The sequence below is a fragment of the Streptomyces sp. L-9-10 genome (assembly GCF_004151105.1).
Taxonomy (GTDB): domain Bacteria; phylum Actinomycetota; class Actinomycetes; order Streptomycetales; family Streptomycetaceae; genus Streptomyces.
In genome coordinates this window covers 66,786-182,128 of sequence record NZ_PHRF01000057.1, presented here as the reverse complement: position 1 = coordinate 182,128, position 115,343 = coordinate 66,786, and the positions used below count along the sequence as shown (strand labels likewise).

Here is a 115,343-nt window from a genome sequence, read left to right as displayed (position 1 = left end):
GACGCGGCCGAGCTGCTGGAACGCGTCGGAGTCACCACCCCGCCGCACACCAAGGTGCGTGAACTGGGCATCGCCCGGCTCCAGATGGTCGAGATCGCCAAGGCGCTCAGCCTGGACGCCCGGGTGCTGGTCATGGACGAGCCGACCGCCGTACTGACCTCCGAGGAGGTCGAGCGGCTCTTCCGGATCGTCCGCGCGCTGCGCGAGGACGGCGTGGGCATCGTCTTCATCACCCACCATCTGGAGGAGATCGCGGCGCTCGGTGACCGCGTCACCGTCCTGCGCGACGGCCGCAGCGTCGGGCAGGTGCCCGCGACGACGCCCGAGGATCAGCTCGTACGCCTCATGGTGGGCCGCGACATCGACCAGCAGTATCCGCGCCGGACCGCGGGGACCGGTACCGCCCTGCTGTCGGTGTCGGGGCTGACCAGAGAAGGCGTCTTCCACGATGTGGGCTTCGAGGTGCGCGCCGGTGAGGTCGTCGGTGTCGCGGGGCTGGTGGGCGCGGGCCGTACGGAGGTCGTCCGCGCGGTCTTCGGCGCGGACCACTACGACACGGGCTCGGTACGGGTGGCGGGCGCCGCGCTGCCGCGCCATGACGTGAGCGCGGCGATGGCCGCCGGGATCGGGCTGGTGCCGGAGGACCGCAAGGGCCAGGGCCTGCTGCTCGACGCGTCCGTGGAGGAGAACCTCGGTCTGGTCACCCTGCGTTCGGCGACCCGCGCCGGGCTGGTGGACCGTGCGTCACAGCACACGGCGGCCGCCAGGATCGCCGGGCAGCTCGGCGTCCGGATGGCGGGGCTCGGCCAGCGGGTACGCACCCTGTCCGGCGGCAACCAGCAGAAGGTCGTCATCGGCAAATGGCTGCTGGCCGAGGTCAAGGTGCTGATCCTCGACGAGCCGACGCGCGGTATCGATGTCGGCGCGAAGGTCGAGATCTACGAGCTCATCAACGAACTCACCGCCGCCGGTCACGCCGTGCTGATGGTCTCCAGCGATCTGCCGGAGGTCCTGGGCATGAGCGACCGGGTGCTGGTGATGGCCGGGGGCCGGATCGCCGGTGAACTCACGGCGGAGGAAGCGACACAGGACGCGGTGATGGCGCTGGCCGTCGGCGCCGCGCGCTCATACGGCCCGGAACCCGGGACCGACGCGGACGACGAAGCAGAAGGGGTGGAGGGCTCCCGTGGCCACTGACACGCTCAAGAACACGACAGACGGCGGAAGCGGGCGCGGTGGCGGAGGCGCCCGAGCGGTCCGCCGGCTCCTCCTCGACAATGGCGCGCTGAGCGCCCTGGTCGTTCTGGTGGTGGCGATGTCGCTGCTGTCGGGCGACTTCCTGACCACCCAGAACCTGCTCAACGTCGGTGTGCAGGCGGCCGTGACCGCGATCCTCGCGTTCGGCGTCACGTTCGTCATCGTCACCGCGGGCATCGACCTCTCGGTGGGCTCGGTGGCGGCGCTCTCGGCGACCGTCCTGGCCTGGTCGGCGACGTCGGAGGGGGTGCCGGTGTGGCTGGCCGTCGTGCTCGCCGTGGGCACCGGCATCGCGTGCGGGCTCGTCAACGGCGCGCTCGTCTCGTACGGCAAACTGCCGCCGTTCATCGCGACGCTGGCGATGCTCTCGGTGGGCCGCGGGCTGTCGCTGGTGATCTCGCAGGGCAGCCCGATCGCCTTCCCCGGCTCCGTGTCGCGGATCGGCGACACGCTCGGCGGCTGGCTGCCGGTGCCGGTCCTGGTGATGGTGGCGATGGGGCTGATCACCGCCCTGATCCTGGCCCGTACGTACCTGGGCCGCTCGATGTACGCGATCGGCGGCAACGAGGAGGCGGCGCGGCTGTCCGGGCTGCGTGTCAAGCGGCAGAAGGTCGCCGTCTACGCGCTGTCGGGACTCTTCGCCGCCGTCGCCGGTATCGTCCTGGCCTCCCGGCTCTCCTCGGCGCAGCCACAGGCCGCGCAGGGGTACGAACTCGACGCCATCGCCGCGGTCGTCATCGGCGGCGCCAGTCTGTCGGGCGGTGTCGGCAAGGCGTCCGGCACGCTCATCGGAGCGCTGATCCTGGCGGTGCTGCGCAACGGACTCAACCTGCTGTCGGTGTCGGCGTTCTGGCAGCAGGTCGTCATCGGTGTCGTCATCGCGCTGGCGGTGCTGCTCGACACGGCGCGCTCCCGCGCCGGTGCGTCGGCCGCGCCCGGTGCGTCGGCCGCGCCCGGTGCGTCGGCCGCGCCCGGTGCGTCGGCCGCGCCCGGTGCGTCGGCCGCGCCCGGTGCGTCCGGCTCGGGAGGCGCGGGCGGCTCGGGCCGTAAGGGCGCGAGAGCGCTGAAGTACACCGTCGCCGCGGTGCTGGTGGCCGCCGTCATCGGTGGTGTCTCCTTCTGGAACAACGGGTCCTCCGGCGGCGGGACCAGGCTGGGGCTCTCCCTCTCCACCCTCAACAACCCCTTCTTCGTCCAGCTGAAGGCGGGCGCGGAGGCCGAGGCGAAGGCCAAGGGCGTCGAACTCACCGTCACCGACGCGCAGAACGACGCCTCCCAACAGGCCAACCAGATACAGAACTTCACCAGCGGTGCCATGTCGTCGGTGATCGTCAACCCGGTCGACTCGGACGCGGCGGGGCCGTCCGTACGCGCCGCAAACAAGGCCGGCATCCCGGTGATCGCCGCCGACCGCGGTGTCAACAAGGCGGACGTCGACACGCTGGTCGCCTCCGACAACGTCGCGGGCGGCCGGCAGGCGGCGAAGACACTGGCGGAGAAGCTCGGTGGCGAGGGGCGGATCGTGGTCCTCCAGGGCACGGCGGGCACCTCGGCCAGCCGTGAGCGCGGTCAGGGCTTCGCCGAGGGCATCAAGGCGTACCCCGGCATCAAGGTCGTCGCGCGGCAGCCGGCGGACTTCGACCGCACCAAGGGGCTGGATGTGATGACCAATATGCTCCAGGCGCACAGCGGGGTGAACGGGGTCTTCGCGGAGAACGACGAGATGGCGCTCGGGGCGGTGAAGGCGCTGGGCTCCAAGGCGGGCACGTCGGTCCCGGTCGTCGGCTTCGACGGCACACCCGACGGCCTGAAGGCGGTGAAGGCGGGCACGCTCTACGCCTCGGTGGCCCAGCAGCCGGCGGAACTGGGCCGGCTCGCCGTGCTCAACGCCATCAAGGCCGCGCGGGGCGACGAGGTCGCCCCGACGGTGAAGGTGCCGGTCAAGGTGGTCACGGCGGAGAATGTCGCCGACTTCTCCTGAACACTCGACGGCCTCTGAACACTCCACGGCTTCCGACCACTCGGCGGCCCCAGCGAAAGAGACGAAGAGACAGTGACGTACGACTACGACCTGCTGGTCGTGGGGTCGGCCAACGCCGACCTGGTGATCGGCGTCGAGCGGCGCCCCGGCGCCGGTGAGACGGTGCTCGGCTCGGACCTGTCCGTCCATCCGGGCGGCAAGGGGGCGAACCAGGCGGTCGCCGCCGCCCGCCTCGGAGCCCGTACGGCGCTGCTGGCCCGGGTCGGCGACGACGCGCACGGGCGCCTCCTGCTCGACTCGCAGCGTGCGGCCGGAGTCGACACGGCGGGGGTGCTGTCCGGCGGTGCGCCCACCGGCGTCGCCCTGATCACGGTCGATCCGTCCGGGGACAACAGCATCGTGGTGTCGCCTGGCGCCAACGCCCGGCTGTCCCCGGCGGACATCCGGGACGCGTCGGGTCTGCTGCGGGCCGCGCGGGTGGTCTCGGCGCAGCTGGAGATCCCGTTGGAGACGGTCGGCGAGGTGGTGGCGGGGATGGCGCCGGGCAGCCGGTTCGTACTGAACCCCTCTCCCCCGGTGCCGCTGCCGACCGGGATCCTGGCGGCGTGCGATCCGCTGATCGTGAACGAGCACGAGGCGCGGGTGGTGCTCGGCGGGCCGGTGGCCGACGGCCCGGAGGGGTCGGTGGGCCACGCCCTGGAGTCGGTGGGAGACGACCCGGAGTCGGTGGGCGACGACCCGGAGTCGGTGGGCGACGACCCGGCGGAGTGGGCGAGGGCGCTGCTCGCGCTGGGGCCGCGCTCGGTGGTGATCACGCTGGGCGCGCGGGGCGCGCTGGTGGCGGACGACCGTACGACGGCGCTCGTGCCGTCCGTACCGGTGCGCGCCGTGGACACCACGGGGGCCGGCGACGCGTTCACCGCGGCGCTGGCCTGGCGGCTCGGCGCCGGCGAGAGCCTGACCGCGGCCGCCGCCTACGCGGCGCGGGTGGGTGCGGCGGCGGTGACCACGGAGGGAGCGCAGGTGTCGTTCCCGACGGCCGCGGAGGTGGCGGCGCTCGCGGCAGCGGCCCCCGGGTCCCTCCCGCGAGCGGGCGCGGCGGAACGCCACGTAACCGCTCCCGGACAGACGGTATCCGATCCGGGCCGGGGGGTGGCCGAGTGAAGAGGTCCGGGATCCTGAACCGGCATCTCGCGGGCGCCCTGGCCGAGCTGGGCCACGGGGACGGTGTGCTGGTCTGCGACGTGGGGATGCCGCTGCCCGCGGGTCCGCGCGTGGTGGATCTGGCGTTCCGGGCCGGGGTGCCGCGGTTCGCGGAGGTACTGGACGGTCTCCTGGCCGAGCTGGTCGTGGAGGGCGCGACGGCGGCCCACGAGGTCCGTGACGCCAATCCGGAGGCCGCGCGGCTGCTGGCGACGCTGCCCGGTCTCGGTTTCGTCCCGCACGAGGAGCTGAAGGAGCTGTCGGCTGGCGCGCGTCTGATCGTCCGCACCGGGGAGGCGCGGCCGTACGCGAATGTGCTGTTGCGCTGCGGGGTGTTCTTCTGAGCCGCGGCGCGCGTTCTTCGGGGCCGCGCCGCGTGGCTCCGGTGGCAGGGCCCCGTCTCGACAGGACCGGGTCACGAGATATCTTGATGTCGAGCAATGTTGCAGACGTGGAGCGGAGCACCCGGTGACTGACTCGACCATCATCTACACACACACCGACGAGGCCCCGGCCTTGGCGACGTATTCCTTCTTGCCTGTGGTCGAGGCGTATGCCTCGACGGCGGGGGTCACCGTGGAGAGCCGTGACATCTCTCTCGCGGGACGGATCATCGCGGGCTTCCCCGAGCGTCTGGAGGAGGGCCAGCGGATCGACGACGCGCTCGCCGAGCTGGGTGAGCTGGCCAAGACGCCCGGTGCGAACATCATCAAGCTGCCGAACATCTCGGCCTCGATCCCGCAGCTGAAGGCGGCGATCTCCGAGCTCCAGCAGCAGGGCTACGCGCTGCCGGACTACCCGGACGACCCGAAGACCGACGAGGACCGCGACGTCCGCGCGCGCTACGACAAGGTCAAGGGCAGCGCCGTCAACCCGGTCCTGCGCGAGGGCAACTCCGACCGCCGCGCCCCCGCGTCGGTCAAGAACTACGCCAAGGCGCACCCGCACCGCATGGGCGCGTGGACGGCCGACTCGAAGACGAACGTCGCGCACATGGACGCCGACGACTTCCGGTCCAGCGAGAAGTCCGTGGTCATCGCCGAGCCGGGCTCGCTCCGTATCGAGCTGGCCGGTGACGACGGCACCACGACGGTCCTGCGCGAGTCGGTGCCCGTGCTCGCCGGGGAGGTCGTGGACGCGTCGGTGATGCGGGTGGCGGCGCTGCGCGAGTTCCTCAAGGCCCAGATCGGCCGTGCCAAGGCCGAGGACGTGCTGTTCTCGGTGCATCTGAAGGCCACGATGATGAAGGTCTCCGACCCGATCATCTTCGGCCATGTCGTACGGGCCTTCTTCCCGAAGACGTTCGCCGAGTACGGCGAGGCGCTCGCGGCGGCCGGTCTGACCCCCAACGACGGCCTCGGCGGCATCCTGGGCGGGCTGGACTCCCTGCCCGACGGCGCGGCGATCAAGGCGTCCTTCGAGGCCGAGCTCGCCGAGGGCCCCGCGCTGGCGATGGTCGACTCCGACCGCGGCATCACGAACCTGCACGTACCGAGCGATGTCATCGTCGACGCCTCCATGCCGGCCATGATCCGCACCTCCGGTCACATGTGGGGGCCCGACGGCCAGGAGGCCGACACCCTCGCGGTCATCCCGGACAGCAGCTACGCCGGGATCTACCAGGTCGTCATCGACGACTGCCGCGCGCACGGCGCGTACGACCCGTCGACGATGGGCTCGGTGTCGAACGTCGGTCTGATGGCGCAGAAGGCCGAGGAGTACGGCAGCCACGACAAGACCTTCGAGATCCCCACCACCGGCACGGTGCGTGTCCTCGACGGCTCCGGCGATGTCGTGCTGGAGCACGTGGTGAGCGCGGGCGACATCTGGCGCATGTGCCAGGCCAAGGACCTGCCGATCCGGGACTGGGTCAAGCTCGCCGTGACCCGCGCCCGCGCGACCGGCAACCCGGCGGTGTTCTGGCTCGACGAGAACCGCGCGCACGACGCGAACCTCATCGCGAAGGTCGGGACGTACCTCGCCGAGCACGACACCGAGGGCCTGCGGATCGAGATCATGTCGCCGGTCGAGGCGACCGCGTTCTCCCTGGAGCGCATCCGGCGCGGCGAGGACACGATCTCGGTCACCGGCAACGTGCTGCGCGACTACCTGACCGACCTGTTCCCGATCCTCGAACTCGGCACGAGCGCGAAGATGCTCTCCGTCGTCCCGCTCATGAACGGCGGCGGGCTGTTCGAGACCGGTGCCGGCGGCTCCGCGCCCAAGCACGTGCAGCAGCTCGTCAAGGAGGACTACCTGCGCTGGGACAGCCTGGGCGAGTTCCTCGCGCTCGCGGTCAGCTTCGAGCACCTCGCGCAGACGACGGACAACGCGCGCGCCCAGGTGCTCGCGGACACCCTCGACCGCGCCACGGCGACCTTCCTCAACGAGGACAAGTCGCCCAGCCGCCGGCTCGGTGGCATCGACAACCGCGGCAGCCACTTCTACCTGGCGCTCTACTGGGCGCAGGAGCTGGCGAAGCAGACCGACGACGGCCGGCTCGCGGAGGCGTTCGCGCCCCTCGCCAAGACGCTGGCCGAGCAGGAGAGCACCATCGTCGACGAGCTGATCGCGGTGCAGGGCAAGCCGGCCGACATCGGCGGCTACTACCAGCCCGACCCGGCCAAGGCCGCGGCCGTGATGCGCCCTTCGGCCACGTTCAGCCAGGCCCTCGCGCTGCTCGGCTGACATGACCGGAACCGCCCCGGCCGGCATCTCCGTCGGCCGGGGCGGTTCCGTCTTTCAGTCGCCCTACGGGGCGTCTCCGTCTTTCGGTCGCCCTACCGGGGCGTCTCCGTTTTCGGTGGCGCTACGGGGCGTCTCCGTCGGCGTGCTTACGCGAGAGCCGCAGCACGCTTCCCTCTCCGTTGGCCGAGACGAAGAGCGAGCCGTCCGGGCCGAGGGCGAGGCCCGCGAACTGGCTCGGAGGGCCCGGGACTCCGGGGACCGGGTGGCGGGCGGGAGGGGTGGTGCCAGGGGGGAGGCCGACCGCGAGGTTCTCCGCGTCGATCCTGCTGTCCCCCGTGACGAGCGAGATCGCCCGCAGCCGCCGGTGCGCGGTCTCCACCGTGAACAGTTCGCCGTCGCGGACGACCAGGCCCTGCGGCGCGCCGAGTCCGTCCGCGACGGTGACCGCCTCGCCGTCGTCGAGCCGGAGCACCGCCCCGAGCCGGTCGTCGCTGACGTAACAGCGCTGTTCCCCGTCGAACGCCACATCCACGGGGTGTACGAGCCCCGAGGCGAGAGCGGTGACCGTGCCGGTCTCGTCGATCCGCAGGATCCGGCCGCCGCCCGTCTCGGCGACCACGAGCGAACCGTCCGGCGCGACCGCGATGCCGGTGGGCTCGCTCAGTCCGGTCGCCCGTACCCGCGTGGTCTTCCGTACGGGGTCGTAGGTGCGGACGTCACCGAGCTGCGAGGTGAGGTGCAGGACGCCGTCGTCGGCGGTGACACCGTGGACGAAGTGCAGCAGACCGTGGGTGATGATGCCGCCGGACTCGTTGCCGTCGCCGTTTCCGCTCGCGCTCCCGTTGCCGTTCCCGTTCGCCTTGCCGTTCGCGTTGCCGCCGCCGTTCCCGTTCGCGTCCTCGCCGGGGCCCGCCGGGCTCGCCAGGCGGTAGTGGTCGGCCGCGTACACCGTGCCCCCGAGGTCGACCGTCACACCGAAGGGGCCGTCGAGCCCGCGCGGCACGATCTCGCGGATCCGGCCGTCGGTGTGCATCTCCGTGACACCGCCGCTCGCGTAGCTGGAGACGAACATCCGGTTCTCGTCGTCGAACGCCGCGTTGTCCAGCCCCGCGACACCGGATACGACGACCGACCGCGCGCCGGTACGGAGATCGATACGGGTCACGATGCCCGCCACACCGCGCGACAGCACCACCAGGACACCGCCCCGGTCGAACCGCACCGCGACCGGGTCGTCCACGTCCTTCGCGACCAGCTCGGGTACCCCGCCGTCGGGAGATATCCGCCAGACCTCGTTGGCGATCATGTGCGGGTAGTAGAGCAGCCCGTCCGGGCCGAGCTGCATCGCGTTGCCCCAGGCCAGCCCGTCCGTGAGCACCACCGGATCGCCGCCGTCGGGGAACATCTCCATCAGCCGGCCGTTGCTGCGCATCTCGTTGACGAAGAGGCGGTCTCCCACGCAGGTAATGCCGTTGGGCACCTTCACCGTGTCGGAGACCAGGGTGAACTCACCCGCGGGATCCCGCCGCCACACCCTGCCGGGGGTCAGGTCGGTGATGTACATCGAACCGTCCGCACCGAAGGCGAGATCGTCCGGCGCCTGGACCGGGCCGTCCAGTGGCACCACCACGTCGACGTCTCCCGAGACGGGATCCACGGCGCTGATCTGCCCGGCGATGAACTGGGCCACGTACAACCGCCCGTCGGGCCCGAAGGTGACACCGTTCGAACCCCACAGCCGGTTCGGCGGGTTCAGCCTTGTCGTGTCCCACCGCTCGCTCGTGGTGTGCCAGTGGCCGGTGTCGTCGAACCGGCTGGGCCGCCTCATCGGACGATCGCCTCGTTCATGTCACCGTCCGTGCGCCAGCGCCTGATCAGTTCGTAGAACTCGATCGGACCGCCGCCGTACGACTGGCTCTCCTTGCCGGGCTTGCCCTCGTTGTTGTAGTAGCCCGGGGTGCATTCGGCGAGAAACGCGTGCGTGTTCTGCGCCTTCTCGCGAATCGTGGCGATCCAGGCGGCCTGCGCCTCGGCCGTCGGCTCGATGTACCGCGCCTGGCGCTTGTCCGCCTCGGCGACGACCTCGGCGATGTGGGTCGCCTGCTCGTCGAGGACATGGACGAAGTTCACGGAGACCGCGTTCTGGAGCGCGCCGAGGTGGAAGAAGTTGGGGAAGCCATGGCTGTAGAACCCGTGGAGCGTCTTCGGACCGTCCTTCCACGACTCGGTCAACGTGACACCGTCCCGGCCGTGTACGTTGAGTCCGGCCCGCTCGGCCGGCGGACCGCCGATGTCGAAACCGGTCGCGAAGATGACGCAGTCGACCTCGTACGTGACGCCGTCGACCACCAGAGCGTTCTCGGTGATGCGCTCCACACCGCGGCCGGCCGTGTCGACCAGCGTGACATTGGGCCGGTTGAACGTGGGCAGGTACATGTCGCTGAACGTGGGGCGCTTGCACATGTAGCGGTACCAGGGCTTGAGCGCCTCGGCCGTCGCCCGATCCTCGATCTCGGCGTCCACCCGGGCCCGTATCTCGTTCATCTTCTTGAAGTCGGCCAACTCGGCCATGGCGCCGCGCTGTTCGGGAGACAGGCCGTCGCCGCCGCTCGCGCCCGGCACCAGGCTCTGGAGCAGCCGGGCGCTGGTGGTCCAGCCGTCGGACACCAGGTCCTCGTCCGCGCCGCCACCGGCGACCTGCGCGAGGAAGTTGTCCTGGCGGCGCCGCTGCCAGCCGGGTGTCAGTGTCGCGGCCCACTCGGGGTCCGTGGGGCGGTTGTCACGTACGTCGACCGAGGACGGCGTGCGCTGGAACACGTAGAGGTGCTGGGCGTCGCGCCCCAGGTGCGGCACACACTGGATGGCGGTCGCGCCGGTGCCGATGACGGCGACGCGCTTGTCGGCGAGCCTGTGCAGACCGCCGTCCGCGTCACCGCCGGTGTACGCGTAGTCCCAGCGGCTCGTGTGGAACGTGTGCCCCTGGAAAGTCTCGATGCCCGGGATGCCGGGGAGCTTCGGCCGGCTGAAGGGTCCGCTGGAGACCACGACGTAGCGCGCCCGCATACGGTCGCCCCGGTCGGTACGGATGGTCCACTCGAACTCGGCCTCGTCCCAGCGGAGTTCGGTCACCTCGGTCTGGAAACAGACATCACGGTACAGCTCGAACTGCCGCCCGATCGCCCGCGCGTGCTGTCTGATCTCCTCGCCCGGCGCGTACTTCCACTTCGGTACGTAGCCGACCTCTTCGAGCAGCGGCAGGTAGATGTACGACTCGATGTCGCAGTGGATGCCCGGATACCGGTTCCAGTACCATGTTCCGCCGAAGTCCCCGGCCTTCTCGATCACCCGGATGTCCCGCACGCCCGCCTGGCGCAGCCGGGCGCCGGCCACCAGGCCACCGAAGCCGCCGCCGATGATCACGACCTCGACCCGGTCGTCGAGGGGCTCCCGGCGGGGCGCGGGCTCCACGTACGGGTCGTCCACGTAGTAGCCGAACTCCCCTGTGGTGCTGTGGTACTGCTTGCTGCCGTCGGGGCGGATCCGGCGGTCGCGCTCGGCGCGGTAGCGGTCGCGCAGGGCGTCCGGGTCGAATCCGAGTGCCTCCGGATCCAGCTGGGGGGCGGGAGATGACGTAGAGGGGGTGGGGGTGGTCATGCGTGTCCTCTCAGAGCCGATCGAACCACTGCTGTGCTGTTGTGCTGCTGTGCTGTTGCGCGGCTTTATTGCCGTGCTGCTGTGGCGCTGTACTGCCGTGGCGCTGTGGCGCGCCGATGGCGGTGTCAGGCCGTCCGGTGACCGCGCATCCACGCGGTCTGGCCGCCATCGACAAGAAGGTCCGTGCCGGTGATGTACAGCGCACCAGGACCGGTGAGGAACGCCACGGCGTCGGCGATCTCCGCGGGCGTTCCGGTACGGCCCGCGCCGCACTCCTCCAGCATCCTCATCATCCGTTCGCCGGACGCCGACTCGGCCTCCGCTTTCGCCATCGCCGTGGAGATGACCCCCGGGCTGACGGTGTTCAGCCTGGCGCCGCGGAGGTTCCAGGCAAGCGCCGCGGCCTGCACCCTCAGGTGGTTGGAGCGCTTGCTCACGCAGTAGGCGGACACCGCGTCGTCCCCGATGCCGGCGACGACATCGAGCACGAGAAGTCCGTCCGTGGGCGTCGTGGCGAGGGCGAGCTCCTCTTCCCGGCTGAGTGACGCGTAGTGCCCGGCCATGCTGGAGACGCAGACCATAGCCGTACCACGGGACGCCACCGTCCCGAAGACGTCGATCACATGTGCCGTGCCCATCAGATTGACGTCGACGATCGCCCTGGCCGACGCGGTCGCGGGAGAGAGCCCCGCGGTGTGTACGACGGCGGCCACCCGGCCTGCGCCGGACGCCGTCGCCGCGAGTCTCCCGACCGAACCGCGGTCGGACACATCGGTGACCGCGCCCCGTACCGCGTAGCCCTCGGCGGTCAACGCGCCGACGGTTTCGCCGAGCCGCTGTTCCGACGCGTCGGCGAGGATCACGGTCCGCCCGCTGCCGAGCCGACGCGCGATCGCCACGCCCATACCTCCCGCGCCCGTGACCACGACCACGTCACGGCGCTCGTCCTGCTCTCCCCGCTGGTCATCCACCCTGAACAACTCCCTGGATTCGGCTGATTCTCCCGGGGCGGCCGTCCGCGCTCTCCGGCGTCCGCTCCCGTCCCTCGTAAGCGCCCTATGCCACGCCGGTCGATCGCGTCACGGCTCGCAGGGCCTCGTCCCACGGGGCGCGGGACGCGATCGCCGCCCGCCAGGGACGGATCGCCCTCGGCGGCATACCGACCGCGAGAACTCCGGCCAGACGGTCACCGGTGCGGTAGCCGACCATGAACCGGCGGTCGTCGAAGTCCCCTTCCACGAGTGCCACTTCGTCGTGTCCTCGGAGATGGCCGAACGCCTGGATCTTCATGTCGTACTGGTCGGACCAGAAGTACGGCATCGGGGCGAACGGCTTACGGGCCTCGGGACGCAGCAGGTTGCGGGCGGCGGCCACGCCCTGTTCGGCCGCGTTGGTACGGTGCTCGACGCGCATCGCCACACCGAACAGCGGGTTGTGCCAGTGGGCGACATCCCCCGCGCCGTACACATCCGGCGCGGCGGCGCAGTACTCGTCGCACACCAGGCCGTCGCGCACCGTCAGGCCGCTGCCTGCCAGCCATTCGGTGTTCGGCAGGGAACCGACGGCGACGAGGACCTCGTCGGCCTCGACCACTTCGCCGTCGTCGAGCCGTACGCCGCCGCCGGCCACCTCGGACACGGTGACCCCCGTACGCAGGTCCACACCGTGGTCCAGGTGCGCGCCCGACAGGACCCGGCCGACCTCCTCGCCGACCGCGTGGGCCAGCGGTACCGGCGCGGGTTCGAGGAGTGTGACCTCGGTGCCCAGGCCCCGGGCCACGGCCGCGGCCTCCGCGCCGAGGAAGCCGGCTCCGACGATCACCAGCCGCCGCCCAGGACCGAGCCGGTCCCGCAGCGCCAGGGCGTCGTCCAGGGTACGCAGGACATGTGCGCCCTCACCGGGCAGACGGCGCGGACGCACGCCCGTCGCCACGATCAGACCGTCGTACGGCAGCCGGGTGCCGTCGGCCAAGTGCACCGTACGTCCCGAGAGTTCGAGGCCGGTCGCGGCGATACCGAGACGCAGATCGAGGCCGAGCGCGTCCAGATCGGCCGCCGGGCGCAGCGGCAGCCGGTCGGGCTCCCATCGCGCGGACAGGATCTGCTTGGACAGCGGCGGCCGGTCGTAAGGGGCCCGCGGCTCGTCGCCGACGAGGGTGATCGTGCCGTCGTAGCCCTCCCGGCGCAGTGCCTCGGCGGCGGCGAGACCGGCCGCCGACGCTCCGACGACCAGCACGGTCCTCACGTCTCCACCAGCCGGATCGCCGCCGCCGGACAGAGGCCGGCGGCCTCGCGCACCCCCTCGTGGGTGTCGGCGCCCGGGTCGCTCTCCAGCAGGATCACCACACCGTCGTCGTCCCTCTGGTCGAACACCTCGGGGGCGCTCATGACACAGAGGCCCGCCGAAACACACTTCGGTTCGTCCACTTCCACACGCATGGTCGTTTCCTCGCTCGTCCTTCGTCATTCGTCGCGCCGTCACTTCGTCGCGCCGTCACTTCGGCACGCCGTCCGCGCGCCGGTTCGTCGGCACGCCGTCCGCGCGTCGGCTCGTATCGGTCGGTGACGCGGGGCTCACCAGGTGACGGGCAGTGAGCGCACGCCGTAGGTGGTCCCGCTCTCCTCGAACTCGATGCCGTCGAACGCGGTGGCCAGACGCAGCGTGGGAATACGCCGGTAGAGCGTGCCGTAGACGACCTGGAGCTCCACCCGCGCGAGCGACTGGCCCAGACACTGGTGGGGGCCGAAGCCGAACGCGTTGTGCAGGCGGGCATTACGGGTGAGGTCCAGCCGCTCGGCCTCGGGGAAGGCCGCGGAATCCCAGTTGGCGGCGGAGATCTCCACCACGACCCCCTCCCCCGCGCGGATGACCTGACCGCCGATCTCGATGTCCTCGCGGGCGACCCTGCGCAGCCCGGAGTGGACGATGGAGAGATAGCGCAGCAGTTCCTCCACCGCGCCCGCGATGACCTTCGGGTCCTCGGTGTCCCGCAACACCGCCAGCTGGTCGGGGTTCTCCAGCAGGGCGAGAGTGCCCAGGCTGATCATGGTCGCGGTCGTCTCGTGTCCCGCGATGAGCATCGCGACACCCATGTGGACCGCTTCGCTCCGCGTCATCTCACCGGCGGTGACCCGGGCGGCCATCTCGGACATCGCGTCCGCACCGGGCGCGGCCAGCTTCTCGGTGAGCAGTTCGTCGAGATACCGGGAGAGAGCGCCGCTCGCCGCGCGGGCCTCGTCCGGGGGTACGTCGCGGTCGAGGGCGATGTTGCTGTTGTGCTGGAAGAACTCGTGGTCCTCGTACCGCACGCCGAGCAGCTCGCTGATCACCAGCGACGGCACGGGCAGCGCCAGTGCCGTCAGGAGGTCGGCGGGCTTCGGACCGGCGAGGATGCCGTCGATCAGATCGTCGACGATCTTCTGAATGGCGGGCCGCAGGGCCTCGACCCGCTTGAGGAGGAGCGGACCGTTGACCATCCGGCGCAGCCGGGTGTGCTCGGGGGCGTCCGTGTTGGTGATGAGCTTCGGGGTGACCTGCGCGATCTCCGCCCGGTACGCGCTCACATGCGGGAAGGCGCCGAACTTCTCGTCGTTGCTGAGGCGGGGATCGGTGAGGATGGCCCGCTGGTGGGCGTGTCCGGTGATGAGCCAGGGCGTACTGCCGTCCCAGATCCGGACCTTCGCGATCGGCGTCTCGTCACGGAGCCGCTCAAGGCCGGGGGGCGGGGCGAACGGGCAGCCGGCCGCCCTGGGCATCGGGAACTCCGGCATCGGCCGCGCCGGGTCGTCCGCGGTTTCGGTCAGTGTGTCGGCCATGTCACTCCTCGGTGGGGGCTCCGCGGGGGCGGAGTGCGGGGAAGGGTGGCGGGACGCCTCGATGAAGACATGCAACCGGAGTGCACTGACACCTTCCGGTCAATTACCTGACGGCAAGCTGACGTGAGGACGATCACACGCTCAGCGGCCGAGCAGGTAGCCGAACCCCCTGCGGGTGTGGATCAGTTGCGGTTCCTCCTGGTCAACCTTGTGCCGGAGACGGGAGACGAGCTTCTCGATGGCGTTGTCGGCGCGGTCGTCGCCCCAGACATGACGGCAGATCTGTTCCTTCGAGAGGACCTGGTCGGCGTTGACCAGCAGATGACGCAGCAGCCGGTACTCCGCGGGCGTGAGGTCGAGCGCCCGGGGCCCGCGCCATGCCTGGCAGGTGGCATCGTTCAGGACGAGGTCGCCGTAGTACGGCCCGCGCCGTACAGCACCGCGCCCGCGCCCGCGGCCTCGCAGTAACACCTGTGCCCTGGCGAGGACTTCGGCGATCCGGAACGGCATGGTGACGTAGTCCTCCTGACCGGGGCCCAGTTCGGGAAGGAGGCTGTCCAGGTACTCGCACACGGTCAGGAAGAGGACCGGCGGGCGGTCGGCGACGGGGCGGCGTCCGCGGGCGAGACCCTTCAGATCGGGCAGCGTCGTGTCCAGGACCACCAGGTCGAATCGGTGTCCCGCGATCCGTGCCAGTCCCTCGGCGCCGGTGCGCGCGACGGTGACCCGATAGCCCGCGAGTTCCAGCGTGGTCGTGAGCAGGTCGGAGTTCTCCTGATCACCGACGACCACCAGGACCTGCTGCCCGTCCCCACGAACAGCCGACGGCCTCTCGCCGACGCCCCCGCGCGTATCCCCCGTCCCGCGCATCTCACTCACCCCGCGCATCTCGTTCACACCGCGCGCCTCGCCCGCCCCGCGTAGCTCGCTGACCCCGCGCATCTCGTTCACGCCGCATATCCCGTACATCCCGTACATGGAAGGACCACCTCGCGTAAGGCGCACGCTTCACGTCCGGACGAACGGCAGCGCCGGGGCCCGGACGCCCAGGACGGCCGTGGCCTCAGGCGGGGCGCTCGGCAGGGATACCGGCATCGCTGTCGGCGTAGCCCAGGAAGTCGTCGACCATCCGGTGGAACAGGGCGGCGAGCTGCTGAAGGTCCTGCGGCGACCACTCCGCCAGGGCCGCCTGCATCCCCTGGCGGCTCGCCTCGCGGATACGGTCGATCGCCCGCTGTCCGACCGGGGTGAGCTGGATGCGCTGCGCACGGCCGTCCTCCGGGTCCGGGACGCGGGTCACGTACCCCGACTTCTCCAACCGCTGTACCTGACGCGTGACATGGGACGCCTCCACGGCCAGCCGGTTCGCCAGCTCGCTGGGGCGCTGAGGTTCGGAATCGGCGATCTGCCGCAGCAGCGCCACGGCGGCGCGGTCCAGTGACACTCCGGCCTGGGCCATCAGGCGGTCGTGCGGCCGGACCCTGCTGGAGAGATAGGCGACGCGGCTCAGCGCCCGCTCGATCTCGCTCACATCGGCCGAGGACGGGGATGGTGATGGGGCAACCGCTGGCGGTGATTTGGGCATCCACGCACTTTACCATCTACTTGCCTGACTCAAGCAACTTCACATTCACTTGCTTGACTCAAGTAACTCACACATGCTTGCCTGACTCAAGTAATCCCGGGTATCGCCGCGTATTCGTCCGACCGTAAGGAGCACCCATACCCATGAGCAGCAACGGATTTGAGGGACGCAGCGTCGTCGTCACCGGGGCGGGATCGGGGATCGGCAGGGCCGCGGCGCTGCGATTCGCCGCGGAGGGCGCGAACGTACTGGTCGCGGATCTCAACCAGGAGACCGCCCACCAGACCGTGACGGCGGTGACGACCGCGGGCGGCGTCGCACGCGCGGTCGTCGGCGATCTGAGCGAGCAGGCCGTGGTGGACGAGATAGTCGCCACGGCCACGAGCGCGTACGGCGGCCTGGATGTACTGGTGAACAACGCGGGCATCATGGACCGGATGTCGGCCCTCGCGGACACCGAGGACGCCGAATGGGAGCGCGTCATCCGCGTCAATCTGACGGCGCCCTTCATGCTGACCCGCGCCGCGCTGCCGCACATGCTGGACCGGGGCCGCGGGGCGATCGTCTTCACGGCGTCCGAGGCCGCCCTGCGCGGCAGCGCGGCCGGCACCGCCTACACCGCCGCCAAGCACGGCATCGTCGGCCTGACGAAGTCCCTCGCCGTGATGTACCGGAACAACGGAATCCGCGCCAACGCCATCGCCCCCGGGGCGACGTCGACCAACATCCGGGTCGACGCCGAGGCGGGTGCCCACGGTCCCGGCGTGGTCGGTCCCCATGTCGCCCTCGCCGGCCGGGTGGCCGACGCCGAGGAGCAGGCGGCGGCCATCCTGTTCCTCGCGTCGGACGCCGCCGGCAACATCAACGGCACGGTCCTGCCCGTCGACAACGGCTGGTCGGCCATCTGAAACCGGCCGTCGACACGGCCGTCGGCGACCGGGCCCGCGGGCTCGGATCGCCGGCGCCGTGAACCCGGCGACGGTGCGCCCGTGCCTCAACTATCAGCCAGTTCTTCCTTGTTGAGGACAAAGTATGGACGGTGTGGGGCGCTGTCCCTACCCTGGGCGTCGTTCTCGCGCGGAAGTCCGCGTGAAACACGGCGTAACCCCGCCGTCGCACCCCCGGTACGTGTACGAACTCCACTCCGCGGACGCGGGGCCACCCGGCCCCCGCCCACGCGCAGCCCCCCAGCAGGAGGACGAGTGCAGCCACACGAGTACCAGAGCCCCCGACCCAGCCGACGCAGATCGCGGACCCTCACCGGTTTTCTGCTCGCCGCCCTCATCACCGGAGGTCTCGTGGCGCCCGCGGTCGGCGCGGAGGAGAGAGCCCCCGCGGAGCTGCCGCCGCAGGAGCCCGGCGTCACCCTCCGGGTCTTCGACGTCCAGTCCCCGCTCAGCAAACTCTGCGATCTGAAGCCGGCTCAGACTCCCAACGTCGACAAGCTGATTCCCACGGTCGACTGGTCCTCCACCGAGGGCTTCGGCTTCACGGACAACTTCATGTCGCAGATCATCGGCAATCTCGATGTGCCCGCCGACGGGACCTACGCCTTCCGGCTGATCAGCGATGACGGTTCCCGTCTCCTCATCGGCGACCAGCGGGTCATCGACCACGACGGACTGCACGGCGCCGAGCCCAAGGACGGCGAGATCACCCTCACCTCCGGCTACCACGCGCTCCGCGTCGACCACTTCGACCGCGGCGGCGACCAGCAGGTGACCCTCCAGTGGAAGCCCCCGGGCGCCACCGACTTCACGCTCGTCCCGAACTCCGTGCTCAGCACGGACGCCGGGGTCGTCCGCGTCACCGCCCCCGGCCGCAAGGAGTGCGAGGGGAGCTACGACACCCCCGGCGACGGCCTCCCGCTGACGTCCGTCCACCCCGGATACACCCTCACCGACCTGCGCCCCGACGGCTTCGAGCCGCAGGTCTCCGCCATGGACTGGCTGCCGGACGGCCGGCTCGCCGTGACCACATGGGGCGGCAGCGACAACACCGTGGGAGAGGCGTACGTCCTCGACCATGTCACGGGTGACACCGGGCCGGAGAAGGTCACGTACAAGAAGATCGCCGGCGGGCTGAAAGAGCCGATGGGCATCAAGTACGTCGACGGCAAGCTGTACGTGTCGGAGAAACACCAGCTGACGGAGTTGTCCGACACCAACGGCGACGATGTCACCGACTCGACCCGCAAGGTCGCGTCCTGGCCGTACGGAGGCAACTTCCACGAATTCGCCTTCGGACTGCTCTACAAGGACGGGGACTTCTATCTGAACCTCTCGGTCGCCATCAACTACGGCGGTGCGACGACCGATCCGCAGCCTGCCGCGAACCGCGGCACCACCATCAAGGTCAACAAGGAGACAGGGAAGGTCACCTATCTGGCCGGCGGCCTCCGGACGCCGAACGGGATCGGATGGGGCCCGGAGGGCGATCTCTTCGTCACCGACAACCAGGGCGGCTGGCTGCCCGCCTCGAAGCTCGTCCAGGTGAAGCAGGACCGGTTCTTCAACCACTACACCAACCCCGACGGCCCGTTCGACGACCGCGCGGTCACCAAGCCCGTGCTCTGGCTGCCGCAGAACGAGATAGCGAACTCCCCCAGCACTCCGATGCTGGTCAAGGAGGGGACCTTCGCCGGTCAGCTGCTCTTCGGCGACGTCACCTACGGCGGAATACAACGCGCCGATCTGGAGAAGGTGGACGGCGAGTACCAGGGCGCGGTGTTCCGCCACACGCAGGGCCTGGAGGCGGGCATCACCCGGATCAGCACGGGACCGGACGGCGCGATCTACGCGGGCGGCCTCGGCGCCGACGGGAACTGGGGCCAGGAAGGGAAACTCCGCTTCGGCCTCCAGAAGCTCACCCCGAACGGCACGAACGCCTTCGACATCAAGACCATGCGCGCCACCCGCGACGGCTTCGAACTCACCTACACGAAGCCGCTGTCGGAGGAGACCGCCGCCAAGCTGGCGACCGGCGGCTACTCCGTGGAGCAGTGGCGCTACGTACCCACACCGGCGTACGGCGGCCCCAAGGTGGACGAGGAGAGCCTGCCCGTCGCGGCGGCCCGGATCTCCGACGACCGCCGTACGGTCCGGCTCACCATCCCCGGGCTGAAGACCGACCGGGTGGTGCACGTACGCTCACCGCGCCCGTTCGCCTCGGCCGACGGTGAGCAGTTGTGGTCCACCGAGGCCTGGTACACCCTGAACGCGCTGCCCGGCCCCGAGGCGCCCGTCACGTCGTACGACGCCGAGTCCGGGCGGCTGTCCGGCGGCGCGGACATCGACACCGAGCACGCCGGTTACACGGGCGGCGGCTTCGTCGACGGCTTCGGCACCCAGGGCGCCACCGCCACCATCGAGGTCGAGGTCCCCGCGAAGGGCTCGTATGACGTGAGCCTGCGCTACGCCAACGGCCCCAACCCCTTCGACGGCACCAAGACGATCGGCGCGAGCGTCAACGGCGGGCAGGCACGGCAGATCAGCCTCCCCTCCACCGGTGCCTGGAACCGCTGGTCCAGCCGAACCGAGCGGTTCGACCTGCGCAAGGGCCGTAACACCCTGACCTACACCTACCGGCCCGGGGACACCGGCCATGTCAACCTCGACATGATCGAGGTGCGCAGACCCGGCAGCCGTATCGACCTGTTCTCCGGCGGCAGTGTCTCCAGCGCCTGGCAGCACACCGACGGCCGCGGCGTCGAATGGCCGCGCACGCCCGAGGGCTCCGTCGAAGTGTGCTGTGGCGACATCCGTACGAAGCAGTCCTTCGGCGACTTCAGACTCCACGCCGAGTTCCGGGTGCCGAAGCTGCCGCCGGACGTCACCGGGCAGGATCGCGGCAACAGCGGTATCTACCTCCAGGAGCGGTACGAGATCCAGATCCTGGACTCGTTCGGGGTGGAGAAACTCGCCACGAACGAGGCCGGCGCGATCTACAACAAGGTGGCGGCGAGCGTGAACGCCGGCAGGGCGCCCGAGACATGGCAGACGTACGACATCGTCTTCCGCGCCGCCCGTTTCGACGCCGGGGGGAAGAAGACCGAGGACGCCAGGATCACGGTGGTGTGGAACGGCACGAAGGTCCACGACAACGTGGTCGTGGACGGCCCGACGGGCAGCGGCGACGCGGAATCGGCCGCGGCGGGCGCGATCCGGCTCCAGGACCACGGCAACAAGGTCCGCTTCAGGAACGTGTGGATCGAGCCCCTGGGCTGACCGCCGCGCGGCGGCACTCCACGCGGTACGCCGTCAGGTCTCCGACGCTTCCCCCGGCCTTTTCCGGCCGGGGGAAGCGCCAGGTCCACACCGCCGGACCCCACCGGCATGAACCGGGGAATCAGCGTGCGTCAGCTGGAATCAGGCCATCGCCCGCGCCAGCCTGCGGTCCACCTGGGACGGCGACATGGCGTGCTCGGTGGCGAGGATCCCCGCCCCGATGACCGCGGCGTTCTCGCCCGTACGACTCGGCTCGATCCGCAGCACACGCGTGGCCAGCGGATGCGAGCGCCGGTACACCGCTTCCCTTACCCCGGCGAGGAGTTGGTCGTGTACGGCGGCCAGGGCGCCGCCGAGCACGACCGTGTCCGGATTGAAGAAGTTGACCAGACCCGACAGGACCTCGCCGACCGCCCGGCCCGCCTCGCGCACCATGCGCACGGCGTCCCGGTTGCCGGAGGCCACCAGCCGCACGACATCGCTGCCCGACGCCGCGTCCAGCCCCAGACCGGCCAGTCTCGCCGCGAGTGCCGCGCCGCCCGCCACCGCCTCAAGACACCCGGTGTTCCCGCACCGGCACGCATCCCCCTGGTCCCCGACCCGGATGTGCCCGATGTCGCCGGCGCTGCCCTGGGCGCCGCGGTGGAGCCGGCCGTCGGCCACGATGCCGCAGCCGATGCCCGTACCGACCTTGATGTAGAGGAGATAGCGGGTGTCGGGGAACGCGCGGCGCTGCTCGGCCAGCGCCATCACGTTCACATCGTTGTCGACCAGCGCCCGCACCCCGAAGCGCGAGGCGAAGAACTCCGGGATCGGATACTGGTGCCAGCCCGGCATGATCGGCGGATCGATGGGGCGGCCGGTCGAGAACTCGACAGGTCCCGGTACCCCGACGCCGATCGCGCGCAGTGTCCGCGGGTCCTGTGCCGTCTCCTTCAGCAGCGCCTGCAACGCCCGCTCCACCCTGCGCAGTACCGATTCCGGACCGTCCGCGATCGACAGCGGCTCCTGGTGGGCGGCCAGCATCGCCCCGCCGATGTCCGTCAGAGCCACGGCGCAGTGCGAGGCGCCGAGGTCCACACCGGCCACCAGCTGTCCGGCGGTGCGGAGTTGGAGCCGGCGCGGCGGGCGGCCTCCGGTCGAGTCGCCGGGGGCGGGGGCCGACTCATCGACCAGGCCGTGCGCGATCAGCGCGTCCACCCGCTGCGAGACCGTGGAGCGGGCCAGCCCGGTGATCCGCGCGATGTCCGCGCGCGTCGCCACGGCTCCGGAACTGATCAGCGCCAGCACCTCGCCCGGCGAGTGGATGGCGGAACCGCTGTGATCCGACGGCGCAGGCATGGCAGTCACCCTAGGGACGACTTCCGCTGCTCACAAGGCGTTCTATGTTCGCCGGTCGGCATAAGTGAGCGTCAACCCGCTGAAATTCAGGGGCTCTTGGGCTCTTGACAGGTCAAAGGCGAGTCACGACTCTGCACAACAGACCGCTGACCGAGGAGCCGGCTGATGCTGACGATGCAGGGCGTGTCCAAGAGCTTCCTGGGGGTGCGTGTGCTCCATGACGTGGAGCTCGACCTCGAACGGGGTGAAGTCCATGCGCTGGTGGGCGAGAACGGCGCCGGCAAGTCCACCCTGATGAAGATCCTCGCCGGCGAACACACCCCCGACACCGGCACGATCACGATCGACGGCACCGCGCACACCTTCACCCACCCGGCGCAGGCGCAGGCCGCCGGAATCGGCATCATCCACCAGGAGTTCGCGCTCCTTCCCCACCGCACCGTCGCCGAGAACGTCTTCCTCGGCCGCGAACCGGTCCGCCGCGGACTCGTGGACCGCGGGGCCATGGAGCGCCGTACCGGTGAGCTCCTCGCCGGGATCGACGAAACCGGCATCACCCCGCGCACCCTCGTCCGTGACCTGTCGGTGGCGCGCCAGCAGACCGTCGAGATCGCCAAGGCCCTCGCCTCCGACGTCCGGGTCCTCGTCATGGACGAACCCACCGCCCCCCTCGCCGACCACGAGAGCGCACTTCTCGCGGCGCTCGTGCGCCGGCTCGCCGCGCGCGGCCTCGGCATTCTCTACATCTCGCACCGTCTCCCGGAGGTCTTCGACCTCTCACAACGCGTCACCGTCCTCAAGGACGGCCGCCGTGTCACCACCGTGCGCACCGCGGAGACCACCACCGACGAGGTGGTCCGGGCCATGGTCGGGCGGGAGCTGACCGACTATTACCCGCCGCGTGCCCGCCCGGACGAGATCGGGGCGGAGCGGCTCACGGTCACGGGCGGCGGCAATGCCCGTATTCATGACATGAACCTGACATTGAGGGCGGGAGAGGTCGTCGGCGTCGCCGGTCTCCAGGGTTCGGGACGTACGTCGCTGGCACGTGCCCTGTTCGGCGCGGCCCCCTTCACCACGGGCGGGATGACCGTCGGCGGCAGACCGCTGCGCCCCCGCCGTCCGCGTCAGGCCATCCGCGCCGGCATCGCCCTGGTCACCGAGGACCGCAAGACGGAGGGACTCGCGCTGCACCAGTCGGTGCGGGACAACGCGCTGCTCGTCACCCGGGCCGTCTCCCCGCGCGGCGGGCCGCCGACGGGCGGGGAGATCACGGCGCTCCTGGAGCGCGTACGCCTCCAGGCACGCGGTGAGGACCAGCGGACGCTGTACCTCTCGGGCGGCAATCAGCAGAAGGTCGTCATCGCCAAGTGGCTCGCGGCCCGGCCCCAGGTGCTCCTGTTCGACGAGCCGACCCGCGGCGTCGACGTCGGCGCCAAGGCCGCCATCCACACGCTCGTACGCGAACTCGCCCGTGAAGGACTCGCCGTACTGATCATCTCCTCGGAACTCCCCGAGCTGATCGGTATGAGCGACCGGATCCTCGTGATGTCCGAGGGCCGTCTCGTGGGCGAACTGCCCGCCGGCGCCGGGGAGGAGAGCATCATGCGGCTCGCCACCAGCGGGCGCCGGGGCGGACGGGAGGAGGCCGCGTGACCACGACGGAACGCGGACCGCTCGCACCGCCCCGGACCGGCGTCCGCCTCCGCGGGGTCCGGCTCGGCGATCCCGTCGTCGGTGTCTGGCTCGCGGCGCTGGCCGTCACCCTCCTCGGCTGGATCGTCGTCGCCGCCCGCGGCGGGGACTTCCTCACCACCACCAACGTGGTCGCGATCCTCCAGAACAGCGTCGCGCTCGGCCTTGTCGCCGTCGGCCAGTCCGTCGTCATCCTCACCGGCTCGCTGGATCTCTCGGTCGCCTATCTGATCAGCCTCGGCACACTCGTCGCGGCCGAGACCATGGCGAGCGGAGGTGTGGTGACGGCCGTGATCGCCGTCCTCGCGCTGTCGGCCGCGGTCGGGCTCGCCAACGGACTCGTCGTCACCGGCCTGAGGGTCAACGCGTTCATCGCGACGCTGGGCACGGCGTTCATCCTGCGCGGCTGGATCGAGGACAACTACACCGGCCCCGCCGGGAAGGTACCGGCCTCCTTCCAGCACCTCGGCTACGACCGGGTCGGCCCCGTCCCCGTCTCGGTGTTCCTGCTCGCGGCGGTGGCCGCCGCGGTGTGGTTCCTCACCCGCCGTACCCGCCTGGGCCACCACCTGTACGCGACCGGGGGCGACGAGCACGCCGCCAGGCTCTCGGGCGTCCGGACCCGCCGTACCGTCGTCGTCGCCCACGTCATCTGCTCCCTGTGCGTCGGCGCCGCCGCGCTGTTCCTCGCGGCGCGCCTCGGCGCGGGAGCGCCCTGGGCGGGTACGGAGGCCCGCTACGACCTGGAGTCGATCGCCGCGGTGGTCCTCGGCGGCACCGCGCTGGCCGGTGGTCGCGGCGGGGTGGCGGGGACTCTCGGCGGTGTCCTCGTCCTCGCCGTTCTCGACAGTGTCTTCAACCAGCTGGCCGTCGACCCGTTCTTCAAGAACGTGGTCCGCGGTGTCGTCATCATCGCGGCCGTCGCCGTCTACGCCAGACCCCGCCGTGCCGCGAAGGGAAGGCCGACCGCATGACCACGGCAACCGTCACCCGCCACGGCAAGCGCGCCGTACGGGCACTGGGCACCGGCACCCCCGTCTTCGTGCTGCTCGCCGTCCTGCTCGCCGCGCTGGCCCTCACCGATCCGGGCTTCTACGAACCCGACCGCTTCCTCTCCTTCGTCAAACGCGCCGCGCCGCTCGTGATCCTCGCCGCCGGCCAGTATCTGGTCATCGTCTGCGGTGAGTTCGACCTCTCCGTGGGGGCGATCGTGACCGCGGGGGTCGTGGTCGCGGCCGAACTGTACGGGTCGTTTCCCGGCGCCTCCTGGCCGCTGGTGACCGCCCTGCTGCTCGTCGCGGGCGGGGTAGCGGGACTCGTCAGCGGACTGATCACCACGGCCCTGCGGGTGCCGTCGTTCATCACCACGCTCGGCATGATGCTGATCCTCGAAGGCGCGGTGTTCTTCTGGACCGGCGGCTCCCCGCAGGGCGCGCTGCCGGCCGCCTTCCGCCAGCTCGGGCGCGGCGCCGCGTTCGGCTGGCTGCCGTGGGCGGTGATCGTCTGCCTTGTCGCGGGCGCCGCCGCCGTCCTGCTGATGCGCTCGGACTTCGGCCGTACGCTCGTCGCCACCGGCGACAGCGAACGCGCCGCGTCCCTCGCCGGGGTGCGGGTCTCCCGGGCCCGGATCATCGCCTTCGTCCTCTCCGGGGTCGCCGCGGCGATCGCCGCCGTCCTTGTCGGCGGCTTCTCGGGCGTCTCCGCCCAGGCCGGCAGGGGCTACGAGTTCGAGGCCATCACCGCGGTGGTGCTCGGCGGTGTGGTCCTCGGCGGCGGGCGGGGCTCCGTCGTCGCCGCCATGGCCGGCGCCTTCTCGCTCCAGGCGCTGTTCACCCTGCTCAACCTCCAGGGCGTCTCCGGCGCGCTGGAGTCCACCGTCCAAGGATGCATCGTCATCGCCGCCGTCGGCCTGGGAGCCGCGGACTGGTCCCGGCTGCGCCGCCGCCGTACGAACCCCTCGGGAGGACAAGCCCCATGACAGCGATCCGCCCCCCGCGCAGAAGTCCGCTCCGCGGCCGCGCCCTCACCTCCGCCGCCGCCCTGCTCGCGGTGGGTCTCCTCGCGTCCTGTACGAGCGACACGCCACCGGACTCGCCCGGCGCCCCCGGCAGTGCCTCCGCCACGGCGGACGCCTCCGGCAGTGGCAAGCAGTCGGAGTTCTTCGAACAGGCCGAGTACGACCGCCAGTTGGCCCTCGCCAGGGAACAGCCGCAGGGCCCCGCGGGCAAGCCGTGGGAACAGATGCTCAGCCCCGAGCTCATCGACACCACGCGGTACAAGAAGAAGGAGGAGGCAGGCGGTGTCCATCTCTGCTTCTCCAACGCCGGTGTCTTCAACCCCTGGCGCCAGGTCGGCCTGAAGAACATGACGGCGGAGGTCGAACTGCACAAGGAGATACGCGAGTTCACCGTGCTCGACGCCCAGGGCAAGGACGACAAGCAGATCTCCGACATCCAGGAGCTCACCGGCAAGGGCTGCGACGCGCTGATCGTCTCCCCGAACACCACCGCCACGCTCACCCCCGCCGTCGAGCAGGCCTGCGCCAAGGTGCCCGTCATCGTCTTCGACCGCGGTGTGGAGACGGACTGCGCGGTCACCTTCATCAATCCGGTCGGCGGCTACGGATACGGGGCGGTCGCCGCCGACTTCCTCGTCGGCAAGGTCAAGCCCGGGGGCAAGATCCTCGCCCTGCGCATCTCGCCCGGTGTGGATGTGCTGGAGACCCGCTGGTCGGCCGCGAAGGTCGCCTTCGACAAGAGCGAACTCGACGTCGTGGACGTCAAGTTCACCGACGGCGACCCGGCCAAGACCAAATCGGTCGTCACCGACGCGCTGACCCGGCACGGCTCCGTCGACGGCGTGTGGATGGACTCCGGCGCGACGGCCGTCGCCGCGGTGGAGGCGTTCGAGGACGCGGGGCAGGACGTACCGCCGATCACCGGTGAGGACCAGCAGGACTTCCTCCAGGCGTGGAAGGAGAAGAAGCTGACCGCGTTCGCGCCGACGTACCCGACGTTCCAGTGGCGCACCCCGGTCATCGCCGCTCTGAGGATCCTTCAGGGGCAGCAGGTCCCCAGGGAATGGAAGCTCCCACAGCCCTCCGTCACGCAGGACACCCTCGACGAGTACCTCAAGCCGGGCATGCCGCCCCTGCACTACGCGATGTGCGGCTGCGCCGATCTGCCCGGGTACCCCGAGGACTGGGGAGGCAAGGGATGACGCGGTTCCCGCTCGGCGCCAACCCGTGGATCTGGCACTCCCCGGTCGGGACCGGCGCCCTGGCCGAGGTGCTTCCGCGACTGGCAGGCTGGGGTTTCGACTGTGTCGAACTGCCGCTGGAACAGGCCGGGGACTGGGAGCCGGCGGCCACCGCCAAGCTGCTGGACACGACCGGGCTCGCCCCGGCGGCCGTGATCGCGGTCATGCCGCCCGACCGGAATCTCGTACGGGCGGAGCCGGGCACCGTACGGGCCACCCAGGACTATCTGCTGCGGTGCGTCGACGCGGCCCACGCGGTGGCGGCCCCCGTCGTGGCGGGCCCGGTGTACACCGCCGTCGGGCGCACCTGGCGCATGACCGGCGCGGAACGGGCCGCCGCCTACGCGGAGTTCAGGGAGAACATCGCGCCCGTGACCGACCACGCGCGCGCCGCGGGGGTACGGATCGGGGTCGAACCGCTCAACCGGTACGAGACCGGTCTGCTCAACACCGTCGGCCAGACCCTCACGGCCCTGGAGGGTCTCGACCCCTCGGTCATCGGCGTCGCCCTCGACACGTACCACCAGAACATCGAGGAGCGCACACTGCCCGGCGCCGTCCGGGAGGCCGGCTCCCGTATCGTCCACGTCCAGGTGTGTGCCAACGACCGCGGCACCCCCGGTGCCGACCATCTCGACTGGGCCGGGTTCCTGACCGCGCTGGACGGGCACGGCTACCGGGACGCTCTGTGCATCGAGTCGTTCACCGCGCACAACAACGCGATCGCCGTCGCCGCGTCCGTGTGGCGCCCGCTCGCCCCCACCCAGGACGGGATCGCCACCGAGGGCCTCGCCTTCCTCCGCCGGGCTCTCGGCACCCCCTGACCGGTACCGCGCCTTCCTCATCGGCACCGCAACCCCCTGATCGGTACCGCACCCGCACACCGAACTCCCTCAGAGAGGACCGGTTATGAGCCGTCATGCTCGCGGAACAAGAAGGGCGGTCGTCGCCTGGGCAAGCGCGTTGCTGCTCGGGTTCACCGCGATCCCCGCCGCCGCCACCGCCGCCACCAGTGAGGAACCCGCCTTCCGTGCCCTGCTCTTCACCCGCGCCGTGGGGTACGTCCACGGTTCCATCCCCGCGGGCATCAAGATGTTCGAGGAGGAGGCGGCCGAGAACAACTTCGAGATCGTCCAGACTGCCGACCCGGCCGTGTTCGACGACGAGAAGCTGAAGGACTTCGACGCCATCGTCATGCTCCAGAACTCCGGCATGGTGTGGGACACCCAGGCACAGCGCGACGCGATGGAGACGTACGTACGGAGCGGCAAGGGCGTCGTCGCCCTCCACAACACCCTCGACATGGGCGTCGAGGAGCAGTTCCCGTGGTGGGACGAGACCATCAACGGCGGCGTCCACATGCCGGCCCACTCCCCCGGGGTGCTCCAGGGAACGGCCAAGGTCGCCGACCGCGTCCACCCGTCCACCAAGGGCCTGCCCGAGCGCTGGGAACGCCCGGAGGAGTGGTACAACTTCGACCGCAATCCCCGTGGCGACGTGCACGTCCTGGTCACCGCGGACGAGACGACGTACGACCCGGGCGGCTCCGCGATGGGCGCCGACCACCCCATCTCCTGGTGCCGCTCGACCCAGGGCGGCAAGGTCTGGGCCACCGCGATGGGCCACGACACCCCGGCGTACAGCGAGGCGTTCTTCCGGGACCATGTCGTCGGCGGACTGAAGTGGGCCGCGGGCGTCGAGGCGGGCGACTGCGGCGGCACCGTCTGGAGCGGCTACGAGAAGGTCACCCTCGACGACAACACCGCCGACCCGATGGAGCTGGACGTGGCCAAGGACGGCCGCGTCTTCTACGTCCAGCGCAGCGGCGAGGTCAAGATCTTCGACCCCACGGCCCACTCCACCGTCACGGCGGGCAAGCTCGACGTCTACACCGGCGGCGAGGACGGCCTGATCGGCATGGAACTCGATCCGGACTTCCGCAGAAACGGCTGGATCTACCTGTACCACTCCCCCGCCGACGCCACGAAGGACATCAACCGTCTCTCCCGCTTCACCATCAAGGGCAACACTCTCGACCCGGCCAGCGAGAAGAGACTCCTTGACGTGCCCGCCTACCGGGACCGCACCTTCCCGGAGCCCGGACACACCGGCGGCGCCGTGGAGTTCGGCCCGGACGGCACGCTGTATCTCGGTGTCGGCGACGACGTACCGCCCAACCTCGACCCGAACTGGCAGGGATACGCGCCGATCGACTGGCGTCCCGGCAAGGAGATGCTCGACGCCGCGCGTACCGCGGGCAACACCAACGACCTGCGCGGCAAGATCCTGCGCATCAGGCCCACCAAGACCGGCGGCTACACCATCCCCAAGGGCAACCTCTTCAAGCCGGGCACCAAGAAGACCCGCCCGGAGATCTACGCGATGGGCTTCCGCAACCCGTTCCGCTTCACCGTCGACCCGAAGACCGGATACGTCCATGTGTCCGACTACGGCCCGGACCGCGGAGCCCCCGCCACCGACAGAGGTCCCGAGGGGCTCGTCGAGTACAACGTCATCAAGAAGCCGGGCAACTTCGGCTGGCCGTTCTGCCACGGCGACAACCAGGCGTACGCCCCGTACAACCCGGACACCGGGGAAGTCGGCGCCAAGTTCGACTGCGCGAACCCGGCCAACCCCTCGCCCAACAACACCGGTCTCACCGACCTGCCGGACCTGGCACAGCCGGAGATCTGGTACGGCTACGGCGTGTCCGAGGAGTTCCCCGAGGTGGGTGAGGGCGGCTCCGCCCCGATGAGCGGCCCGGTCTACCGCTACGACAGCAAGAACCCCTCCACGACGAAGTTCCCGGCCTACTTCGACGGAGCCGGCTTCTTCTACGAGTGGGCGCGCAACTACGTCAAGGAGGTCCGGTTCGACCAGGACGCGAAGCTCCTCAAGATCAACGACTTCCTGTCCTCGGCGAAGTTCAACAAACCGATGGACATGACCTTCGGCCCCGACGGCTCGCTGTACGTCCTCGAATGGGGCAGCTCCTTCGGCGGCGGCAACAACGACTCGGGCCTGTACCGCATCGACTACGCCCAGGGGCAGCGCATCCCGGTCGCCAAAGCGTCGGCCTCCGTCACGAACGGGCCACTGCCACTGGACGTCGCCTTCTCCAGCGAGGGCAGCACGGACCCGGACGGCGACGCGCTGACCTACGCGTGGGACTTCGACGGAAACGGTACATACGACTCCACCGAGGCGGCCCCCACCCACACGTACACCACCGCGGGGGACTTCACCGCCCAGCTCAAGGTCACCGACTCCACCGGCAAGTCGGGCTACGCCAATATCCCCGTCACCGCGGGCAACACCGCGCCGAAGGTGACCATCGACTTCCCGGTCAGCGGCAAACTCATCACGTTCGGCGACAGGATTCCGTACAAGGTGACGGTCACCGATCCGGAGGACGGGCCCGTCGACTGCTCCAAGGTCACCGTCAACCCGGCACTCGGCCATGACGACCACGAGCACCCGACCACCGACATCCCGGGCTGCGAGGGCACCGTCGACACCGGTGACCTGGGCGGCCACCCCGAGGGCGCGGACCTCACCTACGTACTCAACGCCAAGTACACCGACAAGGGCGCCACGGGAACCTCCACGCTCACCGGCTACGGCCGGTCCGTACTCCAGCCGCGCCACAAGCAGGCGGAGTACCACGACGCCCAGTCCGGAACGCGCGTGGTCTCGCAGGCCGGCGCCGAGAACGGCAAGCGCATCGGCGACATCAGCGACGGCGACTGGATCGCCTTCGATCCGATGAGCGTCGAGGGCGTCAGCGGTGTGAGCTACGCGCTGTCGTCCCCGTACGGCGTCGGGGCGATCGAACTCCGGGCGGACGCTCCCGACGGCAAGCTCCTCGCCACCACCCCCGTCCCCAACACCGGCGGCTGGGACACCTACCGTCCCACCTCACCCGTCCCGGTCGAGGCACTCACCGGCACCCACCGGCTGTATCTGGTCTTCACCTCACCGCAGGACAACGCGTTCGACGTGGACGCGGTGGAGTTCATCAGCCCGTAGGCCCCGTCGCGAAGGTCCCGGACAGCACTACAGCAGGCGCCGCGCGCCCCGGTGGGCCCACCGGGGCGCGCGGCGCTTCCGGGAGCCGGGCTCAGCCGAGGAAGCTCAGCCGGACCTGGCGGTTCGGATTGTCGCCGTTGGTGTCGACCAGACACACCGACTGCCAGGTGCCCAGCTCCAGGCGCCCCCCGATCACCGGCAGCGTCGCGTGCGGGGGGACCAGGGCGGGCAGGACGTGGTCCCTGCCGTGGCCGGGGGAGCCGTGGCGGTGGCGCCAGCGGTTGTCGGCGGGCAGGAGGGTGTGGAGCGCGGCGAGCAGGTCGTCATCGCTGCCGGCGCCGGTTTCGATGACGGCCACACCCGCGGTCGCGTGCGGTACGAAGATGTTCAGCAGGCCGTCCCGGCCCGCCGCGCTGTCCCGGAGGAACTCCTCGCAGGCGTGCGTCAGATCGGTCACCGCCTCATGGGTGCCGGTGGTGACGTTCAGGGTCCTGGTGGTGAATGCGTCGGGCATGCCCCCATCTTCCCGCCCGCCCCGCGGGATCGCGCGTCCGCGTACCGAGACGCCATTGACCGGATCCGGAAACGCTCGCTACTTTTTGCGGCATGTTGCGTTCAGCTCTGCTCACCACGCGCGGTCACATCGACCTGCTGCGGGTGGCGTCCGCCGCGTGTCGTCGCGGCTGCTGACCTCTTTCTCCTCCCGGGGCTCTCTCCTTCCCCTGTGCCCCGCTTCTCCCGTCGCCCCGGTCGGTGTGTCCCGCTGACCGTATGCCGTCGTACCCCCACACGCCGGCGCTGAGGCGCATCTCCCCGCACTCTCCCCGCACGCTCCTTCCCCCTCCCTCGCGCCCGAGGAGCCGCCATGAGCATCGATCATGCCCCGCCGGACATATCCGCCATTTCGAAGAATGAACCCCTCGCGCTGGAGCCGGTGACCCCCGCCTCCGCGGCCGGTTCCCGACGCCGTGCCGTGCCGCGCTGGCTGCGGCGTACCGTCGGGCCGCTGCTCCTGCTGGTCGGCTGGCAGCTGCTCAGTACGACCGGTGTGCTGCACCGTGACATCCTCGCCTCCCCCGGCACCATCGCCGCCGCCGCGGGCGAGCTGATCAGCGACGGCACCCTGCCCGCGGCCATGGGGATCTCGCTCCAGCGCGTCGCCGTGGGACTGCTGCTCGGCGGGGTGATCGGGATCTCCCTCGCGCTGGTCTCCGGGCTCTCCCGGCTCGGCGAGGATCTGGTCGACGCGACCGTACAGATGCTGCGCACCGTGCCCTGGGTCGGGCTGATCCCGCTCTTCATCATCTGGCTGGGCATCGGCGAGGCCCCGAAGATCGCGCTCATCGCGCTCGGAGTGGCTTTCCATCTCTATCTCAACGTGTACGCGGGCATTCGCGGCGTCGACGAGCAACTCATCGAGGCGGGACAGTCGTTGGGGCTCGGCCGCTGGGGTCTCGTACGGCATGTCGTCCTGCCGGGCGCGCTGCCCGGCGCGATGACCGGGCTGCGGTACTCCCTCGCCACCGCCTGGCTCGCCCTGGTCTTCGGCGAGTCCATCAACGCCGACGCCGGAATCGGCTTCCTGATGAACCAGGCCAGGGAGTTCTTCCGTACGGACGTCATCGTCGTCTGCCTGGTCGTCTACGCCTTCCTGGGCCTGATCGCCGATGCCATCGTCCGCACTCTCGAAAGGCTGCTGCTGCAATGGCGACCGACATTCCAGGGCAAGTGAACCCGCTGAACACGGCTCCGGCGCCGGGCACCGCTCCGGTGTCCGACAGCGCGGTGGCGGTACGGGTCGAGGGGCTGACCCGGGCCTTCGACGGACGCCCGGTGATCGACCGGCTCGATCTGACGCTCCGTCCCGGGGAGTTCACCGCGCTGCTCGGCCGCAGCGGCTGCGGCAAATCGACCCTGCTGCGGGTCCTGGCGGGCCTCGACCGCGAGATCGAGGGGACCGTGCTCGTACCGAAGCGGCGCGCGGTCGCGTTCCAGGCGCCGCGGCTGATGCCCTGGAAGCGGGTCTGGCGCAATGTGCTGCTCGGCCTGGACGGCAAGCCCCAACGGGCCGTCGCCGAGGACGCGTTGGCGGAAGTCGGGCTCAGTCACCGGTCGGGGGCCTGGCCCAAGACGCTCTCGGGCGGCGAGGCCCAGCGCGCCTCGCTGGCCAGGGCTCTCGTACGGGAACCGGATCTGCTGCTGCTCGATGAACCGTTCGGCGCGCTCGACGCGCTGACCCGGATCAAGGCGCAGCGGCTGGTGGCCGAGTTGTGGCAGCGGCGCGGCTGCGCGGTGCTGCTGGTCACCCATGACGTGGAGGAGGCGCTGCTGCTCGCGGACCGGGCGCTGGTGATGCGGGACGGGGTGATCGCGTACGAGACGCCGGTCGCGCTCGACCGGCCGCGCGCCGTCGGCGATCCCGGTTTCGCCGCCCTCCGCTCCCGGCTCCTGACCGAGCTGGGGGTCGATGAGCCGGTCGCCACCGGCGCCGTCGCGTAGCGCTCTCGCCTCAGCCCTCTCTCCTCAGCCGCCAGCCCCCAGCCCCCAGCCCCCAGCCCCCAGGAAAGCTCGCCGATGAAACGCTTCCTCCCCGCCGCCCTGCTCCCCCTCGCCCTCCTCCTCACCGCCTGCTCCGGAAACCCGGCCGCCGACGACTCCGGCGGCGCGGGCGGCTCCGTCGACGGCAAGGGCTCCCTGACCCTCACCATAGGCGACCAGAAAGGCGGTTCGGAGGCGGTCCTCCGCGCCGCCGGTGAACTCGATGATCTCCCCTACCGGGTCAAGTGGTCCACGTTCACCTCGGGGCCGCCGATGCTCGAAGCCGTCAACGCCGGTGCCGTGGACCTCGGTTCCGTCGGCAACACCCCGCCGGTCTTCGCCGCCGGAGCCAAGTCGAAGATCACGGTCGTCGCGGCGGCCCACGGCGACTCGCGGGGCGAGGCGATTCTCGTGCCGAAGGACTCGCCGCTGAAGAAGACCGCCGACCTGAAGGGCAAGTCCGTCGCGGTCGCCCAGGGCAGCTCGGCCCACTACCAGTTGATCGCCTCGCTCAGGAAGGCCGGCCTCACCCTCGACGACATCAAGGTCACGCTGTTGCAGCCGGCCGACGCCCTGGCCGCGTTCAGCACCGGCAAGGTGGACGCCTGGGCCGTCTGGGACCCGTACACCTCGCAGGTGCTGCGCGGCGGGCAGGGGCGGGTGCTGACCGATGGCCGGGGTGTCGTCAATGGGCTGAACTTCCAGGTCGCCGCGCCGGCCGCGCTGAAGAACAAGGAGAAGTCGGCGGCCATCGGTGACTTCATCGAGCGCCTGCGCCGGGCGCAGGACTGGGTCTTCGACCATCCCGAGGAGTGGGCGAAGGTCTGGGCGAAGGACACCGGGCTGCCGTACGAGGTCGCCCTGGACGCGGTGAAACTGACCCACGGCACGCGCGTACCGGTGGCCCTCGACAAGGCCGCGATCTCCTCCGAGCAGGAGATCGCGGACACCTTCACCGAACTGAAGCTCATCCCGCACGCGTTCGACTTCTCCGACTACGTGGACGACCGCTTCAACAAGGACCTCCCGCCGTCGACCTCGCCGGCGCGCAGCTACGGAAAGGCCACTTCCCGATGAGCATTCATCTCCACTGGTTCCTGCCGACCGGGGGTGACGGACGTACGCTCGTGGACCGGCACGCCTACACCGACGGCGGCATCAAGCGCTCCCGGATCACCCCGGTGAGCGGGGTCAGGGCCCCGGACATCGACTATCTGGCGCAGATCGCCAAGGCCGCCGAGCATCTGGGCTTCGAGGCGGTACTGACGCCGACGGGCACCTGGTGCGAGGACGCCTGGCTGACGACGGTGGCGCTCGCGCAGCAGACCGAGCGGCTGAAGTTCCTGGTGGCCTTCCGCCCGGGGCTGATCTCACCGGTGCTCGCGGCGCAGATGGCGGCCACGTACCAGCGCATCACCCGGGGCAGGCTGCTGCTCAATGTGGTGACCGGTGGTGACTCGACCGAGCAGCGCCGCTTCGGCGATCATCTCGACCACGACCGCCGCTACGCCAGGACCGCGGAGTTCCTCTCGGTGATCCGGGGCGTCTGGGGCGGCCGGCCGTACGACTTCGACGGTGAGCACTACCAGGTGGAGGGCGGGCTGACGGCGCTGCCGCCCGATCCGCTGCCGGAGATCTTCTTCGGTGGTTCGTCCGCGGCGGCGGGACCGGTCGCGGCCGAGCACACGGATGTCTATCTGACCTGGGGCGAGCCACCGGCCCAGGTGAAGGAGAAGATCGACTGGATCCGCGGTCTCGCGGAGGAGCGGGGCCGTACGGTCCGCTTCGGTATCCGGCTGCACACCATCTCCCGGGACTCCGCCAAGGACGCCTGGGCCACGGCGGACCGGCTGCTGGACGATCTCGATCCCGAGACGGTCGCGGCGGCCCAGCAGGCCCTGGGCAAGAGCGAGTCGGTGGGCCAGCAGCGGATGATCGCCCTGCACGGCGGGTCGCGCGACCGGCTGGAGATCGCGCCCAATCTGTGGGCGGGGGTGGGTCTGGTCCGGGGCGGCGCGGGCACCGCGCTGGTGGGCAGCCACGCGGACGTGGCCGACCGGATCGAGGAGTACCACGAGCTGGGGATCGAACACTTCGTCCTGTCCGGCTATCCGCATCTGGAGGAGGCGTACTGGTTCGGGGAGGGCGTGACGCCGCTGCTGGCCGCGCGCGGGCTCCTCGCGCAGGTCCCGGCCTCGCCGCTGCTGGGCGTGCCGGGGGCGAACGGCCGTCCGGCGTCCGGCGGCGCTCCGCTGCTGCTCTCCGGGGGCCGGTGAGAGCTCCCCCGGACCGGACGGGCGGGCCCGTCTGTCCGGTCCGGGGAAGATTCCCGTCCCGGCGTCTGTTGGTAGAAACGTGAACGACTCTGGGGTGCGGGACATCGATGTAGTGGTCGTCGGCGCCGGACAGGCGGGTCTGTCCGGCGCCTACCATCTGCGGCGGTCGGGGCTGGAACCCGGCCGCGACTTCGTCGTACTGGACCACGCCCCGCGGCCCGGTGGTGCCTGGCAGTTCCGCTGGCCCTCACTGACGTACGGCAAGGTGCACGGCATGCACTCCCTCCCCGGCATGGAGCTGACCACCGCGGAGAGCGATGACGGCCGGCCCTCCTCGGAGGTCATCGGGGCGTACTTCACGGCGTACGAGCGGCGCTTCGGCCTCGGCGTCCACCGGCCCGTGGACGTACGGGCGGTACGCGAGGGCGGCGGCGGACGGTTGCTGGTGGAGACGTCCGAGGGGAACTGGTCGGCCCGGGGACTGATCAGCGCCACCGGGACCTGGGACCGGCCCTTCTGGCCGCGCTACCCGGGCCAGGAGACCTTCCGGGGGCGGCAGTCGCACACCGCGGACTATCCGGGGCCCGACGAGTTCGCCGGGCTGCGGGTGGTCGTGGTGGGCGGCGGGGCCTCCGGCACCCAGCATCTGATGGAGATCGCGGAGGTGGCGGCGGACACCACCTGGGTGACGCGCCGTCCGCCGGTCTTCCGCGAGGGCCCGTTCGGCGAGGAGCAGGGACGGGCGGCCGTCGCGCTCGTCGACGAACGGGTACGCCGGGGTCTGCCGCCGCGAAGCGTGGTGTCGGTGACCGGGCTGCCGGTCACCGAGGCGATCACGCGGGCCCGCGAGACGGGGGTACTCGACCGGCTGCCGATGTTCGACCGGATCACCCCTGATGGCGTGGCCTGGGACGACGGGCGGACGGTGGAGGCCGATGTGATCCTCTGGGCGACCGGGTTCCGGCCGGCTGTCAGCCATCTGGCACCGCTCGGGCTGCGTGAGCCGGGCGGCGGCATCCGGGTCGAGGGAACGCGCGCCGTACGGGACGAACGTGTCCATCTCGTCGGGTACGGGCCCTCGGCCTCGACGATCGGCGCCAACCGGGCCGGACGGGCGGCGGTACGGGAGATCAAGCGGCTGCTGGAGCGCGAACCGGCCATGGCCTGACACCCCGGAATTCCGGAGGCTGACACCGAGGCGGCGGAACGGTCAGTTCGAGCCGTCCGCGGACTTGCGGTTCTGGTTGAACTCCTCGACGTTGCGCCGTTGTTCGGCGTACTTGTTGGTGAAGCGGGTGTCCCCGGGCTTCACGGTGACGAAGTACAGCCAGTCGCCGCTCGCGGGATTGAGCGCCGCGTTCATCGCCTCCTCCCCCGGGTTGCCGATCGGCGTGGGCGGCAGCCCCTTGCGCTCATAGGTGTTGTACGGGCTGTCGATCTTCGTATCCGCGTGGCTGGTGTCCAGCGTGGAACGGTTCAGCGCGTAGTTCAGCGTCGAATCCATCTGGAGCGGCATGCCCAGCGACAGCCGGTTGTGCACGACTCTGGCGACCTTCCCCATGTCGGCCACCGAGTCCGCCTCCGCCTGCACGATGCTGGCGATGGTGACGGCCTGATAGGTCGACACCCCGGCGCGCTGCGCCCCGGCGCTGATACGGCCCGCCCCGAACCGCTGGTTGGCGGTGTTGACCATATAGCTCAGCAGATTGGCCGGGGTCGTCGCGGAGCCGACCGGATAGGTGGCCGGGAAGAGGAAGCCCTCGGGGTTGCCCCTGGCGGCCTCGGGCAGCCGCAGCCGCGCGGTGGCCGCCGCCTTGCGGGTGGTACCCGCGGGCAGGCCGAGCGTCTGGTCGACGGAGACATAGACCTCGGCGGCGCGCCGGCCCTCCGGGATGACCAGTGTCGTCCGTTTCTCGCTCTCGCCGTCCCCGGTCAGCAGGAGCACGGGAACCAGCACCACGGCGGCCACGACCAGGACCACGGTCAGCAGCAGGACCACCCGGCCCCGGCGGGTCAGACGGGGTCGCCCAGGGCGCGCCTCCGGAGGCTCGTTCATCATGCGGGCACGCTAACCCGGAGTGATCAGCGAACCCGGCACTTCAGGCGTGCCGACACGGGCGACGCGGCAATACCATACGAACGGCATACGAATAGCCCCCGAGTCACCTGCCGACGGCGGCCGGACCGGACACGGAGAGTACGCATTCCCGCTCACCGAGCGCGGTGCCGCAGGACACGCCCCAGCCGTATCGCCACTCGCCGTTCCCACGGCGAGGTCACCATCCGTCCCAGCCGTGCCGTCGCTCCCCGTCCCACGGGGGCAGCGGCCCTGCCGGGTCACGGCGAGACCGACGCCAGTTCCTCGGCCGGCTGCGGCTGTGCCGGCCGGCTGTCCCTGCGTACCAGGGCGGCGTAGCGGCCGTCCTGCTCGATCAGCTCGTCGTGCGTGCCCCGCTCCGCGATGGCGCCCGCGTCGAGGACCACGATCTGGTCCGCGTCGCGCACGGTCGAGAGCCGGTGCGCGATGGTGAGGGTCGTACGCCCCTCGGAGAGCGCGTCGATGGCCTGCTGCACCGCGTGTTCGGTTCGGGTGTCGAGCGCGCTGGTGGCCTCGTCGAGGATCAGCACCGGCGGGTCCCGCAGGATGGTGCGGGCGATCGCGAGCCGCTGCTTCTCGCCGCCGGAGAACCGGTATCCGCGCTCACCCACCAGCGTCTCGTAGCCGTCCGGGAGCGAGCTGATGTGGTCGTGGATCTGAGCGGCTCTGGCGGCCGTCTCGATCTCCTCGTCGGTGGCTTCCGGCTTGGCGAAGCGCAGGTTCTCCGCCACCGAGGCGTGGAACAGATAGGTCTCCTGCGAGACGACGCCGACGGCCCGTGCGAGTGTGTCGAAGTCCAGGTCGCGTACGTCGACGCCGTCGAGCAGGACCCGGCCGCCGGTCACGTCGTACAGCCGGGGTACGAGATAGCTCAAGGTCGACTTGCCGGAGCCCGTGGGGCCGACGACGGCGAGGCTGCCGCCGGACGGGACCGTCAGATCGATCCCCCGCAGCGTCGGGCGCCCCTTGTCGTCATAGCTGAAGTCGACGTCCTCGAACCGCACTTCACCGCGGATCGTGTCGAGCCTGACCGGCCGCTCCGGCTCGGTGATGTCGACGGGCAGATCGAGGTACTCGAAGATGCGCTGGAAGAGGGCCAGCGAGGTCTGCATGTCCACGCCGGTGGAGAGCAGGCTCACGGCGGGCCGGAACAGGCCCTGCTGCAGCGAGACGAAGGCGACGAGCGTACCGATGGAGACGGCCGTGCCACCGGCGCCCAGCGCGATGCCCGCGGCCCAGTAGATCAGCGCGGGCATGGCGGCCATGACGATGCCGATGGTCGACATCCGCCACCGGCCCGCCATGTTGGAGCGCACCTCCAGACCGACCAGCCGCTCGGACTCGTCCGCGAACGACTTCGTGAGCGAGTCGGCCCGCCCCATCGTGCGGCCGAGGAGGATGCCGCTCACCGAGAGCGATTCGGTGACGGTGGCGGCCATGGTCGCCATGTGGCGCTGGCGGTCCGTGGTGATCTTCTTGCGCTCGCGGCCGACGCGGCGGCTGATCCAGACGAACACCGGCAGCAGCGCCATCGAGACGGCGGTGAGCCGCCAGTCCAGGGCGAGCATCGCGACGACCGAGGCGACGACGGCCGTGAGGTTGGAGACCAGGGAGGTCGCGGTGGAGGTGACGGTCGCCTGCATACCGCCGATGTCATTGGCGATACGGGACTGGACCTCGCCGGTCCTGGTCTTGGTGAAGAAGGCGAGCGGCATGCTCTGGAGCCGGCCGTAGACGCCGGTGCGCAGATCGTGCATGACCCGCTGGCCGACCGTGGTCGAGATCAGGGTCTGGAGCACGCCGAAGACGCTGTTGACGACGGCCGTGAGGATCATGCCGAGGGCGAGCAGACTGAGCAGTCCGGTGCGGCCCTGCGGGATGGCGGTGTCGAGGATCTCGCGCAGCATGAACGGCGACGCGACCGTGACCAGCGAGGACGCGCCGACGAGCAGCCCGACGAGCGCGAGCCGGCCGCGGTAGGGACGGAAGAGGCCGAAGATACGCCGCAGCTGGGCGGGCGGCTCCGGCTGCCCCGGATCACCGGGGTGGGACGAGGGTGTCCACGTCGAGTGTTCGGGTTTCATGGGCTCCTTCGATGGCTGAGGGGATCCGGCGGAGGCGCGCGAGTACAGGCGTACCCGCGGGACTCGCCGAGCATAGCTCACTGTTACCTATGTTCACAATGACCATAGTCCTGATATTATTCCGCCATGAACTCCCCCGACGCCGACGGCCTGCTGGCGGAGCAGCTCCTACGGCTGACCCGCAGGCTCCACCGCATCCAGAAGCGGCAGTTGGAGCCGATCGGCATCACCCCCGCGCAGGCCCGGCTGCTGCGCACCGTCGCGTCCTACGACACGCCGCCGCGCATGGCCGACCTGGCCCAGCGGCTCGAAGTGGTGCCCCGGGCCGTGACCTCCCTGGTCGACGGTCTGGAGGCGAGCGGCTCGGTGCGCCGCGCCCCCGATCCGACCAACCGGCGCGTGATCCGTATCGAGCTGACCGACACCGGCCGGGCCACGCTGCGGGCCCTGCGCGTGGCCCGCCGGTCGGCCGCCGAGGAGGTCCTGGCTCCGCTCGCGGCCGAACAGCGCGAGGTGCTCGGCGGGCTGCTCTCGACGCTGGTCGACGGCGGCCCCGAGCGCCCCTGCTGACCCCGGCGCGGAAGAAGGCCCGGCGGAAGAAGTCCAACAGTCCGTTCCCAAGAGTCCAATCGGACCCTTGCGTATCACCTTGCGCATCGCCCACGTCGGCGGCCAAGGTCCTTTCCGAGGTTCAGGCACCAGCCGCGCACGTCAACTCCCCCCTTGGAGGGTCGATGCACGACGCAGCACCGGAGAACCCCGGTACGGAAGACACATCCCCCCGTGACGACACAGCCCACGGAGAGGTCAGCCGCCGTTCGGTCCTGCGGACCACGGCAGGCGTGGCGGGCGCCGGGCTCGGGCTCTCCGCGCTCGGCACCGGCACCGCGGGCGCGGCCGGGCCCGCCGCGGCTGCCGGAGCCGCGGAATCCGCCGGGTCCGCCGACTCCTCGGCGCCCCCGCGCAAGGGCCGCACCATGGCCGGGGTCCCGTTCGAACGCCGTACGACGGTACGGGTCGGCATCATCGGCCTCGGCAACCGCGGCGGCAGCATGATCGACCTCTTCCTCGCCGTCCCGGGCGTCCGGGTCGTCGCGCTCTGCGACCCGGTGAAGGCGAAGACCGAGAGCGCCGCGGCGAAGGTGGTGGGCGCCGGCCAGCCCGCGCCCGCCGTCTACACCAACGGCGAGGACGACTACGAGAATCTCTGCGCCCGCGGGGATCTCGACTTCGTCTATGTGGCCACGCCCTGGGACTTCCACTTCGAGATGGCCAAGTCGGCGATGCTGAACGGCAAGCACGTCGGGGTGGAGTGTCCGGTCGCCATGCGCCTCGACGAGCTGTGGCAGCTCGTCGATCTCTCCGAACGCACCCGGCGGCACTGCATGCAGCTGGAGAACTGCTGCTACGGGAAGAACGAGATGCGGGTCCTGCGCATGGCCCACGCGGGCAAGTTCGGGGATCTGCTGCACGGCGCGGGCGCCTACAACCACGATCTGCGCGGCCTGATGTTCGACCCCGACTACTACGAGGGGCCCTGGCGCCGGCTCTGGCACACCCGGCTGCGCGGCGATCTCTACCCCAACCACGGCTTCGGCCCGGTCGCCAACTACATGGACGTCAACCGTGGCGACCGCGCGGTCTCCATCACCAGCGTCGGGACGCCCGCGCTCGGGCTCGCCGAGTACCGCGCCGCCCATATGCCGCCCGGCGACCCGAGCTGGAAGGAGACGTACATCGAGAGCGACCGGACCATCAGTCTGGTCAGGACGGCGAAGGGCCGGGTCATCCGGCTGGAGCACGATGTGTCGACGCCACACCCGTACAGCAGGATCAACAGTCTCGGTGGCACCAAGGGTGTGTTCGAGGACTATCCCGAGCGCATCTACATCGAGCCGGACCACACCGATGACGCCTGGGGTGATTTCGGGAAGTACGCGGACTGGGACCACTGGCTCTGGAAGGAGCACGCCAATCCGCCCGGTGGCCATGGCGGGATGGACTACATCATGGTCTTCCGGCTGATGCAGTGCGTCCGGCTGGGCCTCGTGCCCGACTTCGACGTGTACGACGCGGCGACCTGGACCGCGCCGGTGCCGCTCAGCCACGCGTCGCTCAAGGCGAACGGAGCCCCGCAGCTGATCCCCGACTTCACGCGCGGCGAATGGCGTAAGGCCCGGCCCGGCGTGGACTCCGGCAGACCAGAGGAGTGATCGGGAGCCCGTAGGGGTGCGGGGGCCGTACGGGGCGTACCGTACGGCCCCCCGCACCCGCCCCCGGGGCCCCTCCCCGCACACTTCCCACTGGCTCGATCTGGCTCTTTCGTGGAAAACCCATTGCCCCGGGCACGCCAATAAGGCGAACCTTGCACGGTTTGGGCCACTCCACGAGTCATGGGACATCATGCAGATTCGCGACCTTCCGTATCCCGATCCAGGGGTGCCCGATGCCACGTCGGGCCCCCGGTTCCTGCTGTGGCTCGGACGTAGTCAGCTGGGCGGACAGATCAAGGCCGTGTGCTGGGGCCTGCTGCACTTCGCGGGCATCGGCGGGCTGTCGGTGGGCGCCGGGCTCGCCGTCCAGGCGGTGATCGACCGCTCCGGGGGCCGGCTCGCGTTCGCCGGCGGCTTCATCGCGCTGTGCGGCATCGCCATCTCGGTCGGCGACACCATGCTGCACCGCACCGCCGTCACCAACTGGATCACCGCCGCCGCACGCGTCCAGCAGCTGCTGGCCCGCAAGACCGCCCAGCTCGGCGCGGCGCTGACCCGCCGGGTCGCCGCCGGTGAGGTGGTCGCCGTCTCGACCGGCGACGTCGAGAAGATCGGCTGGTTCGTGGAGGCGCTCTCGCGCTTCCTGGCCGCCGTCATCGCGATCGTGCTGATCTGTGTCGGGCTGGTGCTGTATCTGCCGGAGCTGGGGACACTGGTCGCGATCGGCGTGCCGGTGCTCGCCCTCGCCGTGCTGCCGCTGCTCCCCCGCGCCGCCCAACGGGCCGACGTCCAGCGCGAGAAGGCGGGCAAGGCCACCGAGCTGGCCTCGGACACCGTCGCGGGACTGCGGGTGCTGCGGGGCATCGGCGGCGAGGAACTGTTCCTCGGCCGCTACCGCGCCGCGTCGCAGGAGGTGCGCAAGGCCGCCGTGCGCAGCGCCCGGATGTGGTCGCTGATCTCGGCGATCCAGGTACTGCTGCCGGGCATCATGCTGATCTCGGTCATCTGGTACGGAGCGCGGCTCGTGCTGGACGGCAGGATCGAGGTCGGCGGTCTGGTGACCGTCTACAGCGCGGTGACGCTGCTGCTCTTCCCGCTGCGGCACTTCGAGGAGATCGCCATGGCGTACTCCTTCTCCCGGCCCTCCGCGAAGCGCGCGGCCCGGGTGCTCTCGCTGGAGCGGACCGCGTTCGAGGACGAGCGCGGCGGGCTGGACGACGCCCGGCCGACGGGGGATCTGTACGACCCCGCCACCGGACTCCGCGCCCCGTCCGGGCTGCTGACCGCCGTCGTGTGCGGAGATCCGGACGCGGCGGGGCGGCTCGCCGAGCGCCTCGGGGGCCATGCCGCCGCCGAGGAGAAGAGCGCGTCCGTGCTGCTCGGCGGGGTGGCGCTGGACGATCTCCCGCTGGACGCGGCGCGGGCCAGCGTCCTCGTACAGGACAAGGACCCGGTGCTGCTGTCGGGCACGCTCAGGGAGCTGCTGGACATCCCGGCCTCCGGCGCGGTCGATCCGGAGAAGGCGCTGGCCGCGGCCCAGTGCGGCGATGTCCTCGACGCGCTCGCCCAGGCGTCGGTGGACGGCAGCGGCGATCCGATGCGGTCCAGGATCACCGAGCGCGGCCGGTCGCTCTCCGGCGGCCAGCGCCAGCGGCTGGCGCTGGCCCGTTCGCTGGTGACCGACCCGGAGGTGCTGGTGCTCGACGAGCCGACCTCCGCCGTGGACTCGCACACGGAGGCCCGGATCGCCCAGAGCGTGAAGGAGCTGCGGGCGGGCCGTACGACCGTGGTGTTCGCGTCCTCGCCGCTGTTGCTCGACCACGCGGACCGCGTGGTGTTCATCCACGAGGGCCAAGTATCCGCGGTCGGTCTCCACCGCGAGCTGCTACGGAACGATCCCGGCTACCGGGCGGTCGTCACCCGCGAGACCGAGGACGAACAGAGACAGATCATGGCGCCGGCGTCAGCGCGGGCACGGGAAGAGATCGAGGAATCAGCATGATCGGCGTGGCCCCTCCGGCGTACGACCCGGCGGCGCCGGAGTCGGCGACGACCCTGCCCGTCGGGACGCCCGCGACCGTACGCGCCTATGTGGGCGAGCTGCTGCGCCGGCACCGCAAACCGTTCATCCTGCTGATCTCGGTCAACACGGTCTCCGTGATCGCCTCGATGGTCGGCCCGTATCTGCTCGGTGACATCGTCGAGAAGCTCTCCGACGGCGTGCGCGAGCTGCATCTCGAGCGCACCGCCGCGCTGTTCGCCATCGCGCTGGTCGTGCAGACCGTCTTCGTACGGATGATGCGGCTGCGCGCGGCGATGCTCGGCGAGGAGATGCTCGCGGATCTGCGGGAGGACTTCCTCGTCAGGTCCGTCGGGCTGCCGCCCGGTGTGCTGGAGCGGGCGGGGACCGGCGATCTGCTGTCCCGGATCACCACGGACATCGACCGGCTGGCCAACGCGATGCGCGAGGCCGTGCCCCAGCTGGCGATCGGCCTCGTCTGGGCGGGGCTGCTGCTCGGCGCGCTGACGGTGACCGCGCCGCCACTGGCGCTCGCGGTGCTGCTCGCGGTACCGCTGCTGGTCATCGGCTGCCGCTGGTACTTCAAGCGCGCGCCCTCCGCGTACCGCTCGGAGGCCGCCGGATACGCGGCCGTCGCGGCCATGCTCGCCGAGACCGTCGACGCGGGCCGGACCGTGGAGGCGCACCGCCTCGGCGGGCGCCGGGTGGAGCTGTCGGAGCGGCGGATCAAGGAGTGGACGGCCTGGGAGCGGTACACGCTCTGGCTGCGCTCGGTGCTGTTCCCCGTCATCAACGTCACCCATACGACGATCTTCCTGGCGGTGCTGGTGATCGGCGGGGTCTTCGTCCTCCAGGGCTGGATCACCGTCGGGCAGCTGACGACGGGCGCGCTCCTCGCCCAGATGCTGGTGGAACCGGTCGGCATCATCCTGCGCTGGTACGACGAACTCCAGGTCGCGCAGGTGTCCATCGCCCGGCTGGTGGGAGTGCGGGACATCGAGCCGGACGCGGGCGACGCGTCGGTGGTCCCCGACGGGCGGGACGTCAGCGCCGACCGGGTGCACTTCGGGTACCGCGAGGGCGTCGACGTACTGCACCGCGTGACGCTGGACGTCAGTCCGGGCACCCGGCTCGCGCTGGTCGGCCCGTCCGGCGCCGGGAAGTCGACGCTGGGCCGGCTGCTCGCGGGCATCTACGGTCCGCGCGCGGGCCGGATCACGCTGGGCGGCGCCGAGCTGTCCCGGATGCCCGCCGAGCGGGTCCGGGAGCAGGTCGCCCTGGTCAACCAGGAGCACCATGTGTTCGTGGGCGCGCTGCGCGACAATCTGCTGCTGGCGCGCACGGGCGCGGAGGACGCCGAGCTGTGGGCCGCGCTGGCGGCGGTCGACGCGGACGGCTGGGCGCGGGCGCTGGACGACGGTCTGGACACCGAGGTGGGCTCCGGCGGTACGGCGCTCACACCGGCCCAGGCCCAGCAGATCGCGCTGGCCCGGCTGGTGCTCGCGGACCCGCACACGCTGGTGCTCGACGAGGCGACCTCGCTGCTCGACCCGCGCGCGGCCCGGCATCTGGAACGCTCACTGGCCCGCGTGCTGGACGGCCGTACGGTCGTGGCGATCGCCCACCGGCTGCACACCGCGCATGACGCGGATGTGATCGTGGTGGTCGAGGAGGGCCGGATCAGCGAGCTGGGCAGCCATGACGAACTGGTGGCCGCGGACGGCGCGTACGCCGCGCTGTGGCGCTCCTGGCACGGATGACAGAGCGCGGGGGCGGTCCCGTACAGGCCGTACGAGCCTGTACGGGACCGCCCCCGCCGATGCCCCGCCGTGTCAGATCAGGTTGAGGGCGGACGCGCCGCCGACCCCGCCCAGCAGCATGAACACCGGCATCAGCACCTTCAGCTCCACCCAGCTCCCGGCCCGGAACCGCATGGCCTTCGGCGGGCCTATCGGGTACCAGCGCTTGCGGCCCAGCGGGATGGGCCAGAGGATCGGGCAGCCCGACACCGTCAGCGCGTCCCCGATGTCGTGCACCAGCGCGCCGAGGACGATCGGCAGACCCAGCCAGAGGTATTCCTGTCCCGGCGCGGTGAAGAGCCAGTCCGCGCCGTTGCCCGGCTGGTCCAGGACGCCCGCCAGGATCCAGGCGCTGGTCGCCCCGAGCAGCCAGACCAGGACGTCGCTGGAGACCCGGGCGGCCCGCCACAGCAGGCCCTCCACCGCGAGCACCAGATGGACGAAGAGGATCGCGAGCACGCCCCAGCGTCCGGCGGTGATCGCGATCAGCGAGGCACCGCCGCCGATCAGGACCGCCCACAGCCAGGTGTGGGTCAGGGTGCGGTGGCCGCCGGTCCTGCGGGGGTCTCCGGGCTTCCTGGTCGCCTTGTAGACGGCGAACGACAGCTTGTCGACGATCTCGCAGAGCGCCTTGGAGATGGGCCCGAAAGCCCGGGATATCGTCGCGGCCTTGTGGTCGAGGTCGGGGGCGAGCGCGGCGCCCGCGGTGATCAGCGCGCCGACCACCAGGACGGGCCACGGCATGGTGTGGCCGGCCGCGGCCGCGGCGGCACCCACCCCCAGCCAGGCCGCTGCCCCTGACAGAGAGTGTGCCGGTCCCATCATGGTCGTACCCGTCCCAGTGCGGTTGTGGTGAGGGCGAAGCCGAAGGCCAGTGTGGCGACGCCCAGTTGACGGGCCAGCGTATCGTCCGTGATCTTCGACGTGCCGTCCGGTTCCCTGATCGGGCCGGAAGGCAGGCAAGATGGGGGCGTGACCCTTATCGATCAGCTGCCGCCGGATGCCGACCCCGATGCCCTCTTCGAGGCTTTCTCCTCCTGGGCCGAGGGCCAGGGCATCACGCTCTATCCGGCTCAGGAGGAGGCGCTGATCGAGGTGGTCTCCGGGGCCAACGTGATCCTGTCCACCCCCACCGGCTCGGGAAAGAGCCTGGTCGCGGCGGGTGCGCACTTCACGGCGCTGGCGCAGGACAAGGTCACCTTCTACACCGCGCCGATCAAGGCGCTGGTCTCGGAGAAGTTCTTCGACCTGTGCAAGCTCTTCGGCACGGAGAACGTCGGCATGCTGACGGGCGACGCCTCCGTCAACGCCGACGCCCCGGTGATCTGCTGTACGGCCGAGGTGCTGGCCTCCATCGCGCTGCGCGACGGCAAGCACGCCGATATCGGCCAGGTGGTGATGGACGAGTTCCACTTCTACGCCGAGCCGGACCGCGGCTGGGCCTGGCAGATCCCCATCCTGGAGCTGCCGCAGGCGCAGTTCATCCTGATGTCGGCGACGCTCGGTGATGTCTCCCGCTTCGAGGAGGACCTGACCCGCCGTACGGGCCGGCCGACCTCCGTCGTACGGTCCGCGACCCGGCCGGTCCCGCTGTCGTACGAATACCGCCTCACCCCGATCACCGAGACGCTGACCGAGCTGCTGGAGACCAGGCAGGCGCCGGTCTACATCGTGCACTTCACGCAGGCCGCCGCCGTGGAGCGGGCGCAGTCGCTGATGAGCATCAACATGTGCACGCGTGAGGAGAAGGACCGGATCGCCGATCTCATCGGCAACTTCCGCTTCACCACCAAGTTCGGCCGCAACCTCTCCCGCTATGTGCGCCACGGCATCGGGGTGCACCACGCGGGCATGCTGCCCAAGTACCGGCGGCTGGTGGAGAAGCTCGCCCAGGCCGGTCTGCTGAAGGTCATCTGCGGTACGGACACGCTCGGGGTCGGCGTCAACGTCCCGATCCGTACGGTGCTGTTCACCGCGCTCACCAAGTACGACGGCAACCGCGTCCGCACCCTGCGCGCCCGGGAGTTCCACCAGATCGCGGGCCGGGCGGGGCGTGCCGGGTTCGATACGGCGGGGTTCGTGGTCGCGCAGGCGCCGGAGCATGTCGTGGAGAACGAGAAGGCGCTCGCGAAGGCGGGCGACGACCCCAAGAAGCGCCGCAAGGTGGTGCGGAAGAAGGCCCCCGAGGGCTTTGTGGCCTGGTCGGACACCACGTTCGAGAAGCTCATCGGCTCCGATCCCGAGCCGTTGACCTCCCGCTTCCGGGTCACCCACACCATGCTGCTGTCGGTCATCGCGCGGCCGGGCAACGCCTTCGAGGCGATGCGCCATCTGCTGGAGGACAACCACGAGCCGCGCAAGCAGCAGCTGCGGCACATCCGCCGGGCCATCGCCATCTACCGCTCGCTGCTGGACGGCGGGGTGGTGGAGCGGCTGGCGACCCCCGACGCCGAGGGCCGTATCGTCCGGCTCACCGTCGATCTCCAGCAGGACTTCGCGCTCAACCAGCCGCTGTCCACCTTCGCGCTGGCCTCGTTCGAGCTGCTGGACCCCGAGTCGCCGTCGTACGCACTGGACATGGTCTCCGTCGTCGAGTCCACGCTCGACGATCCGCGGCAGATCCTCGCGGCCCAGCAGAACAAGGCGCGCGGCGAGGCGATCGGCGCGATGAAGGCGGACGGGGTCGAGTACGAGGAGCGGATGGAGCGGCTCCAGGAGGTCACGTACCCCAAGCCGCTCGAAGAGCTGCTCGTGCACGCGTACAACACGTACCGCACGAGCCATCCGTGGGTGGGTGACCACCCGGTCTCGCCGAAGTCCGTGATCCGCGACATGTACGAACGGGCGCTGTCCTTCACGGAGTTCACGTCCCACTACGAGCTGGCCCGTACCGAGGGCATCGTGCTGCGCTATCTCGCGGGCGCGTACAAGGCGCTGGAACACACCATCCCGGACGATCTCAAGTCGGAGGATCTGGAGGATCTCACGGCCTGGCTCGGCGAGATGGTCCGGCAGGTCGACTCCAGTCTGCTCGACGAGTGGGAGCAGCTGGCCAATCCCGAGGTGGAGACGGCCGAGCAGGCGCAGGAGAAGGCCGACCAGGTCAGGCCCGTCACGGCCAACGCCCGCGCGTTCCGGGTCCTCGTACGCAACGCGATGTTCCGCCGGGTCGAGCTGGCGGCGCTGGACCATGTCCGCGAACTGGGCGAGCTGGACGCCGAGTCGGGCTGGGACGAGGAGGCGTGGGGCGAGGCGATGGACGCGTACTGGGACGAGTACGAGGACCTGGGCACCGGTCCCGATGCCCGGGGGCCGAAGCTGCTCTCCATCGAGGAGGACCCGGCGCACGGCCTGTGGCGGGTCCGGCAGACCTTCGCCGACCCGAACGGCGACCATGACTGGGGCATCAGCGCGGAGGTCGATCTCGCGGCCTCCGACGAGGAGGGTCTCGCGGTGGTGCGTGTCACGTCCGTGGGCCAGCTCTGAGAGCCGTGGATCAGCACCGAGGCCCCGGGCCGGCTCCGGGATTCGCACCACCGCACCGAGAACGGGAGTACACAGCGCCATGACAAACCCCGCCGAGAGACTGGTCGATCTGCTCGACCTGGAGCGGATCGAGGTCGACATCTTCCGCGGGCGCAGCCCCGAGGAGTCCCTGCAACGGGTCTTCGGCGGGCAGGTGGCGGGCCAGGCACTGGTCGCGGCCGGCCGGACCACGGACGGGGACCGCCCGGTCAACTCGCTGCACGCGTATTTCCTGCGGCCGGGCCGCCCGGGTGTCCCGATCGTCTATCAGGTCGAACGGATCAGGGACGGCCGGTCGTTCACCACGCGCCGGGTCACGGCCGTCCAGCAGGGCCGTACGATCTTCAATCTGACGGCCTCCTTCCACCACCCCGAGGAGGGCGGCTTCGAGCACCAGCTGCCGCCCCGGCTGGACTTCCCGGACCCCGAGTCGCTGCCGACGGTCTCGGACGAGGTACGGGAACATCTCGGCCAACTCCCCGAGCCGTTGGAGCGGATGGCCCGGCGCCAGCCCTTCGACATCCGGTACGTGGAGCGGCTGCGCTGGACGCGCGAGGAGATCGAGGGCGCGGACGCGCGCAGCGCCGTCTGGATGCGCGCGGTGGGCCCGCTGGGCGACGATCCGCTGGTGCACACCTGCGCACTGACGTACGCCAGCGACATGACGCTGCTGGACGCGGTGCGCATCCCGGTGGAGCCGCTGTGGGGCCCGCGCGGCTTCGACATGGCGTCACTGGACCACGCGATGTGGTTCCACCGCCCGTTCCGCGCGGACGAGTGGTTCCTGTACGACCAGGAGTCGCCGATCGCGACGGGCGGCCGGGGGCTGGCCCGGGGCCGTATCTACGACCGCGAGGGGCGGCTGCTGGTGTCGGTGGTGCAGGAGGGCCTGTTCCGCCGCCACGACGCGCGGCCATAGCGGGGACGGAGAGCGCCGCCCGGCTCAGATCCCGGGGAGCGGGTCCTGTTCGGCCTCGCGCCGCCGGGTCCTGATGTCCGGCGCGGGCGGATGGAGTTTGGCGTCGCAGGCGGGGCCGAGGCCGGTACGGCGCGATGCCGTACCGGTGAGCGGTCTGCCGCACATCCCGCACCGGACCAGCCGGTGCGCGGGGTCGTCCGGTTCCGTGCCGGGCAGCCGGTCGTCGTGGGGCTCTGGGGGGCGCTGTGGTTCCTGCACGGTCCCAGCTGTACCAGCCCTGCCCGCCGGGGGCGTGATCCGCGGGTCCACAATGAGCTGAGAACACCGGATACCGAGGAGATCTTGATGACTCTGTACGACATTCCGCTGAACACTCTGACCGGTGAGCCCACCTCCCTGGCCGCGTACGAGGGCAAGGCCGTGCTGCTGGTGAACGTCGCCTCCAAGTGCGGTCTCACGCCGCAGTACGCCGGTCTGGAGCGGCTCCAGCAGCGGTACGGCGACCGGGGTTTCACGGTCCTCGGCGTGCCGTGCAACCAGTTCGCGGGCCAGGAACCCGGCACCGCGGAGGAGATCGGTACGTTCTGCTCGGCGACGTACGGGGTCACGTTCCCGCTGCTGGAGAAGACGGACGTGAACGGGGAGACCCGGCACGCGCTGTACACGGAGCTGACGAGGACGGCCGACTCCGAGGGCGAGGCCGGCGATGTGCAGTGGAACTTCGAGAAGTTCCTGATCTCCCCCAAGGGCGAGGTCGTCGGCCGCATCCGGCCGCGTACGGAGCCGGAGGCCCCGGAGGTCGTCGCGGCGATCGAGGCGCAGCTGCCGGCCTGAGCCGTGGGGCAGGACCGATCGGGCCCCTCCGGACTTCGGAGGGGCCCGATCGGCGGTGTCCGGGATCAGCGGATCGGCATCCCCGACAGCGTGCGGGCGATCACCAGGCGCTGGATCTCGCTCGTTCCCTCGAAGATCGTGTAGATCGCGGCGTCCCGGTGCATCCGCTCCACCGGGTACTCACGGGTGAAGCCGTTGCCGCCGAGGATCTGAACGGCCTGCGCCGTGACCTTCTTCGCCGTCTCGCTCGCGTACAGCTTGGACATGGAGCCCTCGGCCGAGGTGAACGGCTTGCCCGTGGTCGCCATCCAGGAGGCCCGCCACACCAGCAGCCGGGAGGCGTCGATCCGGGTGCGCATATCGGCCAGCTGGAAGGCTATGCCCTGGTTGTCGATGATCGGGCGGCCGAACTGGCTGCGGGTCTTCGCGTAGTCGAGGGCGACCTCGTACGCGGCGCGGGCGGTGCCCACCGCCATCGCGCCGACGGCCGGGCGTGAGGCCTCGAAGGTGGCCATGGCCGCGTTCTTCACCCGCTCGCCGCCGGGCGCCTCGGCCCGTTCCCTGGCCCGCGCCAGCCGTTCGTCGAGCTTCTCCTTGCCACCGAGCAGACAGTGGCCGGGGATCCTGACGTCCTCCAGGACCACCTCGGCGGTGTGGGAGGCGCGGATGCCGTGCTTCTTGAACTTCTGGCCCTGGGAGAGACCGGGGGTGCCCGGCGGGACGATGAAGGAGGCGTGGCCCTTGGATCCCAGGTCGCCGTCGACGACGGCGACCACGACATGGACGTTGGCGATCCCGCCGTTGGTCGCCCAGGTCTTGGTGCCGTTGAGCACCCACTCGTCCTTCGCCCCGTCGTACACGGCGCGGGTGCGCATCGCGGCCACGTCGGAGCCCGCGTCGGGTTCGGAGGAGCAGAAGGCGGCGACCTTCACGTCGTCGGCGTCGCCGTACATCTGCGGAATCCAGGTGCCGATCTGCTCCTCGGTACCGTTCGCGAGGACGCCGACGGCCGCCAGGCCCGTACCGACGATGGACAGGGCGATGCCCGCGTCACCCCAGAACAGCTCCTCCATGGCCATCGGGATGCCGAGGCCCGTGGGGTCGAAGAACTGCTGGGCGTAGAAGTCCAGGGAGTAGATGCCGACCTTGGCGGCCTCCTGGATGACCGGCCACGGCGTCTCCTCACGCTCGTCCCACTCCGCGGCGGCCGGGCGGATGACGTCCGCGGCGAAGCCGTGGAGCCAGTCGCGTATCTGCTTCTGGTCGTCGTTGAGATCGAGCGTGAACTCGGCCATGTTCCCCTCCAGCACTGCGCGACCGCTGAGCCGTCGCCGTTGTTACCTACGGTAACCCTAGCCTGTTACCCACAAGTAGGAAATGTCAACGGGCCACGGCCTGATCAGCGTCGATGAGGAGGAGGGTGTTACGTTGCCGGGGCGTCAGGCAATCGCAGGGGCGGGGAGACAGACCTATGGAGACCACACAGCAGGCCGAGCAGCAGCGGTCGGCGCGGGCGCGGCGGCGCCAGCTTCTGGAGGCCGCCGACCGCGTGGTGCTCAGGGACGGCCCCCAAGCGTCCATGAACGCCATCGCCGCCGAGGCGGGCATCACCAAACCCATCCTCTACCGCCACTTCGGCGACAAGGGCGGCCTCTACCGCGCGCTCGCCAAGCGCCACACCGACGCGCTGCTCGACGCCCTGCGGACCGCGCTCGACGCCCCCGCCGAGCGGCGCCAGCGCGTCGAGGCCACGCTCGACACGTATCTCGCCGCGATCGAGGCACGGCCCCAGGTGTACCGGTTCCTGATGCATCCGGCCGAGGACGCGCAGTTGCCCGAGGCGGGCTTCGACGTCGGCCGTCACTCCGCGCCGCTGCTGCGCCGCCTGGGCGAGGAACTCGCCAAAGTCATAGAGGAGCGGGTCGACCTCGGCCCCGACAGCGAGCAGCTCTCCCGGGTCTGGGGCCATGGCATCGTCGGCATGATGCACGGCGCCGGCGACTGGTGGCTCGGCGAACGGCCCTGCTCGCGGGAGCAGTTGGTACGCAGCCTGGCGGATCTGCTGTGGGGGCGGCTGGCCGATGTCGGCGACCGCGCGGGCGGCCCCGGCTTCTGAGGAGCCGCGGCGCGGCGCCCGCGAGACCCTCGGGCGCCGCGCGCTACGAACTGGTCTACGAGCCGGTGGCCCAGGGCGCCTTGCGCGCGGCCCGCAGCGTCCTGGCGCGCCGCCGGCCGGAGAGCCGGTCGGGATAGACAAGCCCCTCCAGATGGTCGCTCTCGTGCTGGAGACAGCGCGCGAAGAACCCCGAGCCCTCGATCCGCGCCGGCGCGCCGTCCCGTGTGACGCCCTCCGCGACGGCGTGGTCGTACCGCTCCGTACCCGCTTCCAGGCCGGGCAGCGAGAGACAGCCCTCGGGGCCGCGCAGCACGATCCCGTCCGCCTCGGTGAGCCGCGGGTTGACGAGGTGTCCGAGATGGCGGACGTCCTCGTCGTCCGGGCAGTCGTAGACGAACACCCTGAGCGGCACGCCGATCTGGTTCGCGGCGAGCCCGACCCCCCGGGCGGCGTACATCGTCGCGAAGAGATCCTCGATCAGTTCCGCGAGCGCGGGACCGAAGTCGGTGACGGGCTCGCAGGGGGTGTGCAGCACGGGATCACCGAGCATTCGCATGGCTCGTACTCGCCCGGTACTGCCGGGGATCGGACGGTTTCGCATGACGGTCAGGGTACGGTCCGTGGTAACCCCCGCCTTCTGCCCGGTGCCGCGGTTCGGGCCCCTGGCCGGATCTCGATAGGCTGACCCACGGACCGACGCAAGGAGGATCAAGGCGATGTCAGGCAACACGGACCCGCTGACGCCGCGGGCCAAGCTGGCCGTGACGGCGGGCAAGGCCGCGGCGGCGGTGTCGCGCGCCGCGGGCCGCGGCAGCGGATCGGTGATCGGCGGGAAGGTCGCGCTCAGACTCGACCCCGATCTGCTGGGACGGCTGGCGCAGCATCTCGACGTCATCCTCGTGTCGGCGACCAACGGCAAGACCACCACGACGCGGCTGATCGCCGAGGCGCTGCGGGCCGCGGGGCCCGTGGTCTCCAACGCTCTCGGCGCCAATATGCCGGCCGGCATCACCTCGGCCCTCGCGGGCGGTTCGGACGCCAAGTACGGCGTGATCGAGGTCGACGAGAAGTACCTCGCCGGGGTGGCACGGGACACGACGCCCAAGGCGATCGCCCTGCTCAACCTCTCCCGCGACCAGCTCGACCGCGCCGCGGAGACCCGGATGCTCGCCGAGAAGTGGCGCGAGGGCCTGGCCGGTACGAAGGCCGTCGTCATCGCCAACGCCGACGACCCGCTGATCGTCTGGGCCGCCTCCTCCTCGCCCAACGTGGTCTGGGTCGCGGCCGGACAGGAGTGGAAGGACGACGCCTGGTCCTGCCCCGCCTGCGGCGGTGTGATGCAGCGCCCCGGCGACGACTGGTTCTGCGGCGACTGCGGATTCCGCAGGCCGCCCCCCAGCTGGGCGCTGCACGGCGACCATGTCCTCGATCCGCACGGTTCCGCCTGGCCGATCCACCTCCAGCTGCCCGGCCGCGCGAACAAGGCGAACGCCGCCACCTCCGCCGCCGTCGCGGCGACCTTCGGGGTGCCGCCGCAGGTGGCGCTGGAGCGCATGTACCAGGTGCAGGCCGTGGCCGGCCGGTACGACGTGGTGTCGTTCCTGGGCCGCGATCTGCGGCTGCTGCTCGCGAAGAACCCCGCGGGCTGGCTGGAGACCTTCTCCCTCATCGATCCGCCGCCGACCCCGGTCATCCTCGCCGTCAACGCCCGTGGCGCGGACGGCACGGACACCTCCTGGCTGTGGGACGTCGACTACACCCGGCTGGCCGGCCATCCGATCTTCGTCATCGGGGACCGGAAGCTGGACCTCGCGGTGCGCCTCGAAGTCGCCGGTCTCGACTTCCGGGTCTGCGAGACCCCGGACGAGGCCGTGCAGATGGCGCCGCCCGGACGGATCGAGGCGATCGCCAACTACACCTCGTTCCAGGACCTGCGCCGCCGTGTCGGCAACTGACCCGACTCCGGCAGACCTGACCCCTCGGAACCCTGAAGGACGAGCGAGAATGAGCGACAACAGCCTGCGTCTGGTGTGGATCTACCCCGACCTGCTGAGCACCTACGGGGACCAGGGCAACGCCCTGGTGGTGGAGCGCCGGGCCCGCCAGCGCCGTCTGAACGTCACCCGCGTCGACGTACGGAGCGACCAGCCGGTGCCGACCTCGGGCGACATCTATCTGATCGGCGGCGGTGAGGACCGGCCGCAGCGGCTGGCCGCGGAGCGGCTGCGCCGTGACGGCGGGCTCAGCCGGGCCGTCTCGAACGGCGCGATCGTGTTCTCGGTCTGCGCCGGCTACCAGATCCTCGGGCACGAGTTCGTGAACGATCTGGGCGAGCGCGAGGCCGGTCTCGGGCTGCTCGACGTGGTCTCCACCCGTGGCGAGGGGGCGCGCTGCGTCGGTGACGTGCTGGCCGACATCGACCCGCAGCTGAACCTGCCCCAGCTGACGGGGTTCGAGAACCACCAGGGCGTCACGCACCTGGGTCCGTCGGCCCGGCCGTTCGCGCGGGTACGGCTCGGGCGCGGCAACGGCACGGGCGACGGCACGGAGGGCGCGTACAACGGGACCGTCTTCGGTACGTACATGCACGGTCCTGTGATGGCCCGCAATCCGCAGATCGCGGACCTGCTGCTCAAGCTGGCCCTCGATGTGAACGCGCTGCCGCCGACCGACGACCGCTGGTACGAGGCGCTGCGCGCCGAGCGGGTCGCCGCGGCGATCCAGCCCGCCTGACGCCGCACGAAGGCCCTGAAGGCCCCCGCCCCCGGCCGGGCCGCCGGCGGGGCTGTCGGCGCGGTTGTCGGCGCGGTTGTCGGCATGATTGGCGGCGGGGCCTGTCCAGCAGGCGGACGCCGGGTTTCGGTCCCGCCACCGCCCGCCGGTAGGGTGGCCGCGACCTGGCTGGACGATGGGGTCCGGCCGTCGGCCCACGAAGCGAAGGTATTGCGGGCAATGCGAATTGGTGTGCTCACCTCAGGCGGCGACTGCCCCGGGCTCAACGCCGTGATCAGGTCCGTCGTGCACCGCGCCGTCGTCGACCACGGCGACGAGGTGATCGGCTTCCATGACGGCTGGAAGGGCCTCCTGGAAGGCGACTACCGCAAGCTCGATCTGGACGCGGTCGCGGGCATCCTCGCCCGTGGCGGCACGATCCTGGGCTCGTCCCGGGTGCAGCCCGCGCATCTGCGGGACGGGGTGGAACGCGCCCGGGGTCACGTGGCCGACCTGGGTATCGACGCGATCATCCCGATCGGCGGTGAGGGCACCCTCAAGGCCGCCCATCTGCTCTCCGAGGCCGGGCTGCCGATCGTCGGCGTACCGAAGACCATCGACAACGACATCGCCTCGACCGATGTGACCTTCGGCTTCGACACGGCGGTCGGGGTCGCCACCGAGGCGCTCGACCGGCTGAAGACCACCGCGGAGTCCCATCAGCGCGTGCTCATCGTCGAGGTCATGGGGCGGCACACCGGCTGGATCGCCCTCCACTCCGGGATGGCCGCCGGCGCCCACGCCATCGTCGTACCCGAGCGGCCCTTCGACATAGGCGAGTTGACCGAGCTGGTCGGCAAGCGCTTCTCGGCGGGCAAGCGGTTCGCGATCGTGGTGGTCGCGGAGGGCGCGAAGCCGCGCGAGGGCTCGATGGAGTTCGACGTGGGCGGCAAGGACATCTACGGCCACGAGCGCTTCGCGGGCGTGGCCAGGCAGCTCTCGATCGAGCTGGAGGAGCGCCTCGGCAAGGAGGCCAGGCCGGTGATACTCGGCCATGTCCAGCGCGGTGGCACCCCCACGGCGTACGACCGGGTCCTGGCCACCCGCTTCGGCTGGCACGCCGTCGAGGCCGCGCACCGCGGCGAGTTCGGCATGCTGACGGCGCTGCGCGGCACGGACATCGTGATGGTGCCGCTGGGCGAGGCCGTCGAGACGCTCAAGACGGTGCCCGCGGAGCGGTACGCCGAGGCGGAGTGCGTGCTCTGATCCACGGCGGACCGCGATGACCCCGGAGAACCCGGATGAACGCCGGTGAACCACGCTGATCCACGGTGATCCGCGATGAACCGCCCCCGGTCGCAGCGGCGACCGGGGGCGGTTCTAGTCTGGTGCGGACAATCGACGCGATTCCGGGAGCAGACGGATGGACCACAGCGGGCACGGCATGACCATGGATCTGCCGCCGTTCACGCTGGGACGGGCACTGGAGTTCTCCCCGGACCTCTTCTTCCTGATCGGCTGCCTGCTGGGACTGGTCCTGTACGGCGCGGGCGTACTGAGGCTCCGGCGACGCGGCGACAGCTGGCCGGTGGGCCGCACCGTCGCGTTCGTCCTGGGTGTGCTGACCGTGGCACTGGTGATGTGCACCAAGCTGAACGACTACGGCATGGTCATGTTCAGTGTGCATATGGTCCAGCACATGATCATCAGCATGGTCTCGCCGATCCTGCTGCTGCTCGGTGCCCCGGTGACGCTGACGCTGCGCGCGCTGCCGGTCGCCGGGCGCGGCCGCAAGGGTCCGCGCGAGCTGCTGCTGGCTCTGCTGCACAGCCGGTACGTACGGATCGTCACGCACCCCGCCTTCACCATCCCTCTCTTCATCGCGAGCCTGTACGGGCTGTACTTCACGCCCCTCTTCGACTTCCTGATGGAGTCCAAGACCGGGCACATCGCGATGATGATCCACTTCCTCGCGGTCGGACTGGTGTTCTTCTGGCCGATCATGGGCGTCGACCCGGGTCCGCACCGGCCCGGCTATGTGATGCGGATGCTGGAGCTCTTCGCCGGGATGCCGTTCCACGCGTTCTTCGGGATCGCGCTGATGATGGCGAGCGAGCCGATGGTCGACGCGTACCGCGATCCCCCGGCCTCGCTCGGGATCGAAGCACTGACCGATCAGAACGCGGCGGGCGGTATCGCCTGGGCGTTCAGCGAGATCCCGTCGGTGCTGGTCCTGATCGCGCTGGTCTTCCAGTGGTACCGCTCGGAGCAGCGGCAGGCGAAGCGCTCGGACCGGGCCGCCGACCGGGACGGTGACAAGGAACTGGCGGCGTACAACGCCTATCTGGCCTCACTCCAGGCCCGGGGGCAGTAGCGCGAACCCCTGGTCCCGGGCGACGATAAGCGTCATGGCCCCGGCCAGGAGGAGGACGCACATGTCCGGATCCACCAAGACCATGGGTGTGGTGACCGTCGGCGCGCTGATCGTCGTGACGGGCTACACCGCGGCGCTCGGCAGCAACGGCTGGCTGTGGTTCGGCTGGGTGGTGCTGGCGCTGATCACGATCGGTATGGCGGCCTCGCGCGGCCACTGACCCATGTCGCGCAACCCTCGGGTTGCACCATTGAGGGAGTAGTGCAACCATTGAGTTGCACGTTGGTTCCGAGCAGCGGAAGGTTTCCCTCATGCCCCCATCCGATGACCGCATCGAACGCGAGATCACCATCGCGGCGCCCGTGGAACGCGTCTGGGCGGTGCTGACAGAACCGGAGCATGTCGGGAAGTGGTTCGGCCAGGGTCCGCCCGCCCCCATCGACCTGCGGCCGGGCGGCACCATGCACCTGGACCACGGGCAGTACGGCCAGTTCCCGACGACGATCGTGAAGGTCGATCCGCCGCACTACTTCTCGTACCGCTGGGCGAGCGCGTACCCCGGCCAGGCGGCCGACGAGGGCAACTCGACCCTCGTGGAGTTCACGCTCACCCCGGAGGGCGACGTGACCAGGCTGCGTGTGGTCGAGACCGGCTTCGCCGATATCGTGATCCCGGAGGACAAGAAGGACGTCGCCTCGAAGGAAAGCCACACGGACGGCTGGACGGAGATGGTCGTCACCATCCGGGATTACGTGGAGCGACTCGACGCATGACGGCAGAGGCCGACCAGGACACCGTGGCGGAGGTCCTGACCGCGCTCGCGGATCCGACCCGGCGCCGGATACTCGACGCCCTCGCCGCGCACGGCGAGGCGACCGCCACGGTCCTGGCCGGGGAACTGCCGGTCAGCCGCCAGGCGATCGTCAAACATCTCGCGGTCCTCGACCGGGCCGGTCTGGTCGCCGCTCACCGGGCGGGCCGCGAGGCGCGGTACGCGGTGCGCCCCGCCCGGCTCAGCGTCACGGCCCGGTGGATGGACCGGGTCGCCGCGGACTGGGACTCCCGGCTCTCGGCGATCAAGCGCCTCGCCGAGGACGTGTCCGACGACAGAGCCCCGGACCGGTCCTAGAAGCGGGTTCTGGAACCGGTCCGGGGCCCTGTGGGCGGGCTCGGTGTTACGTGGACTCGGTGACACGGAGCGCGGGCTTCCGGTTCACCGCGGGGGTCGCGCCGGACTCCTTGTTGCCGTCGGTGGAACCCTTGAGCGAGTTCAGGATGGCCACGCCCTGGCCCACCAGTCCCGCCGCCATGTCGTTGACGCCGTCGGTGCCGTTCAGGACGGTGAGGTTCGCACCCGACATGCCACGGGCCGCCGCGTCGGCCAGCGCCGGCAGGTTCTCCACGACGCGGTTGGCCGCGATGAGCTCCTGGTTGCCGTCCTTCAGGGAAGCAGCGCGGGCCGTGTTCGCGTCGGCCTGGGCCTGGGCGAGCGCGCGCTCGCTGTACGCGTTGCCGTCCGCCTCGAACTTCGCCCGGTCACGGCCCGCCTCCGCGAGCGTCCGCTGCCGGTACGCCTCGGCGTCCGCCGGGCGCCGGACCTCCGCTTCCAGCCGCTGCGCGGCCAGCAGCGCCTGACGCTCCGCCAGCGCCGTCTGCTGCTCGATGGTGTCCTGCGAGGCCCTGGCCTCGGCCAGCGGTCCCGCCTGCGCGGCACGGGCGTTGACCTGCTCCGTCTCGGCGAGGAAGCCGGCCCGCTTGATCGCGGTGTCCCGCTCGTACTCGGCCTTGAGCGCGGCGGCCTGCTGCTCGCGTTCTGAGGCTTCCTGGTCCGCCTTGGCCTGGGCGATACGCGCCTGGCTCGCGACGGCGGCGGCGTGCGGGGCCGCCAGGTTGCTGATGTATCCGGTCGCGTCCTCGATCTCCTGGATCTGGAGGGCGTCCACGACGATGCCGAGCTTCTCCATCTCGCTGTGGCTGCCCTGCTTGACCTCCTGGGCCACCCGGTCGCGCTCGCGGATGATCTGCTCCACGGTCAGTCCGCCGATGATGGAGCGCAGGTGACCGGCGAAGATCCGGCCGACCAGCTCTTCCATGTGTTCCTGTTCCGTCAGGAAGCGCCGGGCCGCGTTGGCGATCGACACGGCGTCGTCGCCGACCTTGAACACGGATACCGCGCGGACCTTGAGCCGGATGCCCTGCTGGGTCACACAGTCCTCGACGATCTCCGCCTCCCGCAGCGCGAGTGACAGCATGCGGGCCTTCTGTTTGATGGGCATGACGAAACTGCCGTGCCCGGTGACGATCCGGAACTGCGTGTCCTGTGCCTGACGTTTGGAACCGGATATGAGCATCGCCTCGTTGGGCGCGGGAACATGCCAGAACAGCATGGGGTACTCCTGTCGAACTACCTGCTTCTCTGTGTTCAGGAAGGGGTTCAGGACGGAAAGGGCTCCACGATCACCGAACGCGCCGAGATCGAATCGACGACGATCACCCGGAGGTTTCTGCCGATCGGGTGGTCCGCCCAGGCCGCGTAGGCCTCGGATCCGCCCCGTACGGACACCAGCACCTCGCCGGGGCCGTCGGCCGGGATCGGAACGGTGACCCGCCCGATCGCACCGACGGGGCTCTGCGCGGAGTCATCTGCCACGGACATACGTCGTTGCTCCACCCGTCTCCCTCGTGGCGGCGCGCCGGGCCCCGTCGGACGGAGTCGCTCCACGGTCCACGTGGGCCCGCGTCCGTATGGTCACCGCGTCAGTCGCGATCATCGCGATCACGTTCCTGATCATGGCGATCACGCTCCTGGAGGGCCGCGCCTCCGACCTCGTCCATCATCGAGGACGCCCCCGGCAAAGCGGCCGACGGCGACATACCCTCGATCTCTTCACACTACTCCGGAGGGGGCCGCCGGAGCATGGGCGGCGCCGCGAGCGACCACCCCTCGGGGCCTGCGCCGCGGGCTCCCGCGCCCCTCGTTTCCGCCGGGCTCAGCCGGGCTCAGCCGCCGGCCCTGGTCAGCCGTATACGACCGACCAGGGCCGGGGTCCAGGCCGGTCCTGCGGGTCCGTGGGGTCCTGCGGGTCCCTGGGGTCCCTGGGGTCCCTCGCGTCCCTCAGGGCCCTCTGGTCCCCCGGGGGCTCCTCGCCGGGGGACCAGAGGGCCCCGGGCTTCCCGTACCCTCCGGGCTCCCCGGACTCCCGGGCTGGGCGCACCGCGGACGGGGAGTCGCGGGCGAGCACGTCCGTCGCCAGCTCCGCGAAGGTCCGGGCCGCCGGATGGGTCGCCCGGGTCGGCCGTACGGCCACGATCCGCTGGGTGAGCGGGCGGCCCGCCAGTGGCCGCCAGACCACACGCGGCTCCTTGCGGGCCACGGGACCGGCGTCGAAGGCGATCCCCTGGCCCGCGGCCACCAGTCCGATCAGGAACTCGGGGGTACGGGCGTGCTGGATCCGGGCCGGGACGAAGCCGCCCAGGCGGCAGCTGTCCAGTGTGCTGTCGTACCGGCCGGGGGCGGTCGCCCGGGGGAAGAGAACGAGATCGTGGCCGGCCAGCTCGCCGAGCGCGACCTCGGGCGCCCCGGCCAGCGGCGAGGTACGCGGCAGCACCACACCCAGCTCCATGGAGACCTCGGGCCCCGCGACCAGACCGGTGATGTCGGCCGGCTGATGGAGCAGCCCCACATCGAGCCGGCCGGAGGCGAGCAGCCGCAGCTGCTCCTCCGTCGTCTCTTCCCGCAGGTCGACCCGGAGGTCCGGCGCCCGCTCCGCGCAGGCCGCGAGCAGCGCGTGCAGCACGGACGCCGGGGTGTCCGGCGGGACGCCCGCCCGCAGTGCGGAGGGACCGCCTTCCCCCGCGCGGCACACCAGCGCCCGTAGCCGCTCCTCCCGTACGAGCAGGTCACGTGCCTCCTCCAGCAGGACCGTGCCCGCCGCCGTCAGCCGGACCTGGCGTCGTGAGCGGTCGAAGAGTTCCGTGCCGAGCTCCTTCTCCAGCCGGCGGATCGCCTGGCTGAGCGGTGGCTGGGCCATGCCCAGGATGTCCGCGGCCCGGCTGAAGTGCAGTTCTTCGGCGACGACGGCGAAAATACGGAGGTGGCGCAGGAGATCCACGCCATGAGCCTATGCGAGGGGGGCGGCGAGCGGGATGCCGGTCGAGGAGCGAGTCGGAGCGGTGTTCGCGGCGGCGGGGGCGCAGGCGCGGTTGCACGCGGTGGCGATCGGGCCCGGCCCTTCGGTCCCGAACGGGCCGCCGGGCAGGGCGGGTTCGCCGGACGGGGCGGACGACAGGGGTTCGCCGGACGGGGCGGGTTCGGAGGACGGCAGGGGTTCGGAAGACGGCAGGGGTTCGGCGGACAGGGCAGGCTCGGCGGGCCGTGCCGAGGTCGCGATCGGTGCGGACGAACCGGTCGTGCTGGCGTCCGTGTTCAAGGTGCTGCTCGTGCTGGAGTTCGCGCGGCAGGTGGCCGCGGGCCAACTCGACCCGAGGGAACGGGTATGGGTGACGGCCGACGACCGGCTCGGCGGATGGGGCACCGCGGGATGTCTGGACGACATCGGGGTATCGCTGCGCGATCTGGCCCACTTCGCCATGTCAGTGAGCGACAACTCGGCGGCGGATCTGCTGCTGGCACGGGTCGGCACGGACACGGTCCGGCTGCTCGCCGAGGAGTTGGGGCTCCACCGCACCCGGATCCTGGGCGGGCCGCGCCAGTTGCTGGAGACGATGCTCGCGGAGGTGGGGGCGCGCGACGAGCGGGAGTTCGCCGCCGTCTATCCGTCGCTGACGGCCGAGCGGCTGCGCGGTCTGAGCGTGCTGGATCCGGAGCGTACGAGCGCGAGCACCCCCCGAGAGATCACCCGGCTGCTGGAACTCATCTGGCGGGACGAGGCGGGCCCGCCCGAAGCCTGCGCGCAGGTACGCGAATTGATGGGGCGTCAGGTATTCCGGCACCGGCTCGTCTCGGGCTTCCCCGACGAGGTGCGCGTCGCCGCCAAGACGGGCACGCTGCCGGGGCTCCATGCCGAGGCGGGTGTCGTCCACTACCCCGACGGCGGGCGGTACGCGGTCGCCGTCTTCGCGCGTACCGGCGATCCGGTCACCAACCGCACCGCGGTGGATTCGGCCATCGGCGCGGCGGCCCGGATCGCGGTGGAGGCATTGCGCGAGGAACGCGGATGACCTGACGCGAAAGGCGCGCACGGGCCTCAAACACGCGTGTGACCTGTGGTCATACGTCACCGGATATGGGAGATGCGCCGCTTCGGTCTTGGACGGCGGCGGGTCCGCGCTGATCTCCTGCCGTCATGAACCCCGATCACACACAGCGCACGCCCCGGCCCGGCCGTCGCACGGTCCTGAGAACCGCCGTGCTCGGCACGGCCGCCGGACTGGCGCTGCCCACGGCCGCGTCGGCGGCGGACCCGGCCCGCACCACGGCAGCCCCGTCGGGCACGGCGTCCCGCCCGGCGCCCGGCCCGGCGGATTCGGTGTCCTGGCGCTGGCTCGGCACCTCGGGCTGGCGCATGGACCTCGGCGGCCGGACCGTGCTCTTCGACCCGTATGTCACCCGCTTCTCCACCGGCCTGTTCGACGGCGCGTTCGACGCGGCCACGGAGCTGGAGACGGACGAGGGTCTCGTCGACCGGCACGCCGGCCGTCCCGAAGTCATCCTGGTCAGCCACAGCCACTGGGACCATCTCAACGATGTCCCGTATCTCGCGAAGACGACGGGGGCGCGGGTCGTCGGTACGGAGACGACGTACCACCTGCTGTGCTCGCTGGGCGTCGACCCGGCCCAGCTCTCCGTGGTCAGGGGCGGGGAGGTGCTGGACTTCGGCGGATACACCGTCGAGGCCGTGGCATCCGTCCACAGCCGCAACAAGAACCACTCCTACTTCTCCCCCGGCACCCTCAACGCCCCGCCCGCCACCGCGCCGACGACCATCGGCGAACTGCCGGAGGGTGACACCCTCGCCTTCCAGGTGACGTTCGGGAACGGGCCCTCGGTCTTCCTGATGGGCGGCAGCGACTTCATCGAGCGCGAGGTGACGGGGTTGCGGCCCGACATCGCCATGGTCGCCGTCCCGTCCAGCACGGCGACACACCGGTACGTTCCCCGACTGATGGGGGCGCTCGGCTCGCCCGGCGTGGTCGTACCGGTCCACTGGGACAACTTCGAAGTGCCCCTGAGCGGACCGCCGCTGCGGGATCCCGGCGCGGATCTGGACGGTCTGGTGGCCGGGGTGCGCGCCGCGAGCCCCGCGTCCCGTGTCGTCGTACCGGACTACCGGACGGTCTACGGGACGGACATGCGGCCCCGGAGGTAGCGCCCGTACCACGCGAGAAGCCGGGGGCGGGGCCGGATCCGAAGCCGGGGCCGGGGCCGGATCCGAAGCCGGGGCCGGGGGGCGGCAACCTTTTCCGCGCGGGCGGCGACCAGAGGACGCAGGGACAGACACCCCCCACCCCTCTGGAGGACTCGTGCGGTTCAGAGTCGGCTCGTACCCAGCGCGTTCGGGATCCCCACCACCACGCCCGCCCGTCCGCGGAGTGGTGCCGGCGGCCGTGCTCGCGATGGCCGGGGCGGTCATCGCCGGGCTGCTGACGCCCGCGCCGAGCGTGGCACGGCCCGGTGAGCGAGCGGTGGCGGCGGCGCGGATGGAGCGGCTCGACCGCGGTCTGGTCAGTGTGCACACGGGCAATGACAACCTGGTCAGCTGGCGCTGGCTGGCGACCGACGCGGACAACGTGTCCTTCAACCTCTACCGGGGCTCGGTCAAGGTCAACACCACGCCGATCACCACCACGAACTATCTGCACAAGGACGCCCCCAACTCCGCGGACTACACGGTGCGCGCGCTCGTGAACGGCGTGGAGCAGCCCGCCTCGCCCAGCGCGGTCCAGTTCCGCGCCGGCTATCTCGATGTGCCGGTCTCCGTCCCGCCGGCGGGACCGGACCACACGTACGAGGCCAACGACGCGTCGGTGGGTGATCTCGACGGGGACGGCGACCTCGACCTCGTCCTGAAGTGGCAGCCCACCAACGCCAAGGACAACTCGCAGTCCGGGGTGACCGGCAACACGATCCTGGACGGTTATACGCTCCAGGGCCAACGCCTGTGGCGCATCGACCTGGGCCGCAACATCCGCTCCGGCGCGCACTACACGCAGTTCCAGGTCTTCGACTACGACGGTGACGGCCGGGCCGAGGTCGCCATGAAGACCGCCGACGGCACGGTCGACGGTACGGGAAGGGCGATCGGCAACGCCTCGGCCGACCACCGTAATTCCAGCGGGTATGTGCTCGAAGGGCCCGAGTTCCTGACGGTGTTCGACGGGCGGACGGGTGCCGCGCGGAGCACGGTCGACCATGTCCCGCCACGCGGCTCCGTCGCCTCCTGGGGCGACTCGTACGGCAACCGCGTGGACCGCTTCCTGGCCGGGACCGCCTATCTGGACGGAAGCAACCCCTCCCTGATCATGGCGCGGGGGTACTACACCCGTACGGTGATCTCCGCCTGGGACTTCAACGGCGGTCAGCTCACCCGCAGATGGACGTTCGACACCAACAGCTCCACCAACAGCGGCAAGGGCTACGACGGCCAGGGCAACCACGCGCTCACGGTCGGCGATGTGGACGGCGACGGCCGGGACGAGATCGTGTACGGCTCGATGGCCGTGGACGACAACGGCTCCGGCCTGTGGACGACGCGCAACGGGCACGGCGACGCGGCCCACCTCGGCGATCTCGACCCGTCCCGCCCTGGTCTCGAGTACTTCAAGGTGGACGAGGACGCCTCCAAGCCCTCGTCGTACTTCGCCGACGCCAGGACAGGCCAGGTGTTGTGGCAGACCCCGTCCGGTGGCGACAACGGACGCGGTGTGGCAGGGGACATCTGGGCGGGCAGCGACGGCGCGGAGATGTGGTCGGCTGCCGACGGTTCGATCCGTGACAGGGCCGGTACCGCCCGGGGCCGCAAACCGTCCTCGGCCAACTTCCTGGCGTGGTGGGACGGCGATCCGGTGCGCGAACTGCTCGACGGCACCCGTATCGACAAGTACGGCCCGTCGTCCGACAGCCGGCTGCTGACCGCTTCAGGGGTGCACTCCAACAACGGGACCAAGGCCACCCCGTCCCTCTCCGGCGACATCCTCGGCGACTGGCGCGAGGAGGTCATCTGGCCCACCACCGACAACACGGCGTTGCGTATCTACTCCACACCGCACGCGACGGACCGGAAGATCACCACACTGCTGCACGACCGCATGTACCGGACGGCCCTGGCCTGGCAGAACACCGCCTACAACCAGCCGCCGCACCCCGGTTTCCCCATCGGCGACAAGATGCCCACGCCTCCCCGGCCGGTCATCACCGCCCCGTGAACCACCGCCCCCGGTGAATCACCGCCGCATGAATCACCACTCCGTGAATCAGAGGTCCGTGAATCACCACTCCGTGAATCAGCGGTCCACACCGTTCACCCGACAGAAGGAGCACCCTCTCATGACACGCCAGCACAACACCCGCCTGACCGCAGGGAAACGGCGGGTGATGGCCGGCGGCCTCGGCGCCGCCGGCCTTCTCCTCGCCACACTCACCTCCGGACTCACACTGCCCACCGCCGCGGCCGCCACCTGGCCCTCGCCCAACGGCAGCGAGGCCGTCGGCGCCACGAAGCCCGTCAGTGGTTCCGTGGACGGCGGTATGAAGCGCTACTACGGCACCGGTGACCTGGGCAGCGGCGGCCAGAACGAGGGCCAGGACCCGATCTTCAGGCTCGCCGACGGCGCGACCCTGAAGAACGTCATCATCGGCGCCCCCGCCGCCGACGGCATCCACTGCGCCGGGAGCTGCACACTCCAGAACGTGTGGTGGGAGGACGTCGGCGAGGACGCGGCCACCTTCCGCGGCACCGGCGAGACGTACACCGTCAACGGCGGCGGCGCCCGCAAGGCGGCGGACAAGATCTTCCAGTTCAACGGCGGCGGCACACTGAACATCTCCAACTTCGCCGGCCAGGACTTCAAGACCTTCGTCCGCTCCTGCGGCAACTGCTCGAGTCAGTACAAGCGCACGGTCAATGTCACCAACACCGAGATCACCGCACCCGGCGGTGTCATCGGCGGCATCAACACCAACTACGGCGACTCACTGACCCTGCGCGGTATCACCATCGTCGGGGACAGCAGCAAGAAGATCGTGCCGTGCCAGAAGTACATCGGGAACAACACCGGCGCCGAGCCGACGAAGAACGGCTCCGACGCGGACGGCACGTACTGCAAGTACAGCTCCTCCGATCTGACCTACAGGTGACGGGCCGCCGGTGAGCTCTGACACGTGAGCCGAGCGCGCGCCGTGCCCGCCTCCGCCGGTCGTCGGCGGCAGGGGCGCGGCGCGCGCCTCGTCGGACCACCTCACCTCACCCCACCCCTCGCCTCGCCTCGCCTCGCCGGGACGCCCTACGGGGTCCGCGTGGCGGCCCATGGGCGTCTTTGACGAGTACGCGTACGGCGCGCTGCCCCCGTGACCGTGTACACACTGTCATCATCGCCTATAAGGCCGGAATCGCCCGGTATCGGCGGAACGGAGGGACGCGCCGGATGAATACGATCACCAACTGGCTCGGCGGTCTCTCCGGTCCCGTGATCTACACCGTGGTCGGCGCGCTCGTGTTCTGCGAGGACGCTCTCTTCTTCGGCTTCGTGCTTCCCGGCGAGACCGCCGCCGTACTGGGCGGGCTGCTTGCCGCCCAGGGCGAGGTGTCGGTGTGGTGGCTGACGGTGGTCGTGGTGCTCGCCGCGATCCTCGGCGACAGCACGGGCTACGCGGTGAGCCGCCACTTCGGCGACCGGATCCTGTCGGCCAGGAGCCTGCGCAGACGCCAGGACCATGTCGAACGGGCGCGCGAGATGATCCGGGTACGGGGCGCCTCGGCGGTGTTCGTGGCCCGCTTCATCGCATTCCTCCGCGCGCTGATGCCGGCGCTGGCCGGGCTCTCGGACATGCCGTACCGAAGGTTCCTGCTGTTCAACGCGCTGGGCGGGCTGTGCTGGGGCGTGAGCTGTACGGCGGTCGGCTACTTCGCCGGGGCCGCGTTCACCAGGATCGAGTCACAGGTGGGGAGGATCGCCGGAGCCGTGATCGCCGGGGTGGTCGTCCTCGCGCTTGCCGTATGGGCGTACCGACGCCACCGCCGTACACGCCCACCACACCACTGACGGGGACGCCCCTGAGCCGCCGCCGTACCCCCGTCTCCCCGTCCCCCGTTCCCCGTCCCCCCGTCAACGGCCCTGGAGCACCTTGACGTTGTCCCCGAACGTTGACCACAACGCCCAAGGCGACCTTCGCTTCAACCGGTTGAAGCGAAGGTGGAGTCCGTCAGCATGGCGGCAGCCGTGCTGCCGCGCCCGGGACTGCTCATGTGGTGTGAGCAGTGTGGGCGCCGGTGCGGGCTGGGCTGTGGTGTTGTCAGTGGCGTCTGATTGTCTGCGCACATGAACGAATTCAGGACTGTGCGACTGGAATCTGAAACGTCGGTGTTGCTCAACCGGGCTCGGGCATTGGCGATGATCGACGCGATCCGTGAGACCAGGTACGAGATCGAAGAGTGGGGCGGTTGGGGTGGTTACACGCTGAACGGGCCCGCGGAGGGGCATCCGTGCCGTGTGCTGAGCACATGGGAACAGGATCGGATGTTGGATGTTCACTTCCATCCCGAGGGGGTGTTCATCATGGGCTACGACGTCGATGAGGGGCACCTTGCCCCCTGGCGCAAGATCTGGTCGGCGGTGGAGACGCAGGTCCCCGAGGCGCTCCGGTCCTGTGTCGAAGGCAATCCGTCCCGTGGCGGGCTCGCGGGGGCCATCATCGGCGACGAGGCCCATATCCTCTTCACTTTCGCTCTTTGGCGGTCCGGCGACGATGCCTCCTGGTACCAGCTTGATACACATGATGTTTTCGATGACGTCGAATATGTCGGATCAGATGCGGAGCAGGGGCCCTCGGAACTGGATGGGTTGCCGCTTTGGGAGCAGCTGGCAGATCTGATCAGTCCTTCGCCGGACCAGCTGGCGCACGGGACGGACTGTGTCAGGGGCGAGGATGCCGAGGACGTGCCCTGGCGGGAGACGGGCATGAGTCAGGGAGAAGCCGTCCGTCATGTCATCGCTCTGCGGCCGCTGACCGAGCAAGTGGTCCGGACGCTGAACCCCTATATCGGTCTGGACGACGTAGCCGGGGACATCGCGGCGATCGGCTATCCGCAGGACGGCTCACAGGCCCGGGAGTCTTTCGAGGGATCGGGCAGCCCCCTCGTCGCGAGCCCCGACGGCATTCTGCCGTGGTCGGGGTTCGCTCTGGAAGCATCGGCCGACGGGCAGCACCGGATCTTCGTACGCCTCACCGGCATGGCATGGGAAGCGGTCGGCACAGGAACCGACACCCGTATCGTCCAGGCCGAGCCACACGGAGGAGACAGCCAGCGGTTCATCGTCCAGCGTGTCACGGACGACGGACACTACGAACCGGCCGACACCTGGGAAAGGTACTCCCACTACCGGATCCTGACCGCCGGATCACAACTCGCCCTGGAAGCACCATCGGACGGCGGCCCACTGTTCCTCGCGGCACCGAACGACGGCCCCGGCCAACGCTTCAAAGCGGAGTACACCTGCCTCGGTGAACAAGATTCCCCGCAACGGCACTACCAATCCCTCTACTCCCACGCCGGTCGCCTCGACATCCCCCACTACCCCCTCCGCTGAACCCGATGAGGCGCTGGTAGCCCGGGTCCTTGCGGGCGATGATGTCGCCGATCCGCGTCTCGGGAGAGCAGCGCGTCCAGCCGAGGCCCGCTCCCGAGTGCGCGAGGTAGCCCTCGATGAACGAAACGGCCGGCGCCGCCCCTCTCAGGGGCGGCAGTGCGTCACCCCGCCGCCGGACCGGTGCCGCCGGCCGCGACCTTCGCGGTGTAGTCGGCGGCGAGGCCGACGAACATCCCGTGCAGTTCCCGGGACGCGGCGGGGACCGAGCCGGCGAGCGGCCGCTGGATCACCAGCAGCACGGCGGTGTCCTCGACTTCGAGGGGCCGGAAGGTGATCATCCCCGCGCGCTCCAGCGGATCTCCGCGCACGCTGAAGTCGGGCAGCACGGTGGTGCCGAGACCCTCGGCGACCATCAGCTTCCCCATCTCGGCGCCGTCCGTCGAGTACGAGAAGCTGGGACTGCGCCCGTGCAGGAGCCGGTGGACGTAGCGGTGCATGAGGTAGCCCGACCGCATCACGACGAGCGGCTGGCTGAGCAGATCGTCCACCGAGACCCTCTCCTTCGCGGCGAGCGGACTGTCGGAGCGCACGCAGGCCACCGGCCGGCCGCGCAGCAGCTCCGTGGTGTGGAATCCGGGCGGGACGTCGTCGCCCTGAAGGTAGTTGACGAGGCCGAGATCGAGACCGCCCTCCAGCAGCGCGCTGTGCAGCGCGGTCTGCTGGGAACTGACCACCTCGACCTGCGTCTCCGGATGCGCGGCCCGGAACGCCCGGATGGTGGGCACGAGCAGCGGCACTGTGGCGGCGTGGACCGTGCCGAGCCGGATCATCCGGCTGGTGTGGTGCTGCTCGTCGGCCGCTCTGCGCAGCCCCGCGACCGCGTCGAGCACACCGGTGATGTGCGGCAGCAGTTCACGGCCCTCGGCGCTGATCTTGGCCCCCGACCGCCTGCGGTCCAGGATGTCCACGCCCAGCTCACGCTCCAGATTGCGGACGGTCTCGCTCAGCGCCGGCTGGGACAGATGCAGGGCCTCGGCCGCCCGGCGAAGAGAGCCGAGACGGGTCACGGCCTCGATGTATTCGAGCTGTTCTATCCGCATGACCTCATGCTCTCCGATCGGCGTTGAAGGGAATCCCTATCACCACTTCGCAGATCCCGAATGTACGCGGGCGACGCCGATGGCTAACCTCGTGAGCACATGCTTCGGTGAAACAGGTTCGAGAGGTGGTGACGAGCGATGCGGGATCTGCGGGAGCTGACCTGCCGCCGTCACGTGGACCTGGTGCGCGTCTCCAGCGCTCTGTGTCGTCAGGCGCGATAGGACCGGGCCCCGCAGCACACCGCGTGTCATTCGGACGCGGCACGAGCCCGGTGTTCACAGCACACCGGCAGTGGGTTACCGGTCTTCCTGTTGCTCTCCGCGTGTCCGGCGGGTCACTCCGCCGGGCACGCGCATGCTCACCGCCGCCCGCGCTCACCACCGCACCCGCAGATTTCACGAGGTGATTCCGCATGGCCACCGTCCTCTCCGTCTCCGGCAGTCCGTCCGCCGGCTCCCGAACGGCCCGGCTGCTCAGGCACCTGGACGCCGGGCTCGCCGCCAGGGGCCATCACGTCGTACCCCTCGACGTCCGCACGCTTCCCCCCGAAGCGCTCCTCGGCGCGGACTTCGCCCACCCGGCGATCGTCCGCGCGAAGGAACTGTTCGAGGAGGCCGACGCGGTGATGATCGGCACACCCGTCTACAAGGCGGCCTACTCCGGGGTCCTGAAGTCGCTGCTCGACCTGTTGCCGCAGTACGCGCTGGCCGGCAAGACCGTACTGCCGCTGGCCACCGGCGGCAGTACCGCCCACGTTCTCGCCATCGACTACGCGCTCCGGCCGGTACTGTCCTCCATGGGCGCGCGGCACATCGTCCAGGGCTGGTTCGTCCTCGACCGGCACATCACGGCCCTCGAAGGCGGTGGGGTCTCCCTCGACGCCGAGGCCGAGAAGGGACTCCACCAGGTGGTGGACCAGTTCGCGTGGGCACTACGGCCGGGCAGTGCCCACCAGATGCCGGCCGCCGCCTGAACCGACCGCCTCACCGGCCGTTTCCCCGACCATCCGCCGCACACACCGCACGGAGGACCACCGTGACCGCACCCGTACCGCCCGCCGGCGCAGCGCCGGCGAACGCCCATGTGATCGCCGACGACACCGAAGCGCGCGCTGTGGCCGCGGCGTTGGCCGACGAGTTCCGGGCCGGTGCGGCGCGGCGGGACGCGGGGCGCGTCCTGCCGCGCGAGGAGCTGGCACGCCTGTCCGCCAGTGGTCTGCTCGGGATCACCGTGCCCCGCGCACACGGCGGCGCCGATGTGCCGGCGGGGACGCTCGCCGAGGTCTTCCGGCTGCTGGCGACCGGCGACGCCAGCCTGGCCCAGATACCGCAGAACCACTTCGTCTATGTCAATGTGCTGCGCAGACAAGGCAGCGCGGGGCAGCGGAAGTTCTTCTTCGCCGAGGTTCTCGCGGGGCGCAGCTTCGGCAACGCGCAGTCGGAGGCCGGCACCAAGCACGTCCAGGACATCAGGACCAGACTGGCACCCAGGGGCGACGGCTCCTATCTGCTGAGCGGTGAGAAGCACTACTCGACGGGAGCGCTGTTCGCGGACTGGATCCCGGTCCTCGCACGGGCCGAAGAGGACGCGCTGCACGTCGCGTATGTGGCACGCGACGCACCCGGTGTCACCGTCGTCGACGACTGGAACGGCATGGGCCAGCGCACCACGGCGAGCGGCACGGTGCGCCTCGCGGACGTCAGCGTCGCCGCTGACCGGGTCGTACCCCACCACCTCACCTTCCGGGGCCCCCAACTGCACGGTGCGGTGGCCCAGTTGCTGCATGCCGCCATCGATGTGGGCATCGCCTCCGGCGCCCTCGCCGAGGCCGCCGAATTCGTCCGTACGAAGAGCCGGCCCTGGTTCGAGAGCGGCTGCGAAACCGCCGTCGAGGATCCGCTGCTGATCCAGCGCTTCGGTGAACTGGCCTTGCAGGTACGGGCTTCGGAAGCGCTGCTGATCGCCGCGGCGTCCGCCGTGGACGCGGCGTCCGCCGACCTGACGGACGAGACGGCCGCCGAGGCGTCGATCGCGGTGGCGGCGGTCAAGGTGCACGCGGCCTCGACGGCCGTCGACACGAGCAGCGCGCTGTTCGAGGTGTCGGGGACCCGCTCCGCGCTGGACAGCCTCAACCTGCACCGCCACTGGCGCGACGCCCGTACCCATACGCTGCACGACCCGGCCCGGTGGAAGATCCAGCACATCGGCCGCTACGTGCTCAACGGCACCCGGCCGCCCCGCCACGGTCTGATCTGAGCGGGACGCCGTCCCCTCGCCCGTGCCCCGCCCAACGCCTCCCGCCGGAGGTGTCCTGTCAGAAGAGTCCGGAGAACTCGATGAGCCTCACTTTCCATTGGTTCCTGCCCACGTACGGGGACAGCCGCCATATCGTCGGCGGCGGTCACGGACTGCCGGCGGGCGCGGCGGGCGGACAGCGCCCCGCCGACCTCGGATACCTGAGCCAGATCGGCCGGGCGGCCGAACAGCTGGGCTTCGTGGGAGCGTTGACACCGACGGGGGCCTGGTGCGAGGACGCGTGGCTGACCACGGCGATGCTCGCTCGGGAGACCGAACGGCTGAAGTTCCTGGTCGCCTTCCGCCCCGGCTTCGTCGCCCCGACGCTCGCCGCCCAGATGGCCGCCACCTTCCAACGCCATGCGCCGGGACGGCTGTTGCTCAATGTCGTCACGGGCGGCGAGAGCCACGAACAGCGCGCTTACGGCGACTTCCTCGACAAGGAGAGCCGGTACGCGCGCACCGGTGAATTCCTGCACATCGTCAGGGAGCTGTGGCGCGGCGAGACCGTGTCCTTCGCCGGCGAACACCTCCGGGTGGAGAACGCGCAGCTGGCCCGCGTCCCGGATCCCGTGCCGCCCGTCTACTTCGGCGGCTCCTCACCGGCGGCGGGCGAGGTCGCGGCCCGTCACAGCGATGTGTATCTGACCTGGGGAGAGCCCCCGGCGCAGGTCGCGGAGAAGGTCGCCTGGATCCGCTCCCTGGCGGCCGAGCAGGACCGTACCGTACGGTTCGGCATCCGCCTCCATGTGATCACGCGCGACACGGCGGAGCAGGCATGGGCGGAAGCCCGCCGCCTGCTCGACGGCTTCTCCGACGAGGCGGTGAAGGCCGTCCAGACCGGCCTGGCCCGCAGTGAGTCGGAGGGCCAGCGGCGCATGCTGGCCCTGCACGGAGGCGACAGGGACGGCCTGGAGGTGTCGCCCAATCTCTGGGCGGGCGTCGGCCTGGTCCGCGGCGGCGCGGGCACGGCACTGGTGGGCAGCCACGCCGAGGTCGCGGAACGCATCACCGAATATCACCGCCTCGGCATCGACGAGTTCATCATGTCGGGCCACCCGCACGTCGAGGAGGCGTACTGGTTCGGCGAGGGCGTCCTGCCGCTGCTCGCCGGGTCCGGCCTGTGGACCCACCCGAACGCCCCGGCGCCCGCCGCACAGCACGGCACCGGGGTCCCGTTCGCCGCCGGTGTGAGGCCCTGACACGAGCGGCGGGGACCGGCGCCGCCGGATCGGCTTCGCCGGGTTCGGCCGAGCCGTCCTGACGACGGGGAGAAGATGGATGCGGTATGCCCTGAGGGATGCGGTACGCCCTGAGGGATGTGGTCGGCCGCCCGGATCAGAGGCCACTGGAGCACCGGGAACCACCTGCGCCACGCGCGCGACGACCCCGCGATGTAACGGCCGCATTGCACCTCCACGAAGGTGTCATCGCAGTACCGGTCAGGCGCACCCCGTGCCTTGACCCGTATGTGACCCGTGCATACCTTCGACGGCATGGGCATCCGCCAGCGGTTCCGGAAGCGACGGGCCATCGATCTGATGCGCGTCGCCACCGCGATGTGTAGCTGACCCTCCGCCACGCCGCACCGCGCTGCACGTGCGCGCCGATTTCCCTTTCGCGCCTCCGGCGTCACCCCTTCTCTGCCGGCTCGTTCCCTCGTTCTGTGAAGGCCCGAATGATCTCTCGTACAGGCATGTCCAGATCTCTCTTCACCGGTGTAGTCGCCGCTCTCGCCGGTTCCCTTCTTTTGACTTCATGCGTGGACAGCACACAGTCGACGGCCACCGGTAAGGACGTCTCAGGCGAGAAGATCCCGGCCAAGGTGTCACCTGATACCTCCGTCACCGTCGGAGCACCTGATCTCAAGGTCGCTCTGGAGCTTTCCGGCCAGATCGACAAGCTTCCCTTCACGGTCAAGTGGGCCAATATCAGCGGCGGTCCGCAGTGCTCCGAGGCATTCCGGGCAAACGCTCTCGATATCTGCTCGGCCGCGGAGATTCCGTCGATCAACGCCCACTGGACGGGCCTTGACACCAAACTCGTGGCGGCGAAGTTCCGTGAGGATCCGCTCCGGTACCCGATCTACGAACTGGGAATCGCCCCGGGCGCCGGCATCAGGACACTCGCGGACCTGCGTGGGAAGAGGATCGCCTACAGCCCCGGGCAGGCACAGGGCGCGCTGGTGCTGCGGATTCTTCAGAAGGCCGGGCTCACCCAGCAGGATGTCCGGCTGATCGAGATGGCCAGTACCGGCGACGTCTATCCCACGGCTCTCGGAAATCACCAGGTGGATGCCGCACCGATCGGCGACGTCAACGTCAAGCGTTATCTGACGAAATACGGCCAGGACGGCGGGACGACGATCAGGCACGGGCTGCGGGATGACCCGGCGCATCTATGGGCGCTCACCAAGTCCGTCAGCAACGGGCAGAAGTCCGCCGCTATCGGCGAACTCATCAAGTTCTGGGCGCGGGCGCAGATCTGGGTCGATGAACACCCGGACGAATGGGTCGAAGGCTACTACGTCAAAGATCAGGGACTGAGCCGCGAGGACGGCGAATATCTCGTCAAAAGGGCCGGCCATCCGGACTTCCCGGCGGACTGGACCAGTGCCGTCGAGCGTCAGCAGCAGACAGTCGATCTGCTGGCGAAGGAGCAGAAGCGCAAGGCTTTCCAGGCGGACATCCTCTTCGACCGCCGGTACGAGTCGGTGGCCGCCGACGCCATCGCCGGTGAAGGGAGGACGACATGAGTACCACCGTTTTCGACAAGCGGACGGAACCGGTGCCAGACGAAGCCGCGACGGCCACCCCTCGGCCGCGCCGCGCCATCCGAAAGCGGCTCGGGCCGGGCCGCCCCCTGCCGTACGGCTGGGCGCTCGGCCCACTGCTGCTCCTCACCCTCTGGGCAGCCGGCTCGGGCGCCGGCCTCATCGACGCGCGAAATCTGCCCGCGCCGTGGACCATCGCCGGTACGGCAGGCAACCTCGTCGCCGACGGCAGGCTTCAGTCCAACCTCGCGACCTCCGCCCAACGGGCCCTGCTCGGCCTGGCCTTCGGAGTCGCGGCCGGCCTGCTCTTCGCGATCCTCTCCGGCCTCAGCCGGCTCGGCGAGGGCCTCATCGACGGTCCGGTGCAGATCAAGCGGGCGATCCCCTCTCTCGCGCTGATCCCGCTCCTGATCCTGTGGTTCGGCATCGGCGAGACGATGAAGGTCATCACGATCGCGCTCGGCGTCTTCGTACCGATCTACATCCACACCCACAACGGGCTGCGCACCATCGACAACCGCTATGCCGAGCTGGCCGAGACGGTGCGGCTCAGCAGGCTTCAGTTCGTCCGCCACGTCGTGCTCCCCGGCGCCCTGCCGGGATTCCTGCTCGGGATGCGCTTCGCCGTGACCGCCGCCTGGCTCTCGCTGGTCGTCGTCGAGCAGGTCAACGCCACGAGCGGCATCGGCTACATGATGGAGCTCGCGCGGACGTACGGGCAGACCGACATCATCATCGTCGGCCTTGTCGTGTACGGACTCCTCGGACTCGTCTCCGATGCCCTGGTGCGGCTCGTGGAGAGGGGGACGCTGTCATGGCGGCGCACTCTGGCGAACTGACCGCGATCGGGAGCGGGGCGAACACGGTCCGGATCGAGAACCTGGTCCGCTCCTTCGGCAAGCGCCGAGTACTGGACGGTCTCGACCTCAGCATCGCTCCAGGTGAGTTCGTCGCCCTGCTCGGGCGCAGCGGCTCCGGCAAGAGCACACTCCTGCGGGCGCTGGCCCGACTCGACCACGAAGTGGCGGGGAGCGGCGAACTCGCCGCCCCCGACGACGTCTCCGTGGTCTTCCAGGACGCACGGCTGCTGCCCTGGAAGCGACTGCTGGGCAATGTCGTCCTGGGCCTGAGCGGACCGGACGCCCAGGAGCGCGGCCTGGCCGCCCTCGCCGAAGTCGGCCTCGAAGGGCGCGAGCGGGCCTGGCCTGTCGAGCTGTCCGGCGGCGAGCAGCAGCGCGTCTCGCTCGCGCGCTCCCTTGTACGCGATCCACAACTCCTGCTCGCCGACGAGCCGTTCGGCGCGCTGGACGCACTCACCCGGATCAGGATGCACACCCTGCTGCGGCAGCTGTGCGAGCGGCATCGGCCGGCCGTGCTGCTGGTCACACACGACGTCGACGAGGCAATCGTCCTCGCCGACCGGGTGGTCGTCCTGGAGGAGGGGCGGATGGCGGCCGACCTCCCCGTGGAGCTCCCGGCACCGCGCCGCCACGGCAGCACCGAGTACGCCGCCCTGCGCCACCGCCTGCTCGCTCAGTTGGGAGTGGACCTTGCGGAAGACGAGAGCGCGGCATGACCGCAGTGCAGTCGGGGACGGCTCCGGGACGACGAGGCGCCGGTCGCCGACCAGAAGGCGGGCGTCTTCGCCGACACCGACCAGATCCACACCATCGACCACGACGAAACGCAGGCTGACTGCCGCGGCCCGTCGGCAGATACGCCTCACTCAAGGAGACACATGAGTCCGTTCGGATCCCGTCCCGCCCTCGTCGCCCTCGGTGCGGCGGTACTGCTGACCACGTCCGTCGCGGTACCGCAGGCCGTCGCCGCCGGCGACCGCGGCTCCACGGCGCTCGCCTGGTACGACACCACCACCGAGACCATCGCCGCAGCAGGCGCGCCCACACAGATCACCAACAACCGTACGTGGGCCATCAGTTGGCTCGCGGCTGCACGGGCCACCCGTAATGTGCCCGCAGGCGTCCAGCGCGGCGCCTACCAGGACGCGGCGCTCGCCGCGGCCGTCCACCGTGCGCTCGTGGCGCTGGTACCGGCTCGCACTGAGCAGCTCGGCATCGCTTTGAAGGAGACCCTGGAGGGGATCCCCGACGGCCCGTCGGAGGAGCGCGGCATCGCGGCGGGAGAGCGGCAGGCCGACCTCATCCTCAAGTCCAGGCAAGGTGACGGCCTCGACCCCGCCTCGGTGAACGCGCCGTACACGGTGCCCTCCGCGGCCCCCGGAATCTGGCAGCCCACACCGCCCGCGTACGCCCCGGCGGCGCAGTACGGCAACCGCGTCGCCAAGCCCTTCCTGCTCAAGACGCAGAGCCAGTTCCGGCTCGGCCCACCGCCCGCGCTGGACTCCAGGCGCTACGCCGCCGACCTCACCGAGGTACGTACATACGGCGCCTCGGACAGCACCGCTCGCAGCGCGCACCAGACCGAGACCGCCACCTTCTGGTACGGCTCCTCGTACACCCTCTACACAGAACCGCTGCGCGTCGCCCTCTCCCGCTCGGCGCAGGAGGTCGCCGGGCAGACGAAGCTGGTCGCTCTCTTCCATGTCGTGCAGGTGGACACACAGATCGCGACCTCCGACTCGAAGTACGCGTACGAGAGGTGGCGCCCCGTCACCGCGATCCGCACCGGCACCATCGACCCCGACCCGGACTGGACACCGCTGCACACCACTCCGGCGCACCCGGACTACCCGAGCGGGCACAACACCTACTCGGGTGCCGCGGAGGCCGTGCTGTCGACTCTCCACGGACCCCGCACCGCCCCGTTCGAACTGACCAGTCCCACCGCGCCCGGGGTGACCAGGACTTACACCACTTGGAAGCAGCTCTCGGAGGAGAACACCGAGGCGCGGATCCTCTCGGGTATCCACACCCGGTCGGCCGACGAGCGGGGTATCACGCTCGGCACGAACGTGGCCAGGTACGACCTGGAAAACGCCGGACAGCTCTTCGGCTCACGCTGACGCTCCGGTCGAGTGATCCAAGGGCACCCCCGGCGAGGGGGTGCCCTTGGACCTCATGGACACCTCGGACCGCGGGGTGACACCCCGGTCGCGATCGCCACCACGTGCTGTACCAGGGACGCCGTGGTACCTCAACGGCCCTGGAGCGCCTTGGCGTTGTTGCCGAACGTCTGCAATACCGCTGCGACCTGCGAAGGCCGCGCGGCGTGTACTTCGGCTTACCGTCAGCGTCCACCAGCCCGGCGGCTTTGCATGCCTTCATGAAGTGGTGGCCGTAGGAACCTTGAGGCCGAGATCCTGGACTGCCTGGGACAGAGGCCGATCGCGTCGACACCGCTACAGCCGCCGCTGTCACCGAAAGCACGGTCGCGTACAGGCGGTTCGCAGCTTGGATCGACCGCACAAAGGCTGGAACACAAACGCCCATCCGCTTAATACAGTCTTTGCTTAATTCAGCCTTCGCTGTAACTTGAGGATATGGAGACGCAACAAGACAGGGGCCTCGCCGTGGCGGTCGACGCCGGCGCGCTGGCCCGAGTAGGCACGGCTCTGGCGGACGAGACGCGGCGCAGGCTGCTGCTGGCGCTCCTCGAAGCGCCCGCATATCCCTCCGAACTCGCCGACCGCCTCGGACTGACCCGCGGCAACGTCTCGAACCATCTCTCCTGCCTGCGCGGCTGCGGACTGGTCAAGCCTGTTCCGGACGGTCGCCGGGTGCGCTACGAGCTGGCGGATCCCAAGCTGGCGCACGCGCTCGCCGATCTGGCCGCGCTCGTCCTGCTGGTCGACCACCAGGGCAAGCACGACCAGGCGTGCGATCCGGACGGCGCCTGCTGCGCCTCCGGCGACGAGACGCCCGGCCACGCCCGGAGTCCGGAGGCCCGTCATGGCTGAGGAATGCTGCGGCACCGGCCCCGCAACGAACACCTCCCCCCAGGGCGGGGCGGCACCCGAGCAGCCCTCCCATGTCTGGCAGGTACGCGAGCCGCAGGCCGCGGCAGTCGGCCGCCCCGAACTGGGCACCCAGCCGGGAGCCCGCGGCTGCCGCACGGACTGACCACCGCACCACGCTGTACTGACTCTCGGCCGGGGCCGACACACAGTGCGGGTAGATGGTGGCGGCCTTGTCGTACCGGACAACGGACAGGATGAATGAACCCCATAACACGTGAGCTGATCCGATGACTCGCCGTTACGGTCGGCCTGATCTGCGCGCGTCCGACCACATCCGGCATGTGCTTGCTCGCCACAGGGTGTGTACTATGGCCGCCGCGAAGGGGAGTAGCCCTGTGATACCGGTCGTCGACATACTGGAGCCTTTTGACGGGTTCCCGGTGGCCGGGCCCGTGCCGTAGCGGTATGGGTGGGCGAGACCTTCGGCCCTTTGTCGACGACGTATGCGAGTCGGCGGGGTCGAAGCTTCCGCCTTTGCCCTTGAGCGGTCGTCCTCGAAGCCCCCGCCGGTAGCGCGGGAAGGCCCAGACGAGACCCGTGACGCACTTCGCACTTCACGCTAGCCATGTGCGCTCGCATACTCACCCCGCACGCCTGACCGTGGCGGGCACGTACGCGTTGCGGGTGCAGTCATGACAGGCCACGACACCCCCTCCGGCGCAGTGGTGACCTGCGCCCTGTACGAACCGGGCCGCCAAAGGCCCGAGTTGCTTCCGCTGCACCGGGCCGTGGCAGCGGTCCGTGCCAAGCGGGACCGATTCGTGTGGGTCGGCCTGCACGCCCCACGTGCCGGCCGGTTCCAGTCCGTCGCGGACGCCTTCGACCTGCACCCGCTCGCCGTCGAGGACGCCCTGCACGCACACCAGCGGCCCAAGCTGGAGCGTTACGGCAGCACCTTGTTCCTCGTCCTGAAATCCGCTGTCGTCGCCCAGCACGACGACATCCTTTCCGACACGGAAGACGACCTCGTCGCCAGTGGGGAGGTCATGGTCTTCATGGGCGAGGGCTTCATCGTCGTCGTCCGGCACGGGCCTTCCAGTCATCTCGTGGGCGTGCGCAAGCGGCTCGGCGCCCGGCCCGAACTTCTCGCCCACGGGGCCGCCGCGGTGCTGTGGGCCTTGACCAGCACGCTGGTGGACCAGTACCTGGAAGTCGCCCAGTGGCTGGCGGCGCGTGTCGACCAGGCCGAGGCCGACACGTACACGGCTGAGCGCGGCAGGGACATCGGGCGGATCTACCAGCTCAAGCGTGAGCTCCTGAATCTGCGCAGAGCTGTCGCCCCGCTCGAAGCGCCGCTGCGGCAACTCGCCGACCCCCAAATGTCCGGCGGGGACACCGCCATCGCACACGCCCTGCGTGACGTCCTCGGCCGCCACACCCACGCCACCGAACAGATCACCGCCCTGGTGCACATCGTCGATGCCACCCTCAGCCTCGCCCTGGCCCGAACCCGTGAGCAGCAGAACGACGGCCTCCGCCGTATCAGCGCCATCGCCGCGATCATTGCCGTGCCCGTCATGGTCGCCGGCGTCTACGGCATGAACTTCGTCCATGTCCCTGAGCACCTCTGGGTCTTCGGCTACCCGCTCGTCATCGGAGCCACCGTCCTGGCGTGCTCGCTCATCTACCGCGCTTTCCGCCGCCGGCACTGGCTGTGACTCACCGCCCCGGCGCCGATCAGCCGACCAGTCCCGGGTCGTGAGAGCCCGCACACCTCAACTTCAAATCGTCACCAGAAAGTCGATATCCGTACACCTACAGCTGTCAGATTCACTGTCGTCATTGATGCGTTTAGTAAGGATTTGCCATGTTTAGACCGTTTCTCCGTTCCGCAGCGATGTTCGCCGCTCCGGTCACCGCCGTCCTCGCCGTGGGGGCAGTGACGGCATCCGGTGCGACGACCGCGTCGAATGCCGCCACAAACTCGTCCGCGGCAGCGGACTGCTGGCCGTCGGCCCCGGGCGGGTACGTGCACCCCCTGGCCTTCCCGCAGCCGGCCGCCAAGGACATCCCGAAGGACGGCTTCAACGTCGTCGTGGAGATCCCGCAGGACAGCATCACGAAGTACGAGATCGACCCGGAGACGGGCCAGTTCGTCGTCAACCGCTTCATGTCGATGCCGGTCGCCTACCCCGCCAACTACGGCTCTGTGCCGCAGTCCGTGGGCGGCGACGGGGACCCGCTCGACGGGCTGGTCCTGACCCGCGAGCCCCTGAAGTCCGGCGCGGTCATCAACGTACGGGCGATCGGCGTGCTGAAGATGGTCGACGACGGTGAGGCCGACGAGAAGATCATCTCCGTCCCGGTCGATGACGTGGACCCCACCTACTCCGAGGTCAAGGACATCAAGGACCTGCCGTCCGTGGAACGGCAGCGGATCGAGGCGTTCTTCGAGGTCTACAAGCAGCTCGGCAGCACCAAGAAGGTCGAGCTGAACGGCTACGACAACGCCTCCAAGGCCACGCGCCTCGTCAAGGACAGCGTGAACAACTACCAGGCGAAGTGCTCGTCCTGACACCCACGGACCGGACAGGCCCGGCCTGAGCCGCGGCGATGCCCTCTGCGGCCACCGCCGCGGCTCACGGTTCCGCGCCGCCCCCAGCGGTGCGGAACCGTGCCCGACCCGGCTGCGATGAACGCCCCCGCCGGTTCTTCGAGCTCCGGAGCCCATGACACGCCGACTCCGGCCTCGGGACCACTGCAACGCCAGGGTAAAAGATCGACAATTCATCCGATATTTAGCGTTTACCGCAGCTGCACTACATGTAGGATGAACAACCGCGAAGGGGAGTAACCCCGCAAACCGGTCGTCGACATGCTGGAATCCCGAGCGGGATTCCCGGTGGCCGGGCCCGCATCTGTCAGAGATGAGGGCGGGTGAGACCTTCGGCCCTTAGTCGATGACAACTAGTGCGTCGGCGGGGCCGAAGTCGTACCGCCGCCCCGCGCTGGTCGTCCTTCGGTGTCCCGCCGGCACCGGAAGGACGACCGAGTCCCGTGATCCATTTCGTTTTGCTCATCGTGTGCGCGGTGGCGATCTATCTCTCGTGTGAGTGGTTCGTCAACGCGGTCGAGTGGCTGGGCCAAAGGCTCAAGGTCGGCAAGATGGCCGTCGGCACGGTCCTCGCTGCCTTCGGTACGGCCCTGCCCGAATCCGTGGTCACCCTGGTCGCGGTCACCACCGGCGCGACCGAGGAGGCCAGGAACATCGGCGTCGGTGCTGCGATGGGCGGCCCCCTGGCGCTGGCCACTGTCGCCTACGGCGTGACGGGAGCGGTGCTCCTGCTCAAGCGCCGCAGGGAACGCCTGCTCGTCCTGGCTGATACCGGCATGCCGTCCAGCGGCCCCGACAGCGGTGAGGCGCTGGGCGACGAGAAGGACATGAAGCGCCTGGCCAAGGACCAACAGTGGTTCCTGCCGATCTTCCTCGTGAAGGTCTCGCTCGGCCTGGTCGCCTTCGCCTTCAAGCCCGCTCTCGGCCTGCTGTTCTTCGCCGCCTACGCCGTCTACTTCTGGCGCGAGATCCGCAGCAGTCGCGCGGACGAGGGCGACGAGGAGGACGAGGAGCTGGAGCCGCTGAAGTTCCAGCCCGAGAAGGCGTCCCCCGCCACCTGGGCCGTGGTCGCGCAGACCCTGGCCAGCCTCGGCGTGATCTTCCTCGCCGCGCACTACTTCGTGGCACAGCTCGATGTCATCGGCCCGATGCTCGGCCTGTCCGCCACCGTGACCGCCCTGCTGCTGTCCCCGATCGCCACCGAACTTCCGGAGATCATGAACGCGGTCATCTGGGTACGCCAAGGCAAGATCAAGCTGGCGCTGGCGAACATCTCCGGCTCGATGATGATCCAGGCCACCGTCCCCAGCGGCATCGGCCTGCTGTTCACCACATGGCACTTCGACGGCGCCCTCTTGTGGTCCGGGATCATCACCATGGCCGCGATCGTCTACCTCCTGGCCACCATGCGCGCCCACAAGCTCACTCCTGCCCGCCTCGCGACAGCAGCCGGCTTCTACGTCCTGTTCGCCGTGGGTCTGATCCCGATCCTGTCCTGACGCCCCTGCCCCGTCCGTTGCCGCCCGGGGACCGGGCGGCAACGGACCGGACCCACTACACGAACGTTGCCAACTGGACGACGCGATTCCAGTAACAGCGCATGACGGTGCAGGAGAGACCGATGAGACTCTGCTTTCTGGTCGAGGAGCAGTACCGGCACGACGGCATGCCCGTCGAGGTGATCCACCAGCTCAGATCCTGGGGACACCACGTGGATGTGCTGCGGCCCGGCAGCACCCTGATCCGGATCTCGGAGCGAGTACAGACGGGAAGGCACGACGCCTGGGTACTCAAGACGGTGTCCGGCGGGCCGGGTCTGTCCTTGCTGGAGGCGGCGGCCACGGCCGGACTGACCACCATCGACGACGCGCGGTCGGTCCGCGGTGTACGGGACAAGGTGCTGGCGGCAGCCATCGGACGCAACCACGGGCTGCCCATGCCCGTGACGTACGCGGCCGTACAGCAGGAGTCGCTGAGAGAGATACCGGCGGCGGAGTACCCCCTCGTCGTCAAGCCCGCGGACGGCAGCTCCGGAAGGGCGGTAAGACTGGTGACCTCGCCGGAACAGCTGACCGGCCGGCACGACCGGCCGGCCGGCCGGGGAGGGGATGCTGATAGCCCAGCCCTACGTGCCCAACTCGGGAGTGGACCTCAAGGTCTACAGCGTCGGCGGTGAACTCTTCGCCACCCAGCGATGTTCGCCGCTGCATCCTGAGCGCACGGTCCCCGAACGGCTCGTGCCACTGACCGCGGAAGTAGCCGCGATAGTGGCCCAGGCGGGGCGGGTGTACGGCCTGGATCTGTACGGTGTAGATGTGCTGCTCGGGCCCGAAGGCCCGGTCGTCGTCGACGTGAACGACTTCCCGAGCTTCCGTCAGGTGCCCAACGCGGCAGCACGAGTGGCACGGACCGTCCTGCACCTGGCCCGCTCCGGTGTCATCGCACCCTTCGCGCCCCCAGGGGTCCTTCTGCGGCCCGGTTCGTTGCGGATCCCTGCGCAGGTTCCTGCCGTGGCTGATGAGGTCGAATGAGGATCGGCCTGGCTACCCCCGCCCCCAGCCATCACGTTGGCCAAGACCGAGCGAGGACGTCCGCACGGTGTCGATCGGTCGGACGAGGCCCGTGTACTTGTCGCGGACAAGGAGCTCTGCCGAGCGCGGCGGTGCGGCCCCGTAGGCACGCATTCGCTCATCGGCAGGTCAGGGCGGGGGCTGCGTTTCCCTCGCCAGGAAAATCTGGGGTTCCCAGCGGACGATGGAGTAAGGAGAAGCGGGAGAAAGGAAGCCTTTCATGTCGCACACCTCCACTGTCGCTGTTCTCGGAGCGGGCTCACTCGGCGCCGCGATGGCGACGCGGCTCGGAGAAACCGGTCACGAGGTCCGGCTGTGGAATCGTACGCCGGACAGGGCCCGGTCGGTGGCGGAGAACGCTACCGGTGTCATGGCCGTGAGTACGGTGGGCAATGCAGTCTCCGGCGCTTCCGTCGTCATCACGGTGCTGCGGGACGGCGCTGCGGTCACGGAGGCCATGGCAGATGCCATCACCCGGCTCGACAACGATGCCGTCTGGGTACAGGCGAGCACGGTAGGCCCACGCAGCGCCGCCACCCTGGCCGGTCAGGCTCGTGACCACGGTGTCGCGTTCCTCGACGCACCGGTCTCGGGAAGCACCGCTCCCGCCCGTCAGGGCAGCCTTGTCTGGCTGGTTGCCGGCCCCGAGGACGTCCTTACGCGGGCGCGTCCCGTGCTGGAGGATCTCGGCTCATCCGTGCTGCACGTCGGGACGGGGGTCGAAGGCAGCGCCGTCAAGATCGCCGTCAACGCCTGGATGGCCGCCTCGACGGTCGCCATGAGTGACGTCCTCGCGCTGTGTGACGCGCTCGGCGTCGACCATGCGACGTTCACCCGGGCACTCGAGGCGGGGCCGCTCGCCATGCCGTACGAGTTGCAAAAAGTAAGCGCCATGGACGACGCGTCATACACGCCCGGATTCGCGGTGCAACTCGCCCTGAAAGACATCGACCTGGCCGCGGCCACCGCCGCCCCCAGCCCTCTGCTTCAAGCCGTCCGGGACCGCCTGGAAACGACCGTCGCAGCCGGACATGACGATGACGACCTTGCCGCCGTCGACTACGTGAGGAAGCAGCCGCCGACCGCATGAGGGGGGAACGTCGCATCACCATTGGCGGGGGCACGGCGCGGGGGCTTTGTCAGGTTGTTGCGAGTCCTGCCGGTCGGGTGATCTTCGGTTGTTCGCGGACCTGTCGGTGAGGCACGGGAATGGTCAGCGGGGTTCGTCGATGACGGGGTTCTCCAGGGTTCCGATCTTGTCGATCTCGATGCGAACGGTGTCGCCTGCCTTGAGATACTTGCCGGGCCGGTGCCAGGCGATGCCGCTCGGGGTGCCAGTGGCCAGCACGTCTCCGACCTCCAGGGTGAACGCACTGGAGAGGTAGGCGACTTGCTCGTACAGATTGAACAGCATGTCCGCCGTATGTCCGTCCTGGCGCAAGTCACCACTGACGTACGTACGCAACCGCAGATCGAGCGGGTCGCCGATCTCGTCCGGGGTGACAATCCACGGACCGATCGCTCCGTGGGTATCGAAAGACTTGCTGACTACCATCCCCGGCTCAAGCGCCTGCCAATCGCGCACACTAACGTCGTTGACGATGGTGAACCCCGCGGTCACATCCAGCACTGCGCGCTTTTCGTTCGGGACATCCTTGCACCGCTTGCCGATCACCAGACCAAGTTCGCCCTCGTAGTCGACCTCGTCCGGGGCGATCGCCGGGATCCAGATCGGTTCGCCGGACCCGATGATGCAGGTCTGCTGCTTGTTGAACCAGGCCTGGCGGCTCGGCCGCTCCATGTGGGTCTCTTCAAGGTGGGCGGCGTAGTTGTAGCCGATGGCGAGAAACTTGGGCGGCCTGGGCACCGGCGCGCACAGCTTTACCCCCGAGAGCGGCAGCCTCGGGGCCGAGCCGGAGGCGGCCCACACCTGCCTCGGGTCGCGCTCCAGCAGTTCGGTCATCGTCACCATCGACGGATCGGCCGCCGTCAGGTCCACCACCTCGTCACCGTCGGCGAAACCGACATGCTGTCCGGTACCGGTATCGAACGTCGCGAGTTTCATAGCTCCCACCTTTCGTAGCAGCGGCCGGTCAACCGGCCACCGCCGCTCAGAGGTATGCCGCTACCCACCTGCTCAGGTCAGTTCGCCGGTCAGGAACTGGGCGCGGCCATGTCCGAAGGACCAGTCCTCGTCGCCGTTTTCACTGACGGCGACCACCAGATCCGCGGGGTCCAGACCGCAGTCGCGGGTGAGGCTGCGCGACAGCAGCGCGTAGAACCGCTCTTTCTGCGCGCGGTCGCGCTGCCGGCTGACCACGTGCATGATCACCACCCGCGAGGTGCGGGCAATCCCGAGGCCCGTATCCAGTGCGATGATCTCGTTGGCCGGGTGACTGCGTACAACCTGGTAGCGGTCGCGCTCCGGTACCTCGAAGGCTTCTACGACGGCCTCGTGGACGGCGTCGAGCAGAGTGCGGATCTCGGTCGGCGAGCGGCCTTCAACGATGTCGAGGTACACAAGTGGCACTGCGGGTTCTCCGATCAGGCAATGTCAGGCACGCATGAGTGTCCGCAGCGGATGCCGGACCGACCGTGCGGCCGTCCACATGAGCGGCGTGCTCCGGCCACGCGACTCTCCGGCTTCCGGATGCCGCTTGGCCGATGCCAGCCGCGCCCACGCCAGGCATCGCGCGGACGGCTCGTGACGGCCATCGTGAGCGGGGCCGGAAGATCACACCGCGCGCTGGACCACCGATGACGGGGCCGGCGATAGTGCGGGTTCCGTACAGGGCGGGCGCAAGATCAAACCGGCCTGTGTTCCATGCAGCCACGCCGCTTTCGTTCGCGCAAGTCCTGGGAGCCATGGAGCCAGGGCATGTGCCGCCCTCCGGCGTCCAGCCTCACCTCACGCCGGGCGTCGTGGAGCAGCAGTGCCGGTGGGCCGATCGCGGTCGGCGGTCAAGCAACAGGCGCAGGCCGTGACGGCTGTACATCGCCTCTGAGCCGGTGCTTCGGGAGCCGGTCCGGGCTCACCGTTCCAAGATCGTGACACAGGTCTTGATTCGGCCGCTCCACGGTAGGTATGGGATATGGCCGATCGCGACCCTGAACGCACGCGCGGTGGTCTGCGGGCGACTCGCAGCTATCTGGGCGGATTCCGGTGGCGGGAACTGCTGCGGTTCGGGCCGTTCCGATGGGGCGATGTCGCGCTCTGGCGCGCGGCCCGGGTCGCTACGGGTGTGATCGTCCCACTCGCCGTGGGGTCGGCCACGGGCCATCTGGACTACGGCGCTTTCGCGTCGCTGGGGGCGTTGCCTGCCGGGTTCGCGTCGTTTCAGGGCGTGACGCGCACCCGGGTGGCGGCCGTGGCGGCGGCGAGCGTCGGGATGGCGGTGTCGACCTTCGTCGGCGCCACCACGGTGGCTGCCGCTCCCTGGCTGCTGGTTCTCGTTGTCATGATCTGGGGGTATCTCGTCGGGCTGGCGGTCTGTCTGGGGCCGCGATGGAGCGTGGCGGTCGTCCAGGGCGCTGTGGCGCTGCTGATCGCGGTGGGTATTCCGCTGGGGCCGACGTCTGCCGCGCTGCGTGCCGGCCTGGTGCTGGCCGGCGGCTTGTTTCAAGCGGCTCTGGTCATCGCCTCCTGGGCGCTGCGGCGCGGTGATCCGGAGCGCGCGGCGTTGGCGGCCTCGTATCGCGGCCTGGCCGGGTACGCCTCCGAAGTGGCCGCCGGCAGAGGCGGCGTTCCGCCGCCGCTCGCTTTCCCGGCCGCTGCCCGGCTCACCGACCCCAACCCGCTGCTGCCCGACGCCGTGCGGCTGGCCTTCGATGACCTGCTGGAGGAGGCGGAAAGTGTCCGCGCCGGTCTGGCCGCACTGGCCACCCAGTCGATCGACGCGCCCTCGCGGCGGGCGGTATCCCGCTTCGCCGCTGATGCCAACGCGGCGCTGGAGGCCATCGCGGACACACTGACCACGAAGCGAGCAGAGCGCGCCGACCGCGTCTTCGAGCTGCGCCGGCTGATGGCGGCGCTGCCCGTACCCCCGGCTGCCGCGGACTGGCGCTGGGCCGCCGATGACGTCCTTGGGCACTTACGGGCCGCCACCGGCATCCTCGCCCGGCTCGATCCTGTTCCTGGACGAAAGGTGAAGGGTGAGCTGCCGCGCGGACAGCGGACACCCATTCCGCCGGAGACCGGGAAATGGGCCGCTCTTACCCTGCGCGCGAACCTCACCCCTACCGGTGAGACCGGGCGACACGCTGTACGGCTCGCTGTCACCGTGGGTCTCGCCGAGGTGATCGTCCAGGCCAGCGGCCTGTACGAGGGCCGCTGGATCGTGCTGACGATCTTTCTCGTACTCAAACCGGACTACAACGCCACGGTGTACCAGAGCATCCAGCGGGCCATTGGAACGGCGGCCGGAGCAGGGCTGGGGGCGGCGGTGGCCGCCATGGCGCATGTGGTCCCGAGCGGTCTCATCATCGCGGCGGCGATCACGGTAGCGGTCGCCTATGCCCTGTTCGATGTGAACTACCTGCTCTACAGCATCTTCCTCACCCTCTTCATCGTGATCCTCCTCGAAATCCTCGGGCTTCCTGCCGGAACCACCGCGGCAGCCCGCCTGACCTCCACGGCGATCGGGACGGCACTCGCACTCGTCGCCTATTCGCTATGGCCCACCTGGGAGGGCACGGCCGCGCACAAGAAGTTCGCCCGCCTCATGGAGGCCCAAGGAACGTACGGAACCGCCTTGCTCCGCGAGTACGCGCACCCCGGACAGATCCCCTCCGCACGGCTGCGCGCCCTTCAAACCTCCGCCCGCCGCGCCCTGAGCGACGCCGAGGCATCCGCCGCCCGTCTGGCCGATGAGCCGCCGCAACCACCGCTGACCCCGGCCATGGCGCGGAAACTGGTCGCCACCATGACCCGACTGGCCAACACCGAACTGTCGCTGCACGCCCTGCTCACCACGTCCGCGCCGGTTGCCTCCCGGGAAAAGAGCCGAAGTGGCGATGCCCGCACCGAGCCGGTCGACAACCTCGGCACCGCCTTCGGCACCACGATGCGTTCGCTGGCCGAGGCGCTGAGATCTCAGCAACCGCCGGGAAAGCTGCCCCCACTTCACCGACTACAGACAGCGCTCCGTGACCAAGCACCGGCCATTGACGCACGCCTCGTGCCCGTCACCGACAGCCTGGCCGATGCCCTCGACACGCTGGAGACCATCCTGCGCCGCAACCCCGCCGGATAGGTGGAAGAGAGGATGTGCCGTTCTCGAAGAACGGGCTCGACACCGCCGGGAGTTTCCCGCTCGCCGCATGAAAAAGGGCCCGCACACAAGGTGCGGGCCCTGGCCCTCTGGCTACCTAGGTTGTCAGTAGATGGTCACTCAAAATCAATCAACAATTGAATCTTCAAAAGGTCCCGGTCCCACCGTTTTTGATGGTGGCGCTCCGAGCCAGTCACATACTTGTTGGGCGGCTGGCAGGGAGTGCACTTCCCCGCATCCCGCGTCAACCCGAAAAAAACCTGTAACAAGGACTACGAGAAGCGACGCAGCAACCTGTGCATGTTGAACACGTCGACCCCGTCGGCGAGGGGTCGATAGGTTGCCTTCGTCAGTCGGCGTTGTGGACAAACGCTGCGGCCCGAAGTACCGCAGAGGCCGGGCGAGACGCCCAGCGGCACTATGGAGTGCCCTCCTGCATCGAGACATGTGAGTCCCTTTCACTCTGTTGAGTTGTTACCGATGCGACGTGCACCGATGAAACCAGGATGCCCGAATGACCTAGATCAGACAAGCAGAACCACCCTCAAGTTGAAGGCCGGGTCAGGACTGTGACTGCTCGTCAGGAGCCAAGCCACTCGTGCGTGTGCTTCCCGATCAGGTCGCGTACCTCACCGCGATGACGGCCGACCTGTACGCCGATGTCGAGCAACGCCTGTTCGCCCTGTGCGCGCTGCAGCTCGCCGCCGGGCAGGAGGCGCACGGTGAGCAGTGGCCAAGCTCGCCGCCATCGCTCCGTTGCGCCGCGTGGCCGACGTACTGCTCGACACCCTCGCTCGGGGCGTCGGACCAGGAGGTACGGCGCGTCGCCGCTGAGGCGTACGACTCCGGCCGACACTCCGCCCTTGCCGAACTCCGCGTACTGGGAGACGACCGCAGCACGGTGGCCGAGCGGACCCCACGGCGCGCAGGCCGTCGACCGCCTTGCCGCCGAGACCGTCGCCACTACCCATCGGGCATCCCGCGCCTCGTCGAGGCAGGGCCGGCAGGTCGTCGCCGGCAAGACCCTGCTCGGCGTCTCTGGTTCCAGCATCACTTTGGCCGTGAGCGCACCCCCGGCGGCGACCGGAGAAACACCTCGAAGTCCAGCGGTGCGCCGAAGAGCTGAAGTGCTACCTCTACCCGCCGTGGACATCGGAGGAGGTCCGCCCGTCGAAGAACTACTGCATGCGGGCCCTTTGCTGCGGCTATCAGCGGAAGGAGGCCGTTCCTGAGTACGTCACGCTGGCCAAGACCGAGCGAGAAGCCCTGAAGCGCATGGCGTACGAGAGGGGCCTCTACCTTGGTGACCTGATTGGCATGTTGTTAAGGCCGGAGATCGAGAAGTGGCACAAGGATCACCCCGATCCTCACGAAACAGACCTCGACTCGTAACATCCGACCGATAGTCCCCCAGCGCAGGCAGGTAGCCGCAGAACGCCTCTGGAACCGTGGAACGATCCGAGCCGCCAGCTTCCCCAGCAGAGAAGTCGGAACTTATTTCCTAGAGGTTCCTACTTTTTTCTGATTCGAGTTGTCCGCGAACCCCTGCGAGGATGGCCAGCGGAGCTCTCGGCCGAAACAAGTTGGACTGTGGCGGGGAGGGAGAGAAGCCGCCGCCGTGGTGGCGGAGTCGGGTGGTGCCGCGCAGGGCAGTGGCGATGGCCACGACCTCGCCGGTCAGCTCCCGCATCCCGTCGGCGTCGCCGGCGCGGGCGAGGTCGGTGTCGGTGCCGTCGGCATGGCCGGTGCGGATGGCGGTCGGGAGCGGGACCGCCAGCGCGGTGCAGTCGCAGGCGAAACCGCCGACCCCGGCGTGTACCGGGCACTCCGCATTGGGGCCGGTGCCGGATGCGCGATCGCCGACTACCCCGGCTACTGGCACGAGGCCAATCTGACCTCGCGTGTGGCGCACCCGCTGATCGCCGCCACCACCGGCCGGGACATACCCCAGCCGCTGGCCGGCGAACGCGGACGGCAGCGCACCGGCTCGACCCACGTCCTGGCCGCAGGTACGAGTGGCACCGCCGGAGGCCGGGAGCCGGTCGTGGGCCCCGTTGGCCGCGCGTAGCTGCTCGCGCCGCAACCGCCGGGCTCGGCTGTATGGGTCAGGACAGTGGTGACGTACGTGAGCCGATCTTGTCCGTGGTCTCCATCGGAACGCGGGTGCCGTTGAGGAACAGGCTGAGCATGCTGAACCAGGCGATCGTCGTGACGTACTTGCGCGTTCCGACGTCACCGAAGGCGTCCAGGAGAGACCGCAGCGTGGGGTCGGTGAGCGTGCCGGTCTTGAGTAGTTCGTCGGTCGCCCGGGCGAGCAGGGTGTACTCCTGGTCGATGCCCTCGACCGTGCCGTCCGCCGCGAGGGAGCTGATCTCGGCTTCGGTGAGGCCGGCGTTCGCAGCCATCTGCTTGTTCGCCTGCCATTCGTAGGGGCAGTTCAGCACGGAGGCGGCACGCAGGATGATCACCTCGCGGTGCCTCGCATCGATGCCGGACGCGCCGAAGACCGCCTTCACCATGCCCATCAACGCTGGGTACATGTCATGAGTGCCGGCGAACATCTTCACCACGTGCAGGGTGGTGTCGGGGTCGTAGCCGTCGCCGATGACCCGCGCGATGTCCGCTTCCTCGGGAAGCGGGACTCGGACGGTCGATGTGTAAGGCGTGGGCACGGCCATGGTTCTTCTCCTGGTTAAGGGTCGATCGCCGACAGCGGCGGCCACCTGTCGAGCCACCGGCGACCGGCGAGAAGCCCTACCGGGCCAACCGGCCGCTTTCCGGGCAACCGCTCGGCCTGACGGGCTGCCCGTCCCGCCGATTATCCTCTCCGGACGGCCCCACTCTCCTCTCACCACGCGGGGCCTCGAGTTCTACAACCATGCCTATGGTTCGGCCGCGGTGGATCTGGTCAAGCGGTTCGCCGCGCTTGGGATGAGACAGGCGCGTGCACGAGTGCGGCTCCCGTCGATGATCGTTCACCCGGCCGGAACCTGAGACGACCAACGCCCGGCCCACGACGTGCTAGGTGTATTGACCCGCAGGGTTGTTGACGCGGGTCAATACACCTAGGGCCTCTCGTTTGGATCATGCCGGGCTCGCGTGCCCGCGGTGACATCAGCCGCTGCCGCGGCGGGCCGCGCCTCGCCGCGTTGTCGCCGGTCACCAGGGCTCCGCCATGGCTCCCTCCTCCGCCTCGCGATCCTCCCCCGTAGCCTGAACGGCACGGGAGGGACCCCCTCCACCAGACCCCGCTCCCAGATCCGGCCTGATCCAAACGAAAGACCCTAGACGCTTCGGCTTCCCATCCGGAGCTACGGCCCACAAGCCAGCACAGAACCAGCACGGGAGGGGTGGGGAGAGGTGATGAGGGGTGCCCACAGGACAGCACCAAGTCAGCACGGTAGCGACGAGGGGACCGATCCGCGAAAGGACCGATCCCCTCTGACCTGGTCATTTGCGCTGCCAGGGACGCCGTGGTACCTCAACGGCCCTGGAGCGCCTTGACATTGTTGCCGAACGTCCAGCCCTTCGACCCGTCCCAGTTGAGCGACCAGGTCATCAGGCCCTTCAGCCCGTTGCCGTAGGTGTTCCAGGCCTGCGACACCAGGTTCGGCGCCATATAGCCGCCCCCGGCGCCCGGCTGTGCCGGGAGTCCCGGCACCTGCTTGTCATAGGGGACCTTGATCGTGGTGCCCTGGACGACCAGGCCCCTGTTCAGGCAATCCGTCTGCGCGGTGAACCCCTGGACCGTACCGGCGGAGTACGAGTCGCCGGAGCAGCCGTACATGCTGCCGTTGTAGTACTGCATGTTGAGCCACCAGAGCCGGCCGTTGTCGGCGTACTTCTTCACGATGGGCAGATACGCGCCCCAGATCGAGCCGTACACCACACTGCCCCCGGTGACGTAGGCCGTCTCGGGCGCCATCGTCAGGCCGAAGTTCGACGGCATCTGGGCCAGTACGCCATCGATGATGCGGATGAGGTTGGCCTGCGAGGCCGACAGTGTGTTGATGTTGCCACTGCCGACGAGCCCGGTCTCGATGTCGATGTCGATGCCGTCGAAGTTGTACTTCTTCAAGATCGGCACCACCGTCGCGATGAACCGGTCGGCGACGGCGCTGGAGCTGAGGTCGATCCCGGCCGCCGCCCCGCCGATGGACATCAGGGTCGTGAGACCGGAGGCCTTGGCCTGGCACATCTCGGCCGGGGTCGCGACCTTCACGGTCGCGTCCATCCCGTCCTCCCACAGCACGGTGCCGTCCGAGCGGATGACCGGGAACGCCGCGTTGATCACGTTGTACCCGTGGTCGCGGATACGGGAGTCCGTGATCGGAATCCATCCGAGCGGCGGGTGTACGCCGTTCGCCGCACCGTCCCAGTTCTCCCAGTACCCCTGGAGCACCTTCCCGGCGGGTTTCGACTTGACCGCGCAGGTGTCGGCGGCCGGCGCCGCGCCGGGCGCCGCCGCGGCGACCAGTGTCTGCATGACGAAGGCCATGGCGAGGCCGACCCCCAGCACGCGCGAAATTCGGCGGATCATGCTGTGCCCCTTCCGACCATGTCCGCCCGCGACCGCATCGGGTGCGGCGAACTGGGAACGTACGCCGGGTAGTTGGGGGAACCGTAGAGTGGTCCAGACCTTCCGTCAATAGGTCTGGACCAACTGCGGTCGCGGCAGTGCCGTAGATCGCCGCCCCGGTCAGAGGAGTCGGCCGGACCCCGTGGTGTGAGCGGGCGCGGAGACACGGATCTTGGACTGGCCGTGCGGCCGCTTCTCCCAGTCGTCCATGAAGCGCGCGGCGAGCCCGTGCTTGTGGGCCAGGGCGATCAAGGTCTCCGTACGGTAGTAGAAGTCCTCCCGCAGCACCTGGTGTTCGGTGCCCTCGGTGCGGTCGAAGGTGAAGTCGAAGAATCCGCCGGGGGCCAGGATGCGGCCCACGTGCGCGAGGCACTCGTCGATGACATCGATCGGTGAGTGGGAGAAGACGCTGTGCGCGTGGACCACATCGAAGTGCTCCTGGGGCAGGAAGTCCAGGGACAGGTTCTCGGTGATGGTGAGATGCGGCAGCTTGTCCTGGAGGTGGTAGGTGGTGAGGGTCCGCTTGGCGGCGATGAGGATGTCGGGCGAGATGTCGATGCCGTAGTAGTTTCCGGCGTCCAGGTAGTCGATGAAGCGCCAGCCGGCGCGCAGATTGCCGCAGCCGATGTCCAGCATGCGGTGGCGCGGGGTCAGACCGTGTTCGGCGAGATACCCGAACTGCATCTCGCCGAGCGCCAGCCAGCGTTCGTGGGTCTGGCTGCCGACCGCCGCCTGGGGATTGCGGCTGGTGTCGGAGGCCATCACCGCGCGGTAGTAGTCGACGTGGTTCGGGTGCTTGTGGCTCAGCCACTTGTCCCGCAGGGAGCGTCGGACGTACGGGGCGATACGAGCGGGGTTGCGCAGGGCGTAGCCGACGCGGTGGGAGAGGGCGGAGCGGTTGGCGGTCAGGGACGCCTGGGTCTTCTTCGGCATTGCGTGTCTTTCGTGAGACGGATGGACAGGAGCGGGGAAATGGGCAGGTGGGGGTAGGGAGTTGGCCCTGGGAGAGGTTTCGCGGGCGGGAGGAACGAGAGGGGTGCGGGACGCGAGGGGACGCGTGCCGGATACGAGGGCGGCAGACGGGCGGGCTCAGGTCATCGACAGCGCCCGTTCGCGCTCGCGGTGACCACCACCCCGTTCTCGTAGGCGAAGATCGCCGCCTGGGTGCGGTCACGCAGGCCCAGTTTCACGAGCATCTTGCTGACATGCGTTTTGACGGTGGATTCGGTGACGAACAGATGGCCGGCGATCTCCCCGTTCGACAGGCCCTGCGCGATCAGTGCCAGGACCTCCGTCTCCCGTTCCGTCAGACCGGCGATGCCGGTCCTGGCCGGGGGGCGCGGGCCGGTGCCGGTTCCGGCGGCGGTGCCGTGCAGACGGGTGAACTCCGTGATCAGCCGACGGGTGGCGGAGGGAGCGAGCAGCGAATCACCGGCGGCCACCACCCTGATGCCTTCCGCGAGTTGGCGTGCCGAGGCGTCCTTCAGCAGGAATCCGCTCGCTCCGGCACACAGCGCCTGGTAGACGTACTCGTCCAGGTCGTAGGTGGTGAGGATCAGCACCTTGGTGTCGGGCGTCCTGGCGGTGATCTCGCAGGTGGCCTCCAGACCGTCCATCTCGGGCATCCGGACGTCCATGAGGACGACGTCCGGGCGGAGTTCACCGACTTTGACGAGGGCCTCGCGGCCGTCCGCCGCGGCGCCGACGATCTCGATCCCCGGTTGCGCCGCCAGCACGACGGAGAACCCCTCACGCACGATGATCTGGTCGTCCACGACGAGAACCCGCACGGCCGGCCGCTCAGACATCCTGGTCCCCGTTCTCGTCGGCGGGGGGCACGTCGGGCAGGAACGCGCTGACCTCGAAGCCGCCCTCGGCGGTCCGCTGTGCCGTCAGTCGTCCTTCGAGCATGGCGACCCTTTCGCGCATGCCGAGGAGTCCGTGTCCGGCTCCGGGCGATGCCCCGGCCGGCTGCTCGGCGGATCCGTTGACCACGCGCACACCGAGACCGGTCGCCACGTAGGAGAGCTCCACACGGACCTCCGCGCCGGGTGCGTGCCGCATGGCGTTGCTCAGCGCCTCCTGGACGATCCGGTAAGCCGACAGCTCGACGCCGGGCGCCAGTTCACGTACTTTCCCGGTGACCGTCTTCTCCACCGGCGCCCCCGAGACGCGCACCGCGTCGATCAGCCGGCCCAGGCCGGAGAGGGTGGGCTGTGGGGGCAGGGCCCGCCCGGCGAGCCCGTGGTGCGGTGTGTCCGCGCGGATGACGCCCAGAACGCGACGGAGTTCGGCGAGGGCGGCGACGGCGTTCCCGCGTACCGCCGCGAGCGTCTCCGCGAGTTCGGGCGGCGGGTCCTGCACCCGGTACTGTGCCGCCTCGGCCTGGATCGCGACGGCCGACATGTGATGCGCGACGACATCGTGGAGTTCCCTGGCGATGGTCGTACGCTCCTCCAGCCGGGCGCGGCGGCCCCGCTCGTCCTCGGCGGCCGACGCCTGTTCCGACGCCCGCGCGCCGGCCCGCGACCAGCCGCTCAGCAGCACGGCGACGATCAGGGCGACACCGAAGGCGAGGCGCGAGTCCCGGAGGCCGTCGCCCGCGAGCGCTCCGAACTCGACGAAGACGACCGCGCTGATCAGCCACATCCAAGCCGCTGCCCAGGGCCGCAGCCGCAGCGTGCACACCACCAGCACCAGCGGGCCGGTCACGAACAGGACGGACAGCCGCAGGCTGCCGAAGCCCGCCAGATCGACCGCCGCGGCCAGGCCCGAGAGCAGGGTCAGCCACCAGGCCGCCACCGGCATCAGCAGAGTCAGTACGACGGGGATCCCCACCAGCAGGCCGGCCGCCATTCCGGCGAAAGGGGATACCCAGGACTGCGCCGCCATGACCAGTACCGCGAAGGCGCACACCGCCAGGTGCGGTGCCCAGCGGACGGTGTCGCGCAGGCCGTGCGGCAGCAGGCGCCGGGCGCGGTCGAGCGCGGGTGACTCGGAGAGCGCGGGCAGGGGGCGCCGGGCGAGCGCATGGCGGACGAGGTCGTCGCGCAGCGCGGTGAACGCCGCCGCGGCTGCCTGCCCCGCGGCTGCCTGCCCTGCGGTTGTCCGTCCTGCGGTTGTCTGTCCTACGGCCGCCTGCCCCACGGCGCTCGGCGCACCTCCGGTGGTGTCGCGCACTAGGTCCGCCGTCCGGGAAGAGAGATGGATCGAAAGCTCATAGGACGACAGTAGAAAGCGCGGAGGGTCGCTGACATCCCTCGCTGGTCCTGTCCGCGGAACTCGGTCTTAGGGGCTACAGGGGCGGTACTTGAGTACAGGCTTGTACGGGCTCGAGTGCAGGCGTGAGTACAGGACGGGCTTCCCGGCGCCTTACGAGCCTCTCGTCCTGCCGTCGAAAGCCGGGACGTCGAAAGCCGCCACGTCCCGGGCCGGGGCGTCCGGGGCCTGGACGGGACGCCGCTCGACGACGCCCTCGGCGGGGATGCCGCGCCAGCTCGTGCCCGGTGTGAGGTGCTCGCCCTTCATGAGCAACGACAGTGCGCCGAGCTGGACGTCCCGGCCGACGACGGAGTCGTAGAGCACGACCGCGCGGGTGCCGACACTCGCGCCGTCCTCGACCGTGACCAGCGACATCTTCATCACGCGGTCTTCGAAGAGATGTGTCTGGAGCGATACGCGCAGACCGATCGCGGCGTCGTCCCCGATGTCGACGAGGTCGAACTCCGTGAGGAAGGTGGTGCCGATCCAGGTGCCTCGTCCGATGCGCGCCCCGAACCGGCGCAGGATCACCGGCAGATACGGCGTTCCGATCAGGAAGCCCACCCCGGCCGGTACCGCCGCCGCCTCGAAGAGGCCGGTGACGAACTCGGTGCGGCGTACGAACAGACTCCACAGCGGCTCGACCCGGGGCCGGTAGACCCCGATCACCACCCGCTTGACCGCCGCGCAGTACGCGATCACCAGGAGGCTCGCGATCATCACGAGGACCGGTGCCACGAGCACGGGCACCAGCAGGCCGGGACGGCTGGTCACCCAGGACAGCGCCAGCAGGTACAGGTAGGCGCTCACGGCCAGCACCGACGCGGGCATCGTGATGCGGAAGAACTCGATGCCCAGGCGCTGGAGCACGGCCTTGCGGGCCGGCCGGAACGTCAGTTCCTCGGGGAACGATCCGCTGCTCTGGCGCACCGGCAGACGGATCGCGGGCGAGCCCAGCCAGGTGGTGCCGTCGGCCACATCACCCTGCGGCGGGACCGTACCCACTCCGATCAGGGAGCCGGGTCCTGTCCGTGTTCCGGCGAGCAGGAGCGCCGAGTTGCCGATGAACGCGCGCTCCCCGACCTCGGTGGGGCCGAACGCGACCTGGCCGGCCGCGAAGGTGGCACCGCCGACGTTGGCCAGGTCCGCGACGAAGCTGCCGTCGCGGAGGGTGAGCAGGTCCGGGTCGATGTGCGAGACGGTCGAGACCTCGGCACCCCGGCCGATCCGCGCGCCGAGCAGTTTGAGCCACGGCACGGTGCAGAGCGTGGCGTACAGCGAGTTGGTGAAGGTGAGACTGATCTCCAGCAGCTTGTCGGACATCCACTTGCGTACGCCGAGCGCGGAGCGCACCGGATGGACGCCGACCGGCACTCTCGGCAGGATCAGCCACTTGCCCAGGGCGACCACACAGCAGACGGTGACCACGAACACCGGACCCGACAGCGCGGTGGCGACGAGGCCGGCCGCGATGCCCCAGGTCAGTGTCGCCCACCAGAACAGCGCGATCCCCGGCACGGTCACCGTCAACGCGGCGGTCTCCAGCAGCACCAGCCCGACGAGCGCGGCGGCGAGATGCCGCGGCTTCCATCCGTCCGTACCCCGGCGGGCGCGCATCATGGCCTCGACTCCAGGGGCGAGGGCGTCCACCGGGAGCGGTGGCGATCCGGCCCGGCGCGCGCCGGCGGGAATCGCCTCGTCCTGGCCGATGACGGACTGTTCGCCGAGGCCGGCGCCCGCTCCCATGCGTGCACCGGGTTCGAGGACGGCGTTGGCTCCCACGAAGGCGTGGGGCCCGATCTCGATGGGGGCGACCGTCACCCAGCCGTCCGCCACCCGCCACGGACTGACGGACACGCCGTAGCCGACCGAGGTGTCACCGCCGATCCGCAGCATGGCGGGCAGTGTGATCGTGCTGGTGGCGATGGTGGTACGGGGTCCGATACGCGCGCCGAGCAGCCGCAGATAGGCGGCCATCATGGGCGAGCCGCTGAGCACCGGCAGCGGGCCGAGGCTCAGCAGCAGATTGACCACCCAGAGCCGTACGTAGACCGAGCCCCACAGCGGATAGCGGCCCGGCCGGATACCCGCCGACAACGGGCGCACGAGAGCGACCGGTACGAGCCAGCGCACGACCAGATAGCTGAGGTACACACCGATCGTCGTCTGCGCCGACGCACCGACCGAGATCCGGCCGCCGTGCAGGCTGTACACGTACGCCACCGGCAGGCTGAGCACGAGCAGCAGCAGGTAGATCACACCCGCCTGGGCCGCTCCGGCGCCCGCGATACGGCCGCTGGTGTGCCGGAGCGGGGTGGGGCGGGGCGGCGCGGACCGCTGTCCTGTGTTCTTCGTCGCGCTCAGCCGGGCGGCGAGGCCGCGCACGGTCGGATGGGCGTAGAGGTCGCGCAGCGCGGTGTTCGCGCCGATGTCCCGGCCGCGCAGCACGGATACGACCCGGGCCGCGAGGAGTGAGTGCCCGCCGAGGTCGGTGAAGAAGTCCGCCTCGGCCGACAGCGCCTCGGGCTCGATCCCGAGGACCTCGGCCCAGGCGTCCCGTACCCGCGTCTCCAGCTCACCGTGGACCGCGACCAGCCGGCCGCCGCCCACCAGCCGCCGGCCGGTCGGGGCGGGCAGCCGCTTACGGTCCACCTTGCCGCTGGCCATGGAGGGGAGAGCGGGGAGGATGTCCAGGAAGGACGGCACCATGTACGCGGGGAGTCTGCGCCGCAGCGTCTCGTGCACCCGGGTGATCAGGGCGTCTTCGTCTTCCACGTGGCCGGGCGCACGGACCACGTAGGCGCACAGTTCACCGCCACCGTCTCCGCCGCCGCGTCCCCCGTCGGCGCCACGGTCCGGTGCGGCCGTCAGTGTGGTGACCGCCTCGGCCACGCCGGGATCCTCCAGCAGGACGCTGTCGATCTCGCCGAGATCCACCCGGTATCCCCGGATCTTCACCTCGTCGTCGGCCCGGCCCAGGAACTCGACCTCCCCGTCGCGGGTCATCCGGCCGAGGTCTCCGGTGCGGTAGAGCCTGCTGCCCCGGGGGGCCAGCGGATGCTCGACGAACCGGTCCGCGGTCAGCTCGGGCCGTCCGATGTAGCCGTCGGCGACGCCGGGTCCGCCGATGCAGATCTCACCGACCTCGCCGTCGGCCACGGGCCTGAGCAGCTCATCGAGCAGCACGACCGAGTAGGTCGGCAGCGGCTTCCCGATCGTCACCGCCCTGCCCGGCGTCAGTTCCGCCCAGGTCGCGGTGACGGTGGCCTCGGTCGGGCCGTAGGTGTTGAGCATGCGCCGCCCCGGCCTGCTCCACCGCTCGACGAGCTGACCGGGGCAGGCCTCACCGCCGACGACGATGCTGCGGAGGTACGGCAGTTCCGCCGGGATCGTCTCCAGCAGCGTCGGCACGCAGTACAGCATCGTGATCCGCCGGCCGTGCAGGAACTCGCCCAGTTCCGCGCCGAGATGACCGGCGCCGTCCGGGCCCGCGACGAGCGTCGCGCCGACCGACCAGGTCGGCCAGATCTCCTCGATGGAGAAGTCGAAGGAGATCGTCATGCCCTGGTACACCCGGTCGTCCGGCCGCACGTCATAGAGCTTGGGCACGACATCGAGGAAGTTGCAGATGCTCGACTGCGCGACCTTCACCCCCTTGGGCCTGCCACTCGACCCGGAGGTGTACATGATGTACGCGGCGGGGTGACCGTTCTCGGGGCATGGCTCGGGCCGGTCCAGGAGCGGCCGGCTGGTGGGTACGCCGGCGACATCGCGACCGTACGGGTCCAACTCGACCACCCGGCACGGGAGACCGCCCACGGCGGGCGCGAGAGCGGACGTGGTCAGCACCAGATCGACGGCGGCGTCCTCCATGATGAAGGCGAGCCGGTCCGGAGGGGACGCCGGATCGACCGGCACGAACACCGCGCCGGCCTTCCCCACCGCGAGCAGGGACACGTACATCTCGACCGACCGCGGTATCAGGATCGCGATCCGGGACCCCGGGCCTGTCCCGAGACCGCGGAGGATGTGTGCGAGCTGGTTGGCGCGCGCGTCGAGTTCGGCGTAGGTGAGTGCGTGGTGCGCGCACTCGAGTGCGGTGGCCGAGGGGGTACGGTCGCAGGCGGCCTCGAAGAGGCGGTGCAGGCGCCGGTCCGCCCCTCCCGACGGCGTTCCACGCGCGGAGTCGAGCAATCTCATGACGTCTGTCCTTCATCGCGGCGCATTGCGGGACTGCGGGACTGCGGGGGTGAGTTACCGAATCCCGGGATGTCATACGACGGGAGAGCCACCGGCGCGGACCTGGAGGCGCGGTCATGCCCCGGTCCGGCGAATCGTTCGATCCAGCGATCGATCAAGCCGCTTCACCAGTGAAACGGCATCCGCTCACTTCGGCATCCCGAGCCGGCGGTTCCCCGAGCGCGGTGCGCTCACGTCGGCTCCGGCCGGCCGAAGAGGAGGTCGTAGCCCGGCGGGAGCTGGAGGAGGACCCGGCGCATCAGTTCCTCGCCCGCGGCGTCGGACACCACGCTCAGGACGGCGCCGACGTCCCACTTCGCGGTCTCCTCGTTCGCCCCTTCGATCCATGCGGCGGTGGCGCGGGCGAACCGCTCCGGGGTGAGCGGTTCGGCGGCCGGGAGCGGGTCGAGGAGCACCAGGGCGCACGCTTCCGGCAGCCGGGCGGCCAGCTCGGCCCTCTCGGCGCCCACCACATGGGCGCCCAGCAGGGCCAGCACGACTCGGACCGCCCGTTCGGCTTCCTGCGGCGTGGGGTACTCACCGCGCTCCTGGACCGCGGCCAGGAACGCGTCCCACCGCATCACCATGGCGGCCGCACCTCCTCCTCAGCGCATGCCCCGACGGGACCAACGGGACCGACGAGGCCGACAGGACCGACAGGACCGACAGGACCGACAGGACCGACAGGACCGACAGGAAGAGCGTGGCTCACACCGGGCGCGCCCGGACCGACGCCTTGAGGTCCTGGTGCCCGCCGCTGGCGACCATCCGTACCTCGTCCTGGTCGCTGATCTCCGCCAGGACGATGCCGGTCTCGTCCGCGTACAGCGCGTGCCCGCCCGGCCCCAGCCGATCCGTACGGTGCACCAGCACGACATCCTCGTCGTCCGGATCGTCCGGATCACCCACGGGCGCGTCCGGGTACGCGAAGACCAGCGTGTACGTATCCGAGATTCCCATGCGGCCTCCTGGAACAGCTCACCTCTCGCGGGGAGCGGTGCCCTGTGGCATCGGGAGCCCGTACTCACGATGAGCCGGACCCCACCACCCGGCGGGCCCTCCCACTGATGTAATCAAACGGACCCCGCGGCCGCATCCCGGCGAGGTTCGGCGACGACGCCCGCTGTCGTCCGTGTCGGATGCCTGATCATCGTCGGATGCCCGAACATCCTGGGCGACCTCCGTCACAGCTCATGCGCTCGGCCGACGGAGTGGCCCGCTTCGAACAGCAGCCGGAACAGCGCCCCGCCGCCCGGTGCCGCCTCCGCGGTGAGATCGGCTCCGTGGGCGCGCGCGATCTGCCGGGCCATGGCCAGGCCGAGTCCCGAACCGGGCAGCGCGCGGGCCGCCTCCGCGCGGTAGAAGCGGTCGAAGACATACGGGATGTCCCGCGGGGCGATGCCCGGTCCGTGGTCGCGGACAGTCAGCTCCACCGTGCCCCCGGAGGCGGCCAGTGCGACCTCGACCGGGGCGCCCGGCGGGCTGAACTTGGCGGCGTTGTCGAGCAGGTTGGTCAGCAGGCGGGTGAGGCGGGCCGGTACCCCGGGCCGTGTCACCGGCGCGGCGTCCGGGGCGATGTCCAGCAGGAACGTGGTCATCGGCCAGTGGGTCCGTGCTGTCCCCACCGTGTGCTCGACCAGCGCCGCGAGCCGTACCTCTTCGAGCAGGGGCCGGGGCTCCTCGTCCCGGGCCAGTTCGATCAGGTCGTTCACCAGACCCGTCACTTCGCGCAGCTGGCGGCCCAGCGCCCCCGACGCCCGGTCGCGCTGCGTGGCGGTCAGCCGGTCGCCGCGGGCCAGCAGCTCCGCGTTCGTGCGCAGCGCGGTGAGCGGAGTACGGAGCTCGTGCGAGGCGTCCGCGACCAGCCGGCGCTGGGCGGTGACCGACTGCTCCAGTTCGCCGAGCATCGTGTTGAAGCTGGTCGCGAGCCGGGTCACCTCGTCCTGGCGGCCCGGCGGACCCGGCGGCAGTTCGATGCGGTGGCGCGGGTCACGGGTGGCCGCGATGCGCTCCGCGGTCGAGGTCAGCCGGGCGACCGGTGCGAGAACGGTGCGCGCCACCCAGTAGCCGAGCCCCGCGGCCAGCAGGACGCCTGCCCCGCCGACCGCCGCCAGCACTCCGGCGGCCTGGCGGACCCCCTGTTCCACCGTGTCCGAGCGCAGGGCGACCTGAAGCGCCTTCTCCCTGCCGAAGGGGGTGGTCAGCATGCGTACCGGCTCACCGAAGAGCGTGGTGTTGGTGAAGTACGGCGCACGCTCGCCCGCCGCGACCTCCCGGACCGGGGCGGAGACCGGCAGCAGGAACGGCCGGGCCGGATCGTCGGCCGGTGCGGCGGGGACGATCTGCGCGCAGGCCGGAGCGGACAGATAGCGGCACTCGCCCGCGAGCACGTCGGGGCTGCCACCGCGATGCTCCTGGGTCAGCCGCGTCGCCGACTGGGTCAGATTGAGGTCGAGCTGGTGGAACATCTCGTAGCGGATCACGAAGAACGCCGCCGTGCACACTCCCAGGGCGACCAGCGCCACCGCGGCCGAGGCCGCCAGTGCCAGCCGGGTGCGCAGCGGGCGCTGCCGCCGCCAGCGCGCCCCCCGTCCGCGGGCGCCGCTCACGCCACGTCCAGGCGGTAACCGATGCCGTGCACGGTGTGCACCAGGCGTGGTTCGCCACCCGCTTCCAGTTTTCGGCGCAGGTAACCCACGTACACCGCCAGCGAGTTGGAGTCGGGGCCGAAGTCCTGGCCCCAGACGCGCTCAAGGAGCGTCTCGCGTGGGAGCACCTGGCCCCGGTGGCGGATCAGCAGCTCCAACAGCGCGCATTCGGTACGGCTGAATTCGAGGGGACGGCCCGCCCGGTCGCCGGTGCGGGTCACCGTGTTCAGCGACAGACCGGCGAAGGACAGTTCCCCGTCCGCCGCCGCGGGTGCGACCCGCCGCAGCAGCGCGCGTACCCGTGCTGTCAGCTCGTCCAGTGCGAACGGCTTCACCAGATAGTCGTCGGCGCCCGCGTCCAGCCCGTCGACGCGTTCGCTCACCTGGTTCAGCGCGGTCAGGACGAGTACCGGGGTACGGTCTCCCATCGCCCGGAGCCGACGGCAGACCGCCAGCCCGTCCAGCACCGGCATCATGACATCGAGGACGATCGCGTCGGGCTGCCACATCGCGACCGCCGAGAGGGCGGCGAGGCCGTCCGAGGCGCCCCGTACCTCATGTCCCTCGATGGTCAGCGCGTCCTCGACGGCCGCCCGCACTTCCGGCTCGTCATCGGCCACCAGAATCTTCGTCATACCGTGCAGCCTGCCAAACCGGGCTCTTAGAACCTTCTTAGGCCACTTCGTGAGTGTGGCCGCCATGCGCACACCACTCTCGGTCGTGATCGGTGCCGGCGGCACCGGCGGCCATATCTACCCCGGGCTCGCGCTCGCCGAAGCGCTGCGCCGGGCCGTCCCCGACGCGGTGATCTCCTTCGTCGGTACCGAGCGGGGCCTGGAAACCACACTGATCCCCGGCGCCGGATACCCGTTGCACACCGTCGACATGATCCCCTTCGACCCGGCCCTCGGGGCCAAGCGCTATCTGCTCCCCGCCGCGCTCCTCCGATCCGGTGCGCAGTGCCGGTCCGTGTTGCGCGGGCAGGGCGCCCAGGTCGCGGTCGGCATGGGCGGCTACCCGAGCGCGCCCGTCATCCTCGGCGCGCGGATGGCCGGGCTCCCGAGTGTGATCCACGAGTCCAACGCGGTGCCGGGGCGCGCCAACCAGTTCGCGGCCCGGCTCACCCCGCACATCGCCGTCGCCTTCGACCGCAGCCGTGCCCGGCTGTCCGGCGGACAGCACGCCGACACCGTCGGCATGCCGGTCTCGGCACGGATCGCGGATCTCGACCGGGCCGCACTGCGCGACGAGGCGCGACGGGCCTTCGCCGTACCCGAAGGAGCGCGGGTGCTGCTCTTCAACGGAGGCAGCCTCGGCGCCGCGCGGCTCACCGAAGCCGCCGTCGGGCTCGCCGCCCGCTGGCGGCACCGGCGCGACGTACACCTGCTGATCAAGACCGGCCCGGCGGCGCTGGAAGCGACCCGGCGGCGGCTCACCGACGCCGGGGCCGGGCAGGTGGCCCGGGCCGTCCCCTACCTCGACCGGATGGACCTCGCCTACGCGGTGGCCGATCTGGTCGTCTGCCGCGCGGGCTCGGCGACCGTCGCGGAACTGGCCACCACCGGCGTCCCCGCCGTCCTCGTGCCGTACCCGCACGCACCCGGCGACCACCAGACCCACAATGCCCGCGTGTTGTCCGACGCGGGCGCCGCCCACCTCCTGCCGGACGCCGAGACCACCGCCGACCGGCTGATGGCCCTCGTCGGTCCCCTGCTCGCGGACCCGGGCCGGCTCGCCGCGATGGGCCGTGCCGCCGACCCCGGCAACCACGCGCGGGCGGCGGACCTGCTCGCTGCCAAGGTCATCCGTCTGGCCATCCCTTCGCACGACCACGGCCACAACTGCGATCACCACGGCAACCACACCTATGACCACAACTACGACCTCGGCATGGAGAAGTCCGCGTGAGCATCAACTGGAACGGCCGTACCGTCCTGGTCACCGGGGCCGAGGGCTTCATCGGCTCGACGCTCGTCGACCTGCTGGTGGACCGCGGGGCGACGGTCCGCGCGATGGTGCACTACAAGCCGTACGCGGAGAAGGGCTTCCTCGCCCGCTACTTCGACGACCCGCACAGCCCCGTCGAGATGATCGCCGGCGACGTGGGCGACGCGGGCCGGGTGATGGACGCCGTGGCCGGCTGCGACACCGTCTTCCACCTCGCCGCGCTGATCGGCATCCCGTACAGCTATGACGCTCCGGGCGCCTACGTCCGGACGAATGTCGTCGGCACGGAGAACGTCGCCGAAGCCTGCCGCCGCCACGCGGTCCGCAGGCTGCTGCACACCTCGACGAGCGAGGTGTACGGAACCGCGCAGACCGCCCCGATCAGCGAAACCCACCCGCTCCAGCCGCAGTCCCCGTACTCCGCGTCGAAGATCGGCGCGGACATGATGGCGCTGTCGCACTGGCACGCCTTCGAACTCCCGGTGACCGTGGTCCGGCCGTTCAACACCTACGGCCCGCGGCAGTCCGCGCGTGCCGTGATACCCACGATCCTGGCCCAACTGCACGCCGGCGCGGAGACGATCAGGCTCGGATCCCTGACTCCGACACGCGATTTCACCTACGTCACGGACACGGCGTCGGGATTCCTCGCGCTGGCCGACTGTGACCGCGCGCTCGGCGAGTCGGTCAACCTGGGCACCGGCCGCGAGATCTCCGTCGGGGATCTCGCGGCCGCACTGATCACCGCTTCGGGGCGGGAGGCCCGGGTCGTCGCGGACCCGGCACGACTGCGCCCCTCCGGCAGCGAGGTGGAGCGGCTGCTGTCCGACAACACCCGGGCACGCGAGTGGGCCGGCTGGCAGCCCCACGTATCCCTGGAGGACGGGCTGAGGCGGACCTCTCGGTGGGTCGCGGAGAACATCCACCTCTTCTCTCCCGGCCGCTACCAGGTCTGACCCCCCGGCCCGCGGACGGTCACCCTGGGCCCAGCCCCCGGGCCCAGGGTCCCCGCCGGTCCCGCGAAGGGACAGCCCTGGCAAACGGCTCCGCACCGCGCCCTTCCAAGGGCGGCGCGCCCAGGCCCCTCACCGGCGAGGAAACGGCGCCTTCCGTACGCACGGAGCTCCCCTGAGGTAAGAAGCCCTCTTATCCTCGCCGACTACAACATCCCCATGCGCTTCGTCACTTCACGCCACCGCACCCGTGCCGCCGCGGCGGCCCTGGTCGCGTCCCTGTCCTGTCTCGCACTCGTCGCTCCTTCCGAGGCGACCACGTCACCGCGGCCGCACGCGATGGGCGTCGTCCGGGGCAACCTCGTGGACATCCCCGTCGAGGGCGGCACGGCCACCGTCGACACCGCCTCGCTGAGGGTCACCGCCCGCACCGCCCGCGGCACAGTGGAGTTGTCGGCTCCCGCCGCGACCGCCCCGGGCACCCCCGGTCCCGTGACCACGGGCGCGGACGGCGCCGTCCGCTGGCAGCATCCGGGCAGCGGACTGTCCGTCACCGCCCGTGCCCGGCAGGGCCGTCTGGTCATGACGGTCACGGCGGCCGGCGGGACCGACCACTCGCTGTCCTGGCCGGTCACCGGCGCCGACCCCGCCGCCACCGCCCTTCAGCTGCCACGCGGTGAGGGCCTCTCCCTCCCCGTCGCCGATCCCTTCTGGAACTCCCCCGAGGCGCAGCTCGTCGGCAGCGACGTCGCCATGGAGGAAGCCCTGTCGCTGCCGCTGTGGGGTTACACCCTGGGCAGCCGGAGCGGCGTCAGCTATCTCGTCCCCACCGACATCGGCACCACCTTGGGCACCACCTCCGAGAAGGGCCGGCTGCGGACGACCGCCACCCACCGCTTCTCCCGTGCCGACGGCACCACTCGGTACACCGTCGCCTTCACCCTGACCGACGGCTCCCCGGTCGCCCCCGCCAGGGACTACCGCGCGTGGCTCGCCCAGCGCGGGCAGCTCGGCAGCCTCCGGAAGAAGATCGACGCCAACCCCGCGACGGGCAGACTCCTCGGCGCCTTCCACGCCTACCTGTGGGGTGACGCCCGTACGGCCCGGGGAGTCCGGCAGCTGAGCGCGCTCGGTGTGGACCGCATGTGGCTCGGCTACGACGCCGACGACCAGCCGATGGATTCCGAGGCCGTCACCGCGGCCGAGGAGGCCGGCTTCCTCGTCGGGCCCTACGACTCGTTCGCCAACGGCCAGGACCCCCGGACCTCGGACGCCCCCACCTCCGTCTGGCCCGACCGCGTGTATCCCGACTTCTGTGTCCGGGACGACACCGGGCGCCCCGTCCCCGGCTTCCACGAGCGCGGCTGCTACCTCAGCTCGGAGGCGTTCGAGAAGGCCGAGCCGAGCCGTGGGTACCTCGCGGATCGCACCCGCGCGATGACGGCCAACGGCGCCGACAGCTACTTTCTGGACGTCGACGCGGCCGGCGACTTCTTCCGCGACCTCAGCGCCGACCACCCCATGACCGAGGAGCGCGACCGCGCCAACCGGCTCGCCCGCATGAAGCGGCTGACCGACTCGTACGGCCTGGTCCTCGGCTCGGAGTCCGCAGGCGGCTGGGCGAACCAGGTACTCGCCTTCGGCCACGGCTCCGGCACTCCGGTGGCGGACGGGTACTGGGGCGTCCAGAAGGACAAGGAGACATGGGGCGGCTACGCCCCCGCCAACGCGCCGGCCCTCTTCTTCAAGCCCGCCAAGCTCCCCGGGAACGTGGCCAAGGCCATGTACGACCCGGCCTACCGCGTCCCGCTGTACGAGACCGCCCTCCACGACTCGCTGGTCAACACCGAACGCTGGGAGCTGCCCTACGACAAGCTGCCTGAGCAGAAGACCACCCGCGCCCTGCTCGCCATGCTGTACAACACACCGCTCAACTTCGTCCTCGACGGGACGTCGATCACGGAACGGGGCGAGGAACTCGCCACGCTCCAGGCGTACTTCGCGCCCCTGCACCGCGCGGCCGGCACGGAGCCCATGTCCGGCTTCCGGACACTGACCGGTGACCGCACCGTCCAGCGCACCGAGTTCGGCGACGGCGTCCTCACCGTCACCGCCAACTTCGGTCCCACGGCATACGACGGCCTGCCCGGCGGCTGTGTCGACGCCACGCTCAAGGGAGACACGAAGCCGCGCCGCCTCTGCCCCGGCGCGCGGGAATGACCGCCCCCGGACGACGTGTCGGCGACGTCCGGATCCCATCGCCGGGGGACCTGCTGGGCGAGTGAGCCGGGCCGGCGACTCCGCGGCCGCGGTGTAGATGGAGCTCAGCGGCCACCTCGGCACAGGCACATTGCGCTCCACCGCGGACGAGCTCGTCGACACCCTCGTCCGCATGGTCGCGAACGCCGGCTGACGGGACCCGACGCGTGTACGCCTGTCTCCGGCGGGAACACGGAAAGTGCGCGGCTCCGGCGAGTCGACCACGATGTTCACATCGCGGGTGTGAGCGAACCCGGCACCGAGTCGGCGGGGACCTGCCCCGGGAAGGGGCGGTTACAACCGACGACACCCGCACATACACTTGCGACCGCCGGAATCCCCGTTGACCTGGGACAACGCGTCCCGTGGCCGGTCGGGCCAGTGAGGAGCGCTCTCCGTGTTCTATTACGTGCTGAAATATGTGCTGCTGGGGCCCCTGCTGCGGCTGCTCTTCCGGCCCCGGATCGAGGGCCTTGAGCACATACCCGCCGACGGTGCCGCGATCATCGCGGGCAACCACCTGTCGTTCTCGGATCACTTCCTGATGCCGGCCATCCTCAAGCGGCGCATCACCTTCCTCGCCAAGGCCGAATACTTCACCGGCCCCGGGCTGAAAGGGCGGCTGACGGCCTTCTTCTTCCGCGGCGCCGGGCAGATCCCGGTGGACCGGTCGGGGAAGGAGGCCGGGCGGGCGGCGATCCGGGAAGGGCTCGGGGTGCTGGCGAAGGACGAGTTGCTGGGGATCTATCCGGAGGGCACCCGCTCGCACGACGGCCGGCTCTACAAGGGCAAGGTCGGGGTCGCCGTGATGGCGATCAGGGCGCAGGTGCCGGTGGTGCCGTGTGCCATGGTCGGCACCTTCGAGATCCAGCCGCCCGGCCAGGTCGTCCCTCGGATCAGGCGGGTGACGATCCGGTTCGGTGAGCCGATGGAGTTCGCGCGCTACGCGGGTCTGGAGAACGAGAAGGCGGCGGTCCGCGCGGTCACCGACGAGATCATGTACGCGATCCTCGGGCTCTCCGGACAGGAGTACGTCGACCGTTACGCGGCCGACGTGAAGGCGGAACAGGCGAAGGCGGAGCCGGCCGGGAAGTTCCCTCGGCTGCGTCGCTGAGAGCAGATTCGCGACCGGCGAACTCCCCTGGGCGCGCGGGTTCCCGTACCTCTAGCGTCCCCCGTATGACCAGGGGACACGTAGTGGTGATCGGTGCGACAGGACAGACGGGGCGGGAAGCCGTGCGGGCGCTCGCCGAGGACGGCTGGGAGGTGCGCGCGGCCTCGCTCGGCGGCGGCCGGGACGCGCACTGGCCGGAGGACGTACGGGCGGTACGGCTGGACCGCGAGGATGACGCGGCGCTGGCCGCCGTGATCGGCGACGGCTGCGATGTGGTCGTGGACATGGTCGCGTTCGGCCGGGCACACGCCCGCCAGCTGACCGGGCTCGCCGGCCGGATCGGCTCGGCGGTCGTCCTCTCCAGCGGCGCGGTGTACGAGGACGACCGGGGCCGGGGCTTCGACACCCAGGGCGAACCCGGCGGCGGTCCGCGCTATCCGGTGCCCATACCCGAGACACAGCGGACGGTGGCTCCCGGCGAGGCGACGTACGGCACGCGAAAGGTGCTGCTGGAGCGCGCGTTGCTGGCGGCCGGCGACACGCTGCCCGTGACGCTGCTGCGGGCGGGCGCGATCCATGGCCCGTACTGCCGCACCCCGCGTGAGCTGTACTTCGTCAAGCGGCTGCTGGACGGCCGCCGGCGGCGCGTACTGGCGTACGGCGGCCGGAGCCGGTTCCATCCCGTCCATGTCACCAATCTCGCCGAGCTGATCAGGCTGGCGGCGGAGCGCCCCGGCTCTCGCGTGCTCAACGCCGGTGATCCGCAGGCCCCGACCGTCGCGGAGATCGGCGCGGCGATCGACAGGGTGCTGGACCGCGAGACCGGGACGGTACTTGTCGGCGGGGCACCGGAGGACGGCGTCGGCGATACTCCCTGGAGCCTGGAGCATCCCGTGGTCTACGACATGGCCGCCGCCGAGCGGGAGTTGGGGTACCGGCCGGTCACGGGCTATGCCGAGTCCCTGCCCGGGACCGTCGCCTGGCTCACCGACCGGCTGCGCGGCCGGGACTGGGCGGAGGCGTTCCCCACGATGGTCCTGAACTACGGACGGGACAGCCTCTTCGACTACGCGGCGGAGGACGCCTGGCTGGCGCGGTACGACCGGGAAGCCGCGTCATAGCCCGGTGGTCGTAGCTGAAGTGGGCGTCCCCGGAAAAGGCGGACGGGGGCGACCGGTGAGCCGGCCGCCCCCGTCCCGGGGTCCTTACGGCTTGGGCGTGGCGTGCGGAGCGCACGTCACATCGGCGCTGTCCAGCGCCCCCGTCAGCAGATAGGACTTCACCCTGTCGTTGATGCACGGGTTCAGCAGATTCGTGATGCCGTGCGAACCGGCGTCGCGCTCGGTGATCAGCCGCGATCCCTTGAAGCGCTTGTGCAGCTCGACGGCGCCCTCGTACGGCGTGGCGGCGTCCCTGGTGGACTGCGTGATCAGCACGGGCGGCAGCCCCTTGCCGGTCTTGACCTCCACCGGGGTCTGCTGCTTGGCGCTCCAGGTGGCGCACGGCAGGTTCATCCAGGCGTTGGACCAGGTGAGGAACGGGTGGTCGCGGTGGAGCCGGGTGTTGTCCCGGTCCCACTGCTTCCAGCTCGTCGGCCACTTGGCGTCGGCGCACTCGACGGCGGTGTAGACCGCGTTGCCGTTCTCGGACTTGGCGTTGCCCGCGGTGTCCGACATGTCGGGGGCGGCCGCGTCGACCAGCGCCTGGGTGTCACCGGCGAGGTACTTGCTCCAGACCGAGGCGACGGGCACCCAGCTGGAGTCGTAGTACGGAGCGCTCTGGAAGAGGCTGAGCAGCTCGGCCGGTCCCACGACACCGCCGATGGGGTTCTTCTTGGCGGCGGCGCGGAGCGTGTCCCACTGCTTCTCGACCTGGGCGGCGGTGGTCCCGATGTGGAAGGTCGCGTCGTTCTTGGCGACCCACTCCATCCAGTCCTGGAAGCGGGATTCGAAGGCGACGTCCTGGTCCAGGTTGGCCTGGTACCAGATCTTCTCCTTCGACGGGTTGACCACGCTGTCGACGACCATACGGCGCACATGCGACGGGAAGAGCGTGCCGTAGACCGCGCCGAGGTACGTGCCGTAGGAGACGCCGACGTAGTTCAGCTTCTTGTCGCCGAGCGCGGCCCGGATGACATCCAGGTCACGAGCGGTGTTGGGCGTCGTCATCTGCGGCAGCATCCAGCCGCTGCGCTCCTGGCAGCCGTCCGCGTACTCGGCGGCCAGCTTGCGCTGGGCGCGCTTGTCGGCCTCGCTGTCGGGGACCGGGTCGAGCTTCGGCGCCTTGACGAACTCCTGCGGGTCGACGCAGGAGATGGGCGTGGAGTGGCCCACCCCGCGCGGGTCGAACCCGACGAAGTCGTAGGCCTTGGCGGCATCGGCCCAGATCGCGTTCTTGGTGACGACTCGGCGCGGGAAGGCCATGCCGGAGCCGCCGGGACCGCCCGGGTTGTAGACCAGGGAACCCTGGCGCTCCTGCTTGGTCCCCGTGTTGCCGATCCGGTCGACGGCGATCTTGATCTGCCGTCCGTTGGGCTTCGTGTAGTCGAGCGGGACGCTCACCCAGCCACACTGGATGGGCTTCTCCAGTGCCCAGTCGGCCGGGCAGTCCTGCCAGTCGATGCCCTTTTTCGCGGCGCGCTCGGCGGCGACCGTGGCGCCGTATGCCGCCGGGTCACCCTGGTGGCGGCCGTCGGCGGTGGCCGCCGGCGCGGCTATCGCGCCCGCTATGAGCGTTCCCGTGAGCAGCGTGCCGGCCGAGCCGAGCACTGCGGTGCGTCTCAAGTGGAACCTCCCCCTCCGTGATGCGCTGCCTGCCTGCGACAACGCGTTCGATTGGACTCCCCGGGATCCTTTCGTCTGTGTGGTCGCTGAGAACAGGCCACCCGGCCATTTCTTTACCGAACCAATAACCGGTAGGCGCTGTCCCGCTCAGCGGTACGCGGCGACGGAGCCGGGGGCCGTGTGCGCGCGCAGCACCTCGTCCAGGACCCGTCGCAGCCGCAGGGCGTCGGGGGCGACCGCCGTGACGAGGGCCGCGGGTCCGGTGAGCGGGGTGAGGACGGCGGTGTCGCCCAGCAGCCGCGGTTCCACCGGCTTCTCCTCGAACTCCGGCCCCACGAGGAGGAGTTGCCCGACGGCCCGATGGCCGCCGAGGACCGCTCCGCCGTCCCAGCCGCCGGCCGCGCCGGGTCCGTGGGCGAGTTCCTGGTCGAGCAGCGGGCGTCCGGCGCGGTGGACGGTGAGCCGGGTCAGAAGCGTGCCGGGGCCTTCGCCGTGCCGGCCGAGGATCTGCTCGTCGCGCAGTACCAGCCGGGCGGTGGCGGCGAGGTCGACGCGGGTGCGCATCCGCAGATCGCTGCCGTACGCCGAGACGAGCTGCTCCGGGAGCCAGTGCAGCTCCGCGCCCTCCCCCACGGTCAGCCGCACGTCGTAGTGGGCGGGGCCGGCGGCGCGTCCGGGCAGGGCGACGGTCGCCGCCGTCGCGTCCACGGTGAGCCGCGCGCCGTCCTGTACGTCGGCCTCGATCGCGAGCCGGTCGCCGCCGAGCGGTGCGCTCATGGCGCCGACGACGGTGACCCGGGTGCCTGCCCCGGTGGCGCGGGTGCGGCGCAGCGCCAGCGGTCCCTCACCGGTCAGTACGGGCAGTCCGGCACGGGTGGCGACGATACGGGCGGTGGCGTGGACGCTCATACGGTCCGGACGGTGAGCGTGGACGCTCATGCGGTCCGGACGGTCAGCGTGGACGCTCATGCGGTCCAGGCGGCGAGCCGCGCCAGCACCCAGTCCGTGACCGGCGCCACCCCGTCCTCGCCGGTCAACGAGGTGAAGGCGACGG

At 70.2% G+C, this 115,343-nt stretch carries 95 protein-coding genes and 1 pseudogene (2 of these 96 cut by a window edge); 60 read left to right on the top strand and 36 right to left on the bottom strand.

Translation table 11 applies throughout. The features are described from left to right. The 5 genes from CU044_RS16330 to CU044_RS16310 all read left to right on the top strand — a co-directional run. On the top strand, positions 1–1,197 hold the 3' portion of the coding sequence (locus tag CU044_RS16330; RefSeq protein ID WP_129769310.1) for a sugar ABC transporter ATP-binding protein. Its footprint begins 366 nt before the window's first position; 1,197 of the gene's 1,563 nt are visible here — the last part of the coding sequence; its start codon lies off the left edge, out of view; it ends in the stop codon at positions 1,195–1,197. Continuing rightward, positions 1,187–3,238, top strand: a complete 2,052-nt coding sequence (locus tag CU044_RS16325) for a substrate-binding domain-containing protein (protein ID WP_129769309.1) — start codon at positions 1,187–1,189, stop codon at positions 3,236–3,238. Before CU044_RS16330 ends, CU044_RS16325 begins: the two co-directional genes overlap by 11 nt. Before the next feature lie 72 nt (positions 3,239–3,310). Further along, on the top strand, positions 3,311–4,402 hold the full coding sequence (locus CU044_RS16320) for a ribokinase (protein ID WP_129769308.1): 1,092 nt from the start codon (positions 3,311–3,313) through the stop codon (positions 4,400–4,402). Then, positions 4,399–4,785, top strand: coding sequence for a D-ribose pyranase (rbsD, locus tag CU044_RS16315; RefSeq protein WP_129769307.1), 387 nt, complete (start codon positions 4,399–4,401; stop codon positions 4,783–4,785). The genes CU044_RS16320 and rbsD overlap by 4 nt, the downstream gene beginning before the upstream one ends. Positions 4,786–4,909: 124 nt before the next feature. Continuing rightward, complete coding sequence (locus CU044_RS16310; protein ID WP_129769306.1) at positions 4,910–7,129, top strand: NADP-dependent isocitrate dehydrogenase; 2,220 nt, start codon at positions 4,910–4,912, stop codon at positions 7,127–7,129. Between the two features lie 121 nt (positions 7,130–7,250). Here CU044_RS16310 and CU044_RS16305 read toward each other — a convergent pair whose 3' ends face one another. The 8 genes from CU044_RS16305 to CU044_RS16270 form a co-directional block, all read right to left on the bottom strand. Beyond that, entirely contained in the window at positions 7,251–8,957 is a 1,707-nt protein-coding gene (locus tag CU044_RS16305; protein ID WP_129769305.1) for a hypothetical protein, read from the bottom strand. Next, on the bottom strand, positions 8,954–10,783 hold the full coding sequence (locus CU044_RS16300; protein ID WP_129769304.1) for an NAD(P)/FAD-dependent oxidoreductase: 1,830 nt from the start codon (positions 10,781–10,783) through the stop codon (positions 8,954–8,956). The genes CU044_RS16305 and CU044_RS16300 overlap by 4 nt, the downstream gene beginning before the upstream one ends. 125 nt (positions 10,784–10,908) lie before the next feature. Beyond that, positions 10,909–11,754: an SDR family oxidoreductase gene (locus tag CU044_RS16295; RefSeq protein ID WP_275670196.1), complete on the bottom strand. Its 846-nt coding sequence runs from the start codon at positions 11,752–11,754 to the stop codon at positions 10,909–10,911. Between the two features lie 85 nt (positions 11,755–11,839). Beyond that, positions 11,840–13,027, bottom strand: coding sequence for an FAD-dependent oxidoreductase (locus CU044_RS16290; RefSeq protein ID WP_193563983.1), 1,188 nt, complete (start codon positions 13,025–13,027; stop codon positions 11,840–11,842). After that, positions 13,024–13,221, bottom strand: a complete 198-nt coding sequence (locus CU044_RS16285) for a ferredoxin (RefSeq protein WP_129769303.1) — start codon at positions 13,219–13,221, stop codon at positions 13,024–13,026. Before CU044_RS16285 ends, CU044_RS16290 begins: the two co-directional genes overlap by 4 nt. Before the next feature lie 135 nt (positions 13,222–13,356). After that, entirely contained in the window at positions 13,357–14,598 is a 1,242-nt protein-coding gene (locus CU044_RS16280) for a cytochrome P450 (protein WP_129769302.1), read from the bottom strand. A 141-nt stretch (positions 14,599–14,739) separates the two neighbouring features. Continuing rightward, complete coding sequence (locus tag CU044_RS16275) at positions 14,740–15,468, bottom strand: response regulator transcription factor (protein ID WP_129769331.1); 729 nt, start codon at positions 15,466–15,468, stop codon at positions 14,740–14,742. A gap of 193 nt (positions 15,469–15,661) precedes the next feature. Next, positions 15,662–16,183, bottom strand: coding sequence for a MarR family transcriptional regulator (locus CU044_RS16270; RefSeq protein ID WP_129769301.1), 522 nt, complete (start codon positions 16,181–16,183; stop codon positions 15,662–15,664). A gap of 143 nt (positions 16,184–16,326) precedes the next feature. Here CU044_RS16270 and CU044_RS16265 point away from each other — a divergent pair, with 143 nt between their 5' ends. Together CU044_RS16265 and CU044_RS16260 are read left to right on the top strand one after the other, a co-directional pair. Then, a complete protein-coding gene (locus tag CU044_RS16265) occupies positions 16,327–17,091 on the top strand; it encodes an SDR family NAD(P)-dependent oxidoreductase (protein WP_129769300.1) in 765 nt (254 codons plus the stop codon). Positions 17,092–17,385: 294 nt separating this feature from the next. Further along, on the top strand, positions 17,386–20,409 hold the full coding sequence (locus tag CU044_RS16260; protein ID WP_129769299.1) for a family 16 glycoside hydrolase: 3,024 nt from the start codon (positions 17,386–17,388) through the stop codon (positions 20,407–20,409). A gap of 141 nt (positions 20,410–20,550) precedes the next feature. On the opposite strand, the gene CU044_RS16255 is transcribed toward CU044_RS16260, so the two are convergent. Beyond that, positions 20,551–21,750, bottom strand: a complete 1,200-nt coding sequence (locus CU044_RS16255; protein ID WP_129769298.1) for an ROK family transcriptional regulator — start codon at positions 21,748–21,750, stop codon at positions 20,551–20,553. 165 nt (positions 21,751–21,915) lie between these two features. Between CU044_RS16255 and CU044_RS16250 the strand changes: the two genes are divergently transcribed. The 6 genes from CU044_RS16250 (at position 21,916) to CU044_RS16225 (ending at position 30,732) form a co-directional block, all read left to right on the top strand. Continuing rightward, entirely contained in the window at positions 21,916–23,406 is a 1,491-nt protein-coding gene (locus CU044_RS16250; protein WP_129769297.1) for a sugar ABC transporter ATP-binding protein, read from the top strand. Then, positions 23,403–24,419 carry an ABC transporter permease gene (locus CU044_RS16245; protein ID WP_129769296.1) on the top strand — a complete coding sequence of 339 codons (1,017 nt, stop codon included), beginning with the start codon at positions 23,403–23,405 and terminating at the stop codon, positions 24,417–24,419. Before CU044_RS16250 ends, CU044_RS16245 begins: the two co-directional genes overlap by 4 nt. Next, entirely contained in the window at positions 24,416–25,423 is a 1,008-nt protein-coding gene (locus CU044_RS16240; protein WP_129769295.1) for an ABC transporter permease, read from the top strand. The genes CU044_RS16245 and CU044_RS16240 overlap by 4 nt, the downstream gene beginning before the upstream one ends. Next, entirely contained in the window at positions 25,420–26,664 is a 1,245-nt protein-coding gene (locus CU044_RS16235; RefSeq protein WP_129769294.1) for an ABC transporter substrate-binding protein, read from the top strand. Before CU044_RS16240 ends, CU044_RS16235 begins: the two co-directional genes overlap by 4 nt. Next, positions 26,661–27,527: a sugar phosphate isomerase/epimerase family protein gene (locus tag CU044_RS16230; RefSeq protein ID WP_129769293.1), complete on the top strand. Its 867-nt coding sequence runs from the start codon at positions 26,661–26,663 to the stop codon at positions 27,525–27,527. The genes CU044_RS16235 and CU044_RS16230 overlap by 4 nt, the downstream gene beginning before the upstream one ends. A gap of 85 nt (positions 27,528–27,612) precedes the next feature. Further along, positions 27,613–30,732: a ThuA domain-containing protein gene (locus CU044_RS16225; RefSeq protein ID WP_129769292.1), complete on the top strand. Its 3,120-nt coding sequence runs from the start codon at positions 27,613–27,615 to the stop codon at positions 30,730–30,732. A 91-nt stretch (positions 30,733–30,823) separates the two neighbouring features. Here CU044_RS16225 and CU044_RS16220 read toward each other — a convergent pair whose 3' ends face one another. Then, positions 30,824–31,246 (bottom strand): secondary thiamine-phosphate synthase enzyme YjbQ, encoded by a 423-nt coding sequence (locus tag CU044_RS16220; RefSeq protein ID WP_129769291.1) that lies wholly within the window; start codon positions 31,244–31,246, stop codon positions 30,824–30,826. A gap of 351 nt (positions 31,247–31,597) precedes the next feature. Between CU044_RS16220 and CU044_RS16215 the strand changes: the two genes are divergently transcribed. From CU044_RS16215 to CU044_RS16195, 5 genes are all read left to right on the top strand, one after another. Continuing rightward, the gene (locus tag CU044_RS16215) at positions 31,598–32,464 is read left to right on the top strand and encodes an ABC transporter permease (RefSeq protein ID WP_129769290.1); all 867 of its coding nucleotides are present in this window, start codon (positions 31,598–31,600) and stop codon (positions 32,462–32,464) included. Continuing rightward, positions 32,437–33,231 (top strand): ABC transporter ATP-binding protein, encoded by a 795-nt coding sequence (locus CU044_RS16210; protein WP_129769289.1) that lies wholly within the window; start codon positions 32,437–32,439, stop codon positions 33,229–33,231. The genes CU044_RS16215 and CU044_RS16210 overlap by 28 nt, the downstream gene beginning before the upstream one ends. A gap of 75 nt (positions 33,232–33,306) precedes the next feature. Beyond that, entirely contained in the window at positions 33,307–34,347 is a 1,041-nt protein-coding gene (locus tag CU044_RS16205) for an ABC transporter substrate-binding protein (protein WP_129769288.1), read from the top strand. Next, positions 34,344–35,546, top strand: a complete 1,203-nt coding sequence (locus CU044_RS16200) for an LLM class flavin-dependent oxidoreductase (protein ID WP_129769287.1) — start codon at positions 34,344–34,346, stop codon at positions 35,544–35,546. Before CU044_RS16205 ends, CU044_RS16200 begins: the two co-directional genes overlap by 4 nt. A gap of 79 nt (positions 35,547–35,625) precedes the next feature. After that, entirely contained in the window at positions 35,626–36,714 is a 1,089-nt protein-coding gene (locus CU044_RS16195; protein WP_129769286.1) for an NAD(P)-binding domain-containing protein, read from the top strand. 42 nt (positions 36,715–36,756) lie between these two features. Here CU044_RS16195 and mltG read toward each other — a convergent pair whose 3' ends face one another. Together mltG and CU044_RS16185 are read right to left on the bottom strand one after the other, a co-directional pair. Then, positions 36,757–37,605, bottom strand: coding sequence for an endolytic transglycosylase MltG (gene mltG, locus CU044_RS16190; protein ID WP_129769285.1), 849 nt, complete (start codon positions 37,603–37,605; stop codon positions 36,757–36,759). Between the two features lie 278 nt (positions 37,606–37,883). Next, positions 37,884–39,728, bottom strand: coding sequence for an ABC transporter ATP-binding protein (locus CU044_RS16185; protein WP_129769284.1), 1,845 nt, complete (start codon positions 39,726–39,728; stop codon positions 37,884–37,886). Positions 39,729–39,854: 126 nt separating this feature from the next. On the opposite strand from CU044_RS16185, the gene CU044_RS16180 reads away from it, so the two are divergent. The 4 genes from CU044_RS16180 to CU044_RS16165 all read left to right on the top strand — a co-directional run bounded on the left by CU044_RS16180 (position 39,855) and on the right by CU044_RS16165 (position 45,721). After that, entirely contained in the window at positions 39,855–40,298 is a 444-nt protein-coding gene (locus CU044_RS16180; protein WP_129769283.1) for a MarR family transcriptional regulator, read from the top strand. A 164-nt stretch (positions 40,299–40,462) separates the two neighbouring features. Continuing rightward, positions 40,463–41,941: a Gfo/Idh/MocA family oxidoreductase gene (locus CU044_RS16175; protein ID WP_129769282.1), complete on the top strand. Its 1,479-nt coding sequence runs from the start codon at positions 40,463–40,465 to the stop codon at positions 41,939–41,941. 190 nt (positions 41,942–42,131) lie between these two features. Beyond that, positions 42,132–43,943, top strand: coding sequence for an ABC transporter ATP-binding protein (locus CU044_RS16170; RefSeq protein ID WP_129769281.1), 1,812 nt, complete (start codon positions 42,132–42,134; stop codon positions 43,941–43,943). Then, a complete protein-coding gene (locus CU044_RS16165) occupies positions 43,940–45,721 on the top strand; it encodes an ABC transporter ATP-binding protein (RefSeq protein ID WP_129769280.1) in 1,782 nt (593 codons plus the stop codon). The genes CU044_RS16170 and CU044_RS16165 overlap by 4 nt, the downstream gene beginning before the upstream one ends. A gap of 72 nt (positions 45,722–45,793) precedes the next feature. Here CU044_RS16165 and CU044_RS16160 read toward each other — a convergent pair whose 3' ends face one another. Further along, a complete protein-coding gene (locus CU044_RS16160; protein ID WP_129769279.1) occupies positions 45,794–46,585 on the bottom strand; it encodes a metal-dependent hydrolase in 792 nt (263 codons plus the stop codon). An 87-nt stretch (positions 46,586–46,672) separates the two neighbouring features. Between CU044_RS16160 and CU044_RS16155 the strand changes: the two genes are divergently transcribed. After that, positions 46,673–49,246, top strand: a complete 2,574-nt coding sequence (locus tag CU044_RS16155; protein WP_129769278.1) for a DEAD/DEAH box helicase — start codon at positions 46,673–46,675, stop codon at positions 49,244–49,246. A 79-nt stretch (positions 49,247–49,325) separates the two neighbouring features. Continuing rightward, positions 49,326–50,204: an acyl-CoA thioesterase II gene (locus CU044_RS16150; protein ID WP_129769277.1), complete on the top strand. Its 879-nt coding sequence runs from the start codon at positions 49,326–49,328 to the stop codon at positions 50,202–50,204. Positions 50,205–50,228: 24 nt separating this feature from the next. Here the strand turns inward: CU044_RS16150 and CU044_RS16145 are convergent, their stop codons facing one another. Then, a complete protein-coding gene (locus CU044_RS16145; protein ID WP_240045640.1) occupies positions 50,229–50,420 on the bottom strand; it encodes a DUF6011 domain-containing protein in 192 nt (63 codons plus the stop codon). A gap of 129 nt (positions 50,421–50,549) precedes the next feature. On the opposite strand from CU044_RS16145, the gene CU044_RS16140 reads away from it, so the two are divergent. Next, complete coding sequence (locus tag CU044_RS16140; protein WP_129769275.1) at positions 50,550–51,038, top strand: glutathione peroxidase; 489 nt, start codon at positions 50,550–50,552, stop codon at positions 51,036–51,038. A gap of 65 nt (positions 51,039–51,103) precedes the next feature. Here the strand turns inward: CU044_RS16140 and CU044_RS16135 are convergent, their stop codons facing one another. Next, positions 51,104–52,333, bottom strand: coding sequence for an acyl-CoA dehydrogenase family protein (locus CU044_RS16135; RefSeq protein WP_129769274.1), 1,230 nt, complete (start codon positions 52,331–52,333; stop codon positions 51,104–51,106). Between the two features lie 176 nt (positions 52,334–52,509). Between CU044_RS16135 and CU044_RS16130 the strand changes: the two genes are divergently transcribed. Then, positions 52,510–53,154, top strand: a complete 645-nt coding sequence (locus CU044_RS16130) for a TetR family transcriptional regulator (protein ID WP_129769273.1) — start codon at positions 52,510–52,512, stop codon at positions 53,152–53,154. Positions 53,155–53,209: 55 nt separating this feature from the next. Here CU044_RS16130 and def read toward each other — a convergent pair whose 3' ends face one another. Beyond that, positions 53,210–53,755 (bottom strand): peptide deformylase, encoded by a 546-nt coding sequence (def, locus tag CU044_RS16125; protein ID WP_129769272.1) that lies wholly within the window; start codon positions 53,753–53,755, stop codon positions 53,210–53,212. A 115-nt stretch (positions 53,756–53,870) separates the two neighbouring features. Here def and CU044_RS16120 point away from each other — a divergent pair, with 115 nt between their 5' ends. The 7 genes from CU044_RS16120 to CU044_RS16095 all read left to right on the top strand — a co-directional run bounded on the left by CU044_RS16120 (position 53,871) and on the right by CU044_RS16095 (position 59,369). Then, a complete protein-coding gene (locus CU044_RS16120) occupies positions 53,871–55,109 on the top strand; it encodes a MurT ligase domain-containing protein (protein WP_129769271.1) in 1,239 nt (412 codons plus the stop codon). A 49-nt stretch (positions 55,110–55,158) separates the two neighbouring features. After that, entirely contained in the window at positions 55,159–55,887 is a 729-nt protein-coding gene (locus CU044_RS16115; protein WP_129769270.1) for a glutamine amidotransferase, read from the top strand. A 219-nt stretch (positions 55,888–56,106) separates the two neighbouring features. Beyond that, on the top strand, positions 56,107–57,132 hold the full coding sequence (locus tag CU044_RS16110; RefSeq protein ID WP_129769269.1) for a 6-phosphofructokinase: 1,026 nt from the start codon (positions 56,107–56,109) through the stop codon (positions 57,130–57,132). Between the two features lie 157 nt (positions 57,133–57,289). Beyond that, entirely contained in the window at positions 57,290–58,240 is a 951-nt protein-coding gene (locus tag CU044_RS16105; RefSeq protein WP_129769268.1) for a cytochrome c oxidase assembly protein, read from the top strand. A 61-nt stretch (positions 58,241–58,301) separates the two neighbouring features. Next, on the top strand, positions 58,302–58,460 hold the full coding sequence (locus CU044_RS38590; RefSeq protein WP_165371905.1) for a hypothetical protein: 159 nt from the start codon (positions 58,302–58,304) through the stop codon (positions 58,458–58,460). A 91-nt stretch (positions 58,461–58,551) separates the two neighbouring features. Next, the gene (locus CU044_RS16100) at positions 58,552–59,013 is read left to right on the top strand and encodes an SRPBCC family protein (protein ID WP_129769267.1); all 462 of its coding nucleotides are present in this window, start codon (positions 58,552–58,554) and stop codon (positions 59,011–59,013) included. Continuing rightward, on the top strand, positions 59,010–59,369 hold the full coding sequence (locus tag CU044_RS16095; protein WP_193563982.1) for a metalloregulator ArsR/SmtB family transcription factor: 360 nt from the start codon (positions 59,010–59,012) through the stop codon (positions 59,367–59,369). Before CU044_RS16100 ends, CU044_RS16095 begins: the two co-directional genes overlap by 4 nt. 46 nt (positions 59,370–59,415) lie before the next feature. Here CU044_RS16095 and CU044_RS16090 read toward each other — a convergent pair whose 3' ends face one another. From CU044_RS16090 to CU044_RS16080, 3 genes are all read right to left on the bottom strand, one after another. Then, on the bottom strand, positions 59,416–60,627 hold the full coding sequence (locus CU044_RS16090; RefSeq protein ID WP_129769266.1) for a flotillin family protein: 1,212 nt from the start codon (positions 60,625–60,627) through the stop codon (positions 59,416–59,418). 47 nt (positions 60,628–60,674) lie between these two features. Beyond that, positions 60,675–60,896: a hypothetical protein gene (locus tag CU044_RS16085; RefSeq protein ID WP_240045635.1), complete on the bottom strand. Its 222-nt coding sequence runs from the start codon at positions 60,894–60,896 to the stop codon at positions 60,675–60,677. A 361-nt stretch (positions 60,897–61,257) separates the two neighbouring features. After that, complete coding sequence (locus tag CU044_RS16080) at positions 61,258–62,352, bottom strand: LysR family transcriptional regulator (protein WP_240045634.1); 1,095 nt, start codon at positions 62,350–62,352, stop codon at positions 61,258–61,260. Positions 62,353–62,386: 34 nt separating this feature from the next. On the opposite strand from CU044_RS16080, the gene CU044_RS16075 reads away from it, so the two are divergent. The 6 genes from CU044_RS16075 to CU044_RS16050 all read left to right on the top strand — a co-directional run bounded on the left by CU044_RS16075 (position 62,387) and on the right by CU044_RS16050 (position 70,006). Further along, complete coding sequence (locus CU044_RS16075) at positions 62,387–63,421, top strand: serine hydrolase (RefSeq protein WP_240045633.1); 1,035 nt, start codon at positions 62,387–62,389, stop codon at positions 63,419–63,421. Positions 63,422–63,546: 125 nt separating this feature from the next. Continuing rightward, on the top strand, positions 63,547–64,569 hold the full coding sequence (locus tag CU044_RS16070) for an MBL fold metallo-hydrolase (RefSeq protein ID WP_129769265.1): 1,023 nt from the start codon (positions 63,547–63,549) through the stop codon (positions 64,567–64,569). 247 nt (positions 64,570–64,816) lie between these two features. Further along, positions 64,817–66,625 (top strand): rhamnogalacturonan lyase, encoded by a 1,809-nt coding sequence (locus tag CU044_RS16065; protein ID WP_165371910.1) that lies wholly within the window; start codon positions 64,817–64,819, stop codon positions 66,623–66,625. 121 nt (positions 66,626–66,746) lie between these two features. Continuing rightward, positions 66,747–67,556 (top strand): pectate lyase, encoded by an 810-nt coding sequence (locus tag CU044_RS16060; RefSeq protein ID WP_129769263.1) that lies wholly within the window; start codon positions 66,747–66,749, stop codon positions 67,554–67,556. 287 nt (positions 67,557–67,843) lie between these two features. Then, positions 67,844–68,461 carry a DedA family protein gene (locus tag CU044_RS16055; RefSeq protein ID WP_129769262.1) on the top strand — a complete coding sequence of 206 codons (618 nt, stop codon included), beginning with the start codon at positions 67,844–67,846 and terminating at the stop codon, positions 68,459–68,461. Between the two features lie 276 nt (positions 68,462–68,737). Continuing rightward, entirely contained in the window at positions 68,738–70,006 is a 1,269-nt protein-coding gene (locus tag CU044_RS16050; RefSeq protein ID WP_129769261.1) for an RICIN domain-containing protein, read from the top strand. Positions 70,007–70,167: 161 nt separating this feature from the next. Here CU044_RS16050 and CU044_RS16045 read toward each other — a convergent pair whose 3' ends face one another. Continuing rightward, positions 70,168–71,106, bottom strand: a complete 939-nt coding sequence (locus CU044_RS16045; RefSeq protein WP_129769260.1) for a LysR family transcriptional regulator — start codon at positions 71,104–71,106, stop codon at positions 70,168–70,170. A 413-nt stretch (positions 71,107–71,519) separates the two neighbouring features. On the opposite strand from CU044_RS16045, the gene ssuE reads away from it, so the two are divergent. The 14 genes and pseudogenes from ssuE (at position 71,520) to CU044_RS15975 (ending at position 86,326) form a co-directional block, all read left to right on the top strand. Next, on the top strand, positions 71,520–72,080 hold the full coding sequence (gene ssuE / locus CU044_RS16040) for an NADPH-dependent FMN reductase (RefSeq protein ID WP_129769259.1): 561 nt from the start codon (positions 71,520–71,522) through the stop codon (positions 72,078–72,080). Between the two features lie 62 nt (positions 72,081–72,142). After that, on the top strand, positions 72,143–73,363 hold the full coding sequence (locus CU044_RS16035) for an SfnB family sulfur acquisition oxidoreductase (RefSeq protein ID WP_129769258.1): 1,221 nt from the start codon (positions 72,143–72,145) through the stop codon (positions 73,361–73,363). A gap of 80 nt (positions 73,364–73,443) precedes the next feature. After that, positions 73,444–74,604, top strand: a complete 1,161-nt coding sequence (locus CU044_RS16030; RefSeq protein WP_129769257.1) for an LLM class flavin-dependent oxidoreductase — start codon at positions 73,444–73,446, stop codon at positions 74,602–74,604. Positions 74,605–75,164: 560 nt separating this feature from the next. Then, complete coding sequence (locus CU044_RS16025; protein ID WP_240045631.1) at positions 75,165–76,157, top strand: ABC transporter substrate-binding protein; 993 nt, start codon at positions 75,165–75,167, stop codon at positions 76,155–76,157. Next, positions 76,154–77,014, top strand: coding sequence for an ABC transporter permease (locus tag CU044_RS16020; RefSeq protein ID WP_129769255.1), 861 nt, complete (start codon positions 76,154–76,156; stop codon positions 77,012–77,014). The genes CU044_RS16025 and CU044_RS16020 overlap by 4 nt, the downstream gene beginning before the upstream one ends. Continuing rightward, positions 76,990–77,751 carry an ABC transporter ATP-binding protein gene (locus CU044_RS16015; protein WP_129769254.1) on the top strand — a complete coding sequence of 254 codons (762 nt, stop codon included), beginning with the start codon at positions 76,990–76,992 and terminating at the stop codon, positions 77,749–77,751. The genes CU044_RS16020 and CU044_RS16015 overlap by 25 nt, the downstream gene beginning before the upstream one ends. Before the next feature lie 162 nt (positions 77,752–77,913). Then, the gene (locus CU044_RS16010; RefSeq protein WP_129769253.1) at positions 77,914–79,158 is read left to right on the top strand and encodes a vanadium-dependent haloperoxidase; all 1,245 of its coding nucleotides are present in this window, start codon (positions 77,914–77,916) and stop codon (positions 79,156–79,158) included. Positions 79,159–79,635: 477 nt separating this feature from the next. After that, positions 79,636–80,052, top strand: coding sequence for a metalloregulator ArsR/SmtB family transcription factor (locus CU044_RS16000; RefSeq protein ID WP_129769252.1), 417 nt, complete (start codon positions 79,636–79,638; stop codon positions 80,050–80,052). After that, positions 80,045–80,215: a hypothetical protein gene (locus tag CU044_RS38585; RefSeq protein WP_165371904.1), complete on the top strand. Its 171-nt coding sequence runs from the start codon at positions 80,045–80,047 to the stop codon at positions 80,213–80,215. Before CU044_RS16000 ends, CU044_RS38585 begins: the two co-directional genes overlap by 8 nt. 529 nt (positions 80,216–80,744) lie before the next feature. Then, positions 80,745–81,770, top strand: coding sequence for a magnesium and cobalt transport protein CorA (locus tag CU044_RS15995; protein WP_129769251.1), 1,026 nt, complete (start codon positions 80,745–80,747; stop codon positions 81,768–81,770). Positions 81,771–81,919: 149 nt separating this feature from the next. After that, complete coding sequence (locus CU044_RS15990; RefSeq protein WP_205124079.1) at positions 81,920–82,627, top strand: inorganic diphosphatase; 708 nt, start codon at positions 81,920–81,922, stop codon at positions 82,625–82,627. A gap of 482 nt (positions 82,628–83,109) precedes the next feature. Further along, positions 83,110–84,165 (top strand): sodium:calcium antiporter, encoded by a 1,056-nt coding sequence (locus tag CU044_RS15985; RefSeq protein WP_129769250.1) that lies wholly within the window; start codon positions 83,110–83,112, stop codon positions 84,163–84,165. A gap of 122 nt (positions 84,166–84,287) precedes the next feature. Then, positions 84,288–85,197: pseudogene (locus CU044_RS15980) on the top strand (hypothetical protein). 259 nt (positions 85,198–85,456) lie between these two features. Next, positions 85,457–86,326, top strand: coding sequence for an NAD(P)-dependent oxidoreductase (locus tag CU044_RS15975; RefSeq protein ID WP_129769249.1), 870 nt, complete (start codon positions 85,457–85,459; stop codon positions 86,324–86,326). Between the two features lie 123 nt (positions 86,327–86,449). Here CU044_RS15975 and CU044_RS15970 read toward each other — a convergent pair whose 3' ends face one another. Together CU044_RS15970 and CU044_RS15965 are read right to left on the bottom strand one after the other, a co-directional pair. After that, positions 86,450–87,301, bottom strand: a complete 852-nt coding sequence (locus CU044_RS15970; protein WP_129769248.1) for a fumarylacetoacetate hydrolase family protein — start codon at positions 87,299–87,301, stop codon at positions 86,450–86,452. A gap of 72 nt (positions 87,302–87,373) precedes the next feature. Further along, positions 87,374–87,757 (bottom strand): tautomerase family protein, encoded by a 384-nt coding sequence (locus CU044_RS15965; protein WP_205124078.1) that lies wholly within the window; start codon positions 87,755–87,757, stop codon positions 87,374–87,376. Between the two features lie 571 nt (positions 87,758–88,328). Here CU044_RS15965 and CU044_RS15960 point away from each other — a divergent pair. After that, on the top strand, positions 88,329–90,488 hold the full coding sequence (locus CU044_RS15960; protein WP_129769246.1) for an FUSC family protein: 2,160 nt from the start codon (positions 88,329–88,331) through the stop codon (positions 90,486–90,488). Positions 90,489–91,086: 598 nt separating this feature from the next. Here CU044_RS15960 and CU044_RS38580 read toward each other — a convergent pair. Then, complete coding sequence (locus CU044_RS38580; protein ID WP_165371903.1) at positions 91,087–91,227, bottom strand: hypothetical protein; 141 nt, start codon at positions 91,225–91,227, stop codon at positions 91,087–91,089. A gap of 897 nt (positions 91,228–92,124) precedes the next feature. On the opposite strand from CU044_RS38580, the gene CU044_RS15950 reads away from it, so the two are divergent. After that, positions 92,125–92,574 (top strand): hypothetical protein, encoded by a 450-nt coding sequence (locus CU044_RS15950; RefSeq protein ID WP_165371900.1) that lies wholly within the window; start codon positions 92,125–92,127, stop codon positions 92,572–92,574. 37 nt (positions 92,575–92,611) lie between these two features. Here CU044_RS15950 and CU044_RS15945 read toward each other — a convergent pair whose 3' ends face one another. The 10 genes from CU044_RS15945 to CU044_RS15895 all read right to left on the bottom strand — a co-directional run bounded on the left by CU044_RS15945 (position 92,612) and on the right by CU044_RS15895 (position 105,868). Next, the gene (locus tag CU044_RS15945; protein WP_129769244.1) at positions 92,612–93,184 is read right to left on the bottom strand and encodes a carboxymuconolactone decarboxylase family protein; all 573 of its coding nucleotides are present in this window, start codon (positions 93,182–93,184) and stop codon (positions 92,612–92,614) included. A gap of 803 nt (positions 93,185–93,987) precedes the next feature. Next, positions 93,988–95,046, bottom strand: coding sequence for a chitinase (locus CU044_RS15940; protein WP_129769243.1), 1,059 nt, complete (start codon positions 95,044–95,046; stop codon positions 93,988–93,990). Positions 95,047–95,205: 159 nt separating this feature from the next. Then, the gene (locus CU044_RS15935) at positions 95,206–96,018 is read right to left on the bottom strand and encodes a class I SAM-dependent methyltransferase (RefSeq protein WP_129769242.1); all 813 of its coding nucleotides are present in this window, start codon (positions 96,016–96,018) and stop codon (positions 95,206–95,208) included. A 161-nt stretch (positions 96,019–96,179) separates the two neighbouring features. Continuing rightward, on the bottom strand, positions 96,180–96,893 hold the full coding sequence (locus CU044_RS15930) for a response regulator transcription factor (protein ID WP_129769241.1): 714 nt from the start codon (positions 96,891–96,893) through the stop codon (positions 96,180–96,182). Further along, entirely contained in the window at positions 96,886–98,265 is a 1,380-nt protein-coding gene (locus CU044_RS15925) for a histidine kinase (RefSeq protein WP_240045629.1), read from the bottom strand. The genes CU044_RS15930 and CU044_RS15925 overlap by 8 nt, the downstream gene beginning before the upstream one ends. A gap of 192 nt (positions 98,266–98,457) precedes the next feature. Then, positions 98,458–102,546 (bottom strand): Pls/PosA family non-ribosomal peptide synthetase, encoded by a 4,089-nt coding sequence (locus CU044_RS15920; RefSeq protein WP_129769240.1) that lies wholly within the window; start codon positions 102,544–102,546, stop codon positions 98,458–98,460. 230 nt (positions 102,547–102,776) lie between these two features. Continuing rightward, entirely contained in the window at positions 102,777–103,172 is a 396-nt protein-coding gene (locus tag CU044_RS15915; protein ID WP_129769239.1) for a DUF2267 domain-containing protein, read from the bottom strand. 121 nt (positions 103,173–103,293) lie between these two features. Beyond that, a complete protein-coding gene (locus CU044_RS15905) occupies positions 103,294–103,545 on the bottom strand; it encodes a DUF6296 family protein (RefSeq protein ID WP_129769238.1) in 252 nt (83 codons plus the stop codon). Positions 103,546–103,769: 224 nt separating this feature from the next. Continuing rightward, positions 103,770–105,194, bottom strand: coding sequence for a HAMP domain-containing sensor histidine kinase (locus tag CU044_RS15900; protein WP_129769237.1), 1,425 nt, complete (start codon positions 105,192–105,194; stop codon positions 103,770–103,772). Next, the gene (locus CU044_RS15895) at positions 105,191–105,868 is read right to left on the bottom strand and encodes a response regulator transcription factor (RefSeq protein WP_165371902.1); all 678 of its coding nucleotides are present in this window, start codon (positions 105,866–105,868) and stop codon (positions 105,191–105,193) included. The genes CU044_RS15900 and CU044_RS15895 overlap by 4 nt, the downstream gene beginning before the upstream one ends. Before the next feature lie 64 nt (positions 105,869–105,932). On the opposite strand from CU044_RS15895, the gene CU044_RS15890 reads away from it, so the two are divergent. From CU044_RS15890 to CU044_RS15865, 5 genes are all read left to right on the top strand, one after another. Beyond that, positions 105,933–107,141, top strand: a complete 1,209-nt coding sequence (locus CU044_RS15890) for a UDP-N-acetylglucosamine--N-acetylmuramyl-(pentapeptide) pyrophosphoryl-undecaprenol N-acetylglucosamine transferase (protein ID WP_129769236.1) — start codon at positions 105,933–105,935, stop codon at positions 107,139–107,141. After that, positions 107,138–108,136, top strand: coding sequence for a GDP-mannose 4,6-dehydratase (locus tag CU044_RS15885; RefSeq protein ID WP_129769235.1), 999 nt, complete (start codon positions 107,138–107,140; stop codon positions 108,134–108,136). The genes CU044_RS15890 and CU044_RS15885 overlap by 4 nt, the downstream gene beginning before the upstream one ends. Before the next feature lie 216 nt (positions 108,137–108,352). Continuing rightward, entirely contained in the window at positions 108,353–110,353 is a 2,001-nt protein-coding gene (locus tag CU044_RS15880) for a glycoside hydrolase (protein ID WP_129769234.1), read from the top strand. Between the two features lie 436 nt (positions 110,354–110,789). Beyond that, the gene (locus CU044_RS15870) at positions 110,790–111,506 is read left to right on the top strand and encodes a lysophospholipid acyltransferase family protein (RefSeq protein ID WP_129769233.1); all 717 of its coding nucleotides are present in this window, start codon (positions 110,790–110,792) and stop codon (positions 111,504–111,506) included. Between the two features lie 86 nt (positions 111,507–111,592). Then, the gene (locus tag CU044_RS15865; RefSeq protein WP_129769324.1) at positions 111,593–112,627 is read left to right on the top strand and encodes an NAD-dependent epimerase/dehydratase family protein; all 1,035 of its coding nucleotides are present in this window, start codon (positions 111,593–111,595) and stop codon (positions 112,625–112,627) included. 84 nt (positions 112,628–112,711) lie between these two features. Here the strand turns inward: CU044_RS15865 and CU044_RS15860 are convergent, their stop codons facing one another. The 3 genes from CU044_RS15860 to ureG form a co-directional block, all read right to left on the bottom strand. Continuing rightward, entirely contained in the window at positions 112,712–114,289 is a 1,578-nt protein-coding gene (locus CU044_RS15860) for an alpha/beta hydrolase (RefSeq protein WP_129769232.1), read from the bottom strand. A 147-nt stretch (positions 114,290–114,436) separates the two neighbouring features. Beyond that, positions 114,437–115,198 (bottom strand): urease accessory protein UreD, encoded by a 762-nt coding sequence (locus CU044_RS15855; protein ID WP_129769323.1) that lies wholly within the window; start codon positions 115,196–115,198, stop codon positions 114,437–114,439. A gap of 56 nt (positions 115,199–115,254) precedes the next feature. Beyond that, positions 115,255–115,343 carry the final stretch of an urease accessory protein UreG gene (gene ureG / locus CU044_RS15850; RefSeq protein ID WP_129769231.1) on the bottom strand. The gene runs 589 nt beyond the window's last position, so only the last 89 of its 678 coding nucleotides appear in the window; its start codon lies beyond the right edge, outside the window — the gene reads right to left on this strand; its stop codon occupies positions 115,255–115,257.

What these genes read in the sequence shown, in the direction of transcription:
- CU044_RS16000 (WP_129769252.1), top strand. Translation starts at nt 79,636, where the DNA reads ATGGAGACGCAACAAGACAGGGGCCTCGCCGTGGCGGTCGACGCCGGC.
- CU044_RS16045 (WP_129769260.1), bottom strand. Translation starts at nt 71,106, where the DNA reads ATGCGGATAGAACAGCTCGAATACATCGAGGCCGTGACCCGTCTCGGC.
- ssuE (WP_129769259.1), top strand. Translation starts at nt 71,520, where the DNA reads ATGGCCACCGTCCTCTCCGTCTCCGGCAGTCCGTCCGCCGGCTCCCGA.
- CU044_RS16205 (WP_129769288.1), top strand. Translation starts at nt 33,307, where the DNA reads ATGAAACGCTTCCTCCCCGCCGCCCTGCTCCCCCTCGCCCTCCTCCTC.
- CU044_RS16135 (WP_129769274.1), bottom strand. Translation starts at nt 52,333, where the DNA reads ATGGCCGAGTTCACGCTCGATCTCAACGACGACCAGAAGCAGATACGC.
- CU044_RS16060 (WP_129769263.1), top strand. Translation starts at nt 66,747, where the DNA reads ATGACACGCCAGCACAACACCCGCCTGACCGCAGGGAAACGGCGGGTG.
- CU044_RS16270 (WP_129769301.1), bottom strand. Translation starts at nt 16,183, where the DNA reads ATGCCCAAATCACCGCCAGCGGTTGCCCCATCACCATCCCCGTCCTCG.
- CU044_RS15935 (WP_129769242.1), bottom strand. Translation starts at nt 96,018, where the DNA reads ATGCCGAAGAAGACCCAGGCGTCCCTGACCGCCAACCGCTCCGCCCTC.
- CU044_RS16235 (WP_129769294.1), top strand. Translation starts at nt 25,420, where the DNA reads ATGACAGCGATCCGCCCCCCGCGCAGAAGTCCGCTCCGCGGCCGCGCC.
- CU044_RS16265 (WP_129769300.1), top strand. Translation starts at nt 16,327, where the DNA reads ATGAGCAGCAACGGATTTGAGGGACGCAGCGTCGTCGTCACCGGGGCG.
- CU044_RS16110 (WP_129769269.1), top strand. Translation starts at nt 56,107, where the DNA reads ATGCGAATTGGTGTGCTCACCTCAGGCGGCGACTGCCCCGGGCTCAAC.
- CU044_RS15930 (WP_129769241.1), bottom strand. Translation starts at nt 96,893, where the DNA reads ATGTCTGAGCGGCCGGCCGTGCGGGTTCTCGTCGTGGACGACCAGATC.
- CU044_RS16055 (WP_129769262.1), top strand. Translation starts at nt 67,844, where the DNA reads ATGAATACGATCACCAACTGGCTCGGCGGTCTCTCCGGTCCCGTGATC.
- CU044_RS16115 (WP_129769270.1), top strand. Translation starts at nt 55,159, where the DNA reads ATGAGCGACAACAGCCTGCGTCTGGTGTGGATCTACCCCGACCTGCTG.
- CU044_RS16075 (WP_240045633.1), top strand. Translation starts at nt 62,387, where the DNA reads ATGCCGGTCGAGGAGCGAGTCGGAGCGGTGTTCGCGGCGGCGGGGGCG.
- CU044_RS15970 (WP_129769248.1), bottom strand. Translation starts at nt 87,301, where the DNA reads ATGAAACTCGCGACGTTCGATACCGGTACCGGACAGCATGTCGGTTTC.
- CU044_RS15855 (WP_129769323.1), bottom strand. Translation starts at nt 115,198, where the DNA reads ATGAGCGTCCACGCCACCGCCCGTATCGTCGCCACCCGTGCCGGACTG.
- CU044_RS16240 (WP_129769295.1), top strand. Translation starts at nt 24,416, where the DNA reads ATGACCACGGCAACCGTCACCCGCCACGGCAAGCGCGCCGTACGGGCA.
- CU044_RS16275 (WP_129769331.1), bottom strand. Translation starts at nt 15,468, where the DNA reads ATGCGCGGGACGGGGGATACGCGCGGGGGCGTCGGCGAGAGGCCGTCG.
- CU044_RS16105 (WP_129769268.1), top strand. Translation starts at nt 57,290, where the DNA reads ATGGACCACAGCGGGCACGGCATGACCATGGATCTGCCGCCGTTCACG.
- CU044_RS15990 (WP_205124079.1), top strand. Translation starts at nt 81,920, where the DNA reads ATGTTTAGACCGTTTCTCCGTTCCGCAGCGATGTTCGCCGCTCCGGTC.
- CU044_RS16140 (WP_129769275.1), top strand. Translation starts at nt 50,550, where the DNA reads ATGACTCTGTACGACATTCCGCTGAACACTCTGACCGGTGAGCCCACC.
- CU044_RS15920 (WP_129769240.1), bottom strand. Translation starts at nt 102,546, where the DNA reads ATGAGATTGCTCGACTCCGCGCGTGGAACGCCGTCGGGAGGGGCGGAC.
- CU044_RS16250 (WP_129769297.1), top strand. Translation starts at nt 21,916, where the DNA reads ATGCTGACGATGCAGGGCGTGTCCAAGAGCTTCCTGGGGGTGCGTGTG.
- CU044_RS38585 (WP_165371904.1), top strand. Translation starts at nt 80,045, where the DNA reads ATGGCTGAGGAATGCTGCGGCACCGGCCCCGCAACGAACACCTCCCCC.
- CU044_RS16175 (WP_129769282.1), top strand. Translation starts at nt 40,463, where the DNA reads ATGCACGACGCAGCACCGGAGAACCCCGGTACGGAAGACACATCCCCC.
- CU044_RS16200 (WP_129769287.1), top strand. Translation starts at nt 34,344, where the DNA reads ATGAGCATTCATCTCCACTGGTTCCTGCCGACCGGGGGTGACGGACGT.
- def (WP_129769272.1), bottom strand. Translation starts at nt 53,755, where the DNA reads ATGCGAAACCGTCCGATCCCCGGCAGTACCGGGCGAGTACGAGCCATG.
- CU044_RS16210 (WP_129769289.1), top strand. Translation starts at nt 32,437, where the DNA reads ATGGCGACCGACATTCCAGGGCAAGTGAACCCGCTGAACACGGCTCCG.
- mltG (WP_129769285.1), bottom strand. Translation starts at nt 37,605, where the DNA reads ATGATGAACGAGCCTCCGGAGGCGCGCCCTGGGCGACCCCGTCTGACC.
- CU044_RS15905 (WP_129769238.1), bottom strand. Translation starts at nt 103,545, where the DNA reads ATGGGAATCTCGGATACGTACACGCTGGTCTTCGCGTACCCGGACGCG.
- CU044_RS16165 (WP_129769280.1), top strand. Translation starts at nt 43,940, where the DNA reads ATGATCGGCGTGGCCCCTCCGGCGTACGACCCGGCGGCGCCGGAGTCG.
- CU044_RS16015 (WP_129769254.1), top strand. Translation starts at nt 76,990, where the DNA reads ATGGCGGCGCACTCTGGCGAACTGACCGCGATCGGGAGCGGGGCGAAC.
- CU044_RS16090 (WP_129769266.1), bottom strand. Translation starts at nt 60,627, where the DNA reads ATGCTGTTCTGGCATGTTCCCGCGCCCAACGAGGCGATGCTCATATCC.
- CU044_RS15880 (WP_129769234.1), top strand. Translation starts at nt 108,353, where the DNA reads ATGCGCTTCGTCACTTCACGCCACCGCACCCGTGCCGCCGCGGCGGCC.
- CU044_RS15890 (WP_129769236.1), top strand. Translation starts at nt 105,933, where the DNA reads ATGCGCACACCACTCTCGGTCGTGATCGGTGCCGGCGGCACCGGCGGC.
- CU044_RS16085 (WP_240045635.1), bottom strand. Translation starts at nt 60,896, where the DNA reads ATGTCCGTGGCAGATGACTCCGCGCAGAGCCCCGTCGGTGCGATCGGG.
- CU044_RS16095 (WP_193563982.1), top strand. Translation starts at nt 59,010, where the DNA reads ATGACGGCAGAGGCCGACCAGGACACCGTGGCGGAGGTCCTGACCGCG.
- CU044_RS15945 (WP_129769244.1), bottom strand. Translation starts at nt 93,184, where the DNA reads ATGGCCGTGCCCACGCCTTACACATCGACCGTCCGAGTCCCGCTTCCC.
- CU044_RS15995 (WP_129769251.1), top strand. Translation starts at nt 80,745, where the DNA reads ATGACAGGCCACGACACCCCCTCCGGCGCAGTGGTGACCTGCGCCCTG.
- CU044_RS15940 (WP_129769243.1), bottom strand. Translation starts at nt 95,046, where the DNA reads ATGATCCGCCGAATTTCGCGCGTGCTGGGGGTCGGCCTCGCCATGGCC.
- CU044_RS15915 (WP_129769239.1), bottom strand. Translation starts at nt 103,172, where the DNA reads ATGGTGATGCGGTGGGACGCGTTCCTGGCCGCGGTCCAGGAGCGCGGT.
- CU044_RS15895 (WP_165371902.1), bottom strand. Translation starts at nt 105,868, where the DNA reads ATGACGAAGATTCTGGTGGCCGATGACGAGCCGGAAGTGCGGGCGGCC.
- CU044_RS16230 (WP_129769293.1), top strand. Translation starts at nt 26,661, where the DNA reads ATGACGCGGTTCCCGCTCGGCGCCAACCCGTGGATCTGGCACTCCCCG.
- CU044_RS16305 (WP_129769305.1), bottom strand. Translation starts at nt 8,957, where the DNA reads ATGAGGCGGCCCAGCCGGTTCGACGACACCGGCCACTGGCACACCACG.
- CU044_RS38590 (WP_165371905.1), top strand. Translation starts at nt 58,302, where the DNA reads ATGTCCGGATCCACCAAGACCATGGGTGTGGTGACCGTCGGCGCGCTG.
- CU044_RS16030 (WP_129769257.1), top strand. Translation starts at nt 73,444, where the DNA reads ATGAGCCTCACTTTCCATTGGTTCCTGCCCACGTACGGGGACAGCCGC.
- CU044_RS16130 (WP_129769273.1), top strand. Translation starts at nt 52,510, where the DNA reads ATGGAGACCACACAGCAGGCCGAGCAGCAGCGGTCGGCGCGGGCGCGG.
- CU044_RS16215 (WP_129769290.1), top strand. Translation starts at nt 31,598, where the DNA reads ATGAGCATCGATCATGCCCCGCCGGACATATCCGCCATTTCGAAGAAT.
- CU044_RS16180 (WP_129769283.1), top strand. Translation starts at nt 39,855, where the DNA reads ATGAACTCCCCCGACGCCGACGGCCTGCTGGCGGAGCAGCTCCTACGG.
- CU044_RS16225 (WP_129769292.1), top strand. Translation starts at nt 27,613, where the DNA reads ATGAGCCGTCATGCTCGCGGAACAAGAAGGGCGGTCGTCGCCTGGGCA.
- CU044_RS16160 (WP_129769279.1), bottom strand. Translation starts at nt 46,585, where the DNA reads ATGATGGGACCGGCACACTCTCTGTCAGGGGCAGCGGCCTGGCTGGGG.
- CU044_RS16050 (WP_129769261.1), top strand. Translation starts at nt 68,738, where the DNA reads ATGAACGAATTCAGGACTGTGCGACTGGAATCTGAAACGTCGGTGTTG.
- CU044_RS15975 (WP_129769249.1), top strand. Translation starts at nt 85,457, where the DNA reads ATGTCGCACACCTCCACTGTCGCTGTTCTCGGAGCGGGCTCACTCGGC.
- CU044_RS16100 (WP_129769267.1), top strand. Translation starts at nt 58,552, where the DNA reads ATGCCCCCATCCGATGACCGCATCGAACGCGAGATCACCATCGCGGCG.
- CU044_RS16150 (WP_129769277.1), top strand. Translation starts at nt 49,326, where the DNA reads ATGACAAACCCCGCCGAGAGACTGGTCGATCTGCTCGACCTGGAGCGG.
- CU044_RS16300 (WP_129769304.1), bottom strand. Translation starts at nt 10,783, where the DNA reads ATGACCACCCCCACCCCCTCTACGTCATCTCCCGCCCCCCAGCTGGAT.
- CU044_RS16020 (WP_129769255.1), top strand. Translation starts at nt 76,154, where the DNA reads ATGAGTACCACCGTTTTCGACAAGCGGACGGAACCGGTGCCAGACGAA.
- CU044_RS16255 (WP_129769298.1), bottom strand. Translation starts at nt 21,750, where the DNA reads ATGCCTGCGCCGTCGGATCACAGCGGTTCCGCCATCCACTCGCCGGGC.
- CU044_RS16280 (WP_129769302.1), bottom strand. Translation starts at nt 14,598, where the DNA reads ATGGCCGACACACTGACCGAAACCGCGGACGACCCGGCGCGGCCGATG.
- CU044_RS16170 (WP_129769281.1), top strand. Translation starts at nt 42,132, where the DNA reads ATGCAGATTCGCGACCTTCCGTATCCCGATCCAGGGGTGCCCGATGCC.
- CU044_RS15960 (WP_129769246.1), top strand. Translation starts at nt 88,329, where the DNA reads ATGGCCGATCGCGACCCTGAACGCACGCGCGGTGGTCTGCGGGCGACT.
- CU044_RS16065 (WP_165371910.1), top strand. Translation starts at nt 64,817, where the DNA reads ATGGCCGGGGCGGTCATCGCCGGGCTGCTGACGCCCGCGCCGAGCGTG.
- CU044_RS16120 (WP_129769271.1), top strand. Translation starts at nt 53,871, where the DNA reads ATGTCAGGCAACACGGACCCGCTGACGCCGCGGGCCAAGCTGGCCGTG.
- CU044_RS16220 (WP_129769291.1), bottom strand. Translation starts at nt 31,246, where the DNA reads ATGCCCGACGCATTCACCACCAGGACCCTGAACGTCACCACCGGCACC.
- CU044_RS16185 (WP_129769284.1), bottom strand. Translation starts at nt 39,728, where the DNA reads ATGAAACCCGAACACTCGACGTGGACACCCTCGTCCCACCCCGGTGAT.
- CU044_RS16070 (WP_129769265.1), top strand. Translation starts at nt 63,547, where the DNA reads ATGAACCCCGATCACACACAGCGCACGCCCCGGCCCGGCCGTCGCACG.
- CU044_RS16285 (WP_129769303.1), bottom strand. Translation starts at nt 13,221, where the DNA reads ATGCGTGTGGAAGTGGACGAACCGAAGTGTGTTTCGGCGGGCCTCTGT.
- CU044_RS16010 (WP_129769253.1), top strand. Translation starts at nt 77,914, where the DNA reads ATGAGTCCGTTCGGATCCCGTCCCGCCCTCGTCGCCCTCGGTGCGGCG.